Source organism: Variovorax sp. P5_A3, from assembly GCF_056400665.1.
In genome coordinates, this window is sequence record NZ_JBFUKW010000021.1 from 54,874 (window position 1) to 138,011 (window position 83,138).

Genomic DNA, 83,138 nt, shown 5'->3' on the forward strand with positions numbered 1-83,138 from the left:
CCGTGACGCCGAAAATGACCAGTCCGATCGACGGCGGCAACACCGGCGCGATCACGCCGGACGCTGCGATCAGGCCCGCAGCGCGATGCGGTGCGTGGCCGGCGGCCACCATCATCGGCAGCAGCATGGTCGTCAGGGCGGCGGCATCGGCCACCGCGCTGCCCGACAGCGCCGAAAGCATGATCGACGCGACGATGGTCACGTAGCCCAGGCCGCCACGGATGTGACCAACCAGCGCCATCGCGAACTCGACGATGCGCTTCGACAGCCCGCCTTCGTTCATGATCTCGCCAGCCAGCAGGAAGAAGGGCACTGCCAGCAGGGGGTAGTTGTCGGCGCCGCCCAGGAGGTTCTGCGCGAGGATCTGGGCTTCGAACATGTCCATGTGCCACATCAGCGCCACGCCGCTGACCAGCAGCGCAAACGAGATCGGGATACCGATGGCCATCGCCAGCAGCAGGGACCCGAGGAAGATAGTGAGTGTCATGGTCGCTCGCTCGGTTCAGTGTTGTTTGGTGAGGTCGTCGCCATGCGGCCGGTTGAGCGCGGCCAGGTCTTCGGATTCCTGGACCATCACCAGGTCGTCATCGTTCATGTGGCCGGTGAAAAGTAGCCACAGGTCCAGCAGCAGCACGATGCATGCGCAGGCCGAGAAGGCCACGCCAGCCGCATGCAGCACAGACATCGGCAACTGGGTGGAAGGTGCCAGGGAGTCCATGTTGATCTTGGTCTGTTCCAGCGCGCCCCTGAAAACCAGGTAGCAGACGTACAACATGGTCAGATGGCCGAGTACAAGGCAGATTTTCTTGCCAACCGGTGGCAGGCGCGACACCAAGGCGTCGGTGCCGAGGTGCGCGTGCTCGCGCAGCGCGACCACGCAACCCATGAAGGTGATCCACACGAACAGCCAGCGCGAAATTTCCTCGGACTGCGTGATCGACGAATTGAAAACGTAGCGCAGAACGACGTTGCTGAAGACCAGCGCCACCATGATCATGAGCGCCACGGCCATCACGTTGGTCACCCAGCGGCAGAAAGAATCGATCAGCTTTACCATGCCTGCTCCTCTATAAGACGCGTTGGCGCGCCACGGCCCAAGCGGCACCGCGGGGCCTCCAAAACGACCGCCGGCTCCAAGTCTCAGGGATTGGAGCCGGCTTGAACTTCCAGGATCAGAACTTGGAGACGCGTTCCATTTCGGTCTTGAACAGCGTCATCACGGCCGGATCGTACGAAGCGGAGAACTTGTCGTAGACCGGCTTGACTTCGGTGCGCATGCGGGCCGTCTCGGCGGGTGTGACGGCGTTGTAGACCATGCCCTTGGCCTGCAGTTCGGTCAGTGCCTTGCCCGCGGCTTCGCGGCTCGCCGCGCGCTGGAAGGTCTGGGCCTCCATGGCGGCGTCCTGCAGGATCTTGTGCTCCGCCGGCGACAGCTTGTCCCAGAAGCGCTTGCTGATCTGGACCGGGTTGGTCGCGTACACGTGGTTGGTGCCACTGACGTACTTCTGCACTTCATAGAACTTGCTCGACAGGATCACCGAATACGGGTTCTCCTGGCCATCCACGGCCTTGCTTTCGAGGGCGTTGTACAGCTCGGCAAAGGGCATCGGCAGCGGGTTGGCCTTGAAGGTCTTGAAGGTGTCCAGGAACACCGGATTCGGGATGACGCGCAGCTTCAGTCCATCCAGATCTTCGCCCTTTGTGATGGGGCGCTTGCTGTTGGTGACGTTGCGGAAACCCAGGTCGAAGAATCCCAGGATGACGATGCCCTTGTCAGCCAGCTTGGCGCTGACCATCTTGCCCAGCGGTCCGTCCACCATTGCATCTGCCTGCTGGCCATTGGTGAATAGAAATGGGAAGTCGAACAGTCCGAATTCCTTGACGACGCCGGTCAGCGAGGTGGTGGACGCCACGAGCATCTCCTGCACGCCGCCCTGCAACGCGGATTGCTGCTGCAGTTCGTTACCGAGCTGGCTGCTGGCGAATTCCTTGACCGTGATCTTGCCGCCGCTCTTGGCTGCCACGAGCTCGGCGAACTTCTTGACCCCCCAACTGGTCGGGTGGTCGGTGTTGTTCAGGTGACCGAATCGAATTGTCCGTTCCTGAATGTCCTGGGCCTGAGCGAGCGTAGCGGCGACGAGCAGCGCGAGACTGCCGGCGAGTTTGAAGAGTTTCGATGCCATGAAGGTCTCCTTTTTGTGATTGGAATGGCCGGTTCCTGGGCCATGCGTCGCAGCGGTGCGGCACCGAATAGTATTGGATCATCTGAGCATACGCAAAGCATATGATGATCAGGGTATTCTCTGATTGGCAGAATGTGGCTTGAACTTGAAACTGTTTTGAGCCTTGATCCGTCCTGGAGCGCCACTTGTTGACCGACAACTCCCTTAATTCCGCAGACAGCGCCACGGTTGGCGAGGTCGCCTATCGCCGCATCCGCTCCGACATCGTGCTGGGCCGGCTGACGCCGGGGCGGCGTCTACCGCTGGAACGCATGAAAGAGGCATACGGCACAAGCGTCAGCACGCTGCGCGAGCTCTTCAGCCGACTGGCCACGGAAGGTTTGCTCGTCGCGGAAGGGGCGCGAGGGTTCCAGGTCACCGCAGTCTCCTCGGCCAACCTGCGGGAAGTGGCATCCATGCGGCTTCTTCTGGAGAGCCATGGACTCAAGGAGTCTTTTCAGCGCGGCGACCTCGAGTGGGAAGGCCGTGTGGTCGCCGCTTATCACAAGCTCGCCACGATGGAAAAGCGGATGGCGGCTGGCGACCATGCGCCCTCGGAAGCCTGGCGCCAGTACGACTGGGCCTTTCACGTCGCGCTGATCTCCGCTTGCGGGTCCGACTTGCTGTTACAGACATATGCATCGATCTGCGACAAGTACCTGCGCTACCAGATGATCGCCGCCATCTTCCGTGGCAAAGAGGCAGCAGACGAGCATCAAATTCTGCTCGATAGCGCGCTCGCCAAGGACTGGCAGCGCGCGCAACAGACCCTGGTCACCCACGTCGAGGATTGCGTCACGCAGATGACATCGGTGCTGGACGCCGCCTGAACCGGATTCTTGTGAGCAACTTATGACATCGTCTTCCAGTGGCCCGCTGCGCATCGGCATTCTCGGCGCCGCGCGGATCGCCCGTTCGTTCGTCGAAGCCGTGCGACCGTCGGCCAAAGTCGTTGTCACTGCGGTGGCGAGCCGCAATGGCGAACGTGCTGCAGCCTTCGCGCGAGAGCTCGGCATCGGCCGCGTCCATGCCAGCTACGACGCGCTCTTTGCCGACCCAGACATCGACGCGGTGTACGTGCCGCTCCCCAACAATCTGCACGCGGAGTGGTCGATCCGGGCCGCCGATGCCGGCAAGCACGTCCTCTGCGAGAAGCCGCTCGCCGCCAGTGCAGCGCAGGCACGGGCCATGTTCGCGGCCGCCGAGAAGAATGGCGTGTATCTCGTGGAGGCCTATCCCTATCGGGCTCAGCCACAAACGCTCAAGGTTCGCGAACTCGTCGCCGCCGGCGCCATCGGCCGCATCCAGCTCATCCAGGCATCCTTCGGCTTTCCTTTGGCCGACGCAGCCAACATCCGGATGGACCCGGGCCTCGCGGGCGGCGCGCTGATGGACGCGGGGTCGTATCCGGTGAGCTTCGTGCGCACGGTGGCAGGTGCAGCGCCGTCGCGTGTGTCTGCCTTGTCGCGATGGGGCGCGACGGGTGTCGATCTGACCACGATGGCGACACTCGAGTACCCGGACGGAGTTCTTGCGCAGATCTCGTGCAGCTTCACCACCGCGCGTCACCGACACGCCTTTATTGCTGGCGACGCGGGTTCCATCAATACCACCTACTTCAACGATACCGGCGCCGACTTTCCGCCATTCGTGGACGTGCGCCGAGGCACCGGATGGGATGCGGCACGCGAAGTGATCGAAACCGAAGCGCGGGCCGGATTTCTGGCCGAAGCAGAGTCGTTTCATGACCTCGTGCGATTCGGTTGGGGCGGATGGACGGGCGCCACTCCTGCCGAATCGATCGACATTGCGAGGACGCTCGATGCGATTGCGGCCAGCAGTCGCCATGGAGCTCCGGTTGACGTGGCCGATAAGCGGTGGAATTGAGAATGTTGCTTCCAGGCAGTGCGGCGCTGGCGATGTGGTGGGACATGGCGCCCGAGATGAAGTCCGAGTTCGAACATTGGCATTCCCACGAACATTTTCCGGAGCGGCTCGGCGTGCCTGGATTCCGGCGGGCGTCCCGCTGGACGAGTGTTCCCGAGGGCGAAGGCATCTTTGTCATGTACGAGCTCACTTCGTATGCGATCCTTTCATCGGATGCTTATGTCCGTCATCTGAACACGCCGTCGCCATGGTCCGTGCGGATGATGCCGCACCATCGGAACATGGTGCGCAGCCAGTGCCACGTGCTCGAGTCGTCGGGCGGCAGCGCTGCAAGGTACGCGCTGACACTGCGTGTCTCGCCGCTGCAAGACCGTGCCGATGACCTGCGGGCATTCTTCCAGGCGCTTTGCACCGCTCTGGCTCAGCGGCCGGGCATCGTGGGTGCTCACCTATTGCGGCATCAGACACCCCTCGTCGCCGAAACCACCGAACAGCGTATTCGCAACTCCGCCGACCGCGTGGCCGATTGGGTGTTCGTTGTCCTTGGCTACGAGGCACATGTCATGCAGTCGCTTGTCGATGCCGATCTTTCGCCTGCGGCGTTGCGTGCCTCAGGCGCAGCCGAGGGTGCGCTCAGCGGTCTCTACACGCTCTCGCATTCGGCGACTCCCGACGACGTTGCCGGCGTGAACACACTTTGATGGGCTTTCGGGCCTGCCCGGCTCGTTGCGCCTGCGGGCGTGGCAACGCGCCGTACTGGAGATCTTCAATGGCTCATCGCATCATGACGCTGCTCGTTACGAGCGCCCTTGCCCTGGCTCTGCAACCTGCAAGCGCACAGATCCGGCTGGCAGGCATCACCGAGGCCCGCGGCCCGGGCGCCACCGCGGGGCAGAGCCTCAAGAGCGGTTATCTGATGGCGATTGACGAGATCACCTGTTCTGCGAGACGGAGCGTCCCTTGCCGGACTAAGATAGGCATCACTTCCTGATCTACCTCGCAGACTTCTCCGGTCCATATCATTGGCTGAAAGAGCGCGAACTCATCACGAAGGACGTCGACCCGCACGAATGGCGGCTCGAATGGATCTGCGATCCCGAAGACGAACGCCGCCTTTTCAGGTCGAGCACGAGGTCCGCAGCATGCGGCATCCGCTGTACAACTGGCTGCTGGTCAATCGCAATCCAGCGACTACGAACACAAACTATCGCCGAGGAGATGAAGCGTTTGTCGGCGACTTTTGATCTCCAGCTCATCTAGGCCGTGCTCGGCCGCCACGGCGGACCGCCTCCCGTCTTACCTATCGGCATCGCTGAGGAAGCCAAAAAGCGATTCGGGTAGTCCGGCAACGTCTACGTCGATCGCCAGAAGAGCGCCTGCCCAGTCCTCATGCGCCAGCACGGCAGGGTCGATCATCTTGGTGGCCGTCGTGATGTAGAGCGTCCGAAGATCGGGCCCTCCCAGGCACACGCAGGTGGGATTCGTCACCGGCAGCTCGATGACGCGGTCCAACCTGCCGTTAGGCGCATAGCGCACGACTCGGTGGCCCGCGAATACAGCGTTCCACACGTAGCCTTCGCGGTCCACGCAGGCACCGTCGGGCCGGCCGCGCTGGCTCTCGTAGTCGACGAACACGCGGCGGTTCGTGATGACGCCGCGATCGAGGTCCAGATCGAAAGCCCAGAGCTTGAACCGGCGGGTGTCCGACATGTAGAGCGTGCGCCCGTCCGGCGAAGTCGCCACCGAGTTGGTGACGATGATGTCGTCGAAGAACTTCTGGACATTACCATCGGGATCGACGCGATAGAAGCTGCCCAGCGGCTTTTCGATGGCGGCGTCCATGGTGCCGATCCACAGCCGGCCTCGGCTGTCGCTGCGGCCGTCGTTGAGGCGGGTGCCGGCGTCCGCCGGTTCGACCTCGACGATCTTGTGGAGAGCGCCGGTGACCGGATCGAAGCGGTGCAAGGTGTTGTCCAGCGCAACGACGAAGCCGCCGTCTCGGTGCAGCGCCAGGCTGCCCAAGAAGGTGCAGTCGAACGGGTAGACCGCGTGCTTGCCGGTGCATTCGTCGAAGGAGTGCAACTTCGGCTGTTCGATGTTGATCCACCAAACCTTTGCGGTACGGGGGCACCACAGGGGCGTCTCGCCAAGTTGGTCGCGCGTCTGGATCACGCAGCGCAATGTCGGGTTCATCACGTCTCCAATGCCAAAGTAGGGAGTTCGATGCGGCGCGCGTCGCCGAGGATGAAGATGTACGACAGCGCACCCAGCAGCGCCAGCACGGCCATGAATGCCAGGGCCCAGACGAAGGCCCCGGTGCTGCCGACCATGAAGCCGATCACCAGGGGCGTCGGGATGCCTGACAGGTTGGTCATGAGGTTGTAGATGCCGCTGGTCAGGCCCATGAGCTGGACCGGGGCGATGTCGGAAATGACCACCCGGCCGGGACGCCGCCTCTGAACTTGTGATGGCCAGGCTGGAGGCAGTCAAGGACCAAGAACTTCGACCATGAGGTAATTCCCCGGATGCTAAGGTTTCGACGAAGACTCCACAACTGCGTCGACCTATCCGAAAGGGACAATCAGAGCGTCAACAACTGGCACGGTCAGTTCCGAGCCATGAATTCGCTAACCCGGTTGCGCCCGGGATATTACGGCGACCTGATCCGCTATCTCGTCGGCACTCCGGCGAAAGGGGGCTTGTCATGGGACGGCGATGGGCGCGGCTGCAACACGCTGCGCGGGTGGTTTTCTGTGGATCAGGCGACTTACGAAAGCGGCGCATTGAGATCCATCGACCTTCGATTCGAACAACACCGTGAAGACGCCACACCTGCGCAGAGGGGCAAGATCCAGTGGATCTTTAGAGCAGGGCGCTCGTGAGCGTCTCGCCATCCCATCTTGCTGCGCCGTGATGGGACCGTGAGGATGGTGCCCACCTATTTGAATTGGTGGGCACCAATGAATCCCAATGCACAGAAGCTTCGGCGCAGGCACGCTGCGGAGTTCAAGGCGGCGGTCATCGCCGAATGTCAACAACCCGGCGTTTCGGTCGCGGCGGTGTCGCTTGCGCACGGACTCAACGTCAACCTGGTTCGCAAGTGGCTCGTTGGCAAGGGCTTGAAGCGCACCGGCCTCTCGGCGCCACGAGCGGTCGCGCCACGAGCGCCTGTCGAGCCGACGATACCGCCCACTTCGACACCGCCGCAGGCACTGCGCTTCGTGCCGGTGGAACTGGCTTCACCCGCTGCCGAGCCGGCGGCTTCCGTTGATCCAGCCTTAAGGTGGTTGTTCGATAGGGCGCCTCCTTGGTCATGTGTGCATGTCATCGTCGTGGCTTCACGTCGAGGCCGCCGGTGGCGGCGTCACCTCGCGCGCAATGGCCCACACGAACCCGGAGAGTTCGCGCGCGATGGCCACGACGACCTTGTTGTGCGGCATGTGCCGCGCCCTCATCCTCTTGAAGCGTGTGCACAGTCGCAATTGCGCAGTCCAGGCGATGTCGGTCACGGCCTTGGGCAATTCCGACTGACGCTTGGCGATGTCCGCACTGACTCTTGCCGGATAGCGATACAGGTGTGCCACCTCCACCAGCATGCGCCGCGCCGCCGAGTTGCCGGCCTTGGTGATGGCGCCCTGACGGCGCCGCTGGCCGCTGGAGTCGTCGCTGGGCACCAGGCCCAGGTAGGCCATCAACTGGCGTGGGTTGGCGAAGCGATGGAAGTCCTGGATCTCGGCCACCAGCGTGACCGCGGCGATGAGCTGCACACCGCGCAGCGCCTGCAGCGCGGCCACCACCGGTGCCAGCGACCAGCCCGCCAGCGCGTCGCGCAGCGATTGCTCCAGGCGTGCGATGCGCGCCCCCGACTCGCTCACCGCGTGCAGGTACTCCTGGAAGGCGATCTGCTGCGCGGCGTGCGGCAGCGCCAAGCCGGCCAGCCAGCGCAGATGCGCCGCCGTCCAGGCGCTCTTGCCCGCGTACACCACGCCATTGCGCAACAGCAGCGCCTTCAGGCGGTGGCGCGCGTTGCGCTGCTCGCGCACGGCGTCCTCGCGGGCGCGCACCAGGTCGCGCAGCCCCTCGTCCACGGCGTCGGGCACGCGCACGGCGCTGAGTTCGCCCGCGCGCGCCAGGCGCGCAAGCATCAACGCATCGCGACGGTCGGTCTTCACCCGGTCGCTCGGGCGCTTGGGGATGGACGAGGGTGCCACGACCTCGCAGTGGTAGCCCAGCGCGGCGAGGTGGCGCTGCAGCACGAAACCGCAGGGGCCCGCTTCGTAGACCACCTGCACACAGTGGCCCCGGCTGACCAGGCGGCGCAGGGCCTTGCTGACGGCAACGACGCCGCCGCCGACCGCCCCAAGATGGCGCACTTCGCCGTCACGGCCGGCCTCGGCCACGGCGATGTCGATGCTGTCCTTGTGGACGTCCAGGCCAGCGTAAATGGTGGCCGCAGTGGTGGTAGATTGACTCATGGCCCGTTTCCTTGCACGTTGCACGCTGTCCACCCTTCGGGGTATAGCGTTGTGGCTCGGCGCACCCACGGTGCGCAATCCACGATAGTCCCGGAGACGGGCCACCTCAACGGCTCAAGCCATTCTGGCTAGACGCCGTTCTGGCCTGGGGGTTCCAATCGATGGAATTGAACCGCATCGAGGCGCAGGTGCTGGCTGCCACTGGCATGCGCCTCCACGTCACTGCTGCGTGATTGGAGCGCGCGGATCTTCAAAGCGTCTAGGCTCTGCCGGCGCTCGCTGTTGCAGGTCGGTCTTGCAAGACAAACATCCTCGATAGCGCCAGCCTCGAAGAAGCCATCCGCGCCGCCGACGACTGCCTTGCGAAGGCGCGGTGGTCATAGAGCCAATGGCATGCCGACGTGACCAGTTCGTCGGCGTGCGCGGCCTCGGCCGCGTGACGCGCCAGCATGGACACGAGGGCGCCTTCCGCTCTCGGATCGAGGTCCCTCAGGCCGAGGTAGTCCCTGGCCCACTGCTGGTGCTCATACAGCGTCGGGCGGCACTCGTAGAGGCTGCGTAGGCTGGCGATCGTCAGCGGCGGTGCCTGCAGCGTTTCAGCCACGTACCGCAGCAGGTTGCGCGGCAGCACGGCAAAGCGGTCCATCGGGCGGCCACACGCGCGAAGGAACAGCAGCTGCAGCGCGGCTGCGACCCTGCGGTCTGATCGGAACCGCTGGCGAGCCGCCTGGACGTCACCAGTGCCGAGTTGGAAGAACTGCTGGAGGTCGAAGTCCGTCAGGCGACCGGGCAGCCCTTCCGTGAGCGTCTCGCCATCCCATTTTGCTGTGCCGTGATGGGATCGTGAGGATGGTGCCTACCTATTTATTTGGTGTCCGAAAGAGCGAACCTGCGAGGCGAAGGAGGTGGCCCCGCGTCGCTGACGCCGTCGAGGAGGCTTCGAGCTTCGAGCACACGATCGCGCCACGACTTCGTTTCGTCGTGGAGGACAGCTCTTGCCCTGGCGGCCTGCTGCAGCGTGCCGTCGTTGCTTCGGGCGCGCGCCCTGTCGGCACGCTCGGCTGCGTGCCAGAAAAGTGCCTGGCTACGGCGCGATGCCTGGAACAGCGCGATGTCGGTCAGCTCCATCAGCATCGCGTGCAGGAAGCACACAACCTCAACGGTCTGGCGTCGCTGTTCAATGCGTGCGGTCATCGATGGCCGGCGCAACGTCACGTGGGCCGCGTAGGCCTGTTGCTTGCTCAGGGCCATGGAATCCAATGCCCAGTGTGCACGCCCATTGCCTTGAGGACACGGATTTTCTCCAGTGTCTGCGCGGTCGTACTTTGGGAGTGGCGCTGGGGCGCAGGGATGGGGCGGCCAATCTACTCCTTCGGCGCGCGTTGTGGATCCGGGTCCGGATCGGCCGTCCGAACATGCGGCCTCGCTCGGCGACAACCACGATCGTGTCAATCTGTCGAAAAAATACGATTACCCCAGTTTGGGAGGGCTTCCATGACGACTGGCGGTCAAAACGCGTAGGCCGCCTTGAACCAGACGCGATCGGCCTGCGGCATATTGCGCGACTGGAACTCGTGCTGCCAGTGCAGGTTCACGGTCCACCGATCGAGCAACCACTCGATGCTCGGCCCGAGTCCTGTGACCTGACCCCGGTTGCCCACGCCGTTGTTGAAGATGTCGGGCTGCAGGTCCGCCGCCGAAAAAACCGGCACGCCGTTTCGCCGGTCGTCGCTGATCTGTTGGTAGTAGTAGCCGGAGATGCCCAGCTTCGTGATCCCGTCACGAAGCCACTGCATCACTCCGAAGCTCACGAAGAACTCGTCGCCGTTGCGATAGTTCGTGTCCTTGTTCGTGCCGTTCCGCAAGTAGTTGAACAGTACGGAGGCTTCGAAGCCCGCGCCCAGGCCCTCTTTCTTGGTCTGGTCGAAGTAAGTCACTCCGAGCTGCGGGGCCCAGCTGTTGTAGTTGCGGCCGATGTTCTGCGCGCGGTTGCGGTCGTAGCTGCCCGTCTTCACGTAGAAGTTGAGCGGGTTGGCCGTGATTGACCACGGCGTGTCGGGGAAGCGCCATCCCAGGAATAGCGGAAAGACCGCCGTGTCGCCCAGGCTCGCCACCGAGCCCGTGCCCAGGTCGCGAACCGGCGAAAGGCCCAAAGCACCGAACACGGGGACGACCGCATTGAGATCCACATGTTGGTCGCCGTACAGGAAGGTCGCGCCGAAGCCCAGCGTGTCGCTGCCCAGAAACCGGATCGGCGTCTCCGTTTGTTCAAACAGGGTGAGCTGAGGGTAGGTCCCTGTGGCCTTCAGGTTCACGGGGCCACTGGTTCCGGGTGTTCCCGGCGGCACACCGAACGGCACGAGCGAGGGACCGAAGTTGGCTGTTGCGCGGTTGCCGTCCTGGTCGTTGAATCGCGTCGACCGGTATTCGAGCACGTCGAGCCGCACGTAGAAGCCGGCTGGGAACACCGTGCCGCTCAGCGAATCGCTGAAGCCGAGCGCAGCATGAGTCGAAGCGTTCTCGAGCGCCATTGCGGGGCCCGAGGATGCTACAAGCGCCGCCATCGCAGCACACGGCCGAACGGTCTTCCAGATGTGCATGGGTCACCTCGCATGGCGCATTGTGCCGGCGGGTGCATCAGAAGAAAAGCGCTCTCCTGTGCTCGAAGAACGCACCTCGTCAAACGGAAGGAGGTGGTGGTCGTTGTTGGAAGTCGCCGTCGTCGAGGCGACGTCCAAGGACCGATCCTCCGGATTTCCGGATTTCTGCACCGCGCATCCATGCTGGAGTGGATCGACACGGCGTGCGAAAGAGAGCAAGTTGCGCCTTGTCATGTGCAACGGAGGCAGCGTGGACTCAGTGGTTCAACCAGTTCGATCAATTCATAAGCCAGTCCGGTTCTCATGGATCGACGCCGTCGTGCTTTGGGTTCGCAAGTACGTGTTCGGATTGCAGGAGGTCGTGCCCACACGCGCGCCCACGCCATTGGGTCCGGCTTCGTCGAATCCATTGTCGAAGTGACATTTCGTCGGTGACTACCTGCCAAGTCCGGCGCCGGTGCGCATTGGCGGGCAGTCGACATACAGCGGCGCGTAGCTCGCCACCGTGCCTGACAGTAGTCTGGTGTCTGACGCACTGCCCGACGGTCTGAACTCGCGTAGCGGACCGATCCCACTGTTCGGACCCATCCCGTGATACTGATGCTCGGCTTGCAGGGCGATCTGTCCTGGGTTCTGACGGACGAGGAAGGACTGAGGCTGATCCCCAGCGGAACGCCACCCGACAAGGAACTGATCCTGCTTAGTCCCTACGTGGTTCGATCCGGTGGCGCCAAGTGGCACAACTGCGTGATCCGCATGTACCTCGACAACTTCAGTGCGATCTTCATGGGCAATCCGATCTATGCCTACGCCAAGCAGTTGGCCACGTTAGCGAAACTGGGTACGAAGACGAAGGTGACGGAGTCATTGCTCGATGTCTTCAACTGCGACATCGTTTCCACCTCAGGCGAGAGTGAAGTCGGCGGTCAGTCGCCTCGTCATTCAGCGCTCTGGTTGCGACCCGGCCGTGAGAAGAGATGACTGTCCAGGAACAGGCGGATCGTGAGCAAATGCCCCCATCCACCAGCCAGCGAAAAGTGGCGTGTGAAAAACGCCAGGAATGAATAGAACCAAGCTCTCCCTGCAGTCGTGACGCCGCTCGCCCAAGGAGGGGCGCCAGCGAGGATCTCGTGGCCCACAAGCATGCCGCAATCGTCGACGAGTCGACCAAGAGAGCAACTTGCGTCGAGTCGGCGATTGGCGGCGGGACTTCCCGGTGATGGCATTTTCGCCAGATTGGGTCGACCCGCGGCCACGATTTGAAAATGCGGTGGCCCATGCACGCTGAATGAAAATTCTCTGCCGACCGGCATTGTTGAGTTGCCGGAAGTGGGTGTGATCGCGCCTTCGGGTGCGGATCAATTCCCATCGGAGCTCCCGTTTTTGTTAACTTAAGACTAAACTTCGACGCCATCGCCGATGGCGGAAGAGGCAATCCAGCATGACGACTCGATCGGTCTGCGTTGTGTGTCACCACTCCAACCGGAGGCTGGCTCGCTTCTGCGAGCGCTGCGGTGAGCGCCTGCCTTTGTCGGCCCGGCCTGCGATCGAACTCCGGCAAGGCACGGTCGTCTTCTGCGATCTGGTGGGCTCAGGCGTGCTGTCGATGCAGCTCGACTCCGATGCGCTCGTCGATCTCTACGCCCGCTACTGGCACTTTGTCTCGGAGACCGCCAAGCGCTATTCCGGCTATGTGAACCGCACCGAAGGCGACGGCGCATTCCTGCTGTTCGGCTACCCGGCAGGCGGCGAGGATGCGGCCGAATGCGCGGTGCGGACGGCGCTCGACCTTGCGCACGGCATCGCTTCGCGCGTGACGGTGGCAGGCGAGCCGCTGGCGCTGCGGGTCGGCGCCGCGTCCGGCACCATCGTGATGGCCGGTGCGATCCAGGCGGCGATGAACCGGGAGCTGGCGCTGCTCGGCCCCGTGCCCGATCGCGCGCACCGGCTGACGAGCCTTGCGCCAGTCAACGCCGTCCTCCTCGACGGCGAGACCCGACGGTTGGCCGGCGAGTTCTTCGCGTACCGGGACCTTGGACCGCACACGCTCAAGAACGTGAATCGGCCGGTGGAAGTGTGGGAAGCGCTGAGCGAAACCAAGGTCGTATCCCGCTTCGATGCGCGCCACCACGACCGGGCCGCGGAGATCATAGAGCCGATCGGCCGCGAGGGCGATCTGCAGAAGATCAGGCAATGCTGGCAGGCCGTGACGGCGGGCGGAGCGCGGATCGTGTGGATCAGCGGCGAGCCTGGCATCGGCAAGTCATTACTCGCGCATTACTTCGCGGCCAAGGACCTGTCGTCCGGCGCGACGCATCTGGAGATGCACTGCATCGCGCGCAGCGAACGCAGTCCGCTGTTCCCCGTCGGCGCATTGCTGCGAAGCCAGGCCGGCATCCAGATCGCGGACGCCGAGGACGAGCGCCTCGCGAAGGCGCGCAGATTCTTCGGCGCGATCCTTCCGCCGGAGCGGGTCGACGAGGCGATCAGCCTGGCCGCCGGCCTGCTCGGCCTGCCCGCGCCGGCCGAGCATGCGGCCACCGAGCCGGACGCCTTGCGCGAGCGCACGATCGCCCTGCTCTGCGAAGTGCTCGCATCGTTCGCACGCCGCGGACCCACGGTGCTCCTCGCAGAGGACCTGCATTGGGCCGATGCGACCACGCTGAGCCTGCTGGCGCGCGTGGCAAAGGCGTGCGGCGAGCTGCCGATGTTGCTCGCGCTCACGTCGAGATTTCTGCTGGACGCCACGAACCTCTTCGACGCCGCGCTGCTGGAGCGCTGCATCGACATCGCGCTGCAGCCGCTGGACGACGAGCAGGCCGCGACGATGGCGCGCCGCGTCGCCACGCGGCAGCCGCTTTCCGATGAGCAGATCGCGGCCGTGGTCGCGCGCTCCGAAGGGCTTCCGCTGGTGATCGAGGAACTGGCCTACGACACGCTGCACCAGCCTGATATCGGCGCGTTGCATGCCGGCGGCCCCAGGGGCGCGAAGGACCGGGTGCCCAGCGTGCTGAAGGCCATCGTGCAAAGCCGCATGGACCGGGCGCCGTCGGTGATCCCGATCGTGCATGCGGCCTCGGTGATCGGCCGCGAAGTCTCCCTGCAGCTGATGATGAACGCCGCATCGGATGTGGCGGATGTTCCGTCGGCGCTGTCCGAGGTGATCGACATCGGCCTGCTGAGCCAGGAGACGGTGGCGGGCGTGCCCGTGCTGCGCTTCAGGCATGGGCTGATCCAGGAGGCGGTGTACGACTCGATGATGGCCTCGCGGCAGAAGGAGCTGCATTCGCGCGTCGCCGACCTGCTGAAGTCCGGCATGGCGACCGCCGACGAGTGCACGCCCGATGCGCTCGCGCATCACCTGCTCTCGGCCGAGCGATTCGCCGAGGGCGTGCGTTGCCTGTACGAAGCGGCGTGCGTCACCGCATCGCGCGCGGCGTATCTCGAATCGCGCGCCTATGCGCAGCAAGGACTGCAATGGCTGGCATCGGTCCCAGTGGCCGAGGAGCGCGCGCAACTCAGGCTGCAGCTTCTCAGCATCATGGGCGCCGCGCTGTCGGCGGTACTTGGCTACGGCGCGCCGGAGGTCGAACAGACCTATCGCGAAGCGCACAACCTCTGCAGCGAAGGCGGCGATGCGACCGCGCTCTTCCCCATTGCGCGCGGGCTCGCGGCCTTCTACTTCGTACGGGGCCAGATGACCACGGCCGGCGCGCTCGCGGCGCAGTGCGTGGAGCTCGCGGCCCGGGCCGGCATCCCCGACTTCGAGGTCGAGGCGTTGAGCTTTCGCGGCTACACCGATTGCTACCAGGGCCGGACAAGGCAGGGACGCATCGCGCTGGAGAACGCGATCCGCATCGGCAAGACGCTGGAGCAGCCGTTTCGCTACACCTCGCCGCAGCATCCGGTGACAGCCGCGTTGGCCTTCCTGGGCAACACGGCCTGGGCGCAGGGCGACGCCGACACAGCCGAAGCCGTGGTGCAAGAGGCGCTCACCTTCGCGCAAGCGCTTCAGCGTCCCTTCGACCTGGCCTATGTGCACGGCTGGGCAGCCGGCCTGCGCAACCTGCAGCGGCGCTGGGACGAGGCACAGGCCCATGCGCAGCAATGCTATGGCGCGAGCGAAAAGTACGGCCTGCGCATCTGGCTCGCCACGGCGACGATGCAGGGCTGCATCGCCGCGGTATCCAAAGCCCCCGCGCCCGATGCGCTCGCCATGATGCAGGGCGCGCTGCATGGCTTTCTGCTGGCGGGCGCGGAAGTCAACTCGGGCTACTTCCGCTGGGGCATCGCGCGCGGCCAGCGCATGGTGGGCGATCTGGACGGCGCGCGTGCGACGGTGGCGCAGGCGCTGTTGCATGTCGATCGCACCGATGAATCCTTCATCCGCGGCGAACTGCTGATCCTCGCCGCGGAGCTCGACAGCGATCCGCAGCGGATCGAACGGCTTCTGCTCGAAGCCATTCAGGAGGGAGTCGACGTGCATGCGCCCACGCTGGCGCTGCGCGCGGGCCTGCTCCTGCTGCGTCATCGCGGACTGAGTTCGGACGACCCGCTGCGCGATCGCGCTGCGCAGATCGCGCTCGACGGACAGGCGTTGCAGATGCCCTCGGGCGACTGGATCAACGAAGCCTGGGCCGGCGTGCGCGCCGCGATTTCCGGCCTAGTGCAGGGCGACGAACCGGCGATGGCCTACCAGCGCAGCCCGTCTTCGATGGACAGCACCATCGAGCATTGAGCGCGGTACCAGCGGCCGGTCGGGAAGCTCATCTCGCCGTCGCCCATCAGCTCTCGCAGTTGCCGCCATGCCGGCGGCGCGTTGGCGCATGCGGGCAGTTCGAGCGATGCCAGGCCGGTGGGAAAGCGGTAGCGCAAGTCCTTGGTGCGCATCGTTCCGTACACCCAGGTCTTGCCCGCCTCGCTGGTGCGCGAGTCCACGTCCACCGGCGAGATCTGCAATGAGCGGAAGCCCCCGAAGCCCCGCGCGACCACGGGCCGCGCGAAGGAGCGCCGAAATTCGCTCTCGCCGAAATCGCTCTGACGCCAGGGGCCGCTCAGCGGCGTCATGCGGCCCGCGACGCCGCGCAGGTCGACCCGCTCGAATTCGCGGTCGCTCCGGTCGACGTCCGCCGCATAGCCGATGCGCAGCACGTCGTCCTTGGCGTCGATGGCATGCCCGATCCGCTCCACCATGGACACGCGATCGACGTGCATCAGCGGAACCATGTCCGCGCTCTTGGGGTTGACCCTGCCGTCCATCGTCAGCCTCTGGCAGACGCCGACGTCGTTCGTGGCGCAGAAGGAGGCCAATACCTTCTCGAAGCCCTGCACCTCGCGGCCCAGTGCCTTGGACATGGGGTTGTCCACGAAGATGGCGGGCACGTGAATGGCGGCGTCGCGGGCCTGCGCGGTGTCGTCGTCCACCCGGCCCACCAGCACGCGCAGCAGCAGCTCGTGCTGCGCCTGGTAGTCCAGCGTGCGCACTGGTGGCCAGTTCTTGGTGAGCCGCATCTTCCGGTAGCGAAGCAGCTCGACCACCACCCAGGGCGTCGCGACGGCGTACCGGAAGTCGTCGGCGTAGCGCGTGTCGTTGGAACCCAGATGGAAGTTGAGCCCGTCGACCATCTGGTTCAGCGCCTCCATCACGCCGGGCACGCGCGACAGGTCCACGCGAAAGCCGACGATCTCGACGTCGTCGAACGCGAACCTCGGCGGACCGAAGAGGTCCTGCCGGCGTGCGGCGGTCCAGGTCGTCTGCATCTGCATGTAGGGGTCCCGGGCGGCCTGCTCGCCGGGCACGGACGTCGGCATGAGCACAGGAGGCGGATGGGCGGCGGGCGCCCGCGCCCTCTCCGGATCGGCGAGCGGATTCTTGATCGTTCCCGTCCACGCCACGCTGCAGGCGCAGCGCTCATGGCCCAGCAGTTTCCTGAGCGCCGGATACAGTGCATCGAGCGCCATCACGCCGGCATCGCTCCTGAAGACCTTCGCGAGCGTGCGCGCTGGCACCCATGGCGACTTGCGCACGAGCACGGATTCGCCGACATCCGCGGCGTCCGGCACGACGCGGAATTTCTCGTACGTGGTCTTCAGTACGGCCCCGTTCGCCGCCTCGCCCTCGGCGCTCTTGCGCAGCATCGGCCGCTCGATCACGAGCAGCGGACCGACGCTCAGGGCCGCGGGGTTGAGCACGTCCTCGCCCACCAACTCGTTGCCCACCGCGTACCGCGCGGCCTTCACGATGAGGGTCTGGGCCCGGTTGTCGAAGACGATGTCGGCTTCGACGATCGGGAAGCCCACCTTGCGGGCTTCGTCGCACCACTTCACTCGGTTGGTGTACGCGAGCCAGCACGACAGGTGGCTGGGGGCCTTGGCCGGGTCGCCGTACGCGACCGAGATGGCCACGGCCAGGCCCGGTGACTCCTCCACCGGTTCGGAGATGACTTCGACCACCAGGTAGGGCTTGTCCCGTGCGCTGAGCAGCGCGCTGAGCATCGGGCCGAGCGACGACACGTCCTTGGCCGCCTCCGGGTCAAACGCGTAGGTGGCGAGCTGGAAGTCCAGATGCTCGTTCATCGCCTCACCCCTTCCTGCGCGTGAGCGTGCAGTCGACGAACGGATAGACCATGGTCTGGTTCTTGTCGCCGGCCGGCGGGGCCGGCGCGTCCAGCAGCTCCGCGGGCGTGCGCCAGCCGCGGATCGTGCTGTTCACCTGGTCGGGCTTCGCCAGCATGATCTTCTCCGCGACGGCGATTGCGCTGCGCGCCGTGAAGTCGTAGCAGTTCGGGGTGTTGAGCCGCCAGTCGACGATGGTCTGGTGGCGAATGTCGTCGATCTCGAGCAGCACGGTGTGGCGGCTGCGGTAGCGCTCCGCCCGCGAGGGGCCTTCAGGCAGCTGGTCGGCGGCCATCTCTGTCCATCGCAAGGACAGCGGCAGGTTCAGCCACGGCGAGGCGATCGCGCCCCAGTGGTAGGTCGAGCGCTCGATATCCGTCATCGCCATGTACACCTCGATCGTCCGGGCGATGACCTGGCGGCGCCTTGCGGTCCGCATGGCGCTCATCACGTCGATCAGCGCGACCGCCGAGGCGATGCGCCGGGCCGAGCGCCCGCCGAAGTCGAAGCTGCGTTCGAGCTGCCCGACAGGCACATGCCGCAGGCGCGCGAATGGCTGCGCCGGATTCGCCTCGCCGGCTCGCGCCACGGGCACCTGCTCGCGCACCCAGCGCAGCGCGGTGCGCGCGCTGCCGCGTGAATACAGTTCCAGGCGCGGCACCGCAATACGGATCGCGCCGACTTCCTTGAGGTCGGGCGCCAGCGCATCCAGCGCGCGGTCCACCAGAAAGTCGCTCGCGGCCGACACCTCGCCGGCGCCGCACACGATGGCGAGCTTGCGCTGGTAGGCGATGAAGCCGAGGTCGTCGAGCCGGCGGTACACATCGGTCTCGCCGTTGATGTCGACGTAGTGGCACTTCGCTTCGAGCGCCGCCTTGGCAAGCCGATCAGCGGTCAGCGCGAACGGTCCCGCCGCATTGATGACGATCTGGAAGCCCGAGAGCGCCTGCACGACGGTGTACTTGCTGTCGAGCGCCAGTTCCATGCCTTCAAGGCCCAGGCGATCGCACAAGCGCCACAGCTCGGTGGCATTCCGCGCGCCGAGAACGACCTGCGCAAGACGGGTGGGGTTGGCCGCGTTGCCCCATCGACTCGCGGCCTCTTCCGCGATCAACCTGCCCGAATAGCCGGTCGCGCCATACAGCAGAACGCGTGGGGTCATGTCGGTGCTCCCGATCGGATCAATGCACCCGGTCCAGCGTCCAGGGGATGATCTCCCACAGGAAGCGCCGGTCCTTCGAATCCGGCAGATGGGCGAAGGTCTGTTCGTACTCGTAGCGCGCCGCGCCGGCCAGTGCACGTGCGGCGCTGCGCGCGTAGTCGAGCGCCTCGTGCTTTTCGATCCACCGGTGCAGCCATTGCACGTCGTCGTCGCTGCGCACGGGCCGCTGCAGCAGCTCGACCGCGCGATTGCGCTCCGCGCCGCTGCTGCGCCGCAGGGCCTCGATCACCATCAGCGTGCGCTTGCCCTCGGCCAGGTCGCCATCCTGCTCCTTGCCGTAACGCGCGTGCTCCTCCAGATTGAGGACGTCGTCCTGGATCTGGAAGGTGGCGCCGAGCAGGAAGCCGAAGGTGAAGAGCCGGTCGAGCGGCTCTTTTCCGCGCGTGCCGATGAGCCCGCCGAGGCGCAGGGGATGGATCGTCGTCAGCCAGCAGGTCTTCTTCAGCACCATCAGCAGGTAGTCGTCCTCGTTGATGTCCACGCGGTTGTCGCGCCGCCAGCCGAGTTCGAGCGCCTGACCTTCGGTGGTTTCCCATGCGACGTGCTCCGTCTCTTCGAGGATGCGCCGCGCGAGCATGGGGCCGAGCCGCGTCGTGTTGTCCTTGAGAGGCCGCACGCTCAGCAGGCTCAGCGCATCGCCCGCATTCAGCGCCAGCGGCACGCCGTGCAGCATGTGCAGCGTCGGCTTGCCGCGCCGCCGCTCGCTGGCGTCTTGGATGTCGTCGTGGATCAGCAGCGCGTTGTGCATCAGCTCGATGGCGACTGCGCTCGGCACGGCGTCCTCGATCGTCGCGCCGAAGGCCCGTGCGGCCGCGATGCAGAGCGTGGAGCGCAGCATCTTCCCGCCACGCATCGGATAGTCGCGCAGCAGCGCATCGAGATACGGGCGCTCCTCCTGGCTGCGCAGGTGTTCGACGAGCGCCTCGCGCGTGATCGCGCCGTATTCCGACAGCACTTCGTCCACCAGCGCCTGTCGTTCACTGCCTGTGGGCGGGATATCGTCGCGCCGCATGGTCCGGCCCTACAACTCGATTTCCACGATGCCGAACTGCGTGCCGTCGGCGGCGCACAGCGCGCCCTTCCAGCGGCCGGGCGCGTTGCTTGCGCGGGTGGCCAGCGTCATCACCGGCCCGTCCTGCTTCAGCGTGACCGCGCCCTCGATCTTGCCCGCTGACGGATTGACGGCGCTGAAGAACTGCAGCTTCGCCTCCTCGTCCTTGACGAGCGTCGGTGACACTTCCCAGCGCACGATCGACACCGCCCTGCACGCCGAACCTTTGGCGTGTTTGATCTTCACCATCGGACCGGCGGGCCGTGCGGCATAGCGCAGCGGCGCCTCCCGCGCCTCGGCGGGCGCAGGCGCCGGCGGCGCAGCCGAGGAGCGCGGTGGGGAGGCCGCAGCCGCATCGCGCGCGCCGTCGTTTTGCACGATACCCAAGGCGGCGCCGACCCAGCGGTACTCGGCTGCGAGCACGCGCTTGACCGGGCTGCCGGGCTCGGCGACCAGCGTCTCCAGCCACTCGATGCCCGCCAGCAGCGCCTTGCGCGTCAGGCGTTCGCCGGCGTCCAGCGCTTCCGAGGGCTCACCCGCCCCTTGTCGCATCGACGCTTCGCGCAGCGAGCGCGCGATGCGCGCGCCGCGCTCCATCTGCGCATCCGCGACGCGGTAGGCCGCGCGCACGGCGGACACGGCGGTGTCCTCGGCGGTGCGCAGCGGCACGCCGTAGAACGCACCCGCGCCGCTCTCGCCGGGCGCGGTGCGGTAGTAGCCCCCCGCGCCTCGATCCGGCGCGGTGCGACGGGGTGCTGTGCGCGCCCAGCGCGCTTCCTTGGGCGGCTCGGTGGTCATGGGTGGTCGTATCCCACGATGTCGTTGAGTGCGGGAAAGCCGCACAACGCATGCGCGGCCAGCATGCCCGACATCACCGCCGCCTCGACGCAACCTTCCTCGAAGCCGCAGGCGGTCCAGTCGCCGGCGATAGTCATGTTGACCACCGAGTAGTCGAGCGGGGAGATGCGCTTTTCGAGCGTTCCGGGCAGCGACAGGGTGAAGCGCTGCGAGCCGAGAAAGTTCGCCTGCACGAACGGCGGCGTCACGTAGTGCTTCTCCACCTCGCTCGATGCAGGGCTACCCAGCGCCGGCCAGAAGGCGGTCATGCTCTGGTTCAGGGTCGTTTCCAGGTCCTTCTCAAGTTGGCTGTTGAGGACGGCTTCGACCTCGCTCGCCTCTTGGTCCGTCAGCTTGTCGAGCGCGGGCGGCTCTTGCAGCGCCTGCCGCATGGCTGCATCGATCTGTGCATCGGGCAGAACGCCGCAGAAGTAGTGCACGGACCGATCGGAAGCAGGCGCAGGCGCAGGAGGCGCAGCCACGCCATCCTGCTGCCCCTTCTTGTTGGCGTTCCGCCACGAGAACTCGGCCGCCAGCGTGGACGTCATGTCGGCCCATGTTTCGAAGGGCGGATCGAGTCCCGAAATTAGCGTGGGCTGGCGCATCCATCCCAAAGTGCTGGCATCCGTGTTCAGCCACATCTGCGCCGCCCGCGTGCCGACGGTCTTGACGTTGTCGCGCATGTCCGCCCATCGCGGAAATGCGTCAAAGAAGGCTGGCCCGCAAACCTTGACGAAGTCGTCGACGCCCATCGCGAGAACGACTGCATCGAAGTGGCCCTCGTTGAACTGTTCGTTGATGTAGGTCGCATTCGTCGGGATCGGGTCCGCATCCGGCCAGCAGCCGGCGGGGTCCAGCATGTCCTTGAGCTGCGCGATCCGCTCATCGGCGGGCCGGGTGAAGCGCAGGCCGACCACGCGGGTGTCGGCGGTGTCCGGATCCAGCCCATCCGAAAACGAGACCTCTTCGAGCCTGTGCTTCAGGTGGAACCTGACGCCCTTGCGTCGAAGCACCCGGTACAGCGGCGCGAAGACCGCGTCGCCCATGCCCGAGCGCATGCGCCAGAACAGCGAGCCGCGATAGGTGAAGAACATGCGCAGCGCACCGCGCAAGGCCTGGCCCGCGGCGAGCGCCGGCTTCGACCGGTCGCCATCCTCGTAGCAGAAGGCCAGGTCGTAGAGGCCGATGATGAACGGCGAATTCACCGATGACTTCGTGGCGCCGTGATTGAGCAGCCATTCGCGGCAATCGATGCCGTTGATGCTGTCCAGGCCCTGCTTGCTGAACAGCACCCGGTCGCGGTAGAGGCCGACGGACACCGTGATGACCAGATCGATGATCTCGGTCTTGCGGCGCACCTGCTCGTCGATGCCGGTGATCTCGGCCAGCCGGCGGCGCATCGCGGTGGCGAGTGCTTCCATAAAGTCCAGTACCTTGGAGTTCCACTGCTGGCCGGAGTCGAATTCGCGCAGCCACACCTCCATGATGGTCACGCACTGCAGCAGCATGGCGGAGGCCACCAGCACCGCGTTGCGCAACGCGGTGGTGACGCGCTCCAGCGTGGCGGACGGCGAGCGCAGCGGATCGGCGTCGAGGTTCAGCTCGATCGCCTCGTCGATGCCCTGCCCGCCCTCGGGCCTGGGCGCGCCGGGTTGCGCTTCATTGGACGGCTCGGCGATCAGGCTCACGATCAGCGCCCGGGTCAGCGCCATCGCGCGGGCCAGATAGGCCGCCAGCGTGAACGGGTTGTCCCCTTGCTTGATGCCAGTGCCGGGCAGTCCATCCATCGGCGGCAGGTAACCGGTCCAGGCCTCGAAGCGGCCGGCGCGGTTCTTCGACGCGATGCCGATGTGCTGCTCGGGGAAGAAAGCCTCGTCGATCGAGCCGTGCGGCAAGGTGCTGCCGGACCTGGCATTCGGCCCCATGCCCTGTTTCTGCACCTGCGCGTAGCACTCGCGCATCATCGCGAAGGCGTTCTCGTAGAAGCCAAGCCAGACATGAAGGCCGTGTTCGCGGATCCGGCCGAATTCGTCGCGCCCCGATGCACCCTTGCCGCCGAGACGCCAGCTCGATTCGAAGACATGGATGGCGTAGCGGCGCAGATCGAGGCAGTGTTCATTCGCGTGCTGCTCGGCGACCCACTCGTCGCGCTTCTGGAGCTGCCATGCGGCGGCCAGTCCGGCCATGCCGCCGCCGACGATGAATACCTTCACGGGCGGCTCCGGCTTCTGGCCGCCGCCGCCGCTGGCTTTCGGAGTCGTCATTGCTCAATCCCTCTTGTTATTGCTTGAGCATGGCGGCTCGCCTTCCCGCGAAAGAGGCGGCAGCCGGGCTGGAAGTATGGGCGTGTTGCCGTGGCATTGGCAAGCTCCGATTGGGGAGGCAAAAGCTTGATCCGCTCGCATCACCCAATATGGGCAAAATAGCTCTAAATCCCCATATTGGCTATACCAGCCGGATCGGAGATCCACCGGAGCCCCCATGTCCAGCACGATCGGCTGATCGCAGAAGAGCCCCAACGGTCCCGGACGTGGGTGTGCAGGCCGGCGGCATAGGTGCGTCGCCTCGGATCCGCCCCGGCAGTCCACAAGTGCTGGCCGGCATCCATGGCCATCATGTCTGCCGACCCTTTGGTGCCGTCTCCCCACAAGATGGCGATCGGCAGGGGATTCTGGTACTCCGGGCCCCGTTCGTTGGCACGCCGTAGCCGGCCACTGAATTCGATGGCCCGCATGGCCGCGGCGATATGAGCTGCGTCCAGACCAGGGATCATCGACCCCACCCCGGCGGCGTTGTTGTCCCTCCCATGGGCAAGCAGCGCACCATAGTGACTGCCAGCAATTCGTGGTCAGACTCAGGCCGGCGGGTCAGCAGCGCTTCGCTGAAGTGTGTCGCCGCGTCAGCCTACATCTGGGCTTCCGCCGGTTTCCCGGACGCCTTGCTTAGCCCATTAAGCGCTGCTGCTCGAATTGAACCGGGCTGAGGTAGTTCAATTTTGAGTGTTTTCTGAACGGGTTGTAGAACCTGCGAGCGCCCTCAAGCTCACCTCGCCGGCGGATGCTGCAGGCGTTGCCAGCCGATCACCGGCCAGTCGCTTCGTGCTTGGTCAGTGTCGCCACCATAGACGACGCTGCCGCCTTCCAGCGCGTTAGGGAAGGCGGCCGCGAAACTGCGAAGGCCGCGAAAGTAGTCGGTGTTGACCGTCGCGCCAGCCTTGATCTCCACTGCACGGAGCTTCCGGCCCGAGGGAATCAGCAGATCGACTTCGTTGCCTGTCGCATCGCGGAAGAAGTACATTTCCGCCGACTCGCCCTGATTGAATCGGGTCTTGAGAGCTTCCATGATCACCAGGTTCTCGAACAAGCTGCCGAACAGCGGGTCGCGCACCACCTGGTCGGCGCTGCGCAAGCCCAGCAACCAACAGGCCAGACCCACATCGCAAAAGTACAGCTTGCGGCTCTTCACGAGCCGCTTCGATGTATTGGTGAACCAGGGGGGCAGCACGTGCACGATGTAGCTTGTTTGAAGCAGGTCAAGCCATGCCCGCGCGGTGGCGTGCGAAACGCCGGCATCATTGCCAAGGCTCGTGAGATTCACGAGCTGACCGACGCGCCCGGCGCACAGTCGTACGAAGCGTTCGAAGCGCTGCAGGTCATGAACGGCCGCCAACTGGCGCAGGTCACGCTCTACGTATGTCGTGAAATAGTCGCCGAGCGCCTGCGAGGGGTTGAGGTCGCGGTCGTGAATTCGCGGGTAAAAGCCCGTGAGCAGTGTCTGCGCCAGCGGCGGCACCGGATGCACCCGTGCGACCTCGGCGAGGGAGAACGGCAGCAGCCGCAAAACAGCGGTGCGGCCGGCCAACGACTGACTCACTTGGGACATGAGTTCAAACTGCTGGCTTCCCGTCAGGATGAAACGCCCCGGGGTGGGGTCGACATCGACCATCGCCTGAAGGTAGGAGGGGATCTGCGGTGCGCGCTGGATCTCGTCGACTATTGCGCCGCCTTCGATCCCTTTCAGGAAGCCTCGCGGATCCTCATTGGCGAAACGCCGGGTGTCGGGGTCTTCCAACGTGACGTAGGGCTTGTCGGGAAAGAGGTTGCGGCACAGCGTGGTCTTGCCACTCTGGCGCGGTCCGGTCAGTGTCAAGACTGAATACTGGCGCGCCAGTTCGGCGGCGAGTGGCGCCATGTCGCGAGCGATCATGTAGGCCATTCTACGCGTTTTGTGTAAATTGAAGATTTCTTCTTGTATTTGCAAAGCGACCTGGTTTTGTTGGGCCATTGGCGATGGCGCCTCGCTGTTTGCCACCGGCGAATGCTGCCGGCGATCCTCGGCTTTGCGCACGGCGAGCTCGCCGTTCGTGATGATGTTCATCAGCTTGTTCGGCGCCGATTGATCTCGGCCCCACGAGACTCCCCGGGAAGGTCCAGCGGACGTCGTTGAGGGTCCGTGCGTCCCTTGTCTCGACGCGCAGCAGACAAGCGTCAGATGCAAGCGAATCCCGCAGGCGGACTTATTCCACCTGAAAGTGTCTTTACAGTAAATTTACATTCTGATACACTTGTATCAGACTTGCGTTGAGCGTGAGCGGCCCTGGAGAAAGCTGACGTCCGACGCCAAGACGCTGCCCGGACCGAATATCGCTCGTCCCTGGTAGTTCAGGTCCACTTTTCGAGGTGAATGAAAACCGGCTATGCAATCCCCAGACCTTGAGACTGTTCAAATGGTCAGAGTCGCGCTGCAGGAGGTGATCTCGGCGCGTGAGCGTGGCGTTCAGGCTGTACCGTACTTCGCTCCTACCAACATTGGAACGCTCCCTCTCTGTGAGCAAGAGAAAGAGTTGAACATAAAGGAAGAGACCGACTACGGCAATCGTGTGCGCGCCGGCATCCACATGACGCTCTCTGCGGCAGCTTCGGCGCTTGAAGTTGCAGAAGTCCTCATGAAAAACTTCGCCGTCTTGGACGCAAAGGACCGGAAGCGCGAGTTGATTCGATGCTCGCTGAATGCCCGTGTTGCAAGGGATGCCGCGGCTGAAGCTGCCGCGGTCTTGTCGGGGCAGCAGGCACCAAAGTCTGATGCGATGGTGGAGATCAGACGGCTGAAGTCGGCACTTCTTCAGCGATTCGGGATCGGCGAGTAGGGGGCCGCATGCTTGGTCGCCATTCGGAGGAACTGATGAACGGACGCGCCTTGAGCTGCTAGACATCCCCACCACAACATCCTCTGAGATCAGAACGCCGCGCATCGCGAATGCGCCGGTCAGCGTGGAATGCCGCGCTTTGCCAAGTCGCAACCCTTCACCCCCGGTTCGCTGCATGCCTTGAATGACGAAGTCGCCTAGTTCCGGCCTTCCAACGGTTCCCCAGCTTCTCCGAACCCTGCGCTCATAACGTGCAGACCGGTTTGGTCGGCGCGTTCGTGCACGGGGTCCTCGATGACCTAGTGGTGTCTGTGAAGCTCTTTCTAATGGGAAAGCTTGGGCCCTCGGGGAACACGTACCGTCAGGCGTTGGAAGGCATTTGCATGTCTGCCACGTGTGCCCATGCAGATACGTTCCTCATCGGGGAAAAGGAGCAAACCTACTGGCAATTGGTCGCTGATGACAGCAAGTCCGCAACGGGTGACTTAGCAGCGCGTCAGTTTCTGAAGAATTGGGAACGTCTCGGCCTGAACCTTCCTGGCGCAGAGCAGTTGAAGGAAGCTCTCGCGACGCACCACGAACACAGCCACGCGGGCCGGCTCGCGTTGGCGAACAGAATGGACGTGGGGCCTGATGGGCGTATTCACTTTGGCCTGGGTCGACGGGTGAGGGGCGATTCATTCGCCAAACAGGCTTCCCTCGGTTTGGTCATGTGGTGCTTTCCGTAGAGCCCTCATCCGGCAGCGGCCTCTCAGTGAGGTCAGAGCCATCCGAGCACTGTATGCGACGCCATGGTGCTCATATTCTCGAACAGCTCAAGTGCGCATGGGCGACGCGCCACCCCCGCCGGCGGCCGCCTCGCCGTCGACCATGAAAATCGCATATCGATAGCCGAAATGCTTCTAGCGAGGCTGTGCCGCTAAGCGCCCGGTGGCTGCACAGTCATGTCTGCTCGCTAGGACTCTCCCTTCATCCCACGCTTAACATGGCCCAGAAACTCAAGATCGTCGCCGTCTCCGGCGGCCTGCAACGTCCCTCTCGCACTCTCGCCCTGGTCGAGCAACTTCTGGAGGGGTTGTCGGATGCATTGCCCGTGAACACACGGCTCATCGAACTCGGCGAGATCGTGCCGAAGTTCGCCGCCGTGCTGCAGCGTGCGCAGCTCCCCCCGGACGTCGAGGCGGTCCTGCGCGACATCGAGACGGCCGACCTGCTGCTGGTGGCGAGCCCGATCTACCGTGGCTCATACACCGGTCTCTTCAAGCACCTGTTCGACTTCGTCCACCATGAAGCACTCATCGACGTGCCGGTGCTACTCGCCGCCACAGGCGGCAGCGACCGGCATGCACTGGCCATCGACCATCAGTTACGCCCGCTGTTCAGCTTCTTCCAGGCTCACACACTGCCCATCGGCGTGTATGCGACCGACAAGGAGTTCGACAACTACCGGGTGACCAGCGAGGCCTTGCGCGCGCGGATCGCCCTTGCGGTGGAGCGAGCGCTGCCGGTGCTGCGGCAACGCGGCGAACGCGCGGTGGCAGTGCCGACGCTGGCCTTGGTGTAGGCGGCGCTGCAACCGACTGCGGCTCGGTCAGTCGCGCCGCGCACGACCTGCTCAACCGACCTCTGGCGTCAGAGATGCGCCGATCATCTCGGCGAAGCGGTAGACATATCGGCGCATGAATGCTCCGCGACGGAACGCCACGCGCGCCGTTCTGCTCCCGAACAAGGTGCCCAGTGGTCGAGCCGAGCCACGAGGTCCTGGTCCCCGTCGCCGCGCACGGCCATCTCGGCCACCAGGCCGACGCCCAGACCGAGTCGCACATAGGTCTTGATCACGTCCGAGTCGATCGCCTCGAGCACGATGCAAGGTGTGAGGCGGTGCTGCGCGAAGACTTGGTCGATGCGGGTTCGACCGCGCTCCCCCGCTTCGGTGAGCCTGACCAGGCGCTTGCCGTGGCGCGCGAAGATCTCGACGTCGAGCTCGTGCTCGAAATCCAGGATTCCCTTCGACAGGCCCGGTTGCGAGGTTCCCAGCGCGCGAGCGGTCTCCGTGAGGTTGAGCTTGTACCGAACCGCTTCCTGGACGTACCGAAATTGCCTGAAGTTCACGACCGGGGCGCTCAGACCGCGCGGGTGCCCACCGCTCGCGTCTTGCAGAGTTCAGGGTTGTGGGACACCAGCGTGCGTGCGTGGCGCCAGTGCCGTGAAGAAGGATTGGATGGTTCTGGCATCGCGGAGGCGCCAAGCGAGAAGCGGAGAGTGGCCCGTCCCTCCGAGCGTCGGTTCGTTCAATGCGGGGAAGTGCGCGCAGCGCTCGCGCGTGGCGCCTGCGCGAGCAGTTGCGCGACCGTCGATCGGGGCAGGGCGTCGCTTTCCCCTCCAGCCGCGCCGCTGCCGAGCGCATCGTCCACCGCCGCGCGCGTCAAGGCGGGTGCGAAGGCCTCGACGAAGGCGTAGACGAAGGCGCGGACGTAGACCCCGCGTCGCATCGCCAGCTTCGTCAGGTTGATGCCAAAGAGGTGTCCCGCGTCAACCGCGCGCAAACGGACATCACGCTCCGCTTCGAAGGCGATGTTCGCGACGATCCCGACACCCATGCCGAGTTCGACGTACGTCTTGATGACATCAGCGTCCATCGCCGTAATCGCGAGGTCCGGCTTGAGGCCGGCTTCGGCAAAGGCCTTGTCAATGCGCGTGCGACCGGTGAAGCCGCTGTCGTACGTGACGAGTGGATAGACTGCCAGTCGTTCAAGGGTCAGCGGCCTATCGAGCAACGCATGGCCCGGTGGGGCGATCACGGAATGGGTCCATCGAAAGCACGGCAGCGCCACCAGCTGAGGGTAGTCCCCCAGCGCTTCCGTGGCGATGCCGACGTCGGCTTCGCCGTCGAGCAGCATCTGCGCGATCTGCTTGGGCGATCCCTGGCGCAGGTGCAATTGCACGTTGGGGAATCTGCGGCGGAACTCCTGCACGGCGATCGGCAAGGCGTAGCGCGCCTGGGAGTGCGTCGCGGCGATGGAAAGCAGGCCGTCCTCCTGCGCCAGAAACTCCTGTCCGGCCTGGCGCAGGTTGTGGCTCTCCAGCAGCACACGCTCGATGATCGGCAGCAGGTGGTCGCCTGGCGCCGTCAGGCCTGTCAGGCGCTTGCCGGCGCGCGCGAAGAGCGCGATACCGAGTTCGTCCTCCAACTCACGGATCTGCCGGCTGACGCCCGGCTGCGAGGTGTGCAGCGCATGGGCAGCTTCGGTGAGATTGAAGCCGCTTCGAACGGCTTCGCGCACGGAGCGCAACTGTTGGAAATTCATGGAGGCCAGAGGAGTGAGCGGTGCCAATGAGCACGTAGCAGAAGATTCTGCGGGCCAGCCTTCAAACGCCGAACAACCGATTCGTTGCTTTCAAATAAGGGAATCATCTGAGTCCTTTCGGTACTCGATCCCTGTGCTTGCCAACAAGCAAGTCGCGAGAGAAGCTTGGACAATCGATCCTTCTTCTCCTTGATTCCCTCCGCATGATCTACTCTGCTTCCCCCACGCGATACGACGACATGCAATACCGCCAGGTCGGTCGCAGCGGCCTCGCGCGAGGGATCCGCGCGCAAGCTCCGCACTGATCGGCGCGAGCCGGCCCGACCGGATCGTGGACAACGTCGCGGCGCTGCGGGGCCCGGCATTCAGCGCGCAAGAACTGGCCGAGATCGATCGCCATGCGGTCGAAGGCGGAGTCACCTTTGGGAGAAGCCGTCGACCGACTATGCCTGACGAATCGCGTCGAGGCGCCGGAGCGTCGAACAAGTCGCGCATATGCAAGTTCGGTTTCAGAGCCACCGAAAGGAGGGCGCCGCCCTAAGATCGTTCGACTCACCTTGGATTTCGAGGGGCATGGCACATGTCGGGCGATGAGGAGCCTTGCGAGGTTCCGTCGGCGGTGAGTCCTGGACAGCCGACGCCAGCTTTCAGGTAAGAAGTGAAATGTGCCGCGAGGGGTCGAATCGCTCGCCCCTGGGAGAGCCACCCGTGTGAGCGGGTGGCTTTTTCATTGCTGCGGGAGCTGATTGCTCCGAGGCGCATTCAACGCAAACCGCATCTGCAAACTCGCATTCCTTCTTTTGCCGGCGCGTCGTGCGTCCGCAGAATCCGCCGGGTCAGGCCCATGCACCCCGTCGCTCTCGGCCTTGGGCATTGTCCCATCGCCTGTTCCGGCTATATGCAACTGACTCAACGGTCGTTTCACTTTCGACGACCCCTTCCGACAATCGCGTCCACTCTGAGCCGAAACACCTTCTCATTCCAAGCACCCATGACCGACATCCCATTTCCTCGGCGTCGACTGCTCCAGGGCGCGCCGCCGCGGGCACCGCATGAACGTGAGGCTCCCGATGACACCCACAGCTGAGTTGACGCCCGCCGAGCACGCCCGACGCGTGATCGCGCAAACGGCTGCGGTCTGGAACATCGCGCCGACCTCGCCGCGCGAGGCGGCCCGCCGGGTGCCGCAGGGCGATGTCCCGATTCGGATCATGCGGCGCATCCGGGCAGCGGCGGTGGCGTACGGTCGGCCGGCCCTCGCGCATTCATGGTGAGTCCTGTGCGCAAACCTCTTCGCTGCGCCATGCCGCGTGCGCTGGCAGGCGGTCGACCATGTCGAGCGCCGGTGGCTTCGCTGGCATCCGGGTTATCAGAAGAAGGCGACGTGATCGGTGACCATGAACACTGAAACAGTGAGCCTCATCGGCGCCCCTAACGGCGTCCGGCTCGAGGCGCGGCACCTCTTCAAGCGCTACGGCGAGCGCGACGTGCTGGTCGACACGCAGATCACCATCGAGCCGGGGGAATTCATCGTCATCGTGGGGCGCAGCGGTTGCGGCAAGAGCACGCTGCTGCGCCTGGTCGCCGGACTGGAAGAGCCGACGCGCGGCGCGCTCTACACGGATGGCAAGCGCATCGACGGCCTGCACGACGACACGCGGATCCTGTTCCAGGAGGCGCGCCTGCTGCCGTGGCGCTGTGTTCTCGACAACGTCCTGCTCGGGCTGCCTGCCCAGGCGCGCGAACGTGGCGAGCAGGTGCTGTCCCAGGTCGGCCTGAAGGAACGGGCGGGCGAATGGCCGGCGCGCCTGTCGGGCGGCCAGCGACAACGGGTGGCACTGGCCCGCGCATTGGTCCACTTTCCCCGGCTGCTCATCCTGGACGAGCCCTTAGGAGCGCTCGACGCGCTCACCCGCATCGAGATGCATCGACTGATCGAAAGCCTGTGGGAGCGCCATCGCTTCACCGCGCTGCTGGTCACGCACGACGTGCAGGAAGCCGTTGCCCTGGCCGATCGCGTGATCCTGATCGAGGACGGGCGCATCGCGCTGGACGAACGCATCACGCTCGCGCGGCCGCGATCGCAGGGCGACGCGGCATTCGCCGCCATCGAAAAGCGCATTCTCGACCGCGTGCTCGGCAAGCCCGATGCCGTCGCCGAAGCGGCGGCGAACGATGCCCGGCTGGAGGACGCCTTGACGCAGGGTCTGCGCTGGGCCGTCTGACGGGCCCCATGTCTCGACCACCAACCCAACCCGATTCTTGCCATGACCACACTCCAAGCCGTTCCGGACGCAACACTCGATCAACTGTTTCGCAATGCACGCACGGTGCATGCCTTCAAGCCGGTGCCCGTGACCGACGAGACCCTCCGCGCGCTCTACGACCTCGTGAAGTGGGGCCCGACCGCGTTCAACGCGCAGCCTGCGCGCTTCGTTTTCGTCCGCAGCGCCGAGGCCAAGGAACGCCTGAGGCCTGCGCTCTCGGCGGGCAATACCGCGCAGACCCTGGCCGCCGCGGTGACCGTGATCGTCGCGCACGACACGCGCTTCTACGAGAATTTGCCGCACCAATTCCCGGCCTACGACGCCAAGCCGATCTTCGAGGGCAACGCCGACGTCGCCCAAGCGACGGCCTTTCGCAATGGGAGCTTGCAAGGTGCCTACCTGGTGCTGGCTGCCCGGGCACTGGGACTCGATGCCGGTCCGCAGTCCGGCTTCAACGCCGACCTCGTCGACAAGACCTTCTTCCCGGACGGGCGCTGGCGCACCAACTTCCTTGTCAACCTGGGTGTCGCCGACCAGACTGCCACTTTCCCGCGCGGCCCCCGGCTGCCCTTCGACGACGTTGCGCAGATCCTCTGACTGAAAGGGCAAGGCCATGACCAGAGAAGATGCGGTCGGCCGCGCGCCGGTGGCGTGGATCGCCGGCGTCGGCGCCAGCGCCGGGCTCGGCGCCGCACTGGCGCGCCGGTTCGCAAGCGGCGGCTTCACGGTGGCGTTGACCGGGCGCACGGCGCCGCAGCTGCAGGCGGTGGCCGGCGAGATCGAAGCGGCCGGCGGTCGGGCGCATGCATTCGCCGGCGACGTGGCGAGCGAAGCGGAGATCCACGGCATCGCGCAGCGCGTCCAGGCGCTCGGTGCACTGTCGATCGCCGTCTTCAACGCCGCCAGCGCGGTGCGCGCACCGACGCTCGAGCTCACGGTCGATCAGTTCACGCAGGCTTGGCGCACCAGCACCTTGGGCGGCTTCATCTTCGGGCGAGAAGCGCTGCAGTTGCTGCTGGCGAATGGCCTGGACTCCCGGGCACCGAACGGCCGCGGCAGCCTGCTGTTCACCGGTGCCACGGCGGCCTTGCGCGGCAAGCCGCCCTTCGCCGCCTTCGCGGCGGCCAAGGCGGGACTGCGCTCGCTGAGCCAGAGCCTGGCGCGCGAGTTCGGGCCCCAGGGTATTCATGTCGCCCACGTGGTGATCGACGGCGGCATCGATGGCGAGCGCCTTCGCAGCAGTGCACCGCAGCGCGTGGCCCAGGCCGGCGACGACGGACTGTTGAATCTCGACGCGATCGCCGAGAGCTACTGGCAGCTTCACCTGCAGCATCGCAGTGCCTGGACGCAGGAAATCGACCTGCGTCCGTTCAAGGAAACCTTCTGAGGAGAACGCATGAGTGCCGTACTGAACGCGTGGCCGGGCGCGGCGACCGTCTCTGCCGTGAAGGCCGAACTCAACTACCTGGCGCCGGGCGGCGTCCGGCCGGTCAGCTACACCTTCGAGCCGCCGGCGGGTGTTCCGTGGAGCACCGGGGAGCTGACTCCGCGGTCGGTCGCGATTCACGACGGCCGCTCGCTGGCCGCGCTGGGTGAGCTCTCGCTCGATCGGAGCGGCTTCTCGCAGCTCGCGCACCGCAGCAGCGTGACCGACTTCAACGACGATGCGGTCATCCGCGCCGATTACTACGCGGAATCGGCCGCGCTGCTGCGGGCCGTGACCGGCGCCGAGAAGGTCGTCGTCTTCGACCACACGCTGCGCGACAGCGCCAAAGGCTCGCGCGGCACGCGGACGCTGCGCGAGCCCGTGCAGCGGGTGCACAACGACCAGACCTTCGTTTCGGGCCCGCGCCGCGTGCGCGACCATCTGCCGGCCGACGAGGCGGCCGAGCGCCTCGAGCATCGCTTCGCCATCATCAACCTGTGGCGTCCGCTGGCCACCGTGGAACAGCTGCCGCTGGCACTGTGCGACGCGCGCTCGATCGCGCCGGGCGACCTGGTACCCAGCGATCTCGTCTACCCCGACAAGGTCGGCGAGACCTACTCCTTTCTCCACAACCCGGACCACCGCTGGTACTGGTTCCCGCGCCTTCGCAGCGACGAAGCGCTGCTGTTGAAGATCTACGACTCCCGCGAGGACGGCACCGCGCGGCTCACGGCCCACACCGCGTTCGTGCATCCGGACACGCCCCCCGATGCGCCGCCGCGCCGAAGCATCGAGCTTCGCGCGCTGGTGTTCTGGCCGGAGCAAGCGCCTGACGCCGCATGAACGCGAATCTGCAGGCGCTCGCCGGGGGCTTGCTGATCGGGGCGGCGGCGGCCGTCTTGCTGCTGTCCAGCGGTCGCATCGCCGGCATCAGCGGGATCGTCGGCCGCTTGGTCGTGGGCGATGCGGGGCCGCGTGGCTGGCGCATTGCCTTCGTCGCGGGCTTGCTGCTGTCGACGCGCTCGTCGCGTGCGGCGACCCGCAACGAAGGAAAACGCGCAAACTTATTCGGCACGCCGAATCCGGCCGATCGATGCGAGGGCAGGGCTTACTCGACCCGCGCATAAGCAGGTTGCGAATGCGTCGTTCCGTTTGCCGCGACTTGTTCCCATACTTCGCGGATTTCGCGGGGGTCTTCAGCCATGGGTGTGCTTGCAACATTCGATCAAGCGGCCGTGTGGGCGCAGACCCACGTGTGCGACAGCCTCTTGCAGGAGAACCTGCACGAACTGGGCGCCGCCTGGGGCCGCTGGGCCCCGGAGGTGCTGCCGGAAGAGGCTTCCCCCGCCGCCCTGCTCGCGAGCCGACAGGCCGACCTCCGGAAACTGTACGAGCGCTTCGACACGCGATCGCTCGAACGCATTCGCCTCTCGCTCGACACAGCCGCCTGGGAGAACCGCCGCCGCGACTGGCGGCGGCTGCGCGCACGCGGGGAGGTGGTGGTATATGGCGTGCTGGAAGGCACGTTGTTGATCCATCTCCGGACAGACAGTGGCTATGTCGGCGTGCTTTGCGAAGCGGGTGAATGGCTGGCGATTCCGGCCGGCCTTGCGTACGCGCTCGATGCGGGCGAGAGCCCCAATCTCGAGGCGCTGGTGTTGTCCGGGCCGCCCGCCGAACTCGTGCCGGGCGAGGCGGGTGATGATGTGCCGGGCCTGCCCTCGCTCGACGCCTTCGTGGAGACAATGCTCGAACTGACCGGCCACGCGGCCGAGGACTACTAGCGCGCTGCGACGCTTCATTTCAGGACGCAGGAATCAGTGCGGACTGGTGCCGCCGCATCGACAGGGCCAGCGCGTCCAGCGGGGGGGCGCAGCGTTTTCCCGAGTGCCGTCACCGTGTATTCCACGCGCGGAGGCACCTCTGCATAGACCTTGCGCCGCGCCAGGTCCTGGAGGTCGGTCGGCTTCCTGCGCGGTCGGTCGACACCTCAGGCGGTGCCGACGCGGTAGAAGGTCGGCGGCGGCGCGGCGTTCACTGCGAAGGCGCCCGCCTGGCGCTCGCGGTAGATGCGTGGGTTGTGCGAGGAGATGGTGCGCGCATTGCGCCAGTAACGGTCCAGGCCGTGCGTGCGCAGCGTGGCCGATGCGCCCAGGGCGTCGAACAGCCCCGTGCTTGCTTCCAGCACCAGGCTGGTGACCACCGAGACCGCCTGGTCCACCTCGACATGGGCCGCCAGCGCCGCGGCGGCGCGCCCCTGGTCGCTGGCCTGGGTGTCGAGGTGGGCGTCGTGCGCGCGCTGCAGCGCGGCCGCGGCCTGCAGCACGATGGCGCCCGCGCCGTAGGCCGCACCGCGCACGCGGCCGACCACCTGCAGGATTTGCGGGTCGTCGGCGACACGCGCCGAATTTCCATGGCTGTAGGTGCGGTCCCGCTGGCGCACGCGCTCGGCCAGGTCCTCGGCCAACGCCCGTCCGATGCCCGCCAGCGAAGCCAGGTGCACCATCTGGTAGTAGGCCGAGGCATAGGGAAATCGCACCGGGTTCGGATTGATCCACTGCGGATCGATGGCCACGTTCTCGAACTGCGCCGTGCCGCTGGCGGTGAGCGCCTGGCCGAAGCCGTCCCAGTCGTCCACCACCTCCACGCCAGCAGCGGTGCGCGGCACCGCGACCATCACCGGCTCGCCCTCGTCGTTGTCGGCGACTGCATTGATCCAGTCGGCGAACAGCGATCCCGTGGTGTAGAACTTGCGCCCCGACAGGCGCCAGCCCTCGTCGGTCAGACGCAGCCGGGTCGAGAAGGCGCCAACCTTCGCGTCGCCGGATTCGGAGAAGCCGGAGCCCAGCAAGTCGCCGGTCGACAGGCGGTCGAGCCACTGGGCACGCCAGGGCGAGTCTGCCGCGAGCAACACGTCTTCCTTGAAGCCGAAGTGCGCCCGCAGCGCGTTCACGACGTTGGTGTCGGCTGCGCCGAGTTCGATGAAGAGCGCGAACAACTCGGGCAGGCTGACGTTCGCCCCGCCGAGCTGGCTGGGCAGGCGCAGCCGGGTGAAGCCGGCTTGCCTGAGCCAGCCGATTTCCTCGTGCGGCAGTCGGTGCGCGAAGTCGCGCTCGACGGCGCCCGCGCGGATGCGCGCGAAGACAGGGCGGAAGCCATCGGCGAGCGCTTCATAGCGGCTCGTGGGCGGTGCGCCCCAGGGATGGTCGAGTGCTGCGGGAAGGTTCAGGGTCATACAAACAAGAGATGAACGTCAGAAAGGCCGGCTGCCGGCGAGGCTGATGCGCTTGAGCAACCGACGTTCCCCGTTGTCGAACGCATTGCGTGCGTGCAGCGTGGCCTGGTTGTCCCAGTACACGATGTCGCCCACCGACCAGCGATGCGTGTAGGCATGGCGTGGCTGCAGCAGATGCTCGCGCAGGCGGGCAATCAGCGCCGCGCCGTATTGCGGCTCGACGCCGACGATCTCGACTTCGGTGCGCGCGCCCAGGTGCAGGATGCGTCGGCCGCTGTCCGGATGGGTGCGTACCAGCGGATGCACCTCGAACGGGGAGAGCGGCTCGATATCCGGCGTGCGATACATCGGAAAACCCGAGGCGAGCGGCTTGAGCTTGCGCAGGAAGGGGTTGTAGGTGATGAGCTGGAGGCCGTCGATCTCGCGCCGAGTCCCGGCGTCGAGCTCGTCGTAGGCCTGGGCCAGGTTGTACCAGGTGGTGTCGCCGCCGACCGAGGGAACCTCGACCGCGTACAGCAGCGAGCCGGAAGATGGTGTGGGCGTCCAATGATGGTCGGCATGGGCCGAGAGCTCGTCATGGCCAAGCACGCCACCGGCGAGGTTCGACACATGCACGATGTCCGGCGTGTTGCCGCCATAGGGATCGGATCCCAGCACTGGCACGTTGGCCGGCGGATGGAACACGCTGCCGAAATAGCTTGCGAGTCGGGCGAACGCGTCGTCCTCGAGCCGCTGGTCTTTGATGACGAGGACGTGATACGCGAGCAGCGCCTTCTTGAGAGAAAGCACCTGGCTCGCGGGCAACGGCTGCGTGGCATCGAGGCCCGTCACCTGGGCACCGAGTGCGGCCTGCAACGGCGCGATGTGAAAGGCGGCCGGCGGCGGCGATGGGTCGGCAGCCGACGGGCTCGGTCGGGCGACGTCGAGCGTCGAAGAGTGAGTCATGGCGGGGTCGAGGTAGGAGGGCGACAGGCGCGCGGAGTCCTGAATTGTTCGACCGATCGGGACTCGGCGATAGAAGGGATTTGAGTCTGCTTATGCGCACAAGGCGCAAGGCCGGCCGGCCATCGCGCGTGGCCGCCGGGGCGCCTGGCTCGACACCTTCGACTTCCAGGCGCGGCCGTTCTACGAACGCCTGGGCTACGCATGCTTCGGCGAGATCGGTGACTACCCGCCCGGCTTCTCGCGCTACTTCATGAAGAAGGTGCTGGTCGAATCCTGACGCGGCCGCGCGAAGTCAGGCCGCCACGAGCGCCCGCTGCGCAGGGTGCACCGGACGCTTGAGTCCCAGGTGCTCGCGCAGGGTGCGACCGTCGTACTCGTTGCGGAACAGGCCGCGACGGCGCAACTCGGGCAGCACGCCATCGATGAAATCGTCCAGGCCGCCCGGGAACCACGGCGACATGATGTTGAAACCGTCGGCGCCGCCTTCCTCGAACCACTGCTGCAGTTGGTCGGCGATGCGCTCGGGCGTGCCGACCACCTGCCGGTGCCCGCGCGCGCCGGCGATGTGCAGGTACAGGTCGCGGATGCTGAGCTTGTCGCGCCGTGCGAGATCGACCAGCAGCCGCTGGCGGCTCTTCGGGCCGTTGGTCTCTGGCAGTTCGGGCAACGGGCCGTCCACCGGATAGCCCGACAGGTCGAAGCCGCCGACCACGGTCGACAGGAGTTCAAGGCCGACGGTCGGATGGACAAGGTCCTGCAACTGTTGGAACTTCTCGTCGGCCTCTTCCTGCGTGCGGCCCACCACCGGAAAGATGCCGGGCATGATCTTCACGTCTTCGGGGTTGCGGCCGTGCGACCGCACGCGCGCCTTGATGTCGGCGTAGAACGCCTTGGCCTCGTCGAAGGTCTGATGGGCGACGAAGATGACCTCCGCAGTGCGCGCAGCCAGATCCTTGCCGGCCTCCGACGCGCCGGCCTGCACCACCACCGGGCGGCCCTGCGGCGAGCGCGAGACATTGAGCGGCCCGCGTACCGAGAAATGCTTGCCCTTGTGGTGGAGCACATGCAGCTTGTCGGGGTCGAGATAGACGCCGCTGTCCTGGTCGCGCGGAAAGCTGTCGTCTTCCCAGCTGTCCCACAGGCCCGTGACGACATCGTGGAACTCGGCCGCGCGTTCGTAGCGCAGGGCGTGCGCAAGATGTTCGTCGCGATTGAAGTTCTGCGCCTCGGCGCCGCCGCTGGAGGTCACGAGGTTCCAGCCCGAACGCCCGCCGCTGATCTGGTCGAGCGAGGCGAACTTGCGTGCGACGTTGAACGGTTCGTTGAAGGAGGTCGAGACGGTGGCGATGAGGCCGATGCGATCAGTCACCGCGGCGAGTGCGGACAGCAGCGTGAGCGGCTCGAAGTGGTCGGCGCGCGCAGTGCGCGAGAGTGAGGGCAGGTTGGTGCTGCGCACGCCCACGGCATCGGCGAGAAAGATCGCATCGAACTTCGCGGCTTCAGCCTTTCGCACCAGATCGACATAGTGGCGGAAGTTGCTGCCGGCATCCGCCTGCGCGTAGGGATGGCGCCAAGCGGCGATGTGGTGGCCGGTCTGCATGAGAAAGGCACCCAGCTTGATCTGGCGCGTGGAATCGGTCATGGTCTGGGGTCCGGGGAAAGTTGTCGAAAGAGGTCGCGACGCTCACCAGGCGAGCCGCAGGCCGGCCGGCCCGATGGCGGACGGCCAGCGCGCCGTGGGCTGCCCCTCCGCGGGCGGCGGGTCGGTCGGGAGGTCGAGGAAGTCGCCGAGCACATCGTCGCGAAGCCGGATGAAGCGCGGGTCGCTGCGGTTGCGCGGGTGCGGCAGATCGATGTCGACGATGCGGCGGATGCGCCCGGGCGAGGGCTGCATTACCACCACCTGGTCGCCGAGGAAGACCGCTTCCTCGACATCGTGCGTGACCAGCAGCATCGTGATGCGCTCCTTCTGCCAGATCTGCTGCAACTCGCTCTGCAGGCGCGAGCGGGTCAGCGCATCGAGTGCGCCGAAAGGTTCGTCCAGCAGTAGCACACGCGGCCGGTTGACCAGGCCGCGCGCGATCGCCACGCGCTGGGCCATGCCGCCGGAGATCTGGTGCGGCCAGGACCTCTCGAAGCCCTGCAGGCCGACGAGCGCCACGTGCTCGGCCACCAACGCCTTCTTCTGCGCCGCCGTGAAGGGCGCATTGCGCAGGCCGACGGCGATGTTCTGCTCGACCGAAAGCCAGGGAAAGAGACGGTGGTCCTGGAACACGATGCCGCGCTCGGGACCGGTCCCGGCGATCGGCTGGCCGTCGAGCAGGATCTGGCCTTCGTACTGGTCGTCCAGGCCGAGCACGAGCCGCAGCAGCGTCGACTTGCCGCAGCCGCTGGCGCCGACGATGCTGACGAAGTGGCCCGCGGGCACGTGCAGGTCGATGCCTTCGAGCACCTGCAGTTCGCCGTTGTCGCTCTGGGTGTTGGCGTAGCGCTTGCCCAGGCCGCGGATATCGAGTTCTTTGGAAGTGCGCGTTGCGGTCTCGGTCATGCCATGTGCCTTGCAGGAGTTTCAGGTGCGGCCGGTCCAGCGCGAGAGACGGCGTTCCACCCGCCGCGCGAAGGCGTTCATCAGCCAGCCGACCAAGCCGATCACGAACATGCCGAAGATCACCAGGTCCATCTGGAAATGCTCGCTGCCCTCGATCAGCAGGTTGCCGATGCCGCGACCGGCCACCAGCAGGTATTCGGCGCCGATGGTGGCCAGCCACGAATAGATGAGTGCCAGGTAGATGCCGGTGAAGATCGCGGGCATGGCTGCCGGCAGCACGATCTCGAGAACGGTCTGCCGGCGTGAATAGCCATAGACCCGCGCCACTTCGAGCAGCCCCGGCGGCGTGGTGCGGATCCCGTCGCAGGTGTTCACCACCACCGGCACGAGCGCGGCCAGCGAGAGAAACACCACCTTGGCCACGTCGCCGAGGCCGAACCACACCGAGATCAGTGGAATCCAGGCGAAAAGCGAGATCTGCTTGAAGGTGTTGAAACTCGGCCCGACGATGCGGTTGAACAGCGGCGACAGCCCCAGCAGCGCGCCCAGCAGCAGGCCCAGCACGGTGCCGATCGCGAAGCCGGTCACCTCGCGCACCAGGCTCGCGCCCAGGGCGCGCCAAAGGCGCCCGCTCGCGACCTGGTCGATTGCGGTCGCGAGCACCTTGCCGGGCGACACAAGCAGCGCCGAGTTCACGAGATCCAGCCGCGAGGCCAGCCACCACAGCGCGATGGCCGCGATGGGCAACAGGAGGCCGCGCCACCGGCTGCCGTCGACCGGGCGCAGTGGCTGGATCGTGGCCAGTTCGGCGGCATCGCGCGACATGCCCCCCGCCCCCGCCGCACTCATCGCGCCGCCCCCGGTCGACGGCGGTTGGCCACGCGCTCGACGACATCGAGCAGTCGGTCGATCGCATAGCCGATGGCGCCGACTACGATGACCGCGGCCATCACGAGATCGAGCTGGAACAACTGGCGCCCGTAGACGATCAGGTAGCCGAGACCTTCGCTGGAGGCCACGAGTTCGACCACCACCAGCGACAGCCAGGCCTTGGTGAAGCCCAGGCGCAGGCCGGTGAACAGCGTCGGAACGGCATGCGGCAGCACGATCTCCAGCACCTGCTGGCGGCGGCTGTAGCCATAGGCCTGGCCCACCTCGCGCAGGGCCGCGGGCGTCTGCCGAAAGCCCTGCAGGGTGTTGAGCGCCACCGGCACCATCGCAGCCTTGGCGATGAGGATGTACTTGAGCGGCTCGCCGATGCCCACGAGCAGGAGCACGAAGGGCAGCCAGCCGAGTACCGGGATCTGCACCAGCGCATTGAAGGTCGGCAGTACATAGGCCTCGAAGCGGCGCGAGAGGCCCATCGCCGAGCCCAGCAGCAGCCCGAGCAGCGCGCCGCCCACGAAGCCGACGAGCACGCGCTGCAGGCTGGCGCTCACGTGGAGCCAGAGATCGCCGCTCGTCGCCAGGTCGCGCAGCGTCTCGTAGACGAATTGCGGCGAGGGCAGGACCTGCGGCGAGATCCAGCCGTGCTCGGCGCCCACGGTCCACAGTGCCAGCAGGCTGGCAGGCAGCAGCCATGGCAGCAGGCCGTCGACCACGCGCCGCCAGCGCGGCACGGGCTCGGCGGGCGCCGGCTTGCCTCGGCGCGCAACCGGGTGGCCCCGTGCCACTTCCAGGTGGCCGCCCGCCGCGAGCGCAGCGGGCTCAGCGGCCATTCGCCGCCGCCACCGACTGCTGCGACTTCTTCGGCTGGCCCTTGGCGTCGTAGGCGGTCCAGTAGTTCTCCAGGCCCTGCTTCTTCAGCGAGTTGCGCAGATAGCGGGTGTCGAACCAGTCGTCCACCGTGACGGGGTTGCGGATCAGCTTGAGCTTGAGTGCATCGGCCACGACCGCCTTGTAGCGCCCGAGGATGAACTCGTCCACGAGCGGCGAATTGCGGCTGGCGAGCGACTGCTTGTCGAACTCCGCTGCCCAGGAGGCGACCGGCACGCCGCTGCGCGACCAGACCTTGAAGAGCTCTTCGCGGTTCTTCTCCTCGGACGCCCAGTGGGCGGCGCGCACGAAGACGTCGACCACGCGCTGCACCTCCGCCTGGTGGGCCTCCTCGAACTCGCTGCGCACCAGCAGCGAGGCCTGGCGGGTCAGCGCCGGGTCCTGGCCCTGGGTCGAGTAGACGATGTTGGCCAGCCCGGCGTCGCGCACCTTGAACCACTCGTAGCCACCGAAGGCGGCATCCACGCCATTGGAGACCAGCGCCGCCTGCGCGCTGCCCGCATCGAGGTTGACGCCCTTGAGGTCGCGCTCCGTCAGGCCGTTGCCGGCCAGCACGTTGATGGCGACCAGGTGGCCGTTGGTGCCGCGGAAGATCGAGACCTTGCGGTCCTTCAGGTCCTTGATCGAGCGGATCGGGGAATCCTTTGGCGTCACCACGTAGAGGTTGTTGCGCGCGCCGCTGACCGCCAGCAGCTTGGTCTTCAGGCCGTTGGAGCGGCCGACGATCTGCGGCAGGTCGCCCTGGTAGGCGAAGTCGATCTGCTTGTTCGACAGCGCCTCGTTCACGGCCGGGCCGGCGCCTTTGAAGAACAGCCACTCGACCTGGATGCCGGAAGGCTTGAACTCCTCCTCCAGCCAGTTGTTGACCCGCACCAGCCCGCCGGGCGAGCCGCCGAAGGTGACGGGGTCGCCCCCGCCCGCGGAGGCCACGCCGATGCGGATCACCTCGGGCGGTGCGGCCTGCACCTGCGCCGCCTCCAGCGACAGCAGGAGCAGGACGGACAGGGCGGCGGCCCATCGACGCAGGCGGGGCATGGCGGTATGCATGGCGTTCTTTCGGAGGTGGACAGGGGCGGGTCAGGGCGTCGGCAGGCTCAGCTTGCGGCCGACCTCCGTACCCTCGAAGAAGCGCGGATTGGCCTCGGTGTAGAAGCGGTGCGGGTTGTCGAACACCAGCGCCTTGAAGTCACCCGCCGTGATGACGCCCTGCTCGACCAGGTCCCAGCTCTCGGCCAGCGGCTCGGTGAACTCCGGCACGTCCCAGTGGCCGACATCGGACGACCAGATGGCATTGATCTTCACGCCGAGCGGATTCACGCGGTCGTTGAAGGCCACCGCCACGGTGCGGTCGTCGGCCTCGGAGCCGAAGTAGAAGCTGTTCACCCAACGGTCGCGGATGTCTTCCACGCGCTCGATGCCGGCCAGCGCGAAATCGTCGATCTCGGAGACGTCTGGCTCTCGGCTGTGCGGCAGCGCCGAGATGCCGAGGCTGTCGCGCAGCAATGTCGACTTGTCGATCGCGCGGCCATTGAGCAGGTCGCCGCCGTAGCGCTCGAACAGCGACGCCAGCAGTTCGACATCGGCCTCCGCGGGGTCGTAGTTGCGCACCGCGATGCGGTTGCGCTTTTCGAAGCGATCGACCAGATGGGTGTAGACATGCGAGCCCCAGTCGGCCCCGCCTTCGAGCAGCCCGACGCGCAGCCCGGGGAAGCGCCGGGTCACGCCGCCAAAGAACAGCGCCTTGGCGAAGGCCTGTGAACCGTCGGCGAAATGGCCGATGTGGTTGTTCATGTAGTTGCTGATCGACTGCCGCCCGGTCCAGCCCTGGCTGCCGTAGTGGGTGGTGACCGGCACGCCGAGCTCCACCACCTTCGCCCAGAACGGGTCGTAGTCGTGCTCGCTGTCGATCCCGTAGAAATCGATGTAGCCCGTCTGCTTGGCGATTTCGGGATGTTCCTTGGGAGGGTACTTGTCCGCGATCGCACGGATCGGCCGCCGCACGCCGCCGGCGATGTTGATCACCTTCAATCCCAGCGTCTTGACCGCGAACTCCAGTTCCTCGATGCCTTCCTGCGGCGTGTGAAGCGGGATGCCGGCCACTGGCGTGAGGCGGTCCGCGTAGGGGCGGTACTGGTCCGCGTGGAAGTGGTTGATGGCGCGATGCAGGGGCTGGCGGAACTCGCTGCCCGCGGCGGCGGGCGACAGCACGTCGTTGGGAAACAGCACCGAGTAGTCGGAGCCCTGCTCGGCCAATCGCTCGTGCAGCAGCGCGGGCAGCGTGTAGGTCGCGAGGTCGTAGGTGTTGCGCGTGACGCGCGCCCACCACGGCGCTCTCAGGGTGCGGTGGTACTGGCGCTCATCGGGCGTCTGCTGGTACCAGTCCTTGCCGCCGCCGTTGCGGGTGACGAAGCGTCCGCCCAGGGCCTTGCGCAGGGCGTCCACCAGTGCATTGCCGCCATAGTGCTGGATGTAGTCCTCGAGCGCCGGTGCGTAGTCGTTGACGTGCACGTCGGTATCGATTACCGGATGCCGGAGGCCGGCTTTCACGGCGGCGGATCGCGATGCGCGCACGGGGCTCAATCGGTCGTTCACGGGTGTCTCCTTGGACATGACTTGGATACGACTGGCAGGTTAGGCGCACGCGTTGCGGCGCCCAAGGAAGGCTTTCGCACTTGCTTAGGTGCGCCTCGCATATCGAAGCGCGCGGTCCATGGAAGGTGGGTGCGCGAGTGCTTTTCGCATATCCATAGGGAGTTCACGAGTTGGAAGAAAGGGTCTGCCCACCTAGCATGTGCCTCGTCCTTTCGCTTCTTTCTCTCATGACCGTTCCGTTGCATCTCCGGCCGCCGGCTGGCCCCCACTGTCTTTTCTCCCTCGAACAGATCAAGGCCTTCCGTGAAGTGGCCAAGCATCGCAACCTGACGGTCGCCGCGTCGGAGCTACAACTGTCGAAGTCGACCGTGAGCAAGTGCATGACCGAACTCGAGCAACAGGTCGGTGTCAAGTTGCTCAATCGAAGCACGCGCGCGGTAAGCCTGACCGATGCCGGGCAGGTGCTTCTGCGCCGCAGCCAGTCGGTGGTCGACCTGACGGCAAGGATCCACTCGGAGCTACGCGCGCGCGCGGCCCCGTAGCGCCGCCGCGCGAACGCCGCGCACCCTGCTCAGGATGGCGCCGCGTGTGGGAGCGGAAAATGACAGGCCACGGCCCGCCGCGCCGCGATCGCGTGCAGCTGTGGCATGCGCAGCCTGCACTCGGCCTCGGCGCGAAGGCAGCGATCCTCGAAGCGACAGACCTGGGGCGAGGGATCGATCGGGCTGCGTGGCTCGCCAGACAGCGGCAACGGCCGCGCGCCGGGCACGCCACCGAAAAGAGGGGCCGCCGAGGCCAGTGCCTCCGAATAAGGGTGCGCCGGATGATCGAATACCTGGGCGGTTTCGCCAGCCTCGACGATACGCCCCAGGTACATCACGAGCACTCTTTGGCACAACAGCCGCACCACCTGCAGATCGTGCGAGACGAACAGATAGCTGATGCCGAGATCTCGCCGGAGCTCGTCGAGCAGGCGCAGGATGCCGAGTTGTATCGAGACGTCGAGCGCGCTGGTCGGCTCGTCCAGAACCAGCAGCGCCGGCTCGAGAGCGAGCGCGCGCGCAATGCCCACGCGTGCCGCCTGCCCCCCTGACAGCTGATGCGGCCGTCGCGCCAGCAGGGTCGCCGGCAGGCGTGCATGCTCGGCGGCCGCGTGCACGCGTCGGCGCAATGCGTCTCCCGACAGGCCCTTGAGCAGACGCAGCGGCGCCGCAATCGCATCGAAGGCGTTCCGCCGCGGGTCGAGGCTGTCGCCCGGGTCCTGGAACACCATTTGGATGTCGGAGCGCCAGGGCGCGCGCGCGGCCGTTCGTGCCGCCCAGCGCGCGAGGTCCTCGCCCTTGAAGCGGATCTCCCCGCTGTCGGGATCGTCGAGGCGGGCGACAAGGCCGGCGAGCGTCGACTTTCCGCAACCGGATTCCCCGACCAGCCCGAGCGCCTCGCCCCGGGCGATCTCGAAACCCACGTCGTCAACGGCCTGCAGCCGTGGCACCCGCGCACGAGCGAGCCAACGCGCCGGCACCGCGCCGGGCAGGGAATAGCTCTTGCGCAAGTGGCGCACCTCGAGCAGCGTTTCGCTCACAGCGGGTTCCAGCAGGCGCTCTGATGTCGGGTGGCGACGAGCGTCAATGAAGGCGGGCGGTCGCAGTCGCCGTCGATGCGGCGTTCGCAGCGCTCCGCAAATCGGCAAGCCGGCAGGTCATCGCGTGCGAGGTCAGGCAGTTCGCCGGGCACGGCGCGCAAGTTCTCCAGCGACAGTCCGCGCCGGGGGGTCGCATCGATCAGGTGCTGGGTGTAGGGGTGGGCGGGGGCCTCGAACAGGCGCCGTACCGGCGCCACTTCGACCAGGTGGCCTGCATGCATCACGGCCACACGGTCGCAGTATTGGGAGGCCAGTGCCAGGTCGTGCGTGATCAGCAACGTGGCCATGCGGCGCGCCCGCGCCTCGGTCGCGATCAGCGCCATCACAGCGGCCTGCGTCGTCACGTCCAGGCCCGTGGTGGGCTCGTCGGCCACCAGCAGCGCCGGCTCGCCGCTGAGCGCCAACGCAATCATCACGCGCTGGCACATGCCGCCGGACATCTGCCACGGATAGGCACGCGCGCGCGTCGCGGGGTCGGCGATCCCGACCTGGCCCAGCAGTTCGATCGCTCGCGCATGCGCCTCGCGCAACGGTTGAGGGCGTCGCGCCTGCAGTGCATCCACGATCTGATCGCCGACCCGGCGGATCGGGTTCAGCGAGCGGCTCGGGTTCTGGAAGATCAGCGCGATCTCGCTGCCGCGGACCGACCTCAGCACGGGCTCGCCGGCCCCCAGCAGTTCGCGACCCCGCAGACGCACGCTGCCTCCAAGGATCTCGGCGGTCGGATCCAGCAGGCCGGCCAGCGCGAGAGCCGTGACCGATTTGCCGGAGCCCGACTCGCCAACGAGTGCGAGGGTCTCGCCTTCAACCAGGTCGAAGGTGATGTCATCCAGTGCATGCACATGGGCGCCGTCGGCGCGCAGGAACCGCACCGAGAGACCCCGCACGTCGAGCAGTTCTCCTGAAGCCGTCACGGGCGCTGCCTCGGGTCGAGGCGGTCGCGCAGGGCATCACCGGCGAGCGTGAACGCGTAGACGGCCGCGAACAGCGCCAGGCCCGGGAAGAGTGCGACCCACCATTGCCCAGTAAGGATGAACTGGGCGCCTTCGCTCACCAGCACGCCCCACTCGGGCGTCGGCGGGCGCACGCCCAGCCCGATGAAGGACAGCCCCGCGCCGTTGAGGATGGCCCATCCCAGATTGAGCGACACCTGGACTGCCAGCATCGGCAGCACGTTGGGAAGGAGCACGCCGAACAGCAAGCGGGCGTCGCCCGCGCCGCCGAGGCGCGCGGCCAGCACGTAGCTGGCGTGCCGGCGCACCGCCACTTCGGCACGCGAGAGCCTGATGTAGAAGGGCAGATTGATGAGCGCGGTGGCGTAGATGACGCTGCCCACCGAATTGCCGAGGGCGGCGACCAGCGCCATGGCCACGACAAAGAGCGGAAAGGCCATCAGAACATCGACCAGCCGGCCGACCCAGCGGTCCAGTGCGCCGCCCAGGAAGCCGCAGGCGGCGCCCACCAGGTTGCCGGCAATGGCGGACATCGACACGGCCGAGAACGCAATGGCCATGTCGAGTCGCGTGGCCCAGATCACCCGGCTCAGGACGTCGCGCCCGAGCTGGTCGGTGCCGAACCAGTGCGCGGCCGAGGGCGGCTGCAGGCCGATGGCGACGTCGGTGGCGAACGGGTCCTGCGGTGCGATGGCCGGCCCCAGGAGCGCCAGGAGCAGGAGAGCCCCTGCCGGCAACAGCGGAAGCCAGCCGCGCGCGATGGCGAGCCGGTCACGGACAGGGCGAAGCGGCTTCATCGCGCGGCCGACAAGCGCGGGTCGGCCGCCGCGCCTGCCAGGTCGACCAACAGGTTGACACCCGCGAACAGCGTCGCGACCAGCAGCACGAAGCCCTGCACCGGCGCCGGGTCGGAGGCCATGAGCGCGTCGAGCGCGTAGCTGCCGATGCCCGGCCAGGCGAACAGCTTCTCGACCACCACGTTGGCGCCGAGCATGTACGAGAAGACCATGCCCAGCGTGGTGAGCACCGGCAGCAGGGCGTTGCGCAGCGCATAGCCGATGAGCACGCGCCTGCGGGGAAGGCCGAGTGCGCGCGCGGTGCGCATGAAGTCGCTGGCCAGCACCGAGAGCATCGCCGAGCGCGTGATGCGCGCCAGCGGCGCCACCGAGAACAGGGCCATCGACACGCCGGGCAGCAGCAGGTGCGACAGCGCCGAACGCCAGGCGGCGAAGTCGCCCGCGAGCAGCGCGTCGATCAGCAGGAAGCCGGTGCGCATCGGTGGCGGCGCCATCAGGGCGTCGATTCGCCCGACGGGCTCGGCCGCCCAGCCCAACAGGAAATAGAAGGCGTAGATCAGCAGCAGCCCGACCACGAAGGTCGGCGCGCAACTGCCTGCCGTGCCGACCGCGCGGCACAGGTGGTCGATCCAGGAGCCCGGCCGCGGGGGCGCGGGCCCCCCCAGCGGGCGGCCCCGCGCGAGCTGGACAAGGTAGTTCAGCAGTTGCTCGGGCAGCGGGTGGTCGAGCCCGAGCGATTGGCGCAGTTGTGCGATCTCGGCCGGCGTGGCCTGCCCGGACGCGAGGAACGACGCCGCATCGCCGGGCAGCACGCGTGTGAGGAAGAAGGTGAACACCGCAGCGCCGATCACGATCGGCACCGTAGCGAGCAAGCGCCGCACGATCATGGTGAAAGGCGCCGCTTCACGTCCGCGTGAGCGGCCGGAAGTCGACCTGGCCGTGGATGTAGTAGGTGAAGTTCGCGAGATCCGGCTGCAGGGCGACGTCGTAGGAAGGCAGCCATAGCGGGACGATCGGCAGCTCCCGGAAGACGATCTGGATCGCCTGGCGGATCAGCGCGTCGTACTTGGCTTTGTCGGTCTCCCAGCGCGCCTGCTCGACCAGCTTGCCGAGCTCGGGATTCTCGAAGGAGCCGAAGTTCCAGCGCCAGTCGCCCTGGAAGAAGATGCGAAAGAAGTAGTCCGGGTCGTTGAACCAGGCCGAGGAGGTATCGATGTAGAAGGGCAGCTTCTTGTCGGTCTGCAGCGTGCCCCATTGGGCGCCGGGCACCTTCTCGATCGTCACGGCGATGCCGATCTTCGACAGGGCCTCTTGCACCAGCAGCGCGGCCGGCTCGCCGATGGTGGCGTCGCCGACGTTGTAGCTGAAGCTGGTCTTGAATCCCTGCGGATAGCCGGCCGCGGCGAGCAGCTCTCTGGCCTTCTGCAACTGCGTGTCGTACGGGTATGGTTGCGGAAATGCGCTGGTCGCGAGCTTGGCCGACGGGGCGCCGAACAGAGGCTGGCCGTGCCCAAAGCTGGCGCCGCGGAACAGGCTGGTGTAGGGCAACGCATAGGCCACGGCCTGGCGCACGCGCACGTCGTCGAAGGGCTTGGCGCGCGTGTTGAAGGCGATGAATCGAAACGAGTTGGTCACCGGCACCGACACCACCTGCAGCGTGTTGAGCTCCCCGAGCGCGTCGATGTCCTTGGGCGGCAGCTGCAGCGCCACGTCGGCGTCGCCGCGCTGCAAGGCGGCCGAGCGCGTCGCCGCGGTGGGCACGGTGTGGAACACGGCCCGCCGCACGTACGGCAGCGCACCGCTCTTCCAGTCGTCGAAGCGGGCGTAGATCACCTGCTGGCCCGGCGTCCACGTTTCGATGCGATAGGCACCGCCACCGGCTGCGTTGTTGCGCACCCACTCGGCCGCCCACGGATCAGCGGCCGTCGCATGCTTTTTGGCCAGCTCGGCATTGAGCACCGATGCAAAGGTCAGCGCCAGGTTGGGCAGCGTGTAGCGGTCGGCGCGTGGCAGCGTGATCCGCAGGGTGTGCGCATCGACGACGGTGAACTGCGCGGGATCGGTCAGCGATCCGGTGGCCAGTTGGCGCTTGGAGGCCGGCAGGCCGACGGCTCGGTCGAGGGACCATTTGACATCGCTCGCGGTCACCGGCGATCCGTCGTGGAAGCTCGCGTTGCGGCGCAGATGGAAGGTGAGCGTCTTGCCGTCGGCCGACTGCTCGAAGCGCTCGGCCAGCTCGCCCTTGAAGCGCGAGTAGTCGTAGCGGTACACGCCCGAAGGCAGCTCGATGCGGTCGAAGTTGATCAGCCGGTCGTAGATGTTGGTGAAGGTGCCGAGCGACTCGCGGCTCACGCCCTCGCCGTGCGGGTCGCGCGAGTTGGGCGTGCCTTCGGCCAGCACGCGTACTGTTTCCTTTCGGGACTGGGCGTGGGCGAGCGGAAGGGTGGCGGGCAGGGCGGCCAGGAAGCCGGCGCCAGAGCCGACCCGGAGCAGATGACGTCGTTGCATGGGAGTTTCGATCCAGAGGGTGAAGAAGGGGCCGGGCTCAGAGCGAGGCGTGGCGGTGCGGCTCGGTGCCGTTCAACCAGAAGTCGCCGACGGCATGGAATTTCCAGCGCAGCGGGTCATGCACGGTGTGGGTGCGGGCGTTGCGCCAATGGCGGTCGAGGTTGTGCTCGGCCAGCGTCGACTGGGTGCCTGCGAGCTCGATCAGGCTGCTGCTGGCGTCGAGCGCGATCTGCGTGGTGGCGACCTTCGCCTCCGCCACGGCGATTGACGCCTCGGTCACCGACGCCGCACCGGCGGCGTCGCGCGCCGTGTCGAGATGGCGGGCGGCCCGCTCCTGCAGCAGTTCGGCCGCGTGCAGCCGGATCACGAGTTCGCCGATGCGCGACAGCGTGAGCGGGTCCTGGGTGGCGTGCGCGACGCCGCTGTCGGCCCAGGGCCGCGCGCGCTCGCGCACCCAGTGACGCAGGTCGGAAAGCGCCGCGCGCGCGATGCCGAGGTCGATTGCCGCGTGCAGCAACTGGGCGAAGGCGCCATGAATCGTGGGCGGCTCGAACAGGCGGTGCCGGGCCACAACCTGCAGCGGCGTGACGGCGACGTTGTCGGCGATCACCGTGCCGCTGGCCGTCGTGCGCTGACCGAAGCCGTTCCAGTCGTCCTCGACCGTGAGGCCGGGTGCGTGGCGCTCCACGTACACGAGCACCTGCCGGTCCTCATCGTCGAGGGCCGCCACCGGGACCCAGTGAGCGAACAGCGCGCCGGTCGAATAGGCCTTGCGCCCGTCGAGGCGCAGGCCGTCGGGCGTGCGGGTCAGCCGGGTCTTGACCACCTTGGCGTTCGCGGTGCCGGTCTCCGAGACGGCATTGCCGAAACGGCGCCCGGCGAGCGCCTCGGCGAAGAAGAAGCGCTGCTGCTCCGGGGTGCCGACCAGCCGGATCGCATCGACCAGGCAGTGGTGGTTCTGCGGGATCTGGCCGATCGCCGGGTCTGCCTCGGAAATGAGGGCCGTCACCTCGGACAAGGTCACGTGCGACACGGCCGGCCCGCCGAAGGCGCGCGGCACGGTGAGGCCCCAGAGGCCGCTTTGCGCGTAGAGGTCGATCTCGGCGAAGGGCAGGGCACGCTGCCGGTCGCGCTCCGCCGCGCCGGGTGCGAAGCGGGTGGCCAGTTGACGGGCGACCGCCAGGGCCTGTGCGTCGTTACGGATCAGGGTGGCGGTCGGCGCATCGGCGGTGGCGTGGGAGGGGAGAGCGGACACGGGGTCTTTCGGAGGTTTCGAGTGGCGCGGCGTGTGGCGATTCAGGCTCGCGCTGCGTTGCGGCGCCAGGCGGCGCCGGGATGGGGGAGGGCGAGCCGCGCCGGGCCACCCAGCAACTTCTCGCGCAGCGTGCCGGGCGCGTAGGCGGGCTTGAATCGACCGCGCGCCTGCAACTCGGGCACCAGCAGGTCAGCAATGTCGGCGAATCCCTCGGGCGTTACGGTGCGCACGAGATTGAAGCCATCGACGCCTGTCGCATCGGCCCAGTCGATGAGTTCGGTGGCGACGGGGCCCGGTGCGCCGACGATCGGCGTGAAGCGCCCGCCGAGCGTCATTTCGCCGAGCAACCGGTTGACCGTCCAGGCGCCTGTGGCGCTGCCGCGGGTGATCGCGTGGTGCGCCGACTGGATCGCCTCACCGCCCGTGGGACGGATCGGCTCGTCCCCTTCGTAGCGCGACAGGTCGATGCCGGTGGCGCTGGCGAACTGGGCCAGTGCCGCACGCGGCTCGGCATAGCGACGGTAGTCGGCGAGCTTGTCGTTTGCCTCGGTCTCGGTCTGTCCGACGATCACTTCCAGGCTCGTGAGAATGCGCACGGCCGCGGGGTCGCGGCCGGCCTCGGCGATGCGTTCGCGCAGCGTCTTCACCAGGCCGGCGGTGGCTGCCCGCCCCTGGTTGGGGATGAACAGGCACTCCGCATGCCTGGCCGCGAAGGCGATGCCGCGCGCGGAGGCCCCGGCCTGGTAAAGGACCGGCGTGCGCTGCAGCGACGGCTCGCTCAGGTGGATCGCGTCGATCTGATAGTGTGGGCCGTCGTGCCTCACGCTGTGCACGCGCGAGGGCTCGGCATACACACCACGCAGCGCGTCGGCCACGACCGCATCGTCGTCCCAACTCGTCTCCCACAGCTGGTAAACGACGTCCATGAACTCGTCGGCGCGCTCGTAGCGCGCATCGTGGCCGGTCAACACGGTGTTGCCCGTGGCGCGCGCGCTGCTGTCGAGAAAACCGGTCACGATGTTCCAGCCGAGGCGCCCGCGCGACAGGTGATCGAGCGTCGACATGCGTCGCGCGAACAGGTAGGGCGTCTCGTGGCTCAGGTTGACGGTGATGCCGAAGCCCAGGTGCTCGGTCACCGCGGCCATGGCTGGCACCAGGACGGCCGGGTCGTTGGACGGCAACTGGATTGCGTGTCGCAGGGCGGTATCGGCGCTGCCGCCGTAGACGTCGTAGACGCCCGAGGTGTCGGCCAGGAACAGGCCGTCGAACAGGCCGCGTTCGAGCGTCCGCGCCAGATCCTGCCAGTAGGCGATGTCCTTGTAGTCGACGGCGCGATCGCGCGGATGACGCCACAGCCCATGGGCGAGGTGGCCGACCGTGTTCATGTCGAACGCGTTGAGCAGCAATTCCGAGCGTGCCAAAACAAGTCGTCTCTCTGGAAAAATGAAACAGGTCACCGCTGCAGCAATGAGGAGACACGTTCGCGCAGCCCGTTCGGCATCCGCGACTGTAGGTGCGAGGCCGGTCGCGGCCAACAACGCTTTGCGCATGTGCTCATGCGCAATGGGAGCAAGAGGGTGGGCCGAAAGGGGTAGTTGTTCTGCACGCGTCGGGCCGCATCGCGCACCACCCTGCGTGCTTCGGCGAAGGGTCTGGTCAAGGCAAGTGCGTTCGAGGCGGTCGCTTGCGCGGCGGCATCGCGCACCAGGGGCGACGCGAACGCCTCAATGAACGAATAGTCGCACCCTGCGCTCGCATATCGATTCGCGCTTTTCTTCTTTGCGTCCGGCGTCGTGCGTCGGTAGGGTCACTTCCTTTGCATTGCGAGGCTATCGACCATGGGCGCCAGAGACTTCGAACGGCAGGTTTTGTCAGGGGCTGACGGCGCCCTCAAGCACCAGGCCGACGTGCTCGTGATCGGCGGCGGACCTGCCGGCGCCTGGGCCGCGGTGAGCGCGGCGGCGCAGGGCGCGCGCGTCGTGCTGGCCGACAAGGGCTTTTGCGGCACCTCCGGCGCGACGGCGCCCTCGGGCACCGGCCTGTGGCACGTGGCGCCCGAGGGCGAGGCGCGCGAGGACGCCAAGGCGAGCCGCTTCGCCATGGGCGGCCAACTGGCCGAGCACGCCTGGATGGACCGGGTACTCGCGCAGACCTGGGACAACGTCGAGCGGCTCAAGGACTGGGGCTATCCGTTTCCGGTCGACGACCAGGGCGCGCTGCGCTGTACGTCGCTGCAAGGCCCCGAATACATGCGCCTGATGCGCAAGCGCGTAAAGGAATCGGGCACGCGCATCTTGGACCACAGTCCCGCACTCGAACTGCTGGTGGACGCCGGTGGCACCGTCTGCGGCGCCACCGGCGTGAACCGCCAAAGCGGCGACACCTGGGTGGTGCGCGCCGGCGCGGTGGTCCTCGCGACCGGCGGCTGCGCCTTCCTGAGCCGCGCGCTCGGCTGCAACGTGCTCACCGGCGACGGCCAGCTGATGGCGGCCGAAGTGGGCGCCTCGCTCTCCGGCATGGAGTTCTCCAACGCCTACGGGCTGGGCCCGGCCTTCTCGTCGGTCACGAAATCGCTGTTCTACAACTGGGCCACCTTCTACACGGCCGATGGCCAGGCGATCGAAGGCGCCGGCTCATCCAAGGGGCGCGGCGTGATCGCGCAGACCCTGCAGTCGCAGCCCGTGTTCGCGTGCCTCGACCGCGCCGACGCACAGATTCGCGCCTGGATGCGCACGGCGCAGCCGAACTTCTTCGTCTCCTTCGACCGGCAGGGCATCGATCCGTTCACTCAGCATTTCCCGGTGACGCTGCGACTCGAAGGCACGGTGCGCGGCACGGGCGGTCTGCATCTGGTGGACGAGTCCTGCGCGACCTCGGTGTCCGGTCTCTATGCGGCGGGCGACGCGGCCACGCGGGAGCTGATCTGCGGTGGCTTCACGGGCGGCGGCAGCCACAACGCGGCGTGGGCGCTGTCCTCGGGTTTCTGGGCCGGCGCGGGTGCGGCGGCGTTCGGTCGTGACGCGCGCGCCGTCGCGCAGCGCCTGGCCTGGCGCGCGGGGGGCGTTGCGTTGTCATCGCGCGGCGCCACGCCGTTCGACAGCCAGGCGGCGATTCGCGCGGTGCAAGCCGAGGTATTTCCGTACGAGCGCAACTGGTTCCGCGAGGGCGATGGGCTGCGTGATTCGCTCAGGCGACTCGACGCGCTGTGGGCGCGCCTGCGCACAAGCGCGCCGGCCGCCACGGCCACCGAAGCCGTGCGCGCCCGCGAAGCGGCCGCCATGCTCGCCACGTCGCGCTGGATGTATCGCAGCGCATTGCAGCGCACGGAGACGCGCGGCATGCACCGGCGACGCGAACACGGCACGCTCGACCCAGCGCAACGCCATCGGCTGCTCAGCGGCGGGCTCGACGAGGTATGGGTCCAGCACCAGGCCGTGCGCGGCGAGGTGGTCGCATGATCGAAGTGATCAGTACCGAACGCTGCACCGCGTGCAACATCTGCGTCAACGCCTGCCCGACCAATGTGTTCGAGGCCGTCGCGGGCGGCCCGCCCCGTATCGCGCGACAGGAGGATTGCCAGACCTGCTTCATGTGCGAGCTGTATTGTCCGGAAGATGCGCTGTACGTCGCCCCCATCGCCGACCGTGGTGCGACCGCCGAAGAGCGTGATGCCACTGCGCCTGCCCTGATGGGCAGCTACCGCAATGCCATCGGATGGGGCAAGGGCCGCCAGTCGACCGCTTCCGCCGACGCGAGCTTCGAACTGCTGCTTCGCGCGCACTGATCCCTTCCCTTCCACTTCCGTGAGTCTTCCGATGCTCGAATATTCTGGTCGCCGCCGGTTGCTGATTGGTGCGGCAGCTGCAGGCGTAGCGGGCGCACTGCCGAGCTTCTCCATCGCCCAGGGCACGGGCCAGCCGCTGCGCCTGGGCTATATCGGCCCGGGCAAGAAGCCCGCGAATGCCACCGGCTGGGCCTTGCGGCAAGGCCACCTGCAGCGCGAGCTGGCGTCACTGGGCTTCCGGGACGTGACGACCCGCAACTTCCCGAATGGGCCGGACCTGAACGAGGCCTTCCTTGCGGGGGCGCTCGACGTCGGCATCTACGGCGACACCCCCGCCATCGTCGCGCGCTCGCGCGGGCTCGAAGGCCAACTCATCGGCTTCGACGCGGTGGGGATGAACGTCTGGCTGCTGACGCCGCGCAATGGCGCGCGCAGCGTGAAGGCGCTCGACGGCCAGTCGATCGGCGTAGCGCGCGGCTCCTACATGCACCGCTACGTGCTGGGCCTGCTCAAGGAGAACGGATTGCAGAAGTCGGTCAAGGTGATTCACATGTTCCCGCGCGACGGCGAGGCGGCGCTCGACCAGGGTTCGATCGCCGCCTTTGCAGCGCAGATCGACGTCGGGCCGCTGCTGGCTTCGCGCGGCTACCCGGTGATCGACGAGGCCGAGCGCCATCCCACGCTGCGTGGCACGTCGGTGATCGTAGCCTCGAACAAGGTGCTTGCGGCTGCGCCGGGGCTGGCGGCGGCGTGGACACGCGCGCGTCGCACCGCGCTGCAGGAGATCCACCAGGACAGCGCGGCCTACTACGCCTTCCACGCGGACGTCAGCGGCTTCCCACTGGAGGTGGTGAAGGTCTCGCACCCGCTGTCGCAATTCCCTGAAGCGGCCTACCCCGCCGAGGGCATGGCGCTGCTCGACGACGTCAAGAAGTTCTTGCTGGCCGAGAATCTTGTGAGCCGCGACTTCGAACTCGCGCAGTGGCGCGTCAACGACGCCTGAGCGACATCAGCGCTCAGGAGTGGCAGACCAGCCCGTCTTTGAGCAGCGTGATCTCGAACTGCAGATTGCCCGCGCGCGCAGCGCGTGCCGTGGCCAGGGTGCCATCGGCGCGCCATTGGCGCAGCGCCGTGGCCACGTAGTCACGCGACAGCGCATCGCCGTCGGCCAGTCGCACCGAGGCGTCCGAGCGCGCTTGCAGGCCTTGGACCAGCGGTTTGTAGAAGCGCCACTCCTCGTTGCGCATGAGCCGCTCCAGCACTTCACTGTCTTCGGCCAGCGCCGCGCATTCGCCCGCCATGAAGGCCGAGGCCGCATGCACCGACGACGGGTAGCTGCGCGGCTGGGCGCCATAGCGTTGCGCCACAGCGCCCGCGTAGCCGGAGCCTTCGCCGACGCAGACCGATGCGCCGCGCAGGGCGGCCTCGTCCTGCAGCCGGCCGCGCCGCAGGGCTACCACGAGGCCACGGCCCGTGTCGTAGCTACCTGGTGCCGCGGCGATGCCCTGCTGCATCGCGTCATCTCTCGCCACGCCGGCGATCAACAAGTCGATGCGCCCCTCGCGCAATGCGGCTTCACGTTCATCGGGTGCCAGGCCGACCAGCCTGAGCTTCACGCCGAGCGAGTCGGCGAGCCGACGCGCGAGGGTGGCATCGAAGGCATCGGGCTCGGGCGGGGTCGGCGAGTCCGCCGGGGCGGGGCGCGGATATCGACGCACGCCCACGACCAGCTCGCCGCGCGCCACCGCACGGCTCAGCACCGGGCCCTTGGGCCGGCTGGCAAGCGGCGGCGCGGGCTGCAGCCACCGCCGAAGCCATGTCGGCGATGCGGCCACGCCCGGATCGGTGGGGTCCGCGAACGCCGACGAACCGCCGACGGCGCCGAGACCGGCCAGGGCGAGGGTGAGCGCAAGGACAGTGGCAGCGGCGGCCCGGGAGCGCGCCGGGGCAGGCGGCCTGCGTTCATTCATCGAGACTCAACCCCTTGCGCCAGCGCAGCAGGCGGCGCTCCAGCAGCGCGAGCAGGTAGTTCAGCAGCAGGCCGAGCACCGCCAGCATCAGGATGCCCGCATACATGGTCGGAATCTGGAAGGTCTCCTGCGAGTTCAGCGTGAGAAAGCCCAGGCCGGAGTGCGCGCCGATCATCTCGGCCGCCACCAGCGCGGTGATGCTGTAGGCGCCGGCCAGCCGCACACCGGTGAAGATCGACGGCAGCGAGGCCGGCAGCACCACCTTGAAGAAGATGAAGCGGCGCGAGGCGCCCATCGACACCGCGGAGTTCACCAGCAACCGGTCGACCTGCTTCACGCCGCTCACGGTACTCAGTAGCACCGGCCAGAACGCGGCCCAGAAGATGATCGCCACCTTGGAGAGTTCGCCGATACCCAGGAACAGGATGAAGACCGGAAACAGTGCGAAGGCCGAGGTCTGGCGAAAGAGCTGCAGCACCGGATCGACGATGGCGGCCAGCCGCTTGAAGCCGCCGATCAGCAGCCCGAGCACCACGCCCGCGCTGCTGGCGAGCACCAGCCCCCACAGCGAACGCTGGAGGCTGGCCGCCACGTGCTTCCACAACTGTCCGTTGTCGAGCAGTTGGCCGATGCTGGCCAGTACCGCCGACGGCGGGCTCAGGTAGGCATCGCTCACGATGCCCAGGCGGGGCAGCGCCTCCCACAGCAGAAGGAAGAGCACGATGCCGATGCCGCGCTCGGCCCAGCGGCCGGCGCTGCGCGCGATGCGAAAGACGCGGCCGGGCGGGCGAACCACCGGCGCATCGAGCACCGCGCTCACGACACCGCTCCTTCGAGCGACTTCGGCCGCGGGCCAGGCTGCCCCGGGTGCCCGAGCTGCACTTCGTCCTTCAGCACTTCCCACGCCCGGTGCCGCAAGGCGGCAAACTCCGCCGTGTGGCGCAGTTCGGCGGAGCGTGGCCGCGCGAGCGGAATGTCGATGATGTCCTTGATGCGACCGGGCCGTTGCGTCATCACCGCCACCCGGTCCGAGAGGTACACCGCCTCTTCCAGGCTGTGCGTGATGAAGACGATAGTCTTGCGGTGCTGCTCCCAGATGCGCAGCAGTTCGCCCTGGAGCACCTCGCGTGTCTGCGCGTCGAGCGCGGCGAAGGGCTCGTCCATCAGCAGCACGTCTGGCTCGTAGGCCAGCGAGCGCGCGATGGCCACGCGCTGCTTCATGCCACCAGAGATCTCGTGCGGGTAGCGCTCGCCGAAGCCGTGCAGGCCGACCAGCTCCAAGTACGACTGCGCACTGCGGCGCCGCACCGTCCTGCCCTGGCCGCGGATCTCGAGGCCCACCGCGATGTTGTCGAGCACCGACAACCACGGAAAGAGCGCATACCCCTGGAACACCACGCCCTGGTTGCGGTTGATGCCGGCAATCGGCCGGCCGTCGATGGTGATGCGCCCGCCCGTGCGCTCGGTGAGGCCGGCCAGGATGCCCAGGAAGGTCGACTTGCCGCAGCCGGAGGGGCCGAGCACCGCCAGGAACTCGCCCTCGCGCACGTCAAGGTCGAAGCCCGCGAGCACCGACACGCGTTCGCTGGCCCCGCGGGCCGCATAGTCCATCCGGAGGTCGCGGGCCGAGATCTTGATGCTCATCGCCTCAGGTCTTCGCCGGTTGTTGCGACGGCTTCTGCGCGAACGGGTTGAACTCGTTCGTGTAGACCTCCTTCACGGCCACCTTGCCGGCCGCGATCTTCCCTTCGGACTGCAGGATGTCGACGTAGTACTGGATCGGCGGCTCGGTCACCACGAGGTCGTCCACGTAGGCGTAGCGATCGACGTTCTTCAGGTCCATGTTGATGCGCTTGGCCACCAGCTTGCGCGCCTCTTCGGTGTTGGCGTTGACCCAGTTGCCCGCCTTCGCGAGCGCGGTGACCACGTCGCGAACCGCCTCGGGATGCTCGCGGATGAAGCGGCCATGGGCGCTGTAGGGCGCCATGCCGCCCAGGCCGCCATCGAGGTCGTAGTCGCTCCACAGCCGCAGCAGCGAGTCCGCGTTCTCCGCCCGACCCGAGAAGGGGGCGTGGATGATGGCCAGGTCGGTGTTGCGCGTGACCAGCGTCTGCTCGGCCTGCTCGTCGGGAATGACCACGAAGTTGATCTTGTTCACGTCCACGCCATGCTGGCGCAGGTACTTCTTGGTGACGAACTCGGCGCAGGCGCCGAAGCTGTTGAAGCCGACCGTCTTGCCTTCGAGGTCCTTCGGCGCACGAATGCCCGAGTCCTTGCGCACGAAGTACTTCATGTGCGGCGCCTCCTGCAGCGTCTTGCCGCCGGCGGCGACCACTTTCAGGTCGGCGCCCGAGGCAATGGCCGAGATAACCAGCGGCACCATGCGGCTGCCGAAATCGATCTCGCCCGTGCCCACCAGCGGAATGATCTGCGGCGCCGCGATCTTGCCTACGTACTGCGGGCGCGTGTTCGTGCCCTCGAAGTAGCCGAGCTGGTCGGCCAGGTAGATCAGGTCGAACGAGGGGTTATCGGGGTACTTGAAGGCGACCTTCTCGCCCGTCTTGCCGACCACCGCAGGGCCGCCGGCCGCCGCGGTCTTGCCGTCGCCGGGCGAGCAGCCTGCCAGCAGCAGGCCACCGAGGCCGCCCGCAGCGGTGAGCGACACGAGGCTCTTGAGCGCCAGGCGGCGCGAAGGCAGCGCGCGGGCGTCGAGGCTGGGAGAAGGCGTCTCGATGGACATGGCGTCGGGCTCCACGAGCAAGGCGCGGAGGATCTGGTTGGGGAGCGCCGATCGTAGGAAGCCCCACCCTCCGCATCAACGAAGAAAAGCGCGCATGCATATGCGGCCTTCGACGTCGGCATTCGGCGCCACGGTGCGCCGGCCGAACGACGCAAACCGGATATGCGTAGACAGAAAACTTCGTTGGGCGCGCGCGGGCCGATGCGTACGCTGGGCGGCGAATTGCCTTCCCGATTCCCTGAAAGTCCCCATGAGCTTCCTCTCTCATCTTCACGTCGACCTCCTCGACACGGCTTCGGCGCCATGAACCTGCGCAGCGCGGGCCGAACCCTGGCGCGCACGGCATGGCAGGCCGTGCCGACCGTCATCGGCGTGATCCTTCTCAACTTCCTCCTGATGCAGTGGATTCCGGGCGACGCGGCGGACGTGGTGGCGGCCGAATCCGGATCGGCCACCGCCGAAAGCATGGCCCAGCTGCGCACGCACTTCGGCCTCGACCTGCCCGTGCTGCATCAGCTGGGCGCCTACCTGAACAACCTCGCGCACTTCAGTCTCGGCGTTTCGCCGCGCTACAACATGCCGGTCGTTTCGCTGATCGGCGCGCGCCTGGGCAACACGCTGCTCCTGATGGTGACGGCGCTGGGCTTCGCACTCGCCATCGGCATCGCGGCCGGCACGCTCATGGCCACGCACGTGGGCCGCTGGCAGGACCGCACGCTTTCGGTGCTGGCCTTGCTGCTCTATTCCACGCCGGGTTTCTGGCTGGGCCTGATGGCGATCGTGCTGTTCTCGGTGCACCTGGGCTGGCTGCCGACCGGTGGTAGCGAAAGCATCGGCGCGGGCTACACGGGCTGGGTGCATGTGGGGATGGGGCGCAGTGTCTCGACCAGCGGACTGAAGAAGCGTTGCAGCAGCGGCGAAAGTCCCAGGGCGAGCCCGAGGGCGATGCCAGCGAGACTGCCGGCGGCGTAGCCGACCAGCATGTAGCCGACGGTGTTGCCCAGCAGCGCCGGGAATTCGCCCGAAGCCATGCCGTCGCGCAGTGCCATCAGCACGAGGCTGAAGGGCGGCCAGTTGCGGCTCTGGACCCAACCGAGCCTTGCGGAGGCTTCCCAGAGCGCTAGCAATGCAAGCACCAGAAACGCACCGGAGGCCGCGAGCGCCAACCGGCGCGACGCGGGGGCGCGTGTGAGGATCGAGGTGTTCGAGGACATGGCCGCGCTCACGCCTGGTGTCCGCGCCAGGGCAGCGCACGGTTCTCGGCCCACTCGAAGGCGGCATTGAGCAGCAGGCCGAGCACGGCAAGAACCACCAGCCAGGCGTACATCTTCTGGATCTGGAAGGCGCGCTGCATGTCCAGGATCAGGAAGCCGACGCCGTTCTCGCCGGCCAGCATCTCGGCCACGACCACCAGCGTCAACGCCAGGCCGAGGCTGACGCGCATGCCGGTCGCCACCATCGGCAGCGCCGCCGGAAGGACCACCTTGAAGACGACGGCGAGGCGCGTCAGCCGCAAGGTACGGGCCGTGTTCAGCAGCACCGGATCGACGCCGCGCACACCCTGCAAGGTGTTGATGAGCACCGGAAAAAAGGCCGCGAGGGCGACGACGAGAGCATCGTTTCGAGTCCGATGCCGAGGAACAGGAAGAGCGGCGGTATCAAGGCCGGCTTCGGAATCGGCCGCACCAGTTCGATCAACGGCTCCATCAGCCGGTGGACGGCGTCGCTGCGCCCCATGGCCACGCCCAGCGCGATGCCGCAGAAGCAGGCGATGGTGTAGCCGGCTGCCATCAGGCCCAGCGTCTGCAGCAACGGCTGGACCAGAGACTCGCTGCGCACGATGTCCGCCAGCGTGGCCAGGATCACCGAAGGCGCAGGCAGCAGCGCCGGATTGAAGAAGCCGGTGCGCCCCAGTACTTCCCAAGACGACAAGGTCAACGCGACCGCGGCCACCCCAGGGGCCCAGCACCGCCACCGCAGCGCGTTCATGATCTCTGCCCCCGATTCAGCAAACGCTCCATGAGCGAATGACGCAACGCGAGGAAGCGCGGTTCCTCACGGCTGGCGATGGCGTCGCGTGGATGGGGAATGCCGGTTTCGATGATCTCCTCGATCACGGTCGGCCGCTTGGAAAGGATCGCGATCCGGTCGGAAAGAAAGACCGCTTCGTCGACATCGTGCGTGACCAGAATCACGGTCAATGCATGCTTCTGCCAGAGTTCCAGCACCAGTGCCTGCAATTCGACGCGGGTCAGTGCGTCAACAGCGCTGAAAGGCTCGTCGAGCAATAGCACGCGCGGGTTCGCGGCCAGAGCCCGTGCGATCGCCACGCGTTGCTGCATGCCGCCCGAGAGCTGCCAGGGATAGCGTTTCTCGAAGCCCGCCAGTCCGACCAGGCCCAGGTACTCCGAGGCCCGTTCGCGCACCTGCTGGCGCGAATAGGCGGCGTCGGACTCGAAGGCCAAAGCCACGTTCCCGGCCACCGTGCGCCAGGGCAGCAGCGACTTGGCGTACTGCTGGAACAGGTAGACCATGCCTTCCGGCGGCCCAAGCACCGGACGTCCGCGAAAGTGCACCTGCCCGGTACTGGGCGCCATCAGCCCGGCGATGATCTGCAGCAAGGTCGATTTCCCGCAGCCGGAAGGCCCGAGGATGGCCAGGAATTCGCCAGCTCGAACTTCGAGTTCGATGTCGCGCAGCGCCAGCAATTCGCTCTTGCCGCTGTCGAAGGTCTTGCCGACGTGAGAAAGCCGGATCGCGTCGCGTGCCGGATGCGCGCTGGGCTCCTTCGATTGGCCCGGCATCGTCACCCGCACGGCGCTCAGTTGTGGGTTCTTCATGGTGTCGCCTGCAATTCGAAGTCGGATGTAGGGGTGCGCGGTGCGTTGGCTTCGAGCGCCCTTTCAAGGGCGTGCCCCAGAGCGAGAAGCCGCGCATCGCGGCCGTGCGGCGCGTCGAATGCGATGCCGACCGGCAGCCCGGCCTTCGTCATGCCCGCTGGCAGCACCAGGCAGGGCAAAGCCGCGATGCTGGCCGGAGACACGTTCTGCCCGAAGGCCTCGCGCGCACTCATCGAGAAGCCGTCGTCCCGGGCGACATCCGGTGCCGGCGATACGCGGGCGCCTCCCGTTGCGGCGACGGGTGCGGCGATGCGCAGCACTGGATGCATGAGCGCCTGCACGCGGTGCTGCACGAAGTAACGATGCATCGCTTCGCTCAGTGCCATGCGGCGCCGAAGGGCTGCGTGGTAGGCCTGACGCGATGCGTCGGTGCCGATGCCGCGCTGGCCGGCGAGCAATGCCTCGGTCAGGTCGGCGCCGGCGAACCTGATCAAGTGCTCCATCGACACGCCGCCGGCGCGCGCCGCCAGCCAGTCGGGCAGCGCGGTCGCGGACTCGTGGCTGATCAGGACGGGGGCGATGCCTTCGGAGAGTTCCTGCAAGCGCGGAAGGTCCGCCTCCACCCAGGTCACGCCGTGCGCCGCGAGGCGTTGGCGCGCCTCGCGGAACACGCTTTCGACCTCCGGTTCGAGGCGCGACAGGTAGTAGTGCGGCGAGATGGCGATGCGCACGCCTTCGAGCGTGTTCACGGGCGCTTCGGCAGGTTGGCCCGCCATCACCGAGTCCAGCAGGGTCAGGTCGGCTGCGCTGCGCGCGATCGGGCCCAGGGTGTCGAGCGTGTGTGACAGCGGCACCATGCCTTCGGTCGGATAGCGGCCGACCGAGGGCCGAAAGCCAGCCACCCCGCACAGTGCGGACGGGATGCGGATTGAGCCGTTGGTGTCGCTGCCGATGGCGGCGGGCACCATCATGGCGGCCACGGCCGCCGCGCTGCCGCCGCTGCTTCCGCCGGCCAGGTGCTGCGGCGCGTGCGGATTGCCGACACGGCCCGAGTGCGGGTTGTCGCTGGTCCAGCCCATTGCAAGTTCGTGCATCGAATTCTTGCCCAGCAGCAGCGCACCCTGGGCGAACAGCCGTTCCGCGACACCTGCATTGCGCCTGCTGTGCGCATCGGCCAGGGCCGCGGTGCCGGCGCTGGTCGGGAAGCCGGCGCTGGCGATGTTGTCTTTGAGCGCGAGCGGAACGCCATGCAGCTGGCCGAGCGGCCCGCCGGCGGCACGTGCCAGGTCGGCCCCTCTCGCCGCCGCCAGCAATGCAGGCCCATCGACATGGACGAAGGCGTTGAGCCGGGCGCCGTCGCGGCAGCGCCGGAGAAGCGCCGCAGCATAGTCCTCCGACTTTAGCGAGCCTGTGCGCAACAGTGAAGCGGCCTGCACCAGCGTGAGCGCATGCAGCGCGGCCGCCGGGTCACCGGATCGAGCGGTGGCCATCAGCCCCAGACCACCGCGCCGTTCGCATCGACGCCGATTTCGCGCGGGCCATCGGCGCTGGCCGCACCGTCCGTGGTCGCGCTCTGCGAGATCCCCTGGATGGCGATCGCCTTGGCAGGCTTGCCGGCCGTTCCAGCCAGTCGCTTGCGCTTGAGCGTCTGGTTGGGTTCCGAGTGGTAGTAGCGCTCGACCGCCTCGATGTCGGCAAATTCGATGATGATGAGGCGCTTGGGATGCCAGTCGCCCTCGATCGGTCGGTAGTCGTTGCCGCGTACGAGAAATCGGCCGCCAGCGGCCACCACGTGCTCGGTGACCTCCCGCTCGTATTCGGCCAGGCTGGGGCCGTCTTCCACGTCGAGCTCAATCACGAAATATGCAGTCATCTGTCGATCCTTGAAGTTCCGGAGCGCGCACTGTCGGTGTGCGCGCTGTTGCAGGGGAACTTCAGTTTCGGCTTCGTGACACCTCGGCGTCAAACTGCCGGACCAATACGCCAAATAGCGAAACGCAATGCGCTTGGGGCGAAGTGGAAGCGAGCGGCTGGACAGGCAATCGGATTGCGCTCAGCTGCGTTACTCGCGTCGGTTGGCGAGCGCTCGGCGGTGGCGCGTGGCTACCGAGTAGCCGTCAGTCCGTCGACTGCGATGTCGTAGTGGCAGGCAATCCAGTGGGCCTCGCCCACGGCCCGCAGCACCGGCCGCTCGGCCGCGCAACGTGTTGTGGCGTGCGGGCAGCGCGACTGGAATCGGCAGCCGGCCGGCAAGTCGATCGGCGAAGGGATTTCGGCCAGCGCCAGCGCGGCGGGTGCACACTCGACCCGGCTTTCGCTGGAGGCAACCAGTGCGCGGGTATAGGGATGGCGCGCGCTGCCGACCACCGCTTCGCGGGTGCCCGGCTCCATGAATTCACCGAGGTAAAGCACGCCGATCTGATCGCTCATGTAGGCCACCACGGCCAGGTCGTGCGAGATCAGCAGGTACGTCAGGCCGCGCTCGCGTTGCAGGTCTTTCAGCAGGTTCAGGATCTGCGCCTGGATCGACACGTCCAGCGCCGACACCGGTTCGTCCAGCACCAGCGCCTGCGGCTGCAGGCCCAGCGCGCGTGCGATGGCCACGCGCTGTCGCTGGCCGCCGCTCAGTTCGTGCGGGTGCCGGCGCGCCATTTCGGGCGCCAGGCCTACCAGCGTCAGCAACTGCCCGGCCCTGGCCAGCACATCGCTACGCGCGACCAGTCCGTGCACGCGCAGCGGCTCGCCGATGATGTCGGCGATTCGCATCTGCGGACTCAGCGAAGAGTACGGGTCCTGCAGCACCGGCTGCACCGTCCGGTGGAACGCCTTGCGGCGCGCGCCGCGAAGGTCGGCCAGGTCATGGGCCCCGACCCGGATGCGGCCGCCGCTCGTCGGCTCGGCTCCCAGGACCAGGCGCGCCAGCGTGCTCTTGCCCGAGCCGGATTCGCCCACCAGGCCGAAGGTGGTGCCCGCCGGCACCTCGAAGCTCACGCCCGGCCCATTCCATTATGTCGACATCCCGCTTGCCGCTGCGACCTACGACGAACAGCGAGACTGCCACTACGACAAGGACATGCGACGCGTTCCAGAAGCGACGTGCGTCGTGGCCAAGATCTTGGAAAACGTGCGCATATTTGGCGATCGTGGCAAGGCCGACGCGGATCGGCTGGTAGCGTTGAAGTATGTGGTGCACTTGGTAGGCGACATCCACCAACCGATGTATGCGGTGGACAACAATGATCGCGGCGGAAACAGCGTGGGCGCCATTTACTTCGGCCAGAGAACCAACCTGCACGCTGTGTGGGACGGCGGCATTATCCGGCCTTCTACATCGGCCCTACGTAGGGCCTGAGGACACACTTCCGACGGAGAGCTGCGCGCAGGACTTCTACTGCGCGGCCCTGTTTCGCGCATTGAAATATCCCAAGGGCTTCGTGGGCGTCTTCGGCAGTTCTGCAAGCGACAGCAGGAGCACTTTGGCCGACCCGCGGCTGGCCGCGACCAACGATCACCTGTACGCAGGTATCTACGAATTTGCGAGGAAGTGGACGGCTGCCAGGGGAGCGGACTATCCGATCCTGACCGGCGCTGGCCCGGGTTTGATGCGTGCGGCCAATGCAGGCGCCGTGGACGCGGGTGGAGCGAGCATCGGGTACACGACCTACTACGACCCGCAGCACAACTACATGCAGCGTTTCAAAAGAGCGCCGACGGCAAGCTCCTGGTCACTGACGGGCTGATTTTCACGAGCGATGTTGCGCGCGAAACTTCCCTGCTCTCGCACTCGAAGGTGATCGTCATCGCCCCAGGCGGCTCCGGCACAAGCTGGGGGTTGTTCCAGGCCCTGGACACGCTTCGCAACAAGCAACTCACCTCGGCCCCGATGCTGTTGGTTGGCGAGGCCCGCCACTGGGGCGTCTTTTGCGACTGGGTCGACGACATGAATGCGCGCGGCACGCTGGCTCGCGAAAAATTCGATGCGGTTGCGCGTCGCGTGGATGATCTGAAGGTTTTGGTTGATGTCGTGACCGCCGTGCTCGACCCGACAACCGGAGGGCAGGCATTCAAATCACTGCCAACATGCAGCGGCACGCCGAAGCCCTGAGACTGCTGCCGGCCAAGTGTGATCTACGCCGACCCGGCCAGGGTCCGCAAGGGTATCGCGGAGAACGCAATAAGCCACACACAGGCCCCGGCCCTGAAGGGGGCGACGTTTCGAGCATCCACCGCTGCGCGCCCGAAAACCCTGTCAGCAAAGCTCGCGATCACGAAGGCCGTGGGAGGGCGCGTCCATCGGCGCCGCGGATCCGCCGATTACGCCGGGTGCGCAATACCGACTTCGAGCGATTTCGGCGCCACCGGCGCCCTTGAGTTCGGCGCGCCGCACGAGTGCCGCTCGAAAAAATTCTCGAATCACAATTATGTATGATGGTATCATATAAGATACTGATGGAAGTCATTTTCTACGCTGACAGCAATGGTGATGAGCCGTTGACAAAATGGCTGCACAAGCTGCGGGATGTACAGGCGCGCGCCATCATCTTGGCCCGCCTTCGTCGAATTGCAACGACCGGGGTTCTCGGCGACTACAAGAGCGTCGGAAAAGGCGTGGGCGAACTGCGAATCGATCATGGCCCGGGCTACAGGGTGTATGCCTATCGAGACGGCCCGTTGGTCCTGCTGCTTCTGTCGGGGAGCTCCAAAGGCGATCAAAAGACTGCCATTGCCCAAGCAGTTGCGTATTTGAAGGACTGGAAGGAAAGGAACGCATGATGTCAACGAGCAAGAAGTCTGCCGGCCGTCGGCTGGATGAAGTCGTGGGGGAGTTTCTTCAAACCCCCGATGCGCGGGCCGCCTACGTGGAGGCTGTGCTTGCCGACGGCGACTTGGCAACGCTGCGAGCGGCGCTGCGCGACGTGGCGCGTGCACAAGGCATGGCGGATGTCGCGCGGCGCGCCGGAGTGGGCGAGAAGTCGCTCTTCCGCGCTTTGGGCGATGCAGGCAACCCGCGTCTCGATACGTTGTACAAGGTGCTGGCTGCCACTGGCATGCGCCTCCACGTCACTGCTGCGTGATTGGAGCGCGCTGAGCTGCAATTGCGGCGTGAAATCTCCAGGCGGGCGCTGCGCATCGGGCATGCGCTGTCGCCGGACGACATGATCATCACGAACGGCTGCACCGAAGCCGTGACCCTGGCGCTGACCGCCGTCGCCAGGCCCGGCGACACCATCGCGGTCGAATCGCCCACCGATTGCTCCACACGCTGGAGGTGCTCGGCCTGAAGGCCCTGGAGCTGCCCACCGACCCAACCCACGGCGTCAACATCGACGCTCTCGCCCGGCTGCTCGACACCGAACCCGTAGCCGGCTGCATGCTGTCGTCGAGCTTCAGCAACCCCTTGGGCTCATTGATGCCCGAAGCGAAAAAACGCGAACTGCTCGCCGTGCTCGCGCGGCACGCCGTGCCGCTGATCGAGGACGACGTCTACGGCGAAATCCACTTCACCCGCGAAAGGCCCCGGCCCTTCATCGCACTCGACGGTGGCGCCAACACGATTTACTGCAGCTCGTTCTCGAAAAGCCTCGCACTTGGATGCCGCATCGGCTGGATCGTGCCGGGAGCCTTTGCGCAACAAGTGATGGACCGCAAGCTCTCCGGAAGTTCAGCGAGCCATTCGAGGTGGAAGCCTTGACGTTTCAGCGCTGGCCGTCTCGGCGCCCGTGGCCGATCGGCCTACTTGGTGATGTAGCCGCCATTGATGAGGATGGTCTGCCCTGTAATCCACCAGCCGTCGCTCACCAGATGGCGAATGAACGGCACCACGTCCTCGATGTCGGTCGGCCGGTTTTGCTGAACCCAGAGAGCGCCGCCGCCGTCTTGTGGTACGCCACCGCATCGGCACCTTCGGCTGGATAAAAGAACGGCGTGTCCATCGGGCCGGGACCGACCGCAGTCACCGAGATGCCGCGCGCCGAACTCCTTGGAGGCCGCGCGGGTGAAGTGCTCCACCGGTGCCTTCGTGCCCGCATAGGCGGCATAGAACGGTGTGAACGCCCCGAGCAACGATGTGACGACCGTGCAGATCTTGCCGTTGTCGTTGAGATTCTTACCCGCCTCCTTGAGAAAAAAGAAGGCGGTCTTGGAGTTGACCGCCGTCATCTCGTCGTACTCGGCTTCGCTGATCTCGGCCATCGGCTTCTTGAGCACCTTGCCCACAGTGTTGATGGCAATGTCTGGCTTGCCGACTGCGGCGATGGCGTCTGCGAACAACTTCGCGACGGCACCGGCCGTCGTCAGGTCTGCCTGGATCGCCGCGCCTTGCGCTCCTGCGGCCTTGATTGCGGCAACCGTGGCATCGGCCTCGGCCTTGCTGCTCGTGCTGTTGTAGTGAACGGCCACGGCCTTGGCGCCTTGCTGCGCCAGGTCTCGGGCGATCAATCCGCCGAGATTCTTGGCCCCGCCTGCGATAAGGACGGTCTGGTAGCGCGAGTGCGAAATTGTGCGTTTTACCGTCGGCCAGTGAGCGCTCGTAGGCCCGCCCCTTGATTTGATTGAGCAGCACGTTGCGACTCCAGCCAAAGCGTGCGGTCGCCCTCAGGTAGTACAGTCGTTGTGCAGGGTCGTCGAGCTTGGACAGCAGATTGACATGGTGGCCCCACGGCACCGCCTCGACCATTTCTCGCACAGCTTGTGCGAGTTCCGGCTGGTCGGCAGCGATCAACGCCTTGGCAGTTCGTGCATGCTTGGCATCGGGCTTCCTTTCTCGCACAACCTGTGCGAGAAACTCCGGCGCTGCATAGTGCTCGTGGAACTGCCGCATGCGCCACAAACTCGCCGCTGAAAACCCACCGGTCCCGGGGAAAGATGCCTTCAGGTCGCGTGCGAGGCGATCCACCACCGCATCTCCCCACCCCCGGGTCGCTTGCTGTTCGCGGATGGCCTGTCCGATGTCCCAGTACAAGGCCACAAGTTCACGGTTAACTGCTCGCGCGGCGGAAAGACGCGCACCGTCTATTCGGCGTTTCAGGTTTTCGACGAAGCGGGCGTAGTCGAACAGGGTAGGGGCGGAGGTAGTCACCACTCAGATGTAGTTCCTCGCGCGGGGGGTCTTCGCTCGCGCCCCACCAAGGGTACCGGGCTGAATGGGCGCACGCCCGCGGACTTAGCCACACCGAACCAGACAAGGGATCTTGGCCCGAAGGATCCACACGTAGACCCCTTCTCCTCTAGCGCGAAGGCGACACTACCCCGTTCCCCTACTCGATCGACGGTTCAAAACGCAATTATGTAAAGTCCTGCTGGCCTCGCTAGCGCTGCCGCTGGCGGAGGGCAGTGCCTTGTCATGATAGCGAACGAAGGCCTGCTGTGCAGTTGCAAAGCGGTCATTCAAGTCGATGAGATTTTCTTTAGCGGTGGCAATCCACCTGCCCAGCAATGCTGCAAAAGTCAGCCGTTCAACAGCCGCCCTGATTGGGGTTCAGCGATAGTAGGCGATGAAAACAATCGTGGCAATGCACATGACCGTGTTGCCGATGTGCACGAGCAGCAAGCCGTTGAATTTTCGACCATTGTTTTCGTAGATGCTGGCCGACATCGTGATATTGGCGAGCACCCAAGCGCCCCACGTCCAGAGGTTGTACTGACTCGAGTTGGCACTGGCGACTATCGTGAGAATCGTCGGCACGTACGTAAAGACGCGAATGCTGCCGAAGAGGTTGGTCGCCATCTCCAGTAAGCGCCGATATGCCGAAGAATTCGGCCTTCTCGTTTCCAGCACCAGCGCGCGGGCCTCGTGGCGGGCCTTGCGCTTCATTTGCGTCCAGATCCGACGAGGAACTATGTACCAGCCATCGTGATCGAGGGCGTCCTGAATCGACCTTGGCTGAAGAGCCCCAAGCGCGCCGACGCATTCCTCGTGCGTGCCACGCTGACGAACCATCCAATCTTCGTTGTGCGCGAGCACGTATTGAACCCGTTCGTTCAGTGTTTGCTGAAGCGACATTCCGCGAAGGCCTTTGGACCGAGACTCGGGCGACTCGTCAAGGTCGTGCACTGGCAGGCTAAGGTCAGAGGCGGGCGGTGAAAAGGGAATCTTCACTGGCCGACGATTACCTGGTCACGGAGCGCCGCGAGTTCATCGCATGGGGCCGGGGCAAGGACATGGACGCCAACGGTGTGCGGCAGTTGATAACAGTTGCATCAAGGCGCAAACTCGGCCTCGATGAAGTACCGCTGCTCCGCGAGCCACGCGCGCATGCGCCCCGAATCGCCGTCGAACATGCGGTCCTCTGAGAACTTCTTCGTGTAATCGCACCGGTATGTGTCGTCCACGCTCAACTGCTGCCGCAATGCGCGCCGCTCGCACTCGTAGATCACGGACGTGAGGCGTTGAGGGGTCGACTTTCCTGCGTCGAGAGGCACAATGGGCGCAAGCTGCCGTTGGGAGTGAGCGGCTGTATGCAGAAGCACAAGAAGAAGAACTGTTGGCAACTTGACCATGACAAAGCTTTCTTTTTGGGGGTGAGCCTGTGAAGGCAGAGCGCTGCCGTACGCCAATCGTTCGCATGCGAGCCCGGAGGACAGCCGTACGGCATGCATGACGCTACCTCGGTCATTCGCCCAGCACGCACAGGCGATGCCACTGCACGACGCGATGACCGCAGTACTGCGCGACGATGCGGCTGACCTGTTCCGCGTGGTCGGACACGTCCCAGCGCCTGTCGACCCATTCCAGCGCCTCATAGAGGTCGTTCGAATCGCCCGTCAGGTCGTACCTGTCCATCAGGGCGCTGCTGAGTTCGAGGTTGGAGCGTTCGTCACCGCTCGCCGCCTGGTGGCGCAGTGAATCGAAGCGGGAATCCGTGGCAACAGATGTGGCGCCACCGTTGGGCAGAGGACGCTTCATCGCTGCCTCGACATGCCCGGTCGGACTGCGCCAGGCAAGCGCCAACAGAACGCAGGCGAGCAGCGCCACGACGTAGCGTGGGGAGGTCCGCCATGTGGCAGTGGTCAGGTATCGAAGGGATCGATCGAACATTGACAAGCTCTCCTTAAGATAAGAGGCCCTATGTGAAGTTGAAGCAACCTTGGTTCATCAAAAAGCCAAGAACAAGCAATAAGGCCTCAGGCTTGATGCATGCTCTGAAGGTTGCGTTTTCAAAGCCGCACGAACGCCGTGGCCGACGCCCGGCGCGCCTTCAGAGCACCGGCGGCAGCGCGCGGCGCGTCTCCTGCGCGCGTTCCCAGGCAATGCTGCGGCGCTCCAAGTCGGCCGGATCTGTGGCTTCGCCGAGGAAGCGGTCGCGGGCCAGTTCGGGGTCCGAGCCAGCCACCCACTGGGTCGCGTGGGTCACCGCCTTGTGCAGTTCTCCCATCAGCGTGGAGGCTTCTGGCACGCGCGGTGTGGTCTCGTGGTCGGCGTCCAGGACTTCGAAGTTGGCGACGGACGGGATGGTCTTGGCGGTGATCATGAAAGTCTCCTTGGGTTGAACAACGGAACGATCTGCGGTGGCTATCCGTTGAAGGCATGGTCGTGGTGCCTGAGCTGCCCGGCGCGCCAGCGTTCAATACTGACCGGCGGGCCCTGGCGTCGTTGTGAGATGACTCAAGCAGACGGCCGCCGACCGGGCCGCGCTTGCGAACAGGCCTCCGCCCCAGTCAGGTATGCGTTGGATCAGGCCCGGGCGCGCGCACGGCAGCGCCAGAAGCAGGCCGTGGACAACCTTGAGGAGCCCCACCAGGTGCGTCGGCCCGGTGGGCCGTCGAGCAGTTGCGACTCCGCTGGCAACTGCCCTACTTTTCGTAGCGCACGACGCCGTCCCATCGGGACAGCTGCTCCGGGTCTTCCAACTGTCTGCACTGTGCTTGCAGCCAGAGCACGCGGGGATCGTCTGCCCACGCGGGCGCGCCAATCGCCGCTTGGAGCTCTTTCAGATCGGCTATCTGGCGCACCCCTTCCAGCATGCACAAAAGGGCCTCCCAGCGTGCTGCATGGCCGGCCGACGACAGGCTTCGTGTGGGATCGAGCACCTCATAGACATTGACGAGGGTTTCCATGCCTGCCAAGGCCACGCGGGCTGCACGAACAAATGGCGTGCGTTTCACGTCCAGAAGCCTGGCCACCTCTTCGGTGACGAGCAGCGGCGCGTCGAGTCGGCCGGGTTTGGTGAGCGTCTCCACACGGGATGCGCAGTTGACCGAAGTGCCCAGCAACCCGTACTTGAAATGCCGGCTCGATGTCATCGAACCGGCCAGGACCTGCCCCTTGGCAATGGCGATGCCACAAACCGGGCCGGACGGCGACGACAAGGACTGCAAAGAGGTTGTCTTCAACTGCTCCAGAATCCGCAGCGCGCAGTCAACCGCCAGTCGGGCCTGGCCGGGTTGCTCGAACGGCACCCCCCAAGCGGCGAAACAGCCATCGCCCTGGTAGTCGATCACCGTTCCTTCGTGGGCAAAGACTTCCCGCGAGACGATGTCCATCGTGCTTCGGAGTTCTTTCTGCCATCGAAGCAAGTCTGTCGCCGCCGCCTCGGTGGAAAGGCAGAAACCTCGAAGGTCGAAGATCAGACTGGTGGCCTCCATGATGCGAGGGTCGCCTTCGGCACTCGAGCGTCCGCCAGGGCGCATCAGCAGATCAACGACCTTGGGCGAAAAATACTGGGTCAAATGGGCCTGCCTTTGGGCCACCAGGTGCTGGCGCGTGAGCGTGCTGACTAGGCTGAGGTAACCGGCAGCGATGTCGGTGTTGTTGTTCGGCAAGGTTTGCTCGCCGACGACATAGATCACGATGGGCTCGCCGGCGGTGCTGCGCTCGATCAGGCAGGCCCCGACCGTTCGCGTCGTGTCGTGCACGGTGGCATCGATTTCGGTTGAGGTGGCGTGGTTGAAAAAAGCGACCGAGCCGTCAAGGTGGAGCGCGCCGCCGATGACTCTACGACTGAGCACCGGTGCGCGTTCTCCGTTCAGTGAGTACGTTGCGAGCATGCGCGACGACTCCATGCTCTCCGGATGCGCTTCCACGACATAGGCCGAACTGACGACGGGCGCGAGCACTTGCACCAGAAAGGCGCAAGCCTTCTGCAGCACCTCGCCTTCGGCATGTGCCTCACCGAACAAACGAGGCAGTTCCAGCGCCGATTTCAGGATCAATTGCGGGTCCAGCGTCGCGAAGTTGACCGCCGTCAGCTTGAGCTCGGTGGCCAGCGTCTGCTCGATCTGGCCCCCGAGCTCAAGCACCCGCAGGCGCAGTGGTCCGACCCGCAACTCGTCGTGCAGACGCAGCGCACAACGCTGTCCATGCCCGAGCTTCATGCCATTCACCAGGGTTCCGACCTTGCTGCGATCCTCCATCACCCAGCCTCGTGCGGTAGGGACGAGCTGGGCATGTAGCCGAGACACGCTGCCCTGGTCGGCGTCGATCTGGATCTGGCAGCCGGGCGCGCGCCCGATCGTCACAGGTTCAGCGGTGCGGAAGTCCAGGCGCTTGACGGCACCCGCAGCAGTGGCTTCCAGGATCAGGCGCACGGCACACCCGAGAAGGATGGCGCCGGAGCTGAATCCGTAGCAAAACCCCGTAACTGGTCACAGACTGTGTCGATGTTCATTGATAATGATTTAAGCATTCCATGGTGGTTGCGAAGGCGTCATGTCACAAAAAGAAACTGAACCAGCCCGACTCGATCTCACGGTCGAGGGTCGCGGCGGGTCGTTTCTGGAAATGCTTCAGCAAGCGTCGCCGATCCCCGGGGCGCAGTTGTTGGCCTCGGGCTTTAGACCGCCGCCCGGAACCAGCGTGCTTGACGGCAGATTCAGCATCCGGCGCCAAATCGGCGAGGGCGGCATGGGGGTGGTGTTCGAAGCCTATGACAACCTCAGGCGCAGCGTCGTTGCGATCAAGACCCTGAGTTGGCTCGACCCGGGCAGCGTCTACCGGCTGAAGAACGAGTTCCGTTCTCTGGCCGACATGAACCACCCGAACCTGTGCCGTCTGCACGAGTTGTTCAGCGACGATGGCTGGTTCTTCAGCATGGAGTTCGTCGACGGCGCCCACTTCGACAAGTGGGTGCGTCCCGACGGACGGCTCGATGAACCGCGGCTGCGCGCCGCCCTGAAACAGTTGCTGCAGGGCGTGATAGCGATTCATGGCGCCGGCATGCTGCACCGGGACCTGAAATCGTCGAACGTCCTCGTTCAAACGGACGGGCGCGTCGTGATCCTGGACTTCGGGTTGGTCGTGGACTGGCATGCCGGCGCGGCCGGGCGCCCGGCGGTCGAAGTCGGCTTCAGCGGCACGCCCGGCTACCTGGCACCTGAGCAAACTTCGAGCGAGGCGAACTCGGCTCCGACGACCGCCAGCGACCTGTACGCGATCGGCTCGATGTTGTTCGTTGCCCTGACCGGAAGGCTGCCGTTCGAAGGGCCGCTCCGCGACGTGCTCGAACTCAAACGGCACCAGGCCGCACCCCACGTGCACAGCCTGTGTGCGGGTGCGCCGCACGACCTTGCCAAGCTGTGCGATGCGCTGCTGCAGCGCGACCCCGCAGCGCGGCTTGATGCGGCCCAGGTGCAGGCAGCCCTTGATTGGGCGGACGCGCCAGGCCAAGTGCCTCCCGTACCGGGCCTTGCACACGCGGAACCGACGGGCATGGCGCTGCGGGCTGACATCCTGCTCGGGCGCGAGAGCGAAATGGCCGCGCTGCACGCCGCCCATGCGTCCATGCTGGCCGGCCGTCCGGTCGCGATGTTTGTCAGCGGCGAATCGGGCATGGGCAAGAGTGCGCTGTTGCATGCGTTTCTCGACCAGGTGAGAGCCAGTGGACGCTCGGTCGCGCTCGAGGGGCGCTGCTACGACCGTGAAAGCGTGCCGTTCAAGGCCTTCGACTCGGTGATGGACGAGCTCAGCAGCCACCTGCACGGGCTGACGCGCGAAGAAGCCGGCGATCTGATGCCGCGCGAGATGTACGCCTTGGCCCGCCTCTTCCCCGTGCTCGAGCGTGTCGACGCCGTGGCCCAGGGGCCGAGGAAGGTCATCCCCGATCTCCAGGAACTGCGTCTGCGCGCGTTCGCCGCGCTGAGTGAACTGCTCGGACGCATGCGCGACCGGCGCCCGTTGGTCATCTTCGTGGACGACCTGCAATGGACCGACAGCGATTCGATCGTCGTCTTCGAGTACCTGCTGAGCCAGCCGGAACCGACGCCGTTCCTGTGGGTGGCGACGCACCGCAGCGAAGGCGCCAAGGACAACGCGCTCTTGCAGCAAATCCTGGGTATCGCAGCCAAAAGTCCGCGGGTCGAGTGCCGCTCTCTGCACGTCGGCCCATTGCCGCCGGCAGTTTCGGTGCTGTTGGCGCAGCGCCTGCTCGGTTCGGCCAGCGCAGCGGACTCCGCGTCGATTGCGGCCGAGGGCCGAGGCAGTCCCTTTTTCGTCGGTGAACTGGTTCGCCAGGCGCTCTCGGCCCGGCGGACGGGGGCCGCCCCGACCGCGCTCACGCTGGGCCAGACCGTTGACAGGCACGTCAGCCTGCTGCCTGCGAAAGCGCGCGATGTGCTGAATGTGCTGGCAGTGGCAGGGCGCCCGATGGCAGCGCAGTTGGCCGTGGATGCCGCCGATGCGACGCATGAAGCCCTCGACGCCTTGCTGTTCGAGCGGCTCGTACGCACCGCAAGGGTCAGTGCGCACAGTCGCGTGCTGGAGTGCTATCACGACAAGATTCGCGAGTCCGTGGCCGACGCCTTGACCCCCGACGCCCTGCGCCGCATACACGCCCGACTGGCCGAAGCGCTGTCCGTGCAGGAGGACTCGGAGCCGGAGCACCTGGCGCTGCACTTTCATGGCGCCGGGGACAGCCAGCGTGCCAGCGTCTACTACGAGAAGGCAGGCGATATCTTTGCGGCCGCGCTGGCGTTCGAGTTCGCTTCCCGCCAGTATCGACAGTGCCTGGACCTCATCGGTCCCGACCCTGCGCGGTTCCGGCGTGTGCAAGTCAAACTCGCCGCGATGCTGGCATCGATGGGCAACAGCCGCGAGGCCGCAGAGGTCTATCGCGCTGCGAGCATCGGTGCTCCGCCACAGGAAGCGCTCGAACACAAGCGCGCAGCGGCGCATTTGCTCAGCACCAGTGGATTTACCGACGAGGCGCGAGTTCTGTTGGGCGAGGTGCTTGCCGCCATCGGCCTGTCCATGCCGCGGTCGCCACGGGCAGCGATCGTCGCGGCACTGGCTTCGCGCTTCCTGCTGATGTGCAGAGGACTGAAGATCGACCAAAACGCAGCACCCGGACCAGGCGATCAAGCCCGGCTGGGCGCGATGTGGTCGGTGGTCCAAGGCTCGGTCGGCAACAATGCGTTCGTGATGGTCGACATGGCGGCCCGCTATGCGCGGCTGGCCCTGAACACGGGCTCACGTGCGCATGCTGCGCGGGCCCTGACCATGGAGGCCTACATGGTCAGCCTCGATGGCCTGGGCACGCGCGCAAGGACGGACCCGATCATGCTGCAAGCCGAGCGGTTGGCCAGCGAGGTCTCGCAGAACGAATTGACGGGTTGGGTGCGCCAGATTCGCGGCTGCGTGCTGGCTCACGAAGGTCGGTTTGCCGAAGCCCAACCGGTACTGCAAGACGCCCTGGAGTGGCTGGGCTCGCAATGCACGGAGGTGCCGTTCGAGTTGGCCGGCACCCAGCTCTACTGCGTGAATGCGGCGAATCATCTTGGCGACTATGCCCAGACCTCGACCACGGCGCCTGGCATTGTCGAGAACGCCTTGCGACGAGGCGACCAGTATCTGGCTTGCGGCGTGGTCGGTTTTGCGGCGCCTGCCTTGCTGGCGCACCGCGGTCTTGCCGACGCGGGCACGCGGATCGGTCAGGCCAAGGCCAGCTATCAAGTTCAAAGCATCTATCAATGGGCCGACTACCTGATCCTCTTGGCCGATCTGAACCTGGCGCTTTACGAGGGCCAGCCGGCGCGGGGCGTCCTGCTGACAGCGCAACAGTGGTCGGCGCTTGAAAGATCGCAGCTCCTGCGCATGAAGACTGCGTTCGGGTTGATGAGCTACTACCGAGCCGGTTGTGCACTGGCTGCTGCGCGGCAACGCTCGACGGACGTCGCCGAAGGTCTGGAGATTGCCAGGACAACTGTCAGGCTGATGAACAAGACCCGCCTGCCCCACCTGCCCGGTTGGGCCGCGGTGCTTGAAGCCGGCCTCGCGAGCGAAGGGCGGCAACCGGCTCGGGCGGCAGAGTGGCTGCAGGCTGCGACAGTGACCTTCGACGCCACGGGATTGAAGCTGTACAGCGCCGCCGCGCGGCGCAGGCAGGGGCAGTGGATGGGCGGCGAAGCAGGCCACGCGCTGGTGATCGCTGCAGAGGCCGTCATGCACAGCCAAGGCGTGATCGACGTCGAAGCAACGACCGAGATGCTGGCACCGGGATGCCAGCCGGAGGCCCGCTGACAACCCGCGGGCCACGCTGGTTGCAACACTAGATGCTGATGCTGTTGGGTACCCTGGACGGCAACTGGAAAAGATAGGGAATCGGCCGTTCGAGGTTGCGCTGGTGGATCGTGACCTCGGCCTGCGCCAACGCAGCCTGAAAAGCCTCGAGGGCTTTTTGTGCCGGGCGGTGCGGGAAGTGCGGGTGTTGCGGGTTGCTGGCGTAGTGCCCCAGCACGTCGAACTGGACGCTGCTGAGCAGGTACACGAACGACACCGTGTACAGCGCGACGTCCAGCGGCGGGAGCCACTCCAGGTACTGCGTCTCTTTGTCGATCAGGTCGTCGCGCGTCGGCGCGGCCTTGTAGATCGCCGCGGCCACGCTGGGCGCGAAGCCCGCGAAGGGATATTGACCGTAGTTGACCGACGCGTGCAGAGGGCCTGCGGTGTAGATCATTTGCGCGACGACTTCAACGAGTTGGTCGCGGGTGTTCAGCGCCGCGGGAAACCCTGGCAGATTGCCGTGCTGCGCGGAGCCAAGTTCGTCCACCCAGGCCTTGAGTTCCCGGTCGGTACTGACGGAGTGGTCGTTGATATAGTAAATCGCCACGTAGCCGGTGACGAAATCCTTGATGGCCTTCCACAGCAGCAGCGTGTCGTCGCGAAACGGGTAGGCCGCCAGCTGCTCTACGCCGCGCACGGAAAAGATTTTGTCCGGGCTGTTCTCGCCCCAGCGCCAGGCAATGCGCGCGTCGTTGACCATCTGCAGCGTCCAATCGATGTGGGCGCCGACGTTGGCGGCCACTACGCCACCCGGGACGATGAGGTTGTGTGCTGCGCCATCGTTGATGCAGATTGTGAACCGCAGATGCGGTTCGAGCAGATGGAACAGCGGGTGTTCCTTTGCCAATTGGCGGTGCGTGGCCACCGCGACGGCCTCCATGATCAAATGGCAATCCCCGAGATGGGCGACAGATTCGTGTTGAATCGCGCAGGCCACGTTGACGAAGTACTTGGCGACCTTCCACTTCAGTTTATTGATATCGTTCGCTTCGAAAGCATCGCTCGGGCTGAAGATGGCTGAGCCCGGGGTCTGCCCCAACTGGATCGCGATGGGCTGCAACACACCGGCTTGGCTTTCGTCCTGCCCGTAGGCCAATGGATAGTCGTCGGGGGGTGACTCGTTCCAATAGAACAGGGCGATGGGCGAGGGCAGGTAGCGGTGCTTGCCGTGCAGGCAGCTCTCTTTGGGTTTTAGATCCCCGTCGCCGATCAGCGCGGCGTAGTCGCAGGCGTAGAGCTTGCCGGCTCTGATCATCTCGGCCAGCGAGAGGGTGGTGGGGCCGCCTCCGCTCAGGACAGTCACCGTATCGGGGATCGTCATTTTCGCCTTCAACTCGCTCCAGGCCAGGGCCTTGCTGCCCTTCGCTTTGTCCTGAACGACGCGGCGCAAATTGGTCGTGTTGAAGCCGGCCAGTTGCAGATAACCGAAGAACCAATCCTGCTCGCATGGCTTGCCTTTCTCGGACATCCAACCCTTTGCCTCAATCGCCAACATCTGGGGCGTGGGCAGCGTGGCGATCAGGCTTTCGTAGTCCGCCTCTTTCTTGGCCTGAAGGTATTCCGGCCGCAGCATTTTGAACAAGGTCGACTTCAGAATTGCGGTAGGTCCTTCTTGAACCGACTCGGCGGCGGCTGCAAACATGCCATCGACCAGGTTTTCAACATCCTGCTTGAGTTTGAATAAACCGTCCTCTTCGATTTCCTGCTCCACGAATCTGCGCACATTCAAGGCGAAGTTCTCGGCGATCTGCGCGCTGGTCTGCGCGACCAGCGCGCTGTAGGCGGCGCTGAACTCCTCGCCAAACGGCACGCCCGCGCACAATGGCACCGCATCGAGATTCGGGTAGCTTCGAACGTAGTTGTAGGCCGTGCGGGACAGCGACAGCTGCAACGCGCGCGCGTCCCGTTGCGCCGCGGTGCCTTGACCTGGCAAGGTGGGAATGAGTACGTTCATCGCTGGCATGATGGGTTCTCCGGGTCCGCAGACGGTTTCAAAGGCGCAGTCCGCAAGCGTAACGACTCCGTGGACATTTGCGTGGTTTTAAAGATAGGGCCGGCCCGCCATCACCTGCGCGGTCTGACCGGCGAGTTGCGCCCAGGCCCCGAGCGTTCGAGCAAGGAGAGCGACCGGCGGCCCGTGCCGTTACAGTCTCCGCCTCAGGTGCAAGCCAGGAGCAGGCATGTTTGAAGGGTCGAGGGCAGAGAATTCCGGCGACTTCCTGGCCGAGTTGGCGCGGCTGGGCGAGACGCGTACCTGGGAGCCTGGTGCCTCGGTGGTGACCGAGGGCGACATTGCCGACTGCATGTATCTCATCCACGAAGGCGAGCTGCGCGCGTTCGTGGCCGGGGACGGCGGGCGCGTGGTGGAGCTCAATACGCTGCACGCGGGTGAGATCTTTGGCGAGCTGATGCTCAGTGGTGAACTGCGCTCCGCCACAGTGCAGGTCACCACGCGAGCGCGGCTGACGCGCGTGACACGGGCCCAGGCCGAACGCGTGCTGGCGCAGCGGCCCGAGCTTGCGTTTCAGTTGATCCAGCGCCTGGTGCAGCGCGTGCGCACCCTTACGCGCACGGTGGGCCGCCTGGGTTCGGTGGACGTCTACGGCCGGCTCGTGGGGCTCTTCGACGCCTTGGCGGTCGACGACAAAGGCCTGCGCGTGGTGCCCGGGCCGTTGAGCCAGCAGCGCATCGCTGAGCGCTTGGGCGCTTCGAAGGCAATGGTCAACCGGCTGCTGACCGACCTGACCAAGGGTGGCTACATCGAAGTCTCGCGCGAGCGCATCGTGCTGCTCAGAAAGTTGCCGCCGAAGTGGTGAGGGGGCGAGCTTCGTGACGGCCTGTTTGAGATCGGCGTTGGCCGTCTCGTTCGGGTTGAGCTCCGGGCTATAGCTCGGCAGGTAGAACACCTCGATCTGCTGGGAATCGACTCGATGGCCGCATCCAGCATCGTGTTCACAAGCTCAGCGTCCGGTCGCGTGCCGATCGACCAACTGACGACCTGACCATCGAAGCAGGTCGATCATCGGTGACAGATACATGGGGCTCGCGGCATAACCAGTCCAAGATTTCCACAGCACCCCCGGGGGGGTCAATTTTCGGCCGGCGCCAAGAGGCGTTGGCACCGACTCAGACTGGTAGTCAGCTAAGCGGAAGGAGCGCTGCCGGGACCGGGATCGGGTTGGCAGGGGCCAGTGTTGCAACCGACACATGTGGCCAGCTCAACGTCGCGAAATTGAGAAGGGCCTCCTGCGAATACTGAAGCTGGGTTGTCGCGAGGCTGACGGTCGCCCCGGCAAACTTCTTCCCGGGATCGAATGGAATGGTCACCAGGAAGAGCGGCGTGACAGGCGTCGGAGGGCTGGCTGCAATCGGTGACACGATGAGCGGCGCGTCACCTGCATTCATGGGCGGAATCTTGATTTGGTAGACCACGGTCTCGATGAAGAATGTGGCGTTCAGGATGATCGCCTGCGCATTGGGGCCATTGGCATTGGCGGGAGGCGGATTCTTCCCTAGCAGGAATGCTATGTTCCCTGCTCCGCCACCGAAAAGCGGACTCGCAGGGTCGGTCGAAACGTCGACTTAACCCTTGTTGCGCGGACGGGTTGGGGGGTCCGCTACGCGGCGCGAGGCTCTTGTCCTTCGACATTGAAGCCCGGGTACCAACGTCGAAACTACTCCGCCAGTTCACCGTGATGATCTCCAGCCGTGGCTGCCATTCAAGCGTTCCTTATTGTTGACGAGCTTGGAAGTCGCCTTGTCTACTGCGAGCCCAACGACTCGTCGCGCCTGATGCAAGCTGCCTACTGCGCCATCACCAACGCTGTCATCTGGTACTGGACGCCTTGAACGGTGAACTCAGCTCGACGCCGGAGTGGGGTGAGGGGCTGCCTGCCCGGCGACTGGCGCTGAGCGATGCGCGACGACGACCGGAGGGCAGGTGTCGCACAAGTACGACCATCCCGCTGTACGAAGCATTTGCCGAGATTATTCAGAGATTCAGATTTTTGACTGCCTTTCACGTCCTTCAGCTTCCATGTTGTCCCAGCAATGGCATCTTCGCCTGACCGATGACCAAGGGCATAGTCGGATGAGGGAATGCTTGGCGGGATTGCTCAATAACGCGAGCAACAGCCACGCGTTCGTGAGAGAGCCTATCCACCATTGATTTTGGGCTTTCGAAAAGGTCTTTCTTGGCGCCTGATGGACAACGCAGATGTATCGGCCCTACGAAGCGTCGATGGGGCACTCGTTGACCCGTCGATCGGCACGACGTCTGGGTACCTGACGACGCAAGAGCCGCTGGCGATGGCCGAAAGGTGGCTTGAGGGACCTCGACCTGAGTTGCCAGGCAGATCTCCGACCTGATTAGATCCTGTTAGGTGAACCCAGGCTTTGCCTAAACTCGCCCGGCCCCGAACTGACGACCTTACTGGTGCGCCGTCACGCTCCGCGCACCTTACTTGCGGTTGCGGCCGCGCCTTCTCCCTGCGGGGCGGACCTGCCCGACCCGTATATCTACTTGGACCAAATGATGTTTGCACCACTCGCATGCATCGCATTTGGAAAGCCTGGAGCCTGGAGCCTGGAGGCCTGAAACCTGACGCGGGAGTGCTTGAACACCGCCTGCATGGCCGCAAGCAGTTGTCGCATTCTTGCAAAGGAAGAGAAAAGTAGTCGATCAGGTCGCCATCGCCCGTTTTCTGTTGCAAGCATGACGCAGAGCGCTGGCAATAATTGCAAGAAAAATTGCGCCGTAGGACTCTTCCGACGTAGAAACTGTTATCCGCTATAAGTTTGAGGGCTTCAGATTGAAAAAATTAGATAAAAGTTCTCTTCTGCTTCTTGTTGCGGCGGGCTCATTGGCAGGTTGTGGAGGTGGGGGAAGCAACGGCAGCGCTCTAGCCGCGGCCGGGTCACCGAACACGGATACGGGCTCAGCGATTGCTGCGCCCGCCGACGGAACGCAGCTGGAGAAGAAGCGGCCAGCTCCGACCCCAGCCC

At 66.0% G+C, this 83,138-nt stretch carries 81 protein-coding genes and 8 pseudogenes (1 of these 89 running past the window's edge); 32 read left to right on the top strand and 57 right to left on the bottom strand.

Features of this window, described 5'->3' with window-relative positions; genetic code table 11:
- The 3 genes from AC1D3B_RS26390 to AC1D3B_RS26400 form a co-directional block, all read right to left on the bottom strand.
- Positions 1 to 487: the 5' portion of a TRAP transporter large permease gene (locus tag AC1D3B_RS26390; RefSeq protein ID WP_478193626.1), read on the bottom strand. The gene continues 800 nt to the left of window position 1, outside the view; the window shows 487 of its 1,287 coding nt (coding positions 1–487); the start codon lies at positions 485 to 487; its stop codon lies beyond the left edge, outside the window.
- 15 nt (positions 488 to 502) lie between these two features.
- Positions 503 to 1,057 carry a TRAP transporter small permease gene (locus AC1D3B_RS26395; protein ID WP_478193627.1) on the bottom strand — a complete coding sequence of 185 codons (555 nt, stop codon included), beginning with the start codon at positions 1,055 to 1,057 and terminating at the stop codon, positions 503 to 505.
- Between the two features lie 115 nt (positions 1,058 to 1,172).
- A complete protein-coding gene (locus AC1D3B_RS26400) occupies positions 1,173 to 2,183 on the bottom strand; it encodes a TRAP transporter substrate-binding protein (protein ID WP_478193628.1) in 1,011 nt (336 codons plus the stop codon).
- 185 nt (positions 2,184 to 2,368) lie between these two features.
- On the opposite strand from AC1D3B_RS26400, the gene AC1D3B_RS26405 reads away from it, so the two are divergent.
- The 4 genes from AC1D3B_RS26405 to AC1D3B_RS26420 all read left to right on the top strand — a co-directional run bounded on the left by AC1D3B_RS26405 (position 2,369) and on the right by AC1D3B_RS26420 (position 5,100).
- The gene (locus AC1D3B_RS26405) at positions 2,369 to 3,052 is read left to right on the top strand and encodes a GntR family transcriptional regulator (protein WP_478193629.1); all 684 of its coding nucleotides are present in this window, start codon (positions 2,369 to 2,371) and stop codon (positions 3,050 to 3,052) included.
- 22 nt (positions 3,053 to 3,074) lie between these two features.
- Entirely contained in the window at positions 3,075 to 4,109 is a 1,035-nt protein-coding gene (locus AC1D3B_RS26410) for a Gfo/Idh/MocA family protein (RefSeq protein WP_478193630.1), read from the top strand.
- Between the two features lie 44 nt (positions 4,110 to 4,153).
- Positions 4,154 to 4,810, top strand: a complete 657-nt coding sequence (locus AC1D3B_RS26415) for a hypothetical protein (protein WP_478193631.1) — start codon at positions 4,154 to 4,156, stop codon at positions 4,808 to 4,810.
- 68 nt (positions 4,811 to 4,878) lie between these two features.
- Entirely contained in the window at positions 4,879 to 5,100 is a 222-nt protein-coding gene (locus AC1D3B_RS26420; RefSeq protein WP_478193632.1) for a hypothetical protein, read from the top strand.
- A gap of 305 nt (positions 5,101 to 5,405) precedes the next feature.
- Here the strand turns inward: AC1D3B_RS26420 and AC1D3B_RS26425 are convergent, their stop codons facing one another.
- Complete coding sequence (locus AC1D3B_RS26425; protein ID WP_478193633.1) at positions 5,406 to 6,302, bottom strand: SMP-30/gluconolactonase/LRE family protein; 897 nt, start codon at positions 6,300 to 6,302, stop codon at positions 5,406 to 5,408.
- Positions 6,302 to 6,547, bottom strand: coding sequence for a hypothetical protein (locus AC1D3B_RS26430; protein ID WP_478193634.1), 246 nt, complete (start codon positions 6,545 to 6,547; stop codon positions 6,302 to 6,304). Before AC1D3B_RS26430 ends, AC1D3B_RS26425 begins: the two co-directional genes overlap by 1 nt.
- 180 nt (positions 6,548 to 6,727) lie before the next feature.
- Here AC1D3B_RS26430 and AC1D3B_RS26435 point away from each other — a divergent pair, with 180 nt between their 5' ends.
- Complete coding sequence (locus tag AC1D3B_RS26435; protein ID WP_478193635.1) at positions 6,728 to 6,991, top strand: hypothetical protein; 264 nt, start codon at positions 6,728 to 6,730, stop codon at positions 6,989 to 6,991.
- A gap of 456 nt (positions 6,992 to 7,447) precedes the next feature.
- Here AC1D3B_RS26435 and AC1D3B_RS26440 read toward each other — a convergent pair whose 3' ends face one another.
- The 4 genes from AC1D3B_RS26440 to AC1D3B_RS26455 form a co-directional block, all read right to left on the bottom strand.
- Positions 7,448 to 8,584, bottom strand: a complete 1,137-nt coding sequence (locus AC1D3B_RS26440) for an IS110 family RNA-guided transposase (protein ID WP_478193636.1) — start codon at positions 8,582 to 8,584, stop codon at positions 7,448 to 7,450.
- Between the two features lie 259 nt (positions 8,585 to 8,843).
- A complete protein-coding gene (locus AC1D3B_RS26445; RefSeq protein WP_478193707.1) occupies positions 8,844 to 9,377 on the bottom strand; it encodes a DUF4158 domain-containing protein in 534 nt (177 codons plus the stop codon).
- A gap of 71 nt (positions 9,378 to 9,448) precedes the next feature.
- Entirely contained in the window at positions 9,449 to 9,835 is a 387-nt protein-coding gene (locus AC1D3B_RS26450; RefSeq protein ID WP_478193637.1) for a hypothetical protein, read from the bottom strand.
- Positions 9,836 to 10,092: 257 nt separating this feature from the next.
- Positions 10,093 to 11,115 carry a SphA family protein gene (locus AC1D3B_RS26455; RefSeq protein WP_478193638.1) on the bottom strand — a complete coding sequence of 341 codons (1,023 nt, stop codon included), beginning with the start codon at positions 11,113 to 11,115 and terminating at the stop codon, positions 10,093 to 10,095.
- A gap of 660 nt (positions 11,116 to 11,775) precedes the next feature.
- On the opposite strand from AC1D3B_RS26455, the gene AC1D3B_RS26460 reads away from it, so the two are divergent.
- Together AC1D3B_RS26460 and AC1D3B_RS26465 are read left to right on the top strand one after the other, a co-directional pair.
- Positions 11,776 to 12,165 (top strand): hypothetical protein, encoded by a 390-nt coding sequence (locus AC1D3B_RS26460; RefSeq protein WP_478193639.1) that lies wholly within the window; start codon positions 11,776 to 11,778, stop codon positions 12,163 to 12,165.
- A gap of 460 nt (positions 12,166 to 12,625) precedes the next feature.
- Complete coding sequence (locus tag AC1D3B_RS26465) at positions 12,626 to 15,922, top strand: ATP-binding protein (protein ID WP_478193640.1); 3,297 nt, start codon at positions 12,626 to 12,628, stop codon at positions 15,920 to 15,922.
- On the opposite strand, the gene AC1D3B_RS26470 is transcribed toward AC1D3B_RS26465, so the two are convergent.
- From AC1D3B_RS26470 to AC1D3B_RS26500, 7 genes are all read right to left on the bottom strand, one after another.
- A complete protein-coding gene (locus AC1D3B_RS26470) occupies positions 15,877 to 17,760 on the bottom strand; it encodes a hypothetical protein (protein ID WP_478193641.1) in 1,884 nt (627 codons plus the stop codon). The two genes, AC1D3B_RS26465 and AC1D3B_RS26470, sit on opposite strands and share 46 nt — an antisense overlap.
- Positions 17,761 to 17,764: 4 nt before the next feature.
- Positions 17,765 to 18,961: a saccharopine dehydrogenase NADP-binding domain-containing protein gene (locus tag AC1D3B_RS26475; RefSeq protein ID WP_478193642.1), complete on the bottom strand. Its 1,197-nt coding sequence runs from the start codon at positions 18,959 to 18,961 to the stop codon at positions 17,765 to 17,767.
- 19 nt (positions 18,962 to 18,980) lie between these two features.
- Positions 18,981 to 20,033, bottom strand: a complete 1,053-nt coding sequence (locus AC1D3B_RS26480) for a polyprenyl synthetase family protein (protein ID WP_478193643.1) — start codon at positions 20,031 to 20,033, stop codon at positions 18,981 to 18,983.
- A gap of 9 nt (positions 20,034 to 20,042) precedes the next feature.
- Positions 20,043 to 20,870, bottom strand: a complete 828-nt coding sequence (locus AC1D3B_RS26485) for a hypothetical protein (protein WP_478193644.1) — start codon at positions 20,868 to 20,870, stop codon at positions 20,043 to 20,045.
- Positions 20,867 to 23,173, bottom strand: a complete 2,307-nt coding sequence (locus AC1D3B_RS26490) for an FAD-dependent oxidoreductase (protein ID WP_478193645.1) — start codon at positions 23,171 to 23,173, stop codon at positions 20,867 to 20,869. The genes AC1D3B_RS26485 and AC1D3B_RS26490 overlap by 4 nt, the downstream gene beginning before the upstream one ends.
- Positions 23,174 to 23,337: 164 nt before the next feature.
- A complete protein-coding gene (locus AC1D3B_RS26495) occupies positions 23,338 to 23,751 on the bottom strand; it encodes a Tn3 family transposase (protein ID WP_478193708.1) in 414 nt (137 codons plus the stop codon).
- Positions 23,752 to 23,951: 200 nt separating this feature from the next.
- Entirely contained in the window at positions 23,952 to 25,286 is a 1,335-nt protein-coding gene (locus AC1D3B_RS26500) for an ATP-binding protein (RefSeq protein ID WP_478193646.1), read from the bottom strand.
- Between the two features lie 319 nt (positions 25,287 to 25,605).
- On the opposite strand from AC1D3B_RS26500, the gene AC1D3B_RS26505 reads away from it, so the two are divergent.
- Together AC1D3B_RS26505 and msuE are read left to right on the top strand one after the other, a co-directional pair.
- Positions 25,606 to 26,055 (top strand): hypothetical protein, encoded by a 450-nt coding sequence (locus tag AC1D3B_RS26505; protein WP_478193647.1) that lies wholly within the window; start codon positions 25,606 to 25,608, stop codon positions 26,053 to 26,055.
- A 985-nt stretch (positions 26,056 to 27,040) separates the two neighbouring features.
- Positions 27,041 to 27,619: an FMN reductase gene (gene msuE / locus AC1D3B_RS26510; protein ID WP_478193648.1), complete on the top strand. Its 579-nt coding sequence runs from the start codon at positions 27,041 to 27,043 to the stop codon at positions 27,617 to 27,619.
- A 51-nt stretch (positions 27,620 to 27,670) separates the two neighbouring features.
- Here the strand turns inward: msuE and AC1D3B_RS26515 are convergent.
- From AC1D3B_RS26515 to AC1D3B_RS26525, 3 genes and pseudogenes are all read right to left on the bottom strand, one after another.
- Positions 27,671 to 27,972: pseudogene (locus AC1D3B_RS26515) on the bottom strand (LysR substrate-binding domain-containing protein); the annotation flags it as partial.
- A gap of 63 nt (positions 27,973 to 28,035) precedes the next feature.
- Positions 28,036 to 28,167 (bottom strand): annotated as a pseudogene (locus AC1D3B_RS26520) (LysR family transcriptional regulator); the annotation flags it as partial.
- A gap of 179 nt (positions 28,168 to 28,346) precedes the next feature.
- Complete coding sequence (locus AC1D3B_RS26525) at positions 28,347 to 29,363, bottom strand: CysB family HTH-type transcriptional regulator (protein WP_478193649.1); 1,017 nt, start codon at positions 29,361 to 29,363, stop codon at positions 28,347 to 28,349.
- Positions 29,364 to 29,640: 277 nt separating this feature from the next.
- Here AC1D3B_RS26525 and AC1D3B_RS26530 point away from each other — a divergent pair.
- From AC1D3B_RS26530 to AC1D3B_RS26565, 8 genes and pseudogenes are all read left to right on the top strand, one after another.
- Positions 29,641 to 29,816, top strand: a pseudogene (locus AC1D3B_RS26530) (L-glyceraldehyde 3-phosphate reductase); the annotation flags it as partial.
- 617 nt (positions 29,817 to 30,433) lie between these two features.
- Positions 30,434 to 30,637 carry a hypothetical protein gene (locus tag AC1D3B_RS26535; protein ID WP_478193650.1) on the top strand — a complete coding sequence of 68 codons (204 nt, stop codon included), beginning with the start codon at positions 30,434 to 30,436 and terminating at the stop codon, positions 30,635 to 30,637.
- 123 nt (positions 30,638 to 30,760) lie between these two features.
- Positions 30,761 to 31,588: an ATP-binding cassette domain-containing protein gene (locus tag AC1D3B_RS26540; RefSeq protein ID WP_478193651.1), complete on the top strand. Its 828-nt coding sequence runs from the start codon at positions 30,761 to 30,763 to the stop codon at positions 31,586 to 31,588.
- Between the two features lie 42 nt (positions 31,589 to 31,630).
- A complete protein-coding gene (locus tag AC1D3B_RS26545) occupies positions 31,631 to 32,227 on the top strand; it encodes a malonic semialdehyde reductase (RefSeq protein WP_478193652.1) in 597 nt (198 codons plus the stop codon).
- Between the two features lie 16 nt (positions 32,228 to 32,243).
- Positions 32,244 to 33,017: an SDR family NAD(P)-dependent oxidoreductase gene (locus tag AC1D3B_RS26550; RefSeq protein ID WP_478193653.1), complete on the top strand. Its 774-nt coding sequence runs from the start codon at positions 32,244 to 32,246 to the stop codon at positions 33,015 to 33,017.
- 9 nt (positions 33,018 to 33,026) lie between these two features.
- Entirely contained in the window at positions 33,027 to 33,899 is an 873-nt protein-coding gene (locus AC1D3B_RS26555) for a CmcJ/NvfI family oxidoreductase (RefSeq protein ID WP_478193654.1), read from the top strand.
- The gene (locus tag AC1D3B_RS26560) at positions 33,896 to 34,183 is read left to right on the top strand and encodes a YeeE/YedE family protein (protein WP_478193655.1); all 288 of its coding nucleotides are present in this window, start codon (positions 33,896 to 33,898) and stop codon (positions 34,181 to 34,183) included. The genes AC1D3B_RS26555 and AC1D3B_RS26560 overlap by 4 nt, the downstream gene beginning before the upstream one ends.
- Before the next feature lie 81 nt (positions 34,184 to 34,264).
- Positions 34,265 to 34,840 (top strand): cupin domain-containing protein, encoded by a 576-nt coding sequence (locus AC1D3B_RS26565; protein ID WP_478193656.1) that lies wholly within the window; start codon positions 34,265 to 34,267, stop codon positions 34,838 to 34,840.
- 14 nt (positions 34,841 to 34,854) lie between these two features.
- Here the strand turns inward: AC1D3B_RS26565 and AC1D3B_RS26570 are convergent, their stop codons facing one another.
- From AC1D3B_RS26570 to AC1D3B_RS26580, 3 genes are read right to left on the bottom strand one after another with little or no spacing between them, the layout of a single operon-like run.
- Positions 34,855 to 35,004, bottom strand: coding sequence for a winged helix-turn-helix transcriptional regulator (locus tag AC1D3B_RS26570; RefSeq protein ID WP_478193709.1), 150 nt, complete (start codon positions 35,002 to 35,004; stop codon positions 34,855 to 34,857).
- A gap of 42 nt (positions 35,005 to 35,046) precedes the next feature.
- Positions 35,047 to 36,291, bottom strand: a complete 1,245-nt coding sequence (locus AC1D3B_RS26575; protein WP_478193657.1) for an acyl-CoA dehydrogenase family protein — start codon at positions 36,289 to 36,291, stop codon at positions 35,047 to 35,049.
- An 18-nt stretch (positions 36,292 to 36,309) separates the two neighbouring features.
- Complete coding sequence (locus AC1D3B_RS26580; RefSeq protein WP_478193658.1) at positions 36,310 to 37,236, bottom strand: TauD/TfdA dioxygenase family protein; 927 nt, start codon at positions 37,234 to 37,236, stop codon at positions 36,310 to 36,312.
- Positions 37,237 to 37,348: 112 nt separating this feature from the next.
- Between AC1D3B_RS26580 and AC1D3B_RS26585 the strand changes: the two are divergent.
- A pseudogene (locus AC1D3B_RS26585) lies at positions 37,349 to 37,513 on the top strand (GNAT family N-acetyltransferase); the annotation flags it as partial.
- A 15-nt stretch (positions 37,514 to 37,528) separates the two neighbouring features.
- Here the strand turns inward: AC1D3B_RS26585 and AC1D3B_RS26590 are convergent.
- Genes AC1D3B_RS26590 through AC1D3B_RS26615 form a run of 6 tightly spaced genes read right to left on the bottom strand, consistent with a single transcriptional unit; the run spans position 37,529 to position 44,152 of the window.
- Entirely contained in the window at positions 37,529 to 38,878 is a 1,350-nt protein-coding gene (locus tag AC1D3B_RS26590; protein WP_478193659.1) for an LLM class flavin-dependent oxidoreductase, read from the bottom strand.
- 42 nt (positions 38,879 to 38,920) lie between these two features.
- Positions 38,921 to 39,784: an ABC transporter ATP-binding protein gene (locus AC1D3B_RS26595; protein ID WP_478193660.1), complete on the bottom strand. Its 864-nt coding sequence runs from the start codon at positions 39,782 to 39,784 to the stop codon at positions 38,921 to 38,923.
- 21 nt (positions 39,785 to 39,805) lie between these two features.
- Entirely contained in the window at positions 39,806 to 40,609 is an 804-nt protein-coding gene (locus AC1D3B_RS26600; RefSeq protein WP_478193661.1) for an ABC transporter permease, read from the bottom strand.
- Between the two features lie 20 nt (positions 40,610 to 40,629).
- Positions 40,630 to 41,502, bottom strand: a complete 873-nt coding sequence (locus tag AC1D3B_RS26605; RefSeq protein WP_478193662.1) for an ABC transporter permease — start codon at positions 41,500 to 41,502, stop codon at positions 40,630 to 40,632.
- Entirely contained in the window at positions 41,492 to 42,607 is a 1,116-nt protein-coding gene (locus AC1D3B_RS26610; protein WP_478193663.1) for an ABC transporter substrate-binding protein, read from the bottom strand. The genes AC1D3B_RS26605 and AC1D3B_RS26610 overlap by 11 nt, the downstream gene beginning before the upstream one ends.
- A gap of 30 nt (positions 42,608 to 42,637) precedes the next feature.
- Positions 42,638 to 44,152, bottom strand: a complete 1,515-nt coding sequence (locus AC1D3B_RS26615; RefSeq protein ID WP_478193664.1) for an amidohydrolase family protein — start codon at positions 44,150 to 44,152, stop codon at positions 42,638 to 42,640.
- 227 nt (positions 44,153 to 44,379) lie between these two features.
- Between AC1D3B_RS26615 and AC1D3B_RS26620 the strand changes: the two genes are divergently transcribed.
- Positions 44,380 to 44,694, top strand: coding sequence for a LysR family transcriptional regulator (locus AC1D3B_RS26620; RefSeq protein ID WP_478193665.1), 315 nt, complete (start codon positions 44,380 to 44,382; stop codon positions 44,692 to 44,694).
- 29 nt (positions 44,695 to 44,723) lie between these two features.
- On the opposite strand, the gene AC1D3B_RS26625 is transcribed toward AC1D3B_RS26620, so the two are convergent.
- Genes AC1D3B_RS26625 through AC1D3B_RS26655 form a run of 7 tightly spaced genes read right to left on the bottom strand, consistent with a single transcriptional unit; the run spans position 44,724 to position 52,728 of the window.
- Positions 44,724 to 45,734: an oligopeptide/dipeptide ABC transporter ATP-binding protein gene (locus AC1D3B_RS26625; protein WP_478193666.1), complete on the bottom strand. Its 1,011-nt coding sequence runs from the start codon at positions 45,732 to 45,734 to the stop codon at positions 44,724 to 44,726.
- Positions 45,731 to 46,708, bottom strand: a complete 978-nt coding sequence (locus AC1D3B_RS26630; protein WP_478193667.1) for an ABC transporter ATP-binding protein — start codon at positions 46,706 to 46,708, stop codon at positions 45,731 to 45,733. Before AC1D3B_RS26630 ends, AC1D3B_RS26625 begins: the two co-directional genes overlap by 4 nt.
- Positions 46,705 to 47,544, bottom strand: a complete 840-nt coding sequence (locus AC1D3B_RS26635; RefSeq protein ID WP_478193668.1) for an ABC transporter permease — start codon at positions 47,542 to 47,544, stop codon at positions 46,705 to 46,707. Before AC1D3B_RS26635 ends, AC1D3B_RS26630 begins: the two co-directional genes overlap by 4 nt.
- A complete protein-coding gene (locus AC1D3B_RS26640) occupies positions 47,541 to 48,431 on the bottom strand; it encodes an ABC transporter permease (protein WP_478193669.1) in 891 nt (296 codons plus the stop codon). The genes AC1D3B_RS26635 and AC1D3B_RS26640 overlap by 4 nt, the downstream gene beginning before the upstream one ends.
- Positions 48,432 to 48,447: 16 nt before the next feature.
- Entirely contained in the window at positions 48,448 to 50,052 is a 1,605-nt protein-coding gene (locus AC1D3B_RS26645; protein ID WP_478193670.1) for an ABC transporter substrate-binding protein, read from the bottom strand.
- A gap of 37 nt (positions 50,053 to 50,089) precedes the next feature.
- Positions 50,090 to 51,307, bottom strand: coding sequence for an SfnB family sulfur acquisition oxidoreductase (locus AC1D3B_RS26650; protein ID WP_478193671.1), 1,218 nt, complete (start codon positions 51,305 to 51,307; stop codon positions 50,090 to 50,092).
- 41 nt (positions 51,308 to 51,348) lie between these two features.
- Entirely contained in the window at positions 51,349 to 52,728 is a 1,380-nt protein-coding gene (locus AC1D3B_RS26655; RefSeq protein ID WP_478193672.1) for an LLM class flavin-dependent oxidoreductase, read from the bottom strand.
- Between the two features lie 417 nt (positions 52,729 to 53,145).
- Between AC1D3B_RS26655 and AC1D3B_RS26660 the strand changes: the two genes are divergently transcribed.
- Genes AC1D3B_RS26660 through AC1D3B_RS26670 form a run of 3 tightly spaced genes read left to right on the top strand, consistent with a single transcriptional unit; the run spans position 53,146 to position 56,094 of the window.
- Positions 53,146 to 54,765 (top strand): FAD-dependent oxidoreductase, encoded by a 1,620-nt coding sequence (locus tag AC1D3B_RS26660; RefSeq protein ID WP_478193673.1) that lies wholly within the window; start codon positions 53,146 to 53,148, stop codon positions 54,763 to 54,765.
- Entirely contained in the window at positions 54,762 to 55,091 is a 330-nt protein-coding gene (locus AC1D3B_RS26665; RefSeq protein WP_478193674.1) for a 4Fe-4S binding protein, read from the top strand. The genes AC1D3B_RS26660 and AC1D3B_RS26665 overlap by 4 nt, the downstream gene beginning before the upstream one ends.
- Before the next feature lie 31 nt (positions 55,092 to 55,122).
- Positions 55,123 to 56,094: an ABC transporter substrate-binding protein gene (locus AC1D3B_RS26670; protein ID WP_478193675.1), complete on the top strand. Its 972-nt coding sequence runs from the start codon at positions 55,123 to 55,125 to the stop codon at positions 56,092 to 56,094.
- A gap of 13 nt (positions 56,095 to 56,107) precedes the next feature.
- On the opposite strand, the gene AC1D3B_RS26675 is transcribed toward AC1D3B_RS26670, so the two are convergent.
- The 4 genes from AC1D3B_RS26675 to AC1D3B_RS26690 are packed head-to-tail and all read right to left on the bottom strand — an operon-like array spanning position 56,108 to position 59,801.
- Positions 56,108 to 57,061 carry a substrate-binding periplasmic protein gene (locus AC1D3B_RS26675; RefSeq protein ID WP_478193676.1) on the bottom strand — a complete coding sequence of 318 codons (954 nt, stop codon included), beginning with the start codon at positions 57,059 to 57,061 and terminating at the stop codon, positions 56,108 to 56,110.
- Positions 57,054 to 57,881 (bottom strand): ABC transporter permease, encoded by an 828-nt coding sequence (locus AC1D3B_RS26680; RefSeq protein WP_478193677.1) that lies wholly within the window; start codon positions 57,879 to 57,881, stop codon positions 57,054 to 57,056. The genes AC1D3B_RS26675 and AC1D3B_RS26680 overlap by 8 nt, the downstream gene beginning before the upstream one ends.
- Complete coding sequence (locus AC1D3B_RS26685) at positions 57,878 to 58,705, bottom strand: ABC transporter ATP-binding protein (protein ID WP_478193678.1); 828 nt, start codon at positions 58,703 to 58,705, stop codon at positions 57,878 to 57,880. Before AC1D3B_RS26685 ends, AC1D3B_RS26680 begins: the two co-directional genes overlap by 4 nt.
- Before the next feature lie 4 nt (positions 58,706 to 58,709).
- Entirely contained in the window at positions 58,710 to 59,801 is a 1,092-nt protein-coding gene (locus AC1D3B_RS26690) for an ABC transporter substrate-binding protein (protein WP_478193679.1), read from the bottom strand.
- A gap of 303 nt (positions 59,802 to 60,104) precedes the next feature.
- On the opposite strand from AC1D3B_RS26690, the pseudogene AC1D3B_RS26695 reads away from it, so the two are divergent.
- Positions 60,105 to 60,662, top strand: a pseudogene (locus AC1D3B_RS26695) (ABC transporter permease); the annotation flags it as partial.
- On the opposite strand, the gene AC1D3B_RS26700 reads toward AC1D3B_RS26695, so the two are convergent.
- The 7 genes from AC1D3B_RS26700 to AC1D3B_RS26730 all read right to left on the bottom strand — a co-directional run bounded on the left by AC1D3B_RS26700 (position 60,644) and on the right by AC1D3B_RS26730 (position 65,632).
- A complete protein-coding gene (locus tag AC1D3B_RS26700) occupies positions 60,644 to 61,015 on the bottom strand; it encodes a hypothetical protein (RefSeq protein ID WP_478193680.1) in 372 nt (123 codons plus the stop codon). The pseudogene AC1D3B_RS26695 and the gene AC1D3B_RS26700 overlap by 19 nt on opposite strands.
- 8 nt (positions 61,016 to 61,023) lie before the next feature.
- On the bottom strand, positions 61,024 to 61,383 hold the full coding sequence (locus AC1D3B_RS26705; RefSeq protein WP_478193681.1) for an ABC transporter permease: 360 nt from the start codon (positions 61,381 to 61,383) through the stop codon (positions 61,024 to 61,026).
- Complete coding sequence (locus AC1D3B_RS26710; RefSeq protein ID WP_478193682.1) at positions 61,332 to 61,790, bottom strand: ABC transporter permease; 459 nt, start codon at positions 61,788 to 61,790, stop codon at positions 61,332 to 61,334. The genes AC1D3B_RS26705 and AC1D3B_RS26710 overlap by 52 nt, the downstream gene beginning before the upstream one ends.
- Positions 61,787 to 62,641 (bottom strand): ABC transporter ATP-binding protein, encoded by an 855-nt coding sequence (locus AC1D3B_RS26715; protein ID WP_478193683.1) that lies wholly within the window; start codon positions 62,639 to 62,641, stop codon positions 61,787 to 61,789. The genes AC1D3B_RS26710 and AC1D3B_RS26715 overlap by 4 nt, the downstream gene beginning before the upstream one ends.
- Positions 62,638 to 64,131: an amidase family protein gene (locus AC1D3B_RS26720; RefSeq protein ID WP_478193684.1), complete on the bottom strand. Its 1,494-nt coding sequence runs from the start codon at positions 64,129 to 64,131 to the stop codon at positions 62,638 to 62,640. Before AC1D3B_RS26720 ends, AC1D3B_RS26715 begins: the two co-directional genes overlap by 4 nt.
- Positions 64,131 to 64,514, bottom strand: coding sequence for a DUF1330 domain-containing protein (locus tag AC1D3B_RS26725; RefSeq protein ID WP_478193685.1), 384 nt, complete (start codon positions 64,512 to 64,514; stop codon positions 64,131 to 64,133). Before AC1D3B_RS26725 ends, AC1D3B_RS26720 begins: the two co-directional genes overlap by 1 nt.
- A gap of 230 nt (positions 64,515 to 64,744) precedes the next feature.
- A complete protein-coding gene (locus tag AC1D3B_RS26730; protein WP_478193686.1) occupies positions 64,745 to 65,632 on the bottom strand; it encodes an oligopeptide/dipeptide ABC transporter ATP-binding protein in 888 nt (295 codons plus the stop codon).
- On the opposite strand from AC1D3B_RS26730, the gene AC1D3B_RS26735 reads away from it, so the two are divergent.
- The 7 genes from AC1D3B_RS26735 to AC1D3B_RS26765 all read left to right on the top strand — a co-directional run bounded on the left by AC1D3B_RS26735 (position 65,607) and on the right by AC1D3B_RS26765 (position 68,333).
- Positions 65,607 to 65,993, top strand: a complete 387-nt coding sequence (locus tag AC1D3B_RS26735; RefSeq protein ID WP_478193687.1) for a S1/P1 nuclease — start codon at positions 65,607 to 65,609, stop codon at positions 65,991 to 65,993. The genes AC1D3B_RS26730 and AC1D3B_RS26735 overlap by 26 nt on opposite strands.
- A 61-nt stretch (positions 65,994 to 66,054) precedes the next feature.
- A complete protein-coding gene (locus AC1D3B_RS26740) occupies positions 66,055 to 66,381 on the top strand; it encodes a hypothetical protein (RefSeq protein ID WP_478193711.1) in 327 nt (108 codons plus the stop codon).
- 32 nt (positions 66,382 to 66,413) lie between these two features.
- Positions 66,414 to 66,746, top strand: a complete 333-nt coding sequence (locus tag AC1D3B_RS26745; protein WP_478193710.1) for an LOG family protein — start codon at positions 66,414 to 66,416, stop codon at positions 66,744 to 66,746.
- A gap of 344 nt (positions 66,747 to 67,090) precedes the next feature.
- Positions 67,091 to 67,414, top strand: coding sequence for a type II toxin-antitoxin system RelE/ParE family toxin (locus tag AC1D3B_RS26750; protein ID WP_478193688.1), 324 nt, complete (start codon positions 67,091 to 67,093; stop codon positions 67,412 to 67,414).
- Entirely contained in the window at positions 67,411 to 67,716 is a 306-nt protein-coding gene (locus tag AC1D3B_RS26755; RefSeq protein WP_478193689.1) for an addiction module antidote protein, read from the top strand. Before AC1D3B_RS26750 ends, AC1D3B_RS26755 begins: the two co-directional genes overlap by 4 nt.
- A 21-nt stretch (positions 67,717 to 67,737) precedes the next feature.
- Entirely contained in the window at positions 67,738 to 67,923 is a 186-nt protein-coding gene (locus AC1D3B_RS26760; protein WP_478193690.1) for a hypothetical protein, read from the top strand.
- Positions 67,911 to 68,333: an aminotransferase class I/II-fold pyridoxal phosphate-dependent enzyme gene (locus tag AC1D3B_RS26765; RefSeq protein ID WP_478193691.1), complete on the top strand. Its 423-nt coding sequence runs from the start codon at positions 67,911 to 67,913 to the stop codon at positions 68,331 to 68,333. The genes AC1D3B_RS26760 and AC1D3B_RS26765 overlap by 13 nt, the downstream gene beginning before the upstream one ends.
- Before the next feature lie 41 nt (positions 68,334 to 68,374).
- Here AC1D3B_RS26765 and AC1D3B_RS26770 read toward each other — a convergent pair.
- The 7 genes and pseudogenes from AC1D3B_RS26770 to AC1D3B_RS26800 form a co-directional block, all read right to left on the bottom strand.
- Positions 68,375 to 69,139 (bottom strand): annotated as a pseudogene (locus AC1D3B_RS26770) (SDR family oxidoreductase).
- Positions 69,140 to 69,224: 85 nt separating this feature from the next.
- Positions 69,225 to 69,722, bottom strand: a pseudogene (locus AC1D3B_RS26775) (DUF1016 N-terminal domain-containing protein); the annotation flags it as partial.
- Between the two features lie 396 nt (positions 69,723 to 70,118).
- A complete protein-coding gene (locus tag AC1D3B_RS26780) occupies positions 70,119 to 70,643 on the bottom strand; it encodes a hypothetical protein (protein ID WP_478193692.1) in 525 nt (174 codons plus the stop codon).
- A gap of 197 nt (positions 70,644 to 70,840) precedes the next feature.
- Positions 70,841 to 70,972, bottom strand: coding sequence for a hypothetical protein (locus AC1D3B_RS26785; RefSeq protein WP_478193693.1), 132 nt, complete (start codon positions 70,970 to 70,972; stop codon positions 70,841 to 70,843).
- A gap of 280 nt (positions 70,973 to 71,252) precedes the next feature.
- On the bottom strand, positions 71,253 to 71,678 hold the full coding sequence (locus AC1D3B_RS26790) for a hypothetical protein (RefSeq protein WP_478193694.1): 426 nt from the start codon (positions 71,676 to 71,678) through the stop codon (positions 71,253 to 71,255).
- Between the two features lie 160 nt (positions 71,679 to 71,838).
- Entirely contained in the window at positions 71,839 to 72,111 is a 273-nt protein-coding gene (locus AC1D3B_RS26795) for a hypothetical protein (protein WP_478193695.1), read from the bottom strand.
- 322 nt (positions 72,112 to 72,433) lie between these two features.
- A complete protein-coding gene (locus AC1D3B_RS26800; RefSeq protein WP_478193696.1) occupies positions 72,434 to 74,167 on the bottom strand; it encodes an FHA domain-containing protein in 1,734 nt (577 codons plus the stop codon).
- A 268-nt stretch (positions 74,168 to 74,435) separates the two neighbouring features.
- Between AC1D3B_RS26800 and AC1D3B_RS26805 the strand changes: the two genes are divergently transcribed.
- Positions 74,436 to 78,092 carry a serine/threonine-protein kinase gene (locus tag AC1D3B_RS26805; protein ID WP_478193697.1) on the top strand — a complete coding sequence of 1,219 codons (3,657 nt, stop codon included), beginning with the start codon at positions 74,436 to 74,438 and terminating at the stop codon, positions 78,090 to 78,092.
- 28 nt (positions 78,093 to 78,120) lie between these two features.
- Here AC1D3B_RS26805 and AC1D3B_RS26810 read toward each other — a convergent pair whose 3' ends face one another.
- On the bottom strand, positions 78,121 to 80,097 hold the full coding sequence (locus AC1D3B_RS26810) for a lipoxygenase family protein (RefSeq protein WP_478193698.1): 1,977 nt from the start codon (positions 80,095 to 80,097) through the stop codon (positions 78,121 to 78,123).
- Between the two features lie 217 nt (positions 80,098 to 80,314).
- Between AC1D3B_RS26810 and AC1D3B_RS26815 the strand changes: the two genes are divergently transcribed.
- On the top strand, positions 80,315 to 80,950 hold the full coding sequence (locus AC1D3B_RS26815) for a Crp/Fnr family transcriptional regulator (RefSeq protein ID WP_478193699.1): 636 nt from the start codon (positions 80,315 to 80,317) through the stop codon (positions 80,948 to 80,950).
- Here AC1D3B_RS26815 and AC1D3B_RS26820 read toward each other — a convergent pair.
- The 3 genes and pseudogenes from AC1D3B_RS26820 to AC1D3B_RS26830 form a co-directional block, all read right to left on the bottom strand.
- Positions 80,930 to 81,046: pseudogene (locus AC1D3B_RS26820) on the bottom strand (transposase); the annotation flags it as partial. The gene AC1D3B_RS26815 and the pseudogene AC1D3B_RS26820 sit on opposite strands and share 21 nt — an antisense overlap.
- Positions 81,047 to 81,272: 226 nt before the next feature.
- Positions 81,273 to 81,539, bottom strand: coding sequence for a hypothetical protein (locus AC1D3B_RS26825; protein ID WP_478193700.1), 267 nt, complete (start codon positions 81,537 to 81,539; stop codon positions 81,273 to 81,275).
- Between the two features lie 1,401 nt (positions 81,540 to 82,940).
- Positions 82,941 to 83,138: hypothetical protein (locus tag AC1D3B_RS26830; RefSeq protein WP_478193701.1), on the bottom strand; the 198-nt coding region annotated here is incomplete at its 5' end.

Coding starts and splice junctions, on each gene's coding strand:
- AC1D3B_RS26395 (WP_478193627.1), bottom strand. CDS start 1,057: ATGGTAAAGCTGATCGATTCTTTCTGCCGCTGGGTGACCAACGTGATG.
- AC1D3B_RS26400 (WP_478193628.1), bottom strand. CDS start 2,183: ATGGCATCGAAACTCTTCAAACTCGCCGGCAGTCTCGCGCTGCTCGTC.
- AC1D3B_RS26410 (WP_478193630.1), top strand. CDS start 3,075: ATGACATCGTCTTCCAGTGGCCCGCTGCGCATCGGCATTCTCGGCGCC.
- AC1D3B_RS26415 (WP_478193631.1), top strand. CDS start 4,154: ATGGCGCCCGAGATGAAGTCCGAGTTCGAACATTGGCATTCCCACGAA.
- AC1D3B_RS26420 (WP_478193632.1), top strand. CDS start 4,879: ATGGCTCATCGCATCATGACGCTGCTCGTTACGAGCGCCCTTGCCCTG.
- AC1D3B_RS26425 (WP_478193633.1), bottom strand. CDS start 6,302: ATGAACCCGACATTGCGCTGCGTGATCCAGACGCGCGACCAACTTGGC.
- AC1D3B_RS26435 (WP_478193635.1), top strand. CDS start 6,728: ATGAATTCGCTAACCCGGTTGCGCCCGGGATATTACGGCGACCTGATC.
- AC1D3B_RS26440 (WP_478193636.1), bottom strand. CDS start 8,584: ATGAGTCAATCTACCACCACTGCGGCCACCATTTACGCTGGCCTGGAC.
- AC1D3B_RS26450 (WP_478193637.1), bottom strand. CDS start 9,835: ATGGCCCTGAGCAAGCAACAGGCCTACGCGGCCCACGTGACGTTGCGC.
- AC1D3B_RS26455 (WP_478193638.1), bottom strand. CDS start 11,115: ATGGCGCTCGAGAACGCTTCGACTCATGCTGCGCTCGGCTTCAGCGAT.
- AC1D3B_RS26465 (WP_478193640.1), top strand. CDS start 12,626: ATGACGACTCGATCGGTCTGCGTTGTGTGTCACCACTCCAACCGGAGG.
- AC1D3B_RS26470 (WP_478193641.1), bottom strand. CDS start 17,760: ATGAACGAGCATCTGGACTTCCAGCTCGCCACCTACGCGTTTGACCCG.
- AC1D3B_RS26475 (WP_478193642.1), bottom strand. CDS start 18,961: ATGACCCCACGCGTTCTGCTGTATGGCGCGACCGGCTATTCGGGCAGG.
- AC1D3B_RS26480 (WP_478193643.1), bottom strand. CDS start 20,033: ATGCGGCGCGACGATATCCCGCCCACAGGCAGTGAACGACAGGCGCTG.
- AC1D3B_RS26485 (WP_478193644.1), bottom strand. CDS start 20,870: ATGACCACCGAGCCGCCCAAGGAAGCGCGCTGGGCGCGCACAGCACCC.
- AC1D3B_RS26490 (WP_478193645.1), bottom strand. CDS start 23,173: ATGACGACTCCGAAAGCCAGCGGCGGCGGCGGCCAGAAGCCGGAGCCG.
- AC1D3B_RS26500 (WP_478193646.1), bottom strand. CDS start 25,286: ATGAACATCATCACGAACGGCGAGCTCGCCGTGCGCAAAGCCGAGGAT.
- AC1D3B_RS26505 (WP_478193647.1), top strand. CDS start 25,606: ATGCAATCCCCAGACCTTGAGACTGTTCAAATGGTCAGAGTCGCGCTG.
- msuE (WP_478193648.1), top strand. CDS start 27,041: ATGGCCCAGAAACTCAAGATCGTCGCCGTCTCCGGCGGCCTGCAACGT.
- AC1D3B_RS26525 (WP_478193649.1), bottom strand. CDS start 29,363: ATGAATTTCCAACAGTTGCGCTCCGTGCGCGAAGCCGTTCGAAGCGGC.
- AC1D3B_RS26535 (WP_478193650.1), top strand. CDS start 30,434: ATGACACCCACAGCTGAGTTGACGCCCGCCGAGCACGCCCGACGCGTG.
- AC1D3B_RS26540 (WP_478193651.1), top strand. CDS start 30,761: ATGAACACTGAAACAGTGAGCCTCATCGGCGCCCCTAACGGCGTCCGG.
- AC1D3B_RS26545 (WP_478193652.1), top strand. CDS start 31,631: ATGACCACACTCCAAGCCGTTCCGGACGCAACACTCGATCAACTGTTT.
- AC1D3B_RS26550 (WP_478193653.1), top strand. CDS start 32,244: ATGACCAGAGAAGATGCGGTCGGCCGCGCGCCGGTGGCGTGGATCGCC.
- AC1D3B_RS26555 (WP_478193654.1), top strand. CDS start 33,027: ATGAGTGCCGTACTGAACGCGTGGCCGGGCGCGGCGACCGTCTCTGCC.
- AC1D3B_RS26560 (WP_478193655.1), top strand. CDS start 33,896: ATGAACGCGAATCTGCAGGCGCTCGCCGGGGGCTTGCTGATCGGGGCG.
- AC1D3B_RS26575 (WP_478193657.1), bottom strand. CDS start 36,291: ATGACCCTGAACCTTCCCGCAGCACTCGACCATCCCTGGGGCGCACCG.
- AC1D3B_RS26580 (WP_478193658.1), bottom strand. CDS start 37,236: ATGACTCACTCTTCGACGCTCGACGTCGCCCGACCGAGCCCGTCGGCT.
- AC1D3B_RS26590 (WP_478193659.1), bottom strand. CDS start 38,878: ATGACCGATTCCACGCGCCAGATCAAGCTGGGTGCCTTTCTCATGCAG.
- AC1D3B_RS26595 (WP_478193660.1), bottom strand. CDS start 39,784: ATGACCGAGACCGCAACGCGCACTTCCAAAGAACTCGATATCCGCGGC.
- AC1D3B_RS26600 (WP_478193661.1), bottom strand. CDS start 40,609: ATGTCGCGCGATGCCGCCGAACTGGCCACGATCCAGCCACTGCGCCCG.
- AC1D3B_RS26605 (WP_478193662.1), bottom strand. CDS start 41,502: ATGGCCGCTGAGCCCGCTGCGCTCGCGGCGGGCGGCCACCTGGAAGTG.
- AC1D3B_RS26610 (WP_478193663.1), bottom strand. CDS start 42,607: ATGCATACCGCCATGCCCCGCCTGCGTCGATGGGCCGCCGCCCTGTCC.
- AC1D3B_RS26620 (WP_478193665.1), top strand. CDS start 44,380: ATGACCGTTCCGTTGCATCTCCGGCCGCCGGCTGGCCCCCACTGTCTT.
- AC1D3B_RS26635 (WP_478193668.1), bottom strand. CDS start 47,544: ATGAAGCCGCTTCGCCCTGTCCGTGACCGGCTCGCCATCGCGCGCGGC.
- AC1D3B_RS26640 (WP_478193669.1), bottom strand. CDS start 48,431: ATGATCGTGCGGCGCTTGCTCGCTACGGTGCCGATCGTGATCGGCGCT.
- AC1D3B_RS26645 (WP_478193670.1), bottom strand. CDS start 50,052: ATGCAACGACGTCATCTGCTCCGGGTCGGCTCTGGCGCCGGCTTCCTG.
- AC1D3B_RS26660 (WP_478193673.1), top strand. CDS start 53,146: ATGGGCGCCAGAGACTTCGAACGGCAGGTTTTGTCAGGGGCTGACGGC.
- AC1D3B_RS26665 (WP_478193674.1), top strand. CDS start 54,762: ATGATCGAAGTGATCAGTACCGAACGCTGCACCGCGTGCAACATCTGC.
- AC1D3B_RS26670 (WP_478193675.1), top strand. CDS start 55,123: ATGCTCGAATATTCTGGTCGCCGCCGGTTGCTGATTGGTGCGGCAGCT.
- AC1D3B_RS26675 (WP_478193676.1), bottom strand. CDS start 57,061: ATGAATGAACGCAGGCCGCCTGCCCCGGCGCGCTCCCGGGCCGCCGCT.
- AC1D3B_RS26685 (WP_478193678.1), bottom strand. CDS start 58,705: ATGAGCATCAAGATCTCGGCCCGCGACCTCCGGATGGACTATGCGGCC.
- AC1D3B_RS26690 (WP_478193679.1), bottom strand. CDS start 59,801: ATGTCCATCGAGACGCCTTCTCCCAGCCTCGACGCCCGCGCGCTGCCT.
- AC1D3B_RS26700 (WP_478193680.1), bottom strand. CDS start 61,015: ATGTCCTCGAACACCTCGATCCTCACACGCGCCCCCGCGTCGCGCCGG.
- AC1D3B_RS26710 (WP_478193682.1), bottom strand. CDS start 61,790: ATGAACGCGCTGCGGTGGCGGTGCTGGGCCCCTGGGGTGGCCGCGGTC.
- AC1D3B_RS26715 (WP_478193683.1), bottom strand. CDS start 62,641: ATGAAGAACCCACAACTGAGCGCCGTGCGGGTGACGATGCCGGGCCAA.
- AC1D3B_RS26720 (WP_478193684.1), bottom strand. CDS start 64,131: ATGGCCACCGCTCGATCCGGTGACCCGGCGGCCGCGCTGCATGCGCTC.
- AC1D3B_RS26725 (WP_478193685.1), bottom strand. CDS start 64,514: ATGACTGCATATTTCGTGATTGAGCTCGACGTGGAAGACGGCCCCAGC.
- AC1D3B_RS26750 (WP_478193688.1), top strand. CDS start 67,091: ATGGAAGTCATTTTCTACGCTGACAGCAATGGTGATGAGCCGTTGACA.
- AC1D3B_RS26755 (WP_478193689.1), top strand. CDS start 67,411: ATGATGTCAACGAGCAAGAAGTCTGCCGGCCGTCGGCTGGATGAAGTC.
- AC1D3B_RS26780 (WP_478193692.1), bottom strand. CDS start 70,643: ATGTCGCTTCAGCAAACACTGAACGAACGGGTTCAATACGTGCTCGCG.
- AC1D3B_RS26790 (WP_478193694.1), bottom strand. CDS start 71,678: ATGTTCGATCGATCCCTTCGATACCTGACCACTGCCACATGGCGGACC.
- AC1D3B_RS26795 (WP_478193695.1), bottom strand. CDS start 72,111: ATGATCACCGCCAAGACCATCCCGTCCGTCGCCAACTTCGAAGTCCTG.
- AC1D3B_RS26810 (WP_478193698.1), bottom strand. CDS start 80,097: ATGCCAGCGATGAACGTACTCATTCCCACCTTGCCAGGTCAAGGCACC.
- AC1D3B_RS26815 (WP_478193699.1), top strand. CDS start 80,315: ATGTTTGAAGGGTCGAGGGCAGAGAATTCCGGCGACTTCCTGGCCGAG.
- AC1D3B_RS26825 (WP_478193700.1), bottom strand. CDS start 81,539: ATGAATGCAGGTGACGCGCCGCTCATCGTGTCACCGATTGCAGCCAGC.